This window comes from Amycolatopsis sp. NPDC028719 (genome assembly GCF_055565395.1).
The window spans coordinates 807,364-917,750 of sequence record NZ_JBVHUL010000005.1 but is presented as its reverse complement, the minus strand read 5'-3'; the positions used below and the strand labels follow the sequence as shown (position 1 = coordinate 917,750).

109 protein-coding genes and 3 pseudogenes (2 of these 112 only partly in view) are annotated in these 110,387 nt (G+C 71.4%); 56 read left to right on the top strand and 56 right to left on the bottom strand.

Annotated elements, in window-relative coordinates; translation table 11 throughout:
• A protein-coding gene (locus ACZ4TR_RS27620) for a Glu/Leu/Phe/Val dehydrogenase dimerization domain-containing protein (RefSeq protein WP_465289662.1) crosses the window boundary here: on the top strand, positions 1–149 show its end. It extends 919 nt beyond the left edge of the window; only the last 149 of its 1,068 coding nucleotides appear in the window; the start codon falls outside the window, past its left edge; its stop codon occupies positions 147–149.
• Between the two features lie 21 nt (positions 150–170).
• Positions 171–617 (top strand): DUF2000 domain-containing protein, encoded by a 447-nt coding sequence (locus ACZ4TR_RS27615; RefSeq protein ID WP_465289661.1) that lies wholly within the window; start codon positions 171–173, stop codon positions 615–617.
• Between the two features lie 16 nt (positions 618–633).
• Here ACZ4TR_RS27615 and ACZ4TR_RS27610 read toward each other — a convergent pair whose 3' ends face one another.
• The 3 genes and pseudogenes from ACZ4TR_RS27610 to ACZ4TR_RS27600 form a co-directional block, all read right to left on the bottom strand.
• Positions 634–846, bottom strand: a complete 213-nt coding sequence (locus ACZ4TR_RS27610; RefSeq protein ID WP_465289798.1) for a hypothetical protein — start codon at positions 844–846, stop codon at positions 634–636.
• 166 nt (positions 847–1,012) lie between these two features.
• A pseudogene (locus tag ACZ4TR_RS27605) lies at positions 1,013–1,402 on the bottom strand (Rossmann-fold NAD(P)-binding domain-containing protein); the annotation flags it as partial.
• 77 nt (positions 1,403–1,479) lie between these two features.
• Positions 1,480–1,878 carry a nuclear transport factor 2 family protein gene (locus ACZ4TR_RS27600; protein ID WP_465289660.1) on the bottom strand — a complete coding sequence of 133 codons (399 nt, stop codon included), beginning with the start codon at positions 1,876–1,878 and terminating at the stop codon, positions 1,480–1,482.
• Between the two features lie 176 nt (positions 1,879–2,054).
• Here ACZ4TR_RS27600 and ACZ4TR_RS27595 point away from each other — a divergent pair, with 176 nt between their 5' ends.
• On the top strand, positions 2,055–2,873 hold the full coding sequence (locus ACZ4TR_RS27595) for a helix-turn-helix transcriptional regulator (RefSeq protein WP_465289659.1): 819 nt from the start codon (positions 2,055–2,057) through the stop codon (positions 2,871–2,873).
• Positions 2,874–2,888: 15 nt separating this feature from the next.
• On the opposite strand, the gene ACZ4TR_RS27590 is transcribed toward ACZ4TR_RS27595, so the two are convergent.
• Positions 2,889–3,548, bottom strand: a complete 660-nt coding sequence (locus tag ACZ4TR_RS27590; protein ID WP_465289658.1) for a GntR family transcriptional regulator — start codon at positions 3,546–3,548, stop codon at positions 2,889–2,891.
• 67 nt (positions 3,549–3,615) lie between these two features.
• Between ACZ4TR_RS27590 and ACZ4TR_RS27585 the strand changes: the two genes are divergently transcribed.
• The 3 genes from ACZ4TR_RS27585 to ACZ4TR_RS27575 are packed head-to-tail and all read left to right on the top strand — an operon-like array spanning position 3,616 to position 8,086.
• Positions 3,616–4,983 (top strand): FAD-dependent oxidoreductase, encoded by a 1,368-nt coding sequence (locus tag ACZ4TR_RS27585; protein ID WP_465289657.1) that lies wholly within the window; start codon positions 3,616–3,618, stop codon positions 4,981–4,983.
• A 27-nt stretch (positions 4,984–5,010) separates the two neighbouring features.
• A complete protein-coding gene (locus tag ACZ4TR_RS27580; protein ID WP_465289656.1) occupies positions 5,011–6,726 on the top strand; it encodes a dihydroxy-acid dehydratase domain-containing protein in 1,716 nt (571 codons plus the stop codon).
• Positions 6,727–6,757: 31 nt separating this feature from the next.
• Complete coding sequence (locus ACZ4TR_RS27575) at positions 6,758–8,086, top strand: MFS transporter (protein WP_465289655.1); 1,329 nt, start codon at positions 6,758–6,760, stop codon at positions 8,084–8,086.
• Between the two features lie 24 nt (positions 8,087–8,110).
• Here ACZ4TR_RS27575 and ACZ4TR_RS27570 read toward each other — a convergent pair whose 3' ends face one another.
• Positions 8,111–9,133, bottom strand: coding sequence for an Lrp/AsnC family transcriptional regulator (locus tag ACZ4TR_RS27570; RefSeq protein WP_465289654.1), 1,023 nt, complete (start codon positions 9,131–9,133; stop codon positions 8,111–8,113).
• A gap of 145 nt (positions 9,134–9,278) precedes the next feature.
• Here ACZ4TR_RS27570 and ACZ4TR_RS27565 point away from each other — a divergent pair, with 145 nt between their 5' ends.
• Both ACZ4TR_RS27565 and ACZ4TR_RS27560 read left to right on the top strand, forming a co-directional pair.
• On the top strand, positions 9,279–10,601 hold the full coding sequence (locus ACZ4TR_RS27565) for an MFS transporter (protein WP_465289653.1): 1,323 nt from the start codon (positions 9,279–9,281) through the stop codon (positions 10,599–10,601).
• Entirely contained in the window at positions 10,598–12,082 is a 1,485-nt protein-coding gene (locus tag ACZ4TR_RS27560) for a M81 family metallopeptidase (protein WP_465289652.1), read from the top strand. The genes ACZ4TR_RS27565 and ACZ4TR_RS27560 overlap by 4 nt, the downstream gene beginning before the upstream one ends.
• Positions 12,083–12,221: 139 nt before the next feature.
• Here ACZ4TR_RS27560 and ACZ4TR_RS27555 read toward each other — a convergent pair whose 3' ends face one another.
• Positions 12,222–13,133: a helix-turn-helix domain-containing protein gene (locus tag ACZ4TR_RS27555; RefSeq protein ID WP_465289651.1), complete on the bottom strand. Its 912-nt coding sequence runs from the start codon at positions 13,131–13,133 to the stop codon at positions 12,222–12,224.
• Positions 13,134–13,271: 138 nt separating this feature from the next.
• On the opposite strand from ACZ4TR_RS27555, the gene ACZ4TR_RS27550 reads away from it, so the two are divergent.
• The 3 genes from ACZ4TR_RS27550 (at position 13,272) to ACZ4TR_RS27540 (ending at position 16,731) form a co-directional block, all read left to right on the top strand.
• Positions 13,272–14,177 (top strand): MBL fold metallo-hydrolase, encoded by a 906-nt coding sequence (locus ACZ4TR_RS27550; protein ID WP_465289650.1) that lies wholly within the window; start codon positions 13,272–13,274, stop codon positions 14,175–14,177.
• 34 nt (positions 14,178–14,211) lie between these two features.
• On the top strand, positions 14,212–15,651 hold the full coding sequence (locus tag ACZ4TR_RS27545) for a carboxylesterase/lipase family protein (RefSeq protein ID WP_465289649.1): 1,440 nt from the start codon (positions 14,212–14,214) through the stop codon (positions 15,649–15,651).
• 72 nt (positions 15,652–15,723) lie between these two features.
• Entirely contained in the window at positions 15,724–16,731 is a 1,008-nt protein-coding gene (locus ACZ4TR_RS27540; protein ID WP_465289648.1) for a LacI family DNA-binding transcriptional regulator, read from the top strand.
• Between the two features lie 35 nt (positions 16,732–16,766).
• On the opposite strand, the gene ACZ4TR_RS27535 is transcribed toward ACZ4TR_RS27540, so the two are convergent.
• Together ACZ4TR_RS27535 and ACZ4TR_RS27530 are read right to left on the bottom strand one after the other, a co-directional pair.
• A complete protein-coding gene (locus ACZ4TR_RS27535) occupies positions 16,767–17,585 on the bottom strand; it encodes an enoyl-CoA hydratase/isomerase family protein (RefSeq protein WP_465289647.1) in 819 nt (272 codons plus the stop codon).
• Entirely contained in the window at positions 17,572–18,750 is a 1,179-nt protein-coding gene (locus tag ACZ4TR_RS27530) for a CaiB/BaiF CoA transferase family protein (RefSeq protein ID WP_465289646.1), read from the bottom strand. Before ACZ4TR_RS27530 ends, ACZ4TR_RS27535 begins: the two co-directional genes overlap by 14 nt.
• 250 nt (positions 18,751–19,000) lie before the next feature.
• Here ACZ4TR_RS27530 and ACZ4TR_RS27525 point away from each other — a divergent pair, with 250 nt between their 5' ends.
• Entirely contained in the window at positions 19,001–20,359 is a 1,359-nt protein-coding gene (locus tag ACZ4TR_RS27525; RefSeq protein WP_465289645.1) for an MFS transporter, read from the top strand.
• A gap of 72 nt (positions 20,360–20,431) precedes the next feature.
• On the opposite strand, the gene ACZ4TR_RS27520 is transcribed toward ACZ4TR_RS27525, so the two are convergent.
• The 4 genes from ACZ4TR_RS27520 to ACZ4TR_RS27505 are packed head-to-tail and all read right to left on the bottom strand — an operon-like array spanning position 20,432 to position 26,133.
• Complete coding sequence (locus ACZ4TR_RS27520) at positions 20,432–21,646, bottom strand: FAD-dependent monooxygenase (protein ID WP_465289644.1); 1,215 nt, start codon at positions 21,644–21,646, stop codon at positions 20,432–20,434.
• Positions 21,643–23,040: an MFS transporter gene (locus ACZ4TR_RS27515; RefSeq protein WP_465289643.1), complete on the bottom strand. Its 1,398-nt coding sequence runs from the start codon at positions 23,038–23,040 to the stop codon at positions 21,643–21,645. The genes ACZ4TR_RS27520 and ACZ4TR_RS27515 overlap by 4 nt, the downstream gene beginning before the upstream one ends.
• A 46-nt stretch (positions 23,041–23,086) precedes the next feature.
• Positions 23,087–25,339 (bottom strand): ABC transporter permease, encoded by a 2,253-nt coding sequence (locus ACZ4TR_RS27510; RefSeq protein WP_465289642.1) that lies wholly within the window; start codon positions 25,337–25,339, stop codon positions 23,087–23,089.
• Entirely contained in the window at positions 25,339–26,133 is a 795-nt protein-coding gene (locus ACZ4TR_RS27505) for an ABC transporter ATP-binding protein (protein WP_465289641.1), read from the bottom strand. The genes ACZ4TR_RS27510 and ACZ4TR_RS27505 overlap by 1 nt, the downstream gene beginning before the upstream one ends.
• Positions 26,134–26,309: 176 nt before the next feature.
• On the opposite strand from ACZ4TR_RS27505, the gene ACZ4TR_RS27500 reads away from it, so the two are divergent.
• The 5 genes from ACZ4TR_RS27500 to ACZ4TR_RS27480 all read left to right on the top strand — a co-directional run bounded on the left by ACZ4TR_RS27500 (position 26,310) and on the right by ACZ4TR_RS27480 (position 31,064).
• Entirely contained in the window at positions 26,310–27,203 is an 894-nt protein-coding gene (locus ACZ4TR_RS27500; protein WP_465289640.1) for a LysR family transcriptional regulator, read from the top strand.
• A gap of 84 nt (positions 27,204–27,287) precedes the next feature.
• A complete protein-coding gene (locus tag ACZ4TR_RS27495; RefSeq protein WP_465289639.1) occupies positions 27,288–27,887 on the top strand; it encodes a carboxymuconolactone decarboxylase family protein in 600 nt (199 codons plus the stop codon).
• A gap of 34 nt (positions 27,888–27,921) precedes the next feature.
• Entirely contained in the window at positions 27,922–28,950 is a 1,029-nt protein-coding gene (locus tag ACZ4TR_RS27490; RefSeq protein ID WP_465289638.1) for a hypothetical protein, read from the top strand.
• Between the two features lie 171 nt (positions 28,951–29,121).
• Entirely contained in the window at positions 29,122–30,360 is a 1,239-nt protein-coding gene (locus ACZ4TR_RS27485) for a sensor histidine kinase (RefSeq protein ID WP_465289637.1), read from the top strand.
• Positions 30,360–31,064 carry a response regulator transcription factor gene (locus tag ACZ4TR_RS27480; RefSeq protein WP_465289636.1) on the top strand — a complete coding sequence of 235 codons (705 nt, stop codon included), beginning with the start codon at positions 30,360–30,362 and terminating at the stop codon, positions 31,062–31,064. The genes ACZ4TR_RS27485 and ACZ4TR_RS27480 overlap by 1 nt, the downstream gene beginning before the upstream one ends.
• 253 nt (positions 31,065–31,317) lie before the next feature.
• On the opposite strand, the gene ACZ4TR_RS27475 is transcribed toward ACZ4TR_RS27480, so the two are convergent.
• Entirely contained in the window at positions 31,318–32,292 is a 975-nt protein-coding gene (locus tag ACZ4TR_RS27475; protein WP_465289635.1) for an AraC family transcriptional regulator, read from the bottom strand.
• 148 nt (positions 32,293–32,440) lie between these two features.
• Here ACZ4TR_RS27475 and ACZ4TR_RS27470 point away from each other — a divergent pair, with 148 nt between their 5' ends.
• The 5 genes from ACZ4TR_RS27470 (at position 32,441) to ACZ4TR_RS27450 (ending at position 37,257) form a co-directional block, all read left to right on the top strand.
• Positions 32,441–33,301 (top strand): enoyl-CoA hydratase/isomerase family protein, encoded by an 861-nt coding sequence (locus ACZ4TR_RS27470; RefSeq protein ID WP_465289634.1) that lies wholly within the window; start codon positions 32,441–32,443, stop codon positions 33,299–33,301.
• 139 nt (positions 33,302–33,440) lie between these two features.
• On the top strand, positions 33,441–34,379 hold the full coding sequence (locus ACZ4TR_RS27465; protein WP_465289633.1) for an ABC transporter ATP-binding protein: 939 nt from the start codon (positions 33,441–33,443) through the stop codon (positions 34,377–34,379).
• A complete protein-coding gene (locus tag ACZ4TR_RS27460) occupies positions 34,376–35,212 on the top strand; it encodes an ABC transporter permease (protein WP_465289632.1) in 837 nt (278 codons plus the stop codon). The genes ACZ4TR_RS27465 and ACZ4TR_RS27460 overlap by 4 nt, the downstream gene beginning before the upstream one ends.
• A 69-nt stretch (positions 35,213–35,281) precedes the next feature.
• Positions 35,282–36,583: a sensor histidine kinase gene (locus tag ACZ4TR_RS27455; RefSeq protein WP_465289631.1), complete on the top strand. Its 1,302-nt coding sequence runs from the start codon at positions 35,282–35,284 to the stop codon at positions 36,581–36,583.
• Positions 36,580–37,257: a response regulator gene (locus ACZ4TR_RS27450; protein ID WP_465289630.1), complete on the top strand. Its 678-nt coding sequence runs from the start codon at positions 36,580–36,582 to the stop codon at positions 37,255–37,257. Before ACZ4TR_RS27455 ends, ACZ4TR_RS27450 begins: the two co-directional genes overlap by 4 nt.
• A gap of 12 nt (positions 37,258–37,269) precedes the next feature.
• Here ACZ4TR_RS27450 and ACZ4TR_RS27445 read toward each other — a convergent pair whose 3' ends face one another.
• The 3 genes from ACZ4TR_RS27445 to ACZ4TR_RS27435 all read right to left on the bottom strand — a co-directional run bounded on the left by ACZ4TR_RS27445 (position 37,270) and on the right by ACZ4TR_RS27435 (position 39,793).
• Positions 37,270–37,737 carry an Lrp/AsnC family transcriptional regulator gene (locus tag ACZ4TR_RS27445; RefSeq protein WP_465289629.1) on the bottom strand — a complete coding sequence of 156 codons (468 nt, stop codon included), beginning with the start codon at positions 37,735–37,737 and terminating at the stop codon, positions 37,270–37,272.
• A 110-nt stretch (positions 37,738–37,847) separates the two neighbouring features.
• Complete coding sequence (locus tag ACZ4TR_RS27440) at positions 37,848–38,183, bottom strand: beta/gamma crystallin domain-containing protein (RefSeq protein WP_465289628.1); 336 nt, start codon at positions 38,181–38,183, stop codon at positions 37,848–37,850.
• 638 nt (positions 38,184–38,821) lie between these two features.
• The gene (locus ACZ4TR_RS27435; protein ID WP_465289627.1) at positions 38,822–39,793 is read right to left on the bottom strand and encodes an NADPH:quinone reductase; all 972 of its coding nucleotides are present in this window, start codon (positions 39,791–39,793) and stop codon (positions 38,822–38,824) included.
• A gap of 151 nt (positions 39,794–39,944) precedes the next feature.
• Here ACZ4TR_RS27435 and ACZ4TR_RS27430 point away from each other — a divergent pair, with 151 nt between their 5' ends.
• From ACZ4TR_RS27430 to ACZ4TR_RS27415, 4 genes are read left to right on the top strand one after another with little or no spacing between them, the layout of a single operon-like run.
• Positions 39,945–40,361, top strand: coding sequence for a YybH family protein (locus ACZ4TR_RS27430; protein WP_465289626.1), 417 nt, complete (start codon positions 39,945–39,947; stop codon positions 40,359–40,361).
• Positions 40,362–40,379: 18 nt separating this feature from the next.
• Positions 40,380–40,895 (top strand): VOC family protein, encoded by a 516-nt coding sequence (locus ACZ4TR_RS27425; RefSeq protein ID WP_465289625.1) that lies wholly within the window; start codon positions 40,380–40,382, stop codon positions 40,893–40,895.
• On the top strand, positions 40,892–41,875 hold the full coding sequence (locus tag ACZ4TR_RS27420) for a quinone oxidoreductase family protein (RefSeq protein WP_465289624.1): 984 nt from the start codon (positions 40,892–40,894) through the stop codon (positions 41,873–41,875). Before ACZ4TR_RS27425 ends, ACZ4TR_RS27420 begins: the two co-directional genes overlap by 4 nt.
• A gap of 52 nt (positions 41,876–41,927) precedes the next feature.
• Complete coding sequence (locus ACZ4TR_RS27415) at positions 41,928–43,280, top strand: MFS transporter (protein ID WP_465289623.1); 1,353 nt, start codon at positions 41,928–41,930, stop codon at positions 43,278–43,280.
• 24 nt (positions 43,281–43,304) lie between these two features.
• On the opposite strand, the gene ACZ4TR_RS27410 is transcribed toward ACZ4TR_RS27415, so the two are convergent.
• Positions 43,305–44,399 (bottom strand): PucR family transcriptional regulator, encoded by a 1,095-nt coding sequence (locus tag ACZ4TR_RS27410; RefSeq protein WP_465289622.1) that lies wholly within the window; start codon positions 44,397–44,399, stop codon positions 43,305–43,307.
• Between the two features lie 184 nt (positions 44,400–44,583).
• Here ACZ4TR_RS27410 and ACZ4TR_RS27405 point away from each other — a divergent pair, with 184 nt between their 5' ends.
• From ACZ4TR_RS27405 to ACZ4TR_RS27380, 6 genes are read left to right on the top strand one after another with little or no spacing between them, the layout of a single operon-like run.
• Entirely contained in the window at positions 44,584–46,176 is a 1,593-nt protein-coding gene (locus tag ACZ4TR_RS27405; RefSeq protein ID WP_465289621.1) for a class I adenylate-forming enzyme family protein, read from the top strand.
• Between the two features lie 30 nt (positions 46,177–46,206).
• On the top strand, positions 46,207–47,451 hold the full coding sequence (locus ACZ4TR_RS27400; RefSeq protein WP_465289620.1) for an alpha-hydroxy acid oxidase: 1,245 nt from the start codon (positions 46,207–46,209) through the stop codon (positions 47,449–47,451).
• Complete coding sequence (locus tag ACZ4TR_RS27395; RefSeq protein WP_465289619.1) at positions 47,448–48,320, top strand: alpha/beta fold hydrolase; 873 nt, start codon at positions 47,448–47,450, stop codon at positions 48,318–48,320. Before ACZ4TR_RS27400 ends, ACZ4TR_RS27395 begins: the two co-directional genes overlap by 4 nt.
• A 33-nt stretch (positions 48,321–48,353) precedes the next feature.
• Complete coding sequence (locus ACZ4TR_RS27390; RefSeq protein WP_465289618.1) at positions 48,354–49,145, top strand: enoyl-CoA hydratase/isomerase family protein; 792 nt, start codon at positions 48,354–48,356, stop codon at positions 49,143–49,145.
• Between the two features lie 11 nt (positions 49,146–49,156).
• Entirely contained in the window at positions 49,157–49,645 is a 489-nt protein-coding gene (locus ACZ4TR_RS27385) for a 2,4'-dihydroxyacetophenone dioxygenase family protein (RefSeq protein WP_465289617.1), read from the top strand.
• Positions 49,623–50,720 carry a zinc-dependent alcohol dehydrogenase gene (locus ACZ4TR_RS27380; protein WP_465289616.1) on the top strand — a complete coding sequence of 366 codons (1,098 nt, stop codon included), beginning with the start codon at positions 49,623–49,625 and terminating at the stop codon, positions 50,718–50,720. Before ACZ4TR_RS27385 ends, ACZ4TR_RS27380 begins: the two co-directional genes overlap by 23 nt.
• Here the strand turns inward: ACZ4TR_RS27380 and ACZ4TR_RS27375 are convergent.
• Entirely contained in the window at positions 50,707–51,687 is a 981-nt protein-coding gene (locus tag ACZ4TR_RS27375; RefSeq protein WP_465289615.1) for an NADP-dependent oxidoreductase, read from the bottom strand. The two genes, ACZ4TR_RS27380 and ACZ4TR_RS27375, sit on opposite strands and share 14 nt — an antisense overlap.
• 70 nt (positions 51,688–51,757) lie before the next feature.
• Between ACZ4TR_RS27375 and ACZ4TR_RS27370 the strand changes: the two genes are divergently transcribed.
• Complete coding sequence (locus ACZ4TR_RS27370; RefSeq protein ID WP_465289614.1) at positions 51,758–52,738, top strand: GlxA family transcriptional regulator; 981 nt, start codon at positions 51,758–51,760, stop codon at positions 52,736–52,738.
• 66 nt (positions 52,739–52,804) lie between these two features.
• On the opposite strand, the gene ACZ4TR_RS27365 is transcribed toward ACZ4TR_RS27370, so the two are convergent.
• From ACZ4TR_RS27365 to ACZ4TR_RS27350, 4 genes are all read right to left on the bottom strand, one after another.
• The gene (locus tag ACZ4TR_RS27365) at positions 52,805–53,635 is read right to left on the bottom strand and encodes an alpha/beta fold hydrolase (protein WP_465289613.1); all 831 of its coding nucleotides are present in this window, start codon (positions 53,633–53,635) and stop codon (positions 52,805–52,807) included.
• A 115-nt stretch (positions 53,636–53,750) separates the two neighbouring features.
• Positions 53,751–54,200, bottom strand: coding sequence for a GNAT family N-acetyltransferase (locus tag ACZ4TR_RS27360; RefSeq protein WP_465289794.1), 450 nt, complete (start codon positions 54,198–54,200; stop codon positions 53,751–53,753).
• A gap of 1,124 nt (positions 54,201–55,324) precedes the next feature.
• Positions 55,325–55,783 (bottom strand): hypothetical protein, encoded by a 459-nt coding sequence (locus ACZ4TR_RS27355; protein ID WP_465289612.1) that lies wholly within the window; start codon positions 55,781–55,783, stop codon positions 55,325–55,327.
• Positions 55,780–56,304: an RNA polymerase sigma factor gene (locus ACZ4TR_RS27350; protein ID WP_465289611.1), complete on the bottom strand. Its 525-nt coding sequence runs from the start codon at positions 56,302–56,304 to the stop codon at positions 55,780–55,782. Before ACZ4TR_RS27350 ends, ACZ4TR_RS27355 begins: the two co-directional genes overlap by 4 nt.
• Before the next feature lie 328 nt (positions 56,305–56,632).
• Here ACZ4TR_RS27350 and ACZ4TR_RS27345 point away from each other — a divergent pair, with 328 nt between their 5' ends.
• Together ACZ4TR_RS27345 and ACZ4TR_RS27340 are read left to right on the top strand one after the other, a co-directional pair.
• On the top strand, positions 56,633–57,502 hold the full coding sequence (locus ACZ4TR_RS27345; protein ID WP_465289610.1) for an NAD(P)H-binding protein: 870 nt from the start codon (positions 56,633–56,635) through the stop codon (positions 57,500–57,502).
• Positions 57,499–58,044 (top strand): alpha/beta hydrolase, encoded by a 546-nt coding sequence (locus ACZ4TR_RS27340; RefSeq protein WP_465289609.1) that lies wholly within the window; start codon positions 57,499–57,501, stop codon positions 58,042–58,044. Before ACZ4TR_RS27345 ends, ACZ4TR_RS27340 begins: the two co-directional genes overlap by 4 nt.
• Here the strand turns inward: ACZ4TR_RS27340 and ACZ4TR_RS27335 are convergent.
• From ACZ4TR_RS27335 to ACZ4TR_RS27310, 6 genes are all read right to left on the bottom strand, one after another.
• Positions 58,028–58,861, bottom strand: a complete 834-nt coding sequence (locus ACZ4TR_RS27335) for an alpha/beta fold hydrolase (RefSeq protein WP_465289608.1) — start codon at positions 58,859–58,861, stop codon at positions 58,028–58,030. The two genes, ACZ4TR_RS27340 and ACZ4TR_RS27335, sit on opposite strands and share 17 nt — an antisense overlap.
• A 27-nt stretch (positions 58,862–58,888) precedes the next feature.
• Positions 58,889–59,386, bottom strand: coding sequence for a DoxX family protein (locus ACZ4TR_RS27330; RefSeq protein WP_465289607.1), 498 nt, complete (start codon positions 59,384–59,386; stop codon positions 58,889–58,891).
• Positions 59,387–59,405: 19 nt separating this feature from the next.
• Positions 59,406–60,251, bottom strand: a complete 846-nt coding sequence (locus tag ACZ4TR_RS27325) for an ABC transporter permease (RefSeq protein WP_465289606.1) — start codon at positions 60,249–60,251, stop codon at positions 59,406–59,408.
• Positions 60,248–61,213: an ATP-binding cassette domain-containing protein gene (locus tag ACZ4TR_RS27320; protein WP_465289605.1), complete on the bottom strand. Its 966-nt coding sequence runs from the start codon at positions 61,211–61,213 to the stop codon at positions 60,248–60,250. Before ACZ4TR_RS27320 ends, ACZ4TR_RS27325 begins: the two co-directional genes overlap by 4 nt.
• A gap of 103 nt (positions 61,214–61,316) precedes the next feature.
• Positions 61,317–61,910 (bottom strand): PadR family transcriptional regulator, encoded by a 594-nt coding sequence (locus ACZ4TR_RS27315; protein ID WP_465289604.1) that lies wholly within the window; start codon positions 61,908–61,910, stop codon positions 61,317–61,319.
• 152 nt (positions 61,911–62,062) lie between these two features.
• On the bottom strand, positions 62,063–62,311 hold the full coding sequence (locus tag ACZ4TR_RS27310) for a hypothetical protein (protein ID WP_465289603.1): 249 nt from the start codon (positions 62,309–62,311) through the stop codon (positions 62,063–62,065).
• Positions 62,312–62,392: 81 nt separating this feature from the next.
• On the opposite strand from ACZ4TR_RS27310, the gene ACZ4TR_RS27305 reads away from it, so the two are divergent.
• The gene (locus ACZ4TR_RS27305; protein ID WP_465289602.1) at positions 62,393–62,632 is read left to right on the top strand and encodes a hypothetical protein; all 240 of its coding nucleotides are present in this window, start codon (positions 62,393–62,395) and stop codon (positions 62,630–62,632) included.
• Here ACZ4TR_RS27305 and ACZ4TR_RS27300 read toward each other — a convergent pair.
• Together ACZ4TR_RS27300 and ACZ4TR_RS27295 are read right to left on the bottom strand one after the other, a co-directional pair.
• Entirely contained in the window at positions 62,617–63,027 is a 411-nt protein-coding gene (locus tag ACZ4TR_RS27300) for a hypothetical protein (protein ID WP_465289601.1), read from the bottom strand. The genes ACZ4TR_RS27305 and ACZ4TR_RS27300 overlap by 16 nt on opposite strands.
• Positions 63,028–63,143: 116 nt before the next feature.
• The gene (locus ACZ4TR_RS27295) at positions 63,144–66,461 is read right to left on the bottom strand and encodes an NACHT domain-containing protein (protein ID WP_465289600.1); all 3,318 of its coding nucleotides are present in this window, start codon (positions 66,459–66,461) and stop codon (positions 63,144–63,146) included.
• 643 nt (positions 66,462–67,104) lie between these two features.
• Here ACZ4TR_RS27295 and ACZ4TR_RS27290 point away from each other — a divergent pair.
• Entirely contained in the window at positions 67,105–67,761 is a 657-nt protein-coding gene (locus ACZ4TR_RS27290) for a M15 family metallopeptidase (protein WP_465289599.1), read from the top strand.
• Between the two features lie 159 nt (positions 67,762–67,920).
• On the top strand, positions 67,921–68,103 hold the full coding sequence (locus ACZ4TR_RS27285; RefSeq protein ID WP_465289598.1) for a hypothetical protein: 183 nt from the start codon (positions 67,921–67,923) through the stop codon (positions 68,101–68,103).
• 198 nt (positions 68,104–68,301) lie between these two features.
• On the opposite strand, the gene ACZ4TR_RS27280 is transcribed toward ACZ4TR_RS27285, so the two are convergent.
• On the bottom strand, positions 68,302–69,216 hold the full coding sequence (locus ACZ4TR_RS27280) for an AraC family transcriptional regulator (RefSeq protein ID WP_465289597.1): 915 nt from the start codon (positions 69,214–69,216) through the stop codon (positions 68,302–68,304).
• Positions 69,217–69,291: 75 nt separating this feature from the next.
• On the opposite strand from ACZ4TR_RS27280, the gene ACZ4TR_RS27275 reads away from it, so the two are divergent.
• Complete coding sequence (locus ACZ4TR_RS27275) at positions 69,292–70,197, top strand: NAD-dependent epimerase/dehydratase family protein (RefSeq protein ID WP_465289596.1); 906 nt, start codon at positions 69,292–69,294, stop codon at positions 70,195–70,197.
• Here ACZ4TR_RS27275 and ACZ4TR_RS27270 read toward each other — a convergent pair.
• The 4 genes from ACZ4TR_RS27270 to ACZ4TR_RS27255 all read right to left on the bottom strand — a co-directional run bounded on the left by ACZ4TR_RS27270 (position 70,194) and on the right by ACZ4TR_RS27255 (position 72,470).
• On the bottom strand, positions 70,194–70,574 hold the full coding sequence (locus ACZ4TR_RS27270) for a hypothetical protein (RefSeq protein ID WP_465289595.1): 381 nt from the start codon (positions 70,572–70,574) through the stop codon (positions 70,194–70,196). The two genes, ACZ4TR_RS27275 and ACZ4TR_RS27270, sit on opposite strands and share 4 nt — an antisense overlap.
• Before the next feature lie 130 nt (positions 70,575–70,704).
• Positions 70,705–71,034, bottom strand: coding sequence for a hypothetical protein (locus ACZ4TR_RS27265; protein ID WP_465289594.1), 330 nt, complete (start codon positions 71,032–71,034; stop codon positions 70,705–70,707).
• Positions 71,035–71,123: 89 nt separating this feature from the next.
• Positions 71,124–71,723 carry a YsnF/AvaK domain-containing protein gene (locus ACZ4TR_RS27260; protein WP_465289593.1) on the bottom strand — a complete coding sequence of 200 codons (600 nt, stop codon included), beginning with the start codon at positions 71,721–71,723 and terminating at the stop codon, positions 71,124–71,126.
• A gap of 120 nt (positions 71,724–71,843) precedes the next feature.
• Positions 71,844–72,470 (bottom strand): hypothetical protein, encoded by a 627-nt coding sequence (locus tag ACZ4TR_RS27255; protein WP_465289592.1) that lies wholly within the window; start codon positions 72,468–72,470, stop codon positions 71,844–71,846.
• Positions 72,471–72,860: 390 nt separating this feature from the next.
• Between ACZ4TR_RS27255 and ACZ4TR_RS27250 the strand changes: the two genes are divergently transcribed.
• Both ACZ4TR_RS27250 and ACZ4TR_RS27245 read left to right on the top strand, forming a co-directional pair.
• Positions 72,861–73,814 carry an SDR family oxidoreductase gene (locus ACZ4TR_RS27250; RefSeq protein ID WP_465289591.1) on the top strand — a complete coding sequence of 318 codons (954 nt, stop codon included), beginning with the start codon at positions 72,861–72,863 and terminating at the stop codon, positions 73,812–73,814.
• The gene (locus tag ACZ4TR_RS27245) at positions 73,811–74,644 is read left to right on the top strand and encodes a helix-turn-helix transcriptional regulator (RefSeq protein WP_465289590.1); all 834 of its coding nucleotides are present in this window, start codon (positions 73,811–73,813) and stop codon (positions 74,642–74,644) included. Before ACZ4TR_RS27250 ends, ACZ4TR_RS27245 begins: the two co-directional genes overlap by 4 nt.
• Positions 74,645–75,120: 476 nt before the next feature.
• Here ACZ4TR_RS27245 and ACZ4TR_RS27240 read toward each other — a convergent pair whose 3' ends face one another.
• On the bottom strand, positions 75,121–75,594 hold the full coding sequence (locus ACZ4TR_RS27240) for a transposase (RefSeq protein WP_465289589.1): 474 nt from the start codon (positions 75,592–75,594) through the stop codon (positions 75,121–75,123).
• A gap of 503 nt (positions 75,595–76,097) precedes the next feature.
• Between ACZ4TR_RS27240 and ACZ4TR_RS27235 the strand changes: the two are divergent.
• Positions 76,098–76,226 (top strand): annotated as a pseudogene (locus tag ACZ4TR_RS27235) (class F sortase); the annotation flags it as partial.
• A 65-nt stretch (positions 76,227–76,291) separates the two neighbouring features.
• Here the strand turns inward: ACZ4TR_RS27235 and ACZ4TR_RS27230 are convergent.
• Complete coding sequence (locus ACZ4TR_RS27230; protein WP_465289588.1) at positions 76,292–77,548, bottom strand: sialidase family protein; 1,257 nt, start codon at positions 77,546–77,548, stop codon at positions 76,292–76,294.
• 125 nt (positions 77,549–77,673) lie between these two features.
• Here ACZ4TR_RS27230 and ACZ4TR_RS27225 point away from each other — a divergent pair.
• Positions 77,674–78,281, top strand: a pseudogene (locus ACZ4TR_RS27225) (MFS transporter); the annotation flags it as partial.
• Positions 78,282–78,708: 427 nt separating this feature from the next.
• On the opposite strand, the gene ACZ4TR_RS27220 reads toward ACZ4TR_RS27225, so the two are convergent.
• The 6 genes from ACZ4TR_RS27220 to ACZ4TR_RS27195 form a co-directional block, all read right to left on the bottom strand.
• A complete protein-coding gene (locus tag ACZ4TR_RS27220) occupies positions 78,709–79,467 on the bottom strand; it encodes an SPFH domain-containing protein (RefSeq protein WP_465289587.1) in 759 nt (252 codons plus the stop codon).
• A 336-nt stretch (positions 79,468–79,803) separates the two neighbouring features.
• Positions 79,804–80,217, bottom strand: a complete 414-nt coding sequence (locus tag ACZ4TR_RS27215; protein ID WP_465289586.1) for a hypothetical protein — start codon at positions 80,215–80,217, stop codon at positions 79,804–79,806.
• Positions 80,218–80,579: 362 nt separating this feature from the next.
• Positions 80,580–81,512, bottom strand: coding sequence for a WXG100-like domain-containing protein (locus ACZ4TR_RS27210; protein ID WP_465289585.1), 933 nt, complete (start codon positions 81,510–81,512; stop codon positions 80,580–80,582).
• Positions 81,512–81,814: a hypothetical protein gene (locus ACZ4TR_RS27205; protein ID WP_465289584.1), complete on the bottom strand. Its 303-nt coding sequence runs from the start codon at positions 81,812–81,814 to the stop codon at positions 81,512–81,514. The genes ACZ4TR_RS27210 and ACZ4TR_RS27205 overlap by 1 nt, the downstream gene beginning before the upstream one ends.
• Positions 81,815–81,830: 16 nt before the next feature.
• Positions 81,831–82,133, bottom strand: a complete 303-nt coding sequence (locus tag ACZ4TR_RS27200; RefSeq protein WP_465289583.1) for a YbaB/EbfC family nucleoid-associated protein — start codon at positions 82,131–82,133, stop codon at positions 81,831–81,833.
• Positions 82,134–82,221: 88 nt separating this feature from the next.
• On the bottom strand, positions 82,222–83,688 hold the full coding sequence (locus ACZ4TR_RS27195) for a serine/threonine protein kinase (protein ID WP_465289582.1): 1,467 nt from the start codon (positions 83,686–83,688) through the stop codon (positions 82,222–82,224).
• A gap of 131 nt (positions 83,689–83,819) precedes the next feature.
• Here ACZ4TR_RS27195 and eccD point away from each other — a divergent pair, with 131 nt between their 5' ends.
• Together eccD and eccB are read left to right on the top strand one after the other, a co-directional pair.
• Positions 83,820–85,166: a type VII secretion integral membrane protein EccD gene (gene eccD / locus ACZ4TR_RS27190; RefSeq protein ID WP_465289581.1), complete on the top strand. Its 1,347-nt coding sequence runs from the start codon at positions 83,820–83,822 to the stop codon at positions 85,164–85,166.
• A 1-nt stretch (position 85,167) separates the two neighbouring features.
• Positions 85,168–86,571, top strand: a complete 1,404-nt coding sequence (eccB, locus tag ACZ4TR_RS27185; protein ID WP_465289580.1) for a type VII secretion protein EccB — start codon at positions 85,168–85,170, stop codon at positions 86,569–86,571.
• Between the two features lie 168 nt (positions 86,572–86,739).
• Here eccB and ACZ4TR_RS27180 read toward each other — a convergent pair whose 3' ends face one another.
• From ACZ4TR_RS27180 to eccCa, 3 genes are read right to left on the bottom strand one after another with little or no spacing between them, the layout of a single operon-like run.
• Entirely contained in the window at positions 86,740–88,050 is a 1,311-nt protein-coding gene (locus tag ACZ4TR_RS27180; RefSeq protein ID WP_465289579.1) for a hypothetical protein, read from the bottom strand.
• Between the two features lie 3 nt (positions 88,051–88,053).
• Positions 88,054–88,350, bottom strand: a complete 297-nt coding sequence (locus tag ACZ4TR_RS27175; protein WP_465289578.1) for a hypothetical protein — start codon at positions 88,348–88,350, stop codon at positions 88,054–88,056.
• Positions 88,350–92,324, bottom strand: coding sequence for a type VII secretion protein EccCa (gene eccCa / locus ACZ4TR_RS27170; protein WP_465289577.1), 3,975 nt, complete (start codon positions 92,322–92,324; stop codon positions 88,350–88,352). Before eccCa ends, ACZ4TR_RS27175 begins: the two co-directional genes overlap by 1 nt.
• Positions 92,325–92,465: 141 nt before the next feature.
• On the opposite strand from eccCa, the gene ACZ4TR_RS27165 reads away from it, so the two are divergent.
• Together ACZ4TR_RS27165 and ACZ4TR_RS27160 are read left to right on the top strand one after the other, a co-directional pair.
• Positions 92,466–92,798 carry a WXG100 family type VII secretion target gene (locus tag ACZ4TR_RS27165; RefSeq protein WP_244180950.1) on the top strand — a complete coding sequence of 111 codons (333 nt, stop codon included), beginning with the start codon at positions 92,466–92,468 and terminating at the stop codon, positions 92,796–92,798.
• Positions 92,799–92,816: 18 nt separating this feature from the next.
• Positions 92,817–93,113, top strand: coding sequence for a WXG100 family type VII secretion target (locus ACZ4TR_RS27160; RefSeq protein WP_436388064.1), 297 nt, complete (start codon positions 92,817–92,819; stop codon positions 93,111–93,113).
• A 94-nt stretch (positions 93,114–93,207) separates the two neighbouring features.
• On the opposite strand, the gene mycP is transcribed toward ACZ4TR_RS27160, so the two are convergent.
• From mycP to ACZ4TR_RS27125, 7 genes are all read right to left on the bottom strand, one after another.
• The gene (gene mycP / locus ACZ4TR_RS27155) at positions 93,208–94,518 is read right to left on the bottom strand and encodes a type VII secretion-associated serine protease mycosin (RefSeq protein ID WP_465289576.1); all 1,311 of its coding nucleotides are present in this window, start codon (positions 94,516–94,518) and stop codon (positions 93,208–93,210) included.
• Positions 94,519–94,637: 119 nt separating this feature from the next.
• Positions 94,638–96,722: a transglutaminase TgpA family protein gene (locus ACZ4TR_RS27150; RefSeq protein ID WP_465289575.1), complete on the bottom strand. Its 2,085-nt coding sequence runs from the start codon at positions 96,720–96,722 to the stop codon at positions 94,638–94,640.
• Complete coding sequence (locus ACZ4TR_RS27145) at positions 96,719–97,840, bottom strand: DUF58 domain-containing protein (RefSeq protein ID WP_465289574.1); 1,122 nt, start codon at positions 97,838–97,840, stop codon at positions 96,719–96,721. Before ACZ4TR_RS27145 ends, ACZ4TR_RS27150 begins: the two co-directional genes overlap by 4 nt.
• Positions 97,840–98,814 (bottom strand): AAA family ATPase, encoded by a 975-nt coding sequence (locus tag ACZ4TR_RS27140; RefSeq protein WP_436388068.1) that lies wholly within the window; start codon positions 98,812–98,814, stop codon positions 97,840–97,842. Before ACZ4TR_RS27140 ends, ACZ4TR_RS27145 begins: the two co-directional genes overlap by 1 nt.
• Positions 98,811–100,676, bottom strand: coding sequence for a fibronectin type III domain-containing protein (locus ACZ4TR_RS27135; protein ID WP_465289573.1), 1,866 nt, complete (start codon positions 100,674–100,676; stop codon positions 98,811–98,813). The genes ACZ4TR_RS27140 and ACZ4TR_RS27135 overlap by 4 nt, the downstream gene beginning before the upstream one ends.
• 95 nt (positions 100,677–100,771) lie before the next feature.
• The gene (locus ACZ4TR_RS27130; protein WP_465289572.1) at positions 100,772–102,034 is read right to left on the bottom strand and encodes a sensor histidine kinase; all 1,263 of its coding nucleotides are present in this window, start codon (positions 102,032–102,034) and stop codon (positions 100,772–100,774) included.
• Entirely contained in the window at positions 102,031–102,702 is a 672-nt protein-coding gene (locus ACZ4TR_RS27125) for a response regulator transcription factor (RefSeq protein ID WP_465289571.1), read from the bottom strand. Before ACZ4TR_RS27125 ends, ACZ4TR_RS27130 begins: the two co-directional genes overlap by 4 nt.
• Positions 102,703–102,762: 60 nt before the next feature.
• Here ACZ4TR_RS27125 and ACZ4TR_RS27120 point away from each other — a divergent pair, with 60 nt between their 5' ends.
• From ACZ4TR_RS27120 to ACZ4TR_RS27105, 4 genes are read left to right on the top strand one after another with little or no spacing between them, the layout of a single operon-like run.
• Complete coding sequence (locus ACZ4TR_RS27120; protein WP_285459524.1) at positions 102,763–103,566, top strand: AfsR/SARP family transcriptional regulator; 804 nt, start codon at positions 102,763–102,765, stop codon at positions 103,564–103,566.
• Positions 103,553–104,857: a hypothetical protein gene (locus ACZ4TR_RS27115; RefSeq protein WP_465289570.1), complete on the top strand. Its 1,305-nt coding sequence runs from the start codon at positions 103,553–103,555 to the stop codon at positions 104,855–104,857. The genes ACZ4TR_RS27120 and ACZ4TR_RS27115 overlap by 14 nt, the downstream gene beginning before the upstream one ends.
• Positions 104,854–105,474 (top strand): helix-turn-helix transcriptional regulator, encoded by a 621-nt coding sequence (locus ACZ4TR_RS27110; RefSeq protein ID WP_465289569.1) that lies wholly within the window; start codon positions 104,854–104,856, stop codon positions 105,472–105,474. Before ACZ4TR_RS27115 ends, ACZ4TR_RS27110 begins: the two co-directional genes overlap by 4 nt.
• Positions 105,475–105,503: 29 nt before the next feature.
• On the top strand, positions 105,504–106,163 hold the full coding sequence (locus ACZ4TR_RS27105) for a response regulator transcription factor (protein WP_331663451.1): 660 nt from the start codon (positions 105,504–105,506) through the stop codon (positions 106,161–106,163).
• Here the strand turns inward: ACZ4TR_RS27105 and ACZ4TR_RS27100 are convergent.
• The gene (locus ACZ4TR_RS27100; protein WP_465289568.1) at positions 106,120–106,590 is read right to left on the bottom strand and encodes a YbaB/EbfC family nucleoid-associated protein; all 471 of its coding nucleotides are present in this window, start codon (positions 106,588–106,590) and stop codon (positions 106,120–106,122) included. The two genes, ACZ4TR_RS27105 and ACZ4TR_RS27100, sit on opposite strands and share 44 nt — an antisense overlap.
• Positions 106,587–106,913 (bottom strand): hypothetical protein, encoded by a 327-nt coding sequence (locus ACZ4TR_RS27095; protein WP_465289567.1) that lies wholly within the window; start codon positions 106,911–106,913, stop codon positions 106,587–106,589. Before ACZ4TR_RS27095 ends, ACZ4TR_RS27100 begins: the two co-directional genes overlap by 4 nt.
• A 96-nt stretch (positions 106,914–107,009) precedes the next feature.
• Between ACZ4TR_RS27095 and ACZ4TR_RS27090 the strand changes: the two genes are divergently transcribed.
• Positions 107,010–108,623 carry an alpha/beta hydrolase gene (locus ACZ4TR_RS27090; protein ID WP_465289566.1) on the top strand — a complete coding sequence of 538 codons (1,614 nt, stop codon included), beginning with the start codon at positions 107,010–107,012 and terminating at the stop codon, positions 108,621–108,623.
• A gap of 76 nt (positions 108,624–108,699) precedes the next feature.
• Here the strand turns inward: ACZ4TR_RS27090 and ACZ4TR_RS27085 are convergent, their stop codons facing one another.
• Positions 108,700–108,930 (bottom strand): hypothetical protein, encoded by a 231-nt coding sequence (locus ACZ4TR_RS27085; protein ID WP_465289565.1) that lies wholly within the window; start codon positions 108,928–108,930, stop codon positions 108,700–108,702.
• 1 nt (position 108,931) lies between these two features.
• Between ACZ4TR_RS27085 and ACZ4TR_RS27080 the strand changes: the two genes are divergently transcribed.
• From ACZ4TR_RS27080 to ACZ4TR_RS27065, 4 genes are all read left to right on the top strand, one after another.
• Positions 108,932–109,219: a hypothetical protein gene (locus ACZ4TR_RS27080; protein ID WP_465289564.1), complete on the top strand. Its 288-nt coding sequence runs from the start codon at positions 108,932–108,934 to the stop codon at positions 109,217–109,219.
• The gene (locus ACZ4TR_RS27075) at positions 109,216–109,767 is read left to right on the top strand and encodes a hypothetical protein (protein WP_465289563.1); all 552 of its coding nucleotides are present in this window, start codon (positions 109,216–109,218) and stop codon (positions 109,765–109,767) included. Before ACZ4TR_RS27080 ends, ACZ4TR_RS27075 begins: the two co-directional genes overlap by 4 nt.
• Before the next feature lie 94 nt (positions 109,768–109,861).
• Positions 109,862–110,224, top strand: a complete 363-nt coding sequence (locus ACZ4TR_RS27070) for a hypothetical protein (protein WP_465289562.1) — start codon at positions 109,862–109,864, stop codon at positions 110,222–110,224.
• 38 nt (positions 110,225–110,262) lie between these two features.
• Positions 110,263–110,387, top strand: the 5' portion of a protein-coding gene (locus ACZ4TR_RS27065) for a hypothetical protein (protein ID WP_465289561.1). Its footprint extends 91 nt past the window's final position; only the first 125 of its 216 coding nucleotides appear in the window; it begins with the start codon at positions 110,263–110,265; the stop codon falls past the right edge of the window.

The window sequence follows — 110,387 nt, the reverse complement described above, 5'->3', positions numbered from 1 at the left end:
TGGCCTGCGACGAACCGGAAACCGACGCCCGCATCGACGCCATCGGCGCCAAGGTCGACCGGATCCTCGCCCACGCCCGGACCCACGGGACCACCCCGCTGCGGGCCGCACACGCACTCGCCACCCACCACCAGCCGGCAACGGCCTGAAACCGCGGAGCACCACGCACGATGACCATCGCGCCCGGCACCCCCCAGCCGCCGTCCGAACCGCCGCTCAAAGTCGTGCTCGTCGTGCGGGACGGGCTGCCCGCCAACCAGGCGGTCAACGCCGCGACCGTCCTCGGGGCCAGCATCGGCACCCGGCTGGGGCTCCCGCTGGGCCCCGAGGCGGTCGACGCCACCGGCACCCGTTACCACGGCATCGTCACCACTCCGGTCCCGATCCTGACCACCGGCGCCGCCGAGCTGACCCGCCTCCACCGGCTCGCCGGCGAGCGGGAACAGCTGACCGTGCTGTGCCTGACCGAAACGGCCCGCCGCGCCCGCACCTACGAGGCGTACCTGGCCGACCTCGCCGCCACCACCGAGTCCGACGCCGACCTCGTCGGCATGATCGTCGCGGGCCCGCGCAACCAGGTCACCAAGCTGACCAAGCGCCTTCCCTTACTGGCCTGAGGCAACGGGCGCGTGGTCACTTCCCGCGCCATTCGTTCGCGTGCTCCGAAACGAATCGCGCGAAGGTGCGGGGCGGCCGGCCGGTCAGGTCGAGCACCGTCGTGCTGACGCGGTCTTCCCGCCCGCGCCGGATCCCGTCCTCGACGGTCGCGAGGGCGGCGGCGAACCCGGCGGCCAGGCCGGCGGCCCGGTAAGCCGCGGCCTGCTCGTCCGGCTCGATCCGCCGCACCCGGATCCGGCGGCCCGTGTGGACGGTGATGGCTTCCGCGGTGTCGCCGTAGCTCCAGGCGTTCGGGCCCGGTGAGCAGGAAATCGCCGTCCGCGGCGCGAACTTCGGGATCCTCCAGCAAAGCCGCCGCGGAAGCCGCGATGTCCCGGACGTCGATCCACCCCACCTTGCCGTCGCCGGCCGCGGTGCGGATCTCGCCGAGCCGGTGGATGCGGTCGCCCAGCGGGTGCGGGCGCAAGAAGTTCTGCATGAACCCCGAGGCGCGCAGCACCACCCAGCCCCGCTCGGCCCGCACCTGCGCCGCCAGCTCCAGCGCGCTGGGCGCGTTCGGCAGGACGATGGCGGAACCGAGCAGCACGACCCGGCGCACGCCGGACCGCCGGGCCCGGCGCAGGAAAGGCTCCACCAGGGGCAAGGGGTCGACGCTTTCCACCGGGGGAACCAGGAAGACCCGATCCATGCCGCGCAGCGCGGCTTCGTGCGTACTCGGGTCCGCCCAATCGAATCGGATCGCGCCGGGATCGGCGGTGGCGGGGTGCCGGCTCGCGATCCGCACCGGTACTCCCGCACCACGAAGCCGGCCGGCCAGTGCCGCACCGGTCTTCCCGGTGCCGCCGGTCACGAGCACCCCGGTCACGAGACGTCGTCCCGGTCGAGCGAAGCGATCAGCTCGGGCAGCCGCCCGGCCGCGCGAGCCGTCGCCAGCGGGCTCCAATAGTCGCGGTACACCGTGATCCGTTCCTCGCGCACGGTCAGCACGACGACGTAGTCCAGCCGGTAGCGCTCGCCGGTGCGCACCGTCCGGCCCTCGGCCGTCCACTCGATCACCGCGGTGTCCGCGTCCTCGGTCGGACGCACGGTGAGCGCGGCGACTTCCCGCACATCCAGCAGTTCCGGGTATCCGGCCAGGTAACCGCGGACTTCTTCGCGCCCCGTCAGGCGCCGCGGCGCATCGCCGGCGGCGAAGGGGAATTCCGCGGTGCCCTCCGCCGCCCAAAGATCCGCGACGGCGTCCATGTCCTTCTCCAGCATGAAGTCGAGCAGCCGCCGAAAGCTTTCTCCGGTGCACTGGGCACGTCATCCTCCTCGGACTCGGAATTTGCTTGCCGGACCAGCGTGCCCAGCCGGCCGGCACCCGGGGAACCCACGCTTCAGCCCCGGACTGTCAGTGGGAGGTTGAGCCGGCTGCCGCATGGGATGATGGCGGTGTGTCCGGACAAGAGCTCGCCGATTTCCTCCGCCGCCGCCGGGAAAACCTGCGACCGGAGGCCGCCGGGCGGGCGCACGGACCGGGGCACCGCGCCCGGCGGACCCCCGGTCTGCGCCGCGAGGAGGTGGCGGCCCGGGCTCAGGTGTCGGTCAGCTACTACGAGCGCCTGGAGCAGGCACGCGCCTCCCGTCCGTCTCCGCAGGTGCTCGACGCGCTGGCGACCGCCCTCCAGCTCACCGGAGCGGAGCGCGAGCACCTGGCCGGGCTGGCCGGCCAGGTCCTGCCCGGTGCGCACCGCGAGCCCGAGCGAATCCCCGATGAAGCGCGTGCGCTCCTCGACCGGCTCGGCGCCATTCCGGCCTACGTCGTGAACAGCAGGCAGGACATCGTCGCCTGGAACCGCGCGGCGGTGGCCTTGATCACGGACTTCGGCCTGGTGCCGCCCGGCGAACGCAACGCCGTCCGGCTCGCCCTGCGGCTGGCCGGCACCCTGTGCACCGCCGCACCGGAGGCGGACGCGACTTTCGCTCGGCAATCCGCCTCGCACTTGCGCACGGCCGTCCTGAAGCACCCCGCCGACCGTGCGCTGGCCGAGCTGATCAACGAGTTCGCCGCCCACGACGCCGATTTCGCCGCCGGCTGGCGTGACCACGACGTGCGCCCCATCCCCGCCGTCCGCAAGCGGGTGAACCACCCGGCTCTGGGAGAACTGGAGCTGGACCGGACCACCCTGCTGTTCCCGGGCGCGGGACACACCCTGGTGATGTACACGGCCGAGCCGGGCAGCTCGAGCGCCGCCGCCCTCGAGCGTCTCTGACGGCTTCGCCGTACCTCAGGTACGCGACTCCGGCCGGCCGAGCGCGGCATAGGTGAGGTCGGTCAGGTAGTCGTTCAGGGCGAGCGCCGCGGCGACCGCGGCCGGTTCGTCGCCGTGGGCGATCGCTCGCAGCAGATCGCCGTGCAGCCGGCCCGCGGTTCGCAGGTCCTCGGCCACGTCGGGCAGGTGCGCGAACCAGAAGCGTCGTGACAGCGACTGCAAGGGCGCCATCGCCAGTTCCAGGTACTCGTTTTGCGTGGCTTCGACGATCAAGGAGTGCGAGCGTTTGAGCAACGTGGCGAACTGCCGGACGTCGGCGCCTTCGAACGCGTCCAGTTCGGCGACGAGCGCGAGCATCCGCTCCTTCTGCCGGGTTTGCGCGCGGTAGGTCGCGAACCGCGCCGCCATCTCTTCCAGGCCCCGGCGCAGTTCGAGGAGCCGGAAGTGCGCTTCGACGGACACCGCCGCGACGAACACCCCGCGATGCGGGTGGATCTCGACCATGCGCTCCCGGGCGAGCCGCTGCAGCGCTTCTCGCACGGGCGTGCGGCCGAAGCCGGTGCGCGCCATCAACCCGGCCTCGGAGACGGCCTCACCCGGTGCGAGCTCCTGGAAGGTGATCATGTCCTCCAGCAGGGTGTAGACCTGCTCGGCCTTGTTGACCTGTTCTGTCACCCGCTCATCATCGCTCATCCGGCGGCGGGGCTGGACATCGCCCGGCGCTCTCATGTACAACCGATATATGAGTGATATGTCGGTGGAGTTTCCCGGCTGGCGCCTGGATGCCGCCGCGTCGGACGCGCCGCACCTTCCCGTGCTCGCCGACGTGGACGTGGTCGTCGTCGGTGGCGGAGCCGCGGGTGTAGCCGCCGCGACCGTGTGCGCCGAAGGCGGGCTGTCCGTCGTGATCCTCGAGCGTTACGGCTTCTTCGGCGGTGCGGCGGTGGCCGGGATGTCCGGGACGATCTGCGGTCTCTACCTGGCCGCGGAATCGGGCGGGCCGCGGCAGGTGGTGCACGGGTTCACCGAGCGCTTCCGGGAAGCGCTCGGCGCGCGCGGCGGCGTCACCGGCCCCCAGCGGTACGGGAAGACGTGGACGGTCGCGCACGACCCGCTGGTCTGGCGCGAGGTCGCCGACGACTTCCTCGAACGCGCGGGGGTCCGGATCCTGCTTCACACCGCGGTCACGGGCGTCCTCGTCGAGCACGGGCGGCACGCGGGCGTCGTGGTCGAATCGAACGCCGGCCGATCGGTGATCCGTGCCGCGCGCACCATCGACGCGTCGGGGGACGCCGCGGTCGTCGCGCGTGCCGGGCACGCGACGCGGTTCGGGGACGGTGGCCGGATCCAGAACCCCACCATGTTCTTCCGGCTCGGCAACGTCGACTTGGCGGCGTTTCGCGAAGCGTACGGGGAAGACACGATCTGCCCGCCGTGGGTCAGTTCCGCCATCGAGTCCGCCCGCGCGGACGGGCTCGGCCTCCCCCGGTCCCACGTGTGGCTGTTCCGGACGACCCGGCCCGGTGAGCTGCTCGTGAACGCGACCCGGCTGGTCGGGCGCGACGGGCGGATGCTGAACGTGATCGACCCCGAAGACTTCACCGAAGCCGAGATCGACGGCCGGCGCCAGGTCCGGGACTACGCACGGTTCCTGCGGCAGCGGGTGCCGGGCTGCGCCGATTCGTTCGTCGTCGACACCGGTGTCGAAGCGGGCGTTCGCCAGACCCGCAGCATCGAAGCGGTCGAGGAGCTCACCAACGCCGACGTCCTCGCCTGCCGCAAACGAGCAGACGGGGTGGTCCGGTCACCCTGGCCCATCGAACTGCACTCCGATGACCGGCCGACCCTGCGCTGGCTGATCGATGACTTCTACGAGGTCCCCTACCTCTCCCTGGTGCCGCGAACCGGCGAAAACATCATCGTGGCGGGGCGCTGCCTCGGAGCACAGCACGAGGCCCTCGCCTCGGCCCGGGTCACCGCCCAGTGCTTCGAATACGGCCACGCGGCCGCCACGGCGACTTTGCTGTCGCTGCGCGACGACCTGCCGTACCGAGCGGTGTCCGGCGCCGACGTCCGCGCGGCGATGCACGCCGCCGGCAGCAGTCTCTGACCCGATCTTCGCGAAAGGACCACTCCCGTGACCGGCCTGCCCGACTACGACCCCGTGCGCCCGGGCGCACTGCGCAGCGAGTTCACCCCCGGCAGCACCCGCTGGGCCGTCCGCCGCGCCCAATGGACGGCGCTGGGTCTCGCCCCGGAAGACCAGGGGCGGCCCAAGATCGCGATCGTCAACACCTCGTCGAAACTCGGCATCTGCTTTTCCCACCTCGACGGCATTGCCGAACTCGTCGCCGAAGCGGTGTGGGAAGCGGGCGGGCTGCCGTTCGAAATCCGCACCACCGCGCCACTGGACTTCGTGACCAGTGCCGGCCGGAAGGCCCGCTACCTGATGCCCACCCGCGACCTCATCGTCAACGACGTCGAGGCCGCGGTGGAGGGCGCCGTGCTGGACGGCATGGTGTGCCTTTCGTCGTGCGACAAGACCACGCCCGCGCACCTGATGGCGTCGGCCCGGCTCGACCTGCCCTCGATCATCGTGCCCGGCGGCTTCCAGGGGGGTGGCCGCTACGGCGGCTGCTCGGTCGACATCGACACCGTCTACGAATCGGTCGGCGCCGTGCAGGCCGGCACCATGACGGTCGGCGAACTCGGCGAGCTGGCCGATTCCGCGATCCAGGGTCCCGGTGTCTGCGCCGGGCTCGCGACCGCCAACACGATGCACGTCCTGGCCGAGGCGATGGGCATGACCCTGCCCGGCGCGGCGCCGATCCGCGCGAACTCCGACCGGATGCGCGCGCTGGCGGCCGACGCCGGCCGCCGGATCGTCGAAATGGTCGCCGAGGGGCTGACCGCGCGGAAGATCATCACCGGAAAGGCCATCGAAAACGGTGTCCGGGTGGCGATGGCGCTCGGCGGCTCGGTCAACTGCGTGCGCCACCTGGCGGCCGTGGCCAGCGAAGCGGACCTGGACCTCGACGTCGTGGCCCTGTTCGAGCGGCTCGGCGAGGACACCATGCAGCTGGCCGCCATCCGCCCGAACGGAACCCACCAGGTGTGGGATCTCGAACGCGTGGGCGGAGTCCGGGCCGTGCTGCGGACCCTGCTGCCCCGGCTGCACGGTGACGCGCTGACGGTCAGCGGGCGAACCGTGGCCGAGCTGTCCGGCGACGCCCCGGAAGCGGACGGAACCGTCCTGCGCCGGCTCGACGACCCGGTGCGCCCGGAACCGGGTTTGCTGATCCTGCGCGGCTCACTGGCCCCCGACGGGTCGGTGGTCAAGGTCGCGGGCGCCGGCGCCGCCCGGCGCCGGTTCACCGGCCCCGCCGAGGTCTTCGCGGGCGAGGACGACGCGATCGCCGCGCTGGGCACCGGGAACATCGCCGAAGGAAGCGTGATCGTGCTGCGCGGGATGGGACCGCGCGGCGGCCCCGGCACGGTTTTCGCGGCGAGCTTCGTCGCCGCCCTCAACGGCGCCGGGCTGGGCGGCAAGGTCGCGGTCGTCACCGACGGCGAGCTCTCCGGTCTGAACCACGGACTGGTCCTCGGCCAGGTCATGCCGGAAGCCGCCGACGGCGGCCCGCTCGCGGGCGTGCGATCCGGCGACACGATCACCATCGACCTCGACGAGCGGACCGTCGACACCGTCCCGCTCCGGCACGGGGAACCGGTCACCTCCGGCCGCCCCGCCGAAGAACGGGGCTGGCTCGGGCAGTACGCCGCACTCGTCGGCCCGGTCCAGCAGGGAGCCGTTCTCCGCCGGCCCAAGCCCGCCACACCTCCGTCCGGCCACTGACGCACCCTCCCCCGGATCGAAGGAGAACACCGTGTCCGCAGCACCCGCCGGCAGCGCGCCGGGACAGTCACGGAAAGCGTCGCTCGCGGCGCTGGTCGGCACCGTGCTGGAGTGGTACGACTTCATCGTCTACGGCACCGCCGCGGCCATCGTGCTGAACACGCAGTTCTTCCCGTCGCACGACCCGCTGCTCGGCACCCTGGCGGCGTTCGCCACCTACGCCGTCGGCTTCCTCGCCCGGCCCGTGGGCGGCCTCGTGCTCGGCCGGCTCGGGGACCGCGTCGGGCGGCGGCGGATGCTCGTGCTGACCCTCGTCCTCATGGGTGCGTCCACGACCGCGATCGGCCTGCTCCCCACCTACGCCCAGGTCGGGGTCCTGGCCCCGATCCTGCTGATCCTGCTGCGGCTCGTCCAGGGTTTCGGCGCCGGCGGCGAGTACGCCGGCGCCGTGGTGCTTTCGGTGGAGCACGCCCGCCCGGACCGTCGCGGGTTCGCCGGCTCGGCCGCTCCGCTCGGCTACGCCGTCGCGACCCTGCTCGGCAACGGCGTGTTCTCCCTGTTCCTGTTGCTGCCCGAGGATCAGTTCGCGTCCTGGGGCTGGCGGCTGCCCTTCCTGCTCGGCGCGCTGTGCCTGCTCGTCGGCTACCTCATCCGGCGCACCGTCGAGGAGCCGCCGGTCTTCCAGGACACCAGGACCGGCCCGTCGGCCGAGCGGCCGGGCGGGATCTTCGCCGCGATCCGCCGGCACCCGCGCAGCTTCTTCATCGTCGTCGGCACCCGCATGGGCGAAAACGGTTTCGCTTACCTGCTCCCGGTCTTCGGGGTCGCCTACGTGGCCACGACACTGGGCCTCGGCCGGTCGCTCGGGCTGGGGGCGGTCATGATCGCCTCCGCGGTCCAGGCGGTGCTGATCCCGCTCTGCGGGCTGCTCTCCGACCACGTCGGGCGCAAACCCGTCTACCTGGCCGGCATCATCGGCTCCGTGTGCTGGATGGTCCCGTTCTTCCTGCTCAGCGACACCCGCTCGGCGGGCTGGGTGATCCTCGCCTTCGTGATCGGGCTCGGCGTGTTCTACCCGGCGATGCTCGCGCCGCAGGCCGCTTGGTACGCCGAACTGTTCGACACCGAGTTCCGCATGTCGGGGTTCGCGTTCTCCCGCGAGGTCGGCTCGGTCCTGGCCGGCGGCTTGGCCCCGTTCATCGCCACCGCGCTCTACGCATGGGCCGGGCACTGGTGGCCCATCCTCGTGTACATGGCGGCGATGGCGGCGCTGACCGTCGTGGCGCTGGCGCTGGGCCCGGAGACGGCCCGCAGCCCCGTCGCCGAGCCCAGCGCGGCCAAGGAACCCCAGGCTTCCTGAGCCTGCCGCAGTTGTCGTGAGTGTTCAGTCGGGTTCCGGCCCGGCCGAACACTCACGACCGGCTGCCCAGGGATCGACGGGGACCACGCGGACGCTGCGGCCCAGCTCGTCGACGATGCGTCCGTGCACCTTCACCTGCTGGAGCACCACCCGGCGGTCGACGACCGCCGCCGCCGGGTGCTCCCGCACGATGCGCTCCAGCACCTCGTCGAGGTGTTCCAGCGAGTGCAGGCTGACGACCAGGGCCAGATTCGCCGGCCCCGGCACCCCCGAGCAGTGCCGTGTCTCCGGCATCGCCCCCAGTGCCCGGCCGACCGCCGGGAGGTCGCCGTCGGGCACCGACAGCCACAGGAACGCCATCGAGCCCCAGCCGGTGAGCGGCCGCGCGACGTCGCAGCGGAAGGTGATGTCGCCGTGGCGGTGCAGCCGGTCCAGTCGGCGCCGGACGGCCTGCGGCGAGACCCCCAGTTCCGCCGCCAGGTCGTGGTAGGAACGGCGCCCGTCGTGGCCCAGTGCCAGGAAGAGCTGCCGGTCCCCCTCGCCGAACGGGCGGATCCGCTCCGGTGGCGGCCCGGGGAGTTCCCGCACCTGCTCGGTCCGGACCCGGTTGATCACGCCCAGCCGCCACACCACCCCGCCGAACAGCCCGTTGTAGAGGTAGGAGTGCATCGCCGTGACGTCGGCGGGGATGGGCAGGGAACGCACCAGCACGTCGGCGATGGCCGCCAGCGAAGGGGCGAGGACCAGCGCGAACACCTGGAACCGGCCGGTGGTCACGCCGACCGTGCTCACGTGGGGCAGCTCGGCCAGGGCGAGTGCGACGGCCCGCGCGGTGCCCGGCCGGCACGACAGCTCCAGCACCGCCCCGCGCATCCGCCGGTCGCTCAGGGCGACCGTCACCCAGGCGCTGCCGTCGTCGACCAGCCGCTGCCATCGCCGCGCCAGCGTGATCGGCGCCAGCTCCAGCGCGGCCGCCAGGCTCGACCAGCTGGCCCGCGGGTTGAGCTGCAGGGCGTCGACCAGCGCGAGGTCCGTTTCGTCCAGCACCTCAGGCCGCGCAGCCCGGTGGGCACCACAAAGCGTCCGGATCGAACATTTGAGGGGTGATCATCGGCTGTTTCCCACCTTCTCGACGCCCGGACCAACGATCTCCCGCACAGTACCGGCAATCGAACGACCGCGAGGAGTCCGCATGGCCATCGAGAAGGAGAGCACGGCACCGCCTGAGCTCTACCGCAGGATCGGGTGGCGCATCCTGCCGCTGCTCGTCATCTGTTACCTGTTCGCCTACGTCGACCGGGTCAACATCGGCTTCGCCAAGCTGCAGATGGCCGAGGACATCGGCATCAGCGAATCGGTCTTCGGCCTGGCGGCCGGCATCTTCTTCCTCGGCTACGTGCTCTTCGAGGTGCCCAGCAACCTGCTGCTCCGCCGGATCGGTACCCGCAAGACGCTTTTCCGCATCATGCTGCTCTGGGGGATCACCTCGGTGGCCATGCTGTTCGTGCACGACGCGACCAGCTTCTACGTCCTGCGCTTCCTGCTCGGGGTGTTCGAAGCGGGGTTCGCGCCGGGCATCATCTTCTACCTGACCTACTGGTACCCGCGGGCGCGCATGGGCGCGGCGATGTCGGTGCTGATGATCCCCGGTCCGCTGGGCTCGATGCTCGGCGGACCGGCGTCCTCGCTGATCATCAGCGGCCTCGACGGGTCCGCCGGCCTGGCCGGCTGGCAGTGGATGTTCCTCGTCGAGGGGCTGCCCTGCGTCGTGCTGGCCTTCGTCGTCCGGAAGGTCCTGCCGGACGGCCCCGGCGACGCCCGCTGGCTCACCCCCGGCGAGCGCTCACTGCTCGCCCAGGATCTGGCCGGCTCGCACGAAAGCGGGGAGCACCGCTTCCGGAAAGTGCTCACCGACCCGCGGGTCTACGGCCTCGCGTTCGGCTACTTCTGCCTGATCAGCGGCCTCTACGGGGTCAGCTTCTGGCTGCCGACGATCCTCTCGGAGAACGGCGTCCGGTCCGTCGTCGCGATCGGCCTGTGGTCCGCGGTGCCCTACGCGGCCGCGCTCGTGCTGATGCGGGTGCTGGCCCGCCACTCCGACGCCACCGGCGAGCGCCGCCGGCACACGGTCGTCCCGACCCTCGTCGCCGCGGTGGGCATGGCTGTCGCCGCCCTCAGCGGGTCGGTCCTCGGCGTCTCGATGATCGCGCTGATCGTCGCCACCGCCTGCATGTGGGGCGCCTACACCGTGTTCTGGTCCGTGCCGGCCACCTTCCTCAAGGGTGACGCGGCCGCGGGTGGCATCGCGTTCATCAACAGCATCGGCCTGCTCGGCGGGTTCTTCAGCCCCACCCTGATCGGCTACGTGAAGGAAACGACGGGCAGCACCGAGATCGGCCTGCTCACGCTCGTCGGCCTGCTCGTGGCCGGCGCGGTCTCGCTGGCGGTCACGCGAGTACGGACGGAACCCGGCCGGACCGCCCCGGCCGCGAACGGTGCGGAGGTGGCCCGATGACGGACGGCACGACGAGGATCCTGGTCGCCGGGTTCCAGCACGAGACCAACACGTTCGCGCCCACGCCGGCCTCGTACGGCAACTTCGCCAACGGCGAGGGCTTCCCCGCCCTGCGCCGCGGCGAAGGAGTGCTCGAACTCGAGCCGGTCAACCTGCCGGTCGGCGGGTTCCTCGGGCAGGCCCGGGCCCGCGGCTGGGAGGTGCTGCCCGTGATCTGGGCGGCCGCCAGCCCGTCCGGGCCGGTTACCACCGACACGTTCGAGCGCATCGCCGGCGAGATCGTCGACGCCGTGCGCCTCGGCCGGCCGGACGCGGTCTACCTCGACCTGCACGGCGCCATGGTCACCGAGCACCACGACGACGGCGAGGGCGAACTGCTGGCCAGGGTCCGCGCCGCGGCCGGACCCGGCGTGCCCGTGGTCGCGAGCCTGGACCTGCACGCCAACATGTCGGCCCGGATGTTCGACGCCGCCGACGCACTGATCTGCTACCGCACCTACCCGCACATCGACATGGCCGCGACGGGGGCGCGGGCCGCCGGCCTGCTCGCCCGGCTGCTCGACGGCGAACGGCTCCGGCTCGCCTGGCGCCGGGTGCCCTTCCTGATCCCGATCAACGCGGGCTGCACCGATCTGGAGCCCGCCCGGTCTGTCTACAGTGGTCTGGAATCCCTCGGCGGAGACCACACCACGGTGTCGTTCGCCGCCGGGTTCCCCGCGGCCGACATCCCGGACTGCGGACCGGTGGTGTGGGCCTACGGCACCGGCCCGGTCGAGGAGATCGCCGACCGGCTGTACGGCGAAGTGACCCGGGACGAGGCGAAATGGCGGGTCGCGCTGCTCGACCCCGCCGACGCCGTGGCGCGCGGCCTCGAGGCCGGCGGTGCCGGTCCGGTCGTCGTCGCCGACACCCAGGACAACCCCGGCGCCGGGGGCTCCGGCCGCACCACCGGGTTGCTCCGTGCCCTCCTCGTGGCCGGCGGCGACGAGCCTGCCGCGCTCGGGCTCATCCCCGATCCCGCGGCCGCCGCCGCGGCCACCGAGGCGGGCGTCGGCGCCACGGTGGACCTCGCGATCGGCGGTGATCCCGCGGTGCCCGGGGACGAACCGGTACGGGGCCGGTTCGTCGTCGAGGCGCTGTCGGACGGACGCTGCCGGTTCGACGGGCCGATGCTGCACGGCACCGAGGTCGACCTCGGGCCCTCCACCTGCCTGCGCTCCGGGTCCGTGCGGGTGGCGGTGACGACCGGGCGCTCCCAGGTGTTCGACCGCAACCTGTTCCGGATGGTCGGCATCGTCCCGGAGGAGCAGCGGCTCCTCGTGGTGAAGAGCTCGGTGCACTTCCGCGGGGATTTCGAGCCGATCGCCCGGGAGATCCTCGTCGCCCGCTCCCCCGGTCTCGTCGCGGCCGATCCCGCCGACCTCGACTGGCGCCGGCTGCCCGAATCGGTCCGCGTCACCCCCGGTGGCGGACAGCCGTGACGAGCGCCCCAAGGTGGCCTTGGGTGCGTCAGACGCACCCAAGGCGGCCTTCGGTGCGTTGAGCGCAACCAAGGCCACCTTGGGGGGGCACCGCCGGGCCTCTGTCAACGAACCTCCGACGCGCGACACCAGGAGGTGGTCACCGGGCGGCGGTGGAGCGGTCCGGCCGGGCCGGTCCGCCGCTGCGCTCGGCCGGCTCCACCGCGCTCGCCTGCCGCAGCAGGGCCAGTGCCGCCTCCGACGGTGACCCGGCCGGCGTCGTGCACACCACGACGGACTGCCCCGGTGAACGCGCGAGGACGAGGGTCTGCTGGGTGACCGTCACCGTGCCGACGACCGGATGGCGCAGCTCGTAGGTGGCCGCGTCGCACGGCGTCACCCGGTGGTCACCCCACAACGCCACGAACTCCGGACTCTTCATCGTCAGCTCGCCGATCAGCTCGGCGAGCTGACGGTCCTCCGGATGACGGCCGACGGCGACCCTCAGATTGCCCACGACCGCGCGCGCCTTGCGCCGCCAGTCCCCGTAGAGCTCCCGGCAATGCGGGTCCAGGAACAGCATCCGGCTCATGTTCGGCCGGTGCGCGGCGTCCTCCGGGCTCAGCGGGTCCACGTGGCCGGCGAGCAGGGCGTGCCCGAGTGGGTTCCACGCCAGCACGTCCGTGCGCCGGCCGAGGACGAGCGCCGGGACGCCGTCGAAGGAGCGCAGCAGGTCTCGCGTCTCGTCGGCGAGCTTCTCGGGCCGGGGCCTTCGCGCCCGCGGTACGCGGCGGGCCGCCCCGGCGAGGCGTTCCAGGTGGTCCCGCTCGTGGTCGTCGAGCAGCAGGGCGCCGGCGATCGCCTCGAGCACCTCCGCCGACGCGCCACGGGACAGGCCCTGTTCGAGCCGGGTGTAGTAGGACACGCTGACCCCGGCCAGCTGCGCCAGCTCCTCCCGGCGCAGCCCCGCCACCCGCCGGCGCGGCCCGAGGTCGCGCAGACCCACGTCTTCCGGGCGCAGCCTGGCGCGCCGTGCTTGCAGGAAATCGCCGAGCGGGCCTGGTCCGTCCATCACTCCACTATCCATGCCCGCGGCGCCGCCCAGCCACACCCTCCGGGGGATAGGACAACGCGGGGCTGGTCGGCGCGCGCGAACACGATCAGGCTCGATCCGGTCAGGGCGGCTGCCCGCGACTCGCGAGGAGTGATCATGGATCAGATCAAGCTGGGCGACGTGACCGTCACCCGTGTCAAGGAGTACTACGGCTCGGTCGAGATGGGCCCCGCGGACTTCTTTCCCGGAAGCCCCGACGGCGCCTGGGACGAGCACCGGAGCTGGCTTGCCCCGGACTTCCTGGACTCCGGCGCCGGTGAATGCGTCTCGGCCATCCAGACCTGGCTGCTGCGCAGCGAAGGCCGCACCATCCTCGTCGACACCGGGGTCGGCAACCACAAGGACCGCCCCTACGCGCCGGTCTGGAGCCGGCTGGACACGAACTTCCTGGACAACCTCGCCGCCGCCGGCGTCCGGCCCGAGGACGTCGACATCGTCATCAACACCCACCTGCACATCGACCACGTGGGCTGGAACACCTCCCTCGACGGCCGGACCTGGGTGCCGACCTTCCCGAACGCCACGTACCTGATGACGCGGCAGGACTTCGACTTCTGGAACCCGGCCAACAATCACCAGCCGCGGTTGGGTCGCGGCAACCAGAACGTCTTCGAGGACAGCGTCGCCCCGGTGCACGAGGCCGGGCTGACCCACCTGTGGGACGGCTCGTACCGGATCGACCGGAACCTCCGGCTGGATCTCGCGCCCGGCCACACCCCCGGGTCGTCCGTGCTGACCCTGGAGTCGGGCGGCGACCGCGCGCTGTTCGTCGGCGATCTGGTGCACAACCCGCTGCAGGTTGTGGAGCCGGAGACGAACTCCTGCTTCTGCGAGGACCCGGCCGGGGCGCGGGCGACCCGCCACAAGCTCCTCGGCCGCGCGGCCGAGGACAACGCGCTGGTCTTCCCGGCTCACCTCGGTGGCCACGGCGGCGCCGTGGTCGAGCGTGCCGGGTCGAAGTTCGCCATCAAGGAGTGGGCGGGCTTCTCCCGCATCGCGTGAATCCCGCAACAGCCCGAGAAAGGAAGCGTTTCCCGTGTCCCAGCAGGCAGATCCGATCGTCGAGACCCCGGCGGGCGTCGTGCGCGGTGTTCGTGACCGCTTCGGCGAGCTCTACCGCGCCGTCCCGTATGCGGCGGCCCCTACGGGCGCCGGCCGATTCGCGCCGCCGGTGTCCCACCCGGGCTGGTCCGGTGTCCGGGACGCCACCGCGCCTTCGCCGACCGCGCCGCAGCCGGCCCGCGACTTCGGGCGGCTCGACATGACCCCCTACTTCGGCCCGGGCTGGGTGCGCGGCGAGGAGTACCTGACCGTCGACGTCCGGACCCCCGGCACCGGCGGCGGGAAGCGGCCGGTCATGGTCTTCGTGCACGGCGGCGGGTTCGTCACCGGCTCCACCCGCGCCGCGCTGTACGACGGCCGGGCGTTCGCCCGCGACGGCGTGGTGCTGGTGACGGTGAACTACCGCGTCGGCATCCCCGGCTTCCTCGACCTGGCGGGTGCCCCCGCCAACCGCGGGCTGCTCGACGTCCTCGCCGCGCTCGGCTGGGTGCGGGACACGATCGCCGGGTTCGGTGGCGATCCCGGGAACGTCACGCTGTTCGGCCAGTCCGCGGGAGCCACCATCATCGGAGCCCTGCTGGCGACGCCGGAAGCCAAGGGGCTGTTCCGGCGCGCGATCGTCCAGAGCGGCAGCGGCACCGGCGCCTTCACCCCCGAGCAGGCGCAGCGGGTCACGGCCGTGGCCGCGCGGGCGCTGGACGTGCCGCCCACCGCGGAGGCCTTCGCCGACATCCCGGACGAGCGGTTCCTCGAGATCCTGCCGGAGCTCGCGGGGATCGACCTGCGGACCGCGACGGCCACGGACCCACTCGTCGAGCTGAGCCCGTTCTCCCTGGTCCTGCCCGTGCAACCGGCCGACGCCCTGGCGGAGGGGCCGGCGGGAGAGGTCGACCTGCTCATCGGCACCAACACCGAGGAGGGCCACCTCTACCTGGTACCGCAGGGCAAGCTGGAATCGTCGACGGACGACGATGTGCTCGCCGTCGCGGCGAAGGTCGGCGCGGATCCCACCGCCGTCGTCGCGGCCCATCGGGCGGCCCGGCCGGGGGCGACCCCGGGCGAGCTGCGCTCCGCGGTGCTGGGCGAAGCCCTCTTCGGGACCGGCACCGCGCGGCTGACCGACGCCCACGCCCGGCTGACCGGTGGCCGCACCCACGCCTACTCGTTCGGCTACCGCTCGACGGCTTTGGGCGGGCGGCTGGGCGCCACCCACACGGTCGAGCTGCCCTTCGTCTTCGACCTCGCCGACGAACCGTGGCTGCACGGCGACGCCGGCCTGCTCGGCCCCGACCCGGCACCCGCCGGGCTCGCGGCCCGCGTGCACGGCGCCTGGGTCGCCTTCGCGACCCACGGCGACCCGGGTTGGGCAGCGTACGACCCGCGGCGGCCGCAGGTGGAAGCCCTGGGTGGCTGAAGGATCCCATCGGGTCGGGCACAATCGATTGCCGAGGTCCGGGCAATCGATTGCGCCGGTAGACTCCCCGCCATGGCCACGCTCCAGGACGTCGCCGACGCGGCCGGGGTTTCCCGCTCCGTGGCGTCGCGAGTGCTCACCGGCGACACGCGGGCCCGGGTCAGCGAGGCCACCCGCACCCGGGTCCGCGACGCCGCCGAGGCTCTGCAGTACGTGCCGAGCCACCGGGCCCGGGCCCTGCGCTTCCGGCGTTCCGGCGCCGTCGGCCTGATCGTCCCGGACGTCACCAACGCCGTCTTCGCGGACATGCTCGGGGGCGTGCAGGACCGGGCCCGGGAAGCCGGCATGTCGGTGCTGCTCGGCCAGGTCGACCCGCCGCCGTCCGGGCACGGGCGCCTGCGCGAGCTGGTCGCGGCGGGCCGGGTCGACGGCGTGCTGCTGCAGCGTCGCGAGGACCTCGACGACGCCGCCCTCGCCCAGGTGCTCGGCGACGACGTCCCCGTCGTGCTGATCAACTCCCGGCTGCCGGGCCGGCCCGGCTCGGTGGTCCTCGACGACGTCGCCGGCGCCCGGCTGGCGACCCGCCACCTGGTCGAGCTCGGTCACGAGCGCATCGGCCACCTCGCCGGCGTACCGCACCACGACACCGCGGTCCGCCGCCACCAGGGCTACCTCGAGACGATGGCCGAAGCCGGGCTGACGGTCGCGCCGGAGTGGGTGGTGCGGGCGGGCTGGGAGGCGGCCGCCGGGGCGGCGGCCGTTCCGCTGCTCCTGGGCGCGCCACGGCGGCCGACCGCCCTCGTCGTGTCCAGTGTGAACGCGGCGGTCGGCGCCGTTTCCGCGCTGGGCCGGGCCGGCGTCCGGGTACCCGACGACATGTCCGTCGTGACCGTGCTGGACACCTGGGTCGCGCAGGCCTGGAACCCGGCACTGACCACGGTGCGGCTGCCGCTGCGGGAGCTCGGCCGCGCGGCGTGCGGCGTGCTGATCGAGCACCTCGGCGGCACACCGCTGCGTGATCTCGTGGTGGCCGACCCGGCGCCGCGGCTGGTGCTGCGGGAGTCGACCCGCGCACTCTGACCCCACTCGGGGAACCGGCCGCTTCCCCGCCGCGATCAGCGTCCGGTGAACCGCGGAGTGCGCTTCTCGACGAACGCCGTGATGCCCTCGCGGCCGTCGGCGGAGGCGAACAGTTCCGCCAGCGCCTCGCGTTCGCGGCGGAAGCCCGGGCCGGCGGATCCTTCGGGTCCACCGTGGACGGCCGCGACGACCGCGTCCCGGATGGCGGCCACGGCCAGCGGCGCCCGCCCGGCGAGCAGGTCCGCGACTTCCAGCGCCCGCGAGACCAGCTCGTCCCCTTCGCACAGGTGCGTCACGATGCCCATCGCCTCGGCGGCCACGGCGTCCAGACGGTCGCCGGACATCGTGAGCCAGCGGGCCCGGGTGGGGCCGGCGTGCCAGGTCAGCCGCTGGGTGCCGCCCCAGCCCGGCAGCAGCCCCAGGGTGACCTCGGGCAAGCCGAACGCGGCGCCACGCTCGGCGACCACCACATCGCACGCCAGCACGAGTTCGAACCCTCCGCCGAGGGCCAGTCCGCGCACCGCCGCCACCACGGGTACGCGGCACCGCGCGATCCGGTCGCACAGAGCGTTGCAGCGCTCGGTGAAGGCGGCGAACTCGCCGTGGTCCGCGTCCGCGTAGAAGGCGATGTCCGCGCCCGCGGCGAATGCCTTGCCGGCACCGGTGAGCACCGCCGCCCGCACGGTCCCGTCGGCCTCGATCCCGTCGAGCGCGACGGTCAGCGCGTCGACGGTGGCGTGGTCGATCGCGTTGTACTTCGCCGGCCGGTTCAGGGTGAGGACCGCGACGGCGCCGCGGCGCTCGACGAGCACCGGGCCGGCACTCCGGTCGACGCCGGCCTCAGGACCGGGCACCGAACGCACCCCCCGCGACCAAGGCGTCGATCGCGGCCGGGCTGTAGCCGAGCTCCCCGAGCACCTCCCGGGTGTGCTCCCCCAGTGCCGGTGGCACCCGGCGCAGCCCCGGGCGCTCGCCTCCGTAGCGGATCGGGTGGGCCGGCACCCGGACGTCGCCGGCCTCCGGGTGCGGGATGGTCAGGATCGTCTCGTTGTGCCGGACCTGCGGATCGGCGGCGACGTCGTCGAAGTCGCAGACCGGCGCGTGCCAGACCCGGAACTCGGTGAACCGCTCGATCCAGTACGCCGTCGGGTGCTCGGCGAGCAGTACGGCGACCCGCTCGTTGACCTCCTCGCGGCGGGCGTACTCGTCGGCGGGGGCGACGCCGGTGAACCACGGCTCGTCGAGCACCTTCGCCAGCACGTCCGTGCCCGTGAGAGAGATCGTCAGGTGCCCGTCAGCCGTGGCGAAGACGCCATACGGCGCCTTGTAGAACCGCGACGAGACGCCGGAGGGGCTTCGCTCGCCGCGAAACCCGTTGAGGTGGTAGGAAAGGGGCTCGACCTGCAGGTCCAAGGCCGCGCTGAGCAGGTTGCTCTCCACCCGGGTGCCTTCGCCGGTGCGCGCCCGGCCGTGCAGCGCGGCCAGGATCCCGAGCGCCCCGAGCGCCGCACCGTGCGCGTCGACCACGGAGGCACCGACCGGGGTGGGCGGCCGGCCCTCGACACCGGTCGCCGCGGCGAGGCCGGACAGCGACTGGACGAGGACATCCTGCCCCGGCCGGTCCTTGTAGGGGCCGTCGGACCCGTAGCCGGAGAGCGAGCAGTAGACCAGCCGGGGGTTGGTGGCCCGCAGCTCCTCGTAGCCGAGCCCGAGGCGGTCCATCACGCCCGGCCGGAAGCTTTCGATCAGGACGTCGGCACCGTCCAGGAGCCGACGCAGCACTCGGCGGCCCTCGTCGGACTTGAGGTCGACGACCATGCTGCGCGCGTTGCGGTTCGCGAGCAGGAAGAACACCGAGACGCCGCCGACGAACGCGTCGGGGCCCGACCAGCCACGCTCGAAGGCGCCTTGCGGCGGCTCGATCTTGATCACGTCCGCACCGAGGTCCCCGAGGATCTGGGTGGCGGAGGGGCCCTGCAGGAAGTGCGTGAAGCTCACGACTCTGGTTCCGGAAAGCATGTGCGGTCCTGTCTGTGCGTGCGGATGTCCGCCGGCGGAACGGAGCGCCCGCGAGCGCCGGTCCGGTCCGGTCCTGGCCTCGGAAACGACTGAGTGCTCCGGGCACGCTACGTCCGGCGTCGTTCGCCAGTCAAGATGCGCAACCGATTGTTCTACTGTGAGCAATCGGTTGCGCACCGCGGCTCCGATGTGCTTCGATCCGCTGGGAACGAGCCTCCCCGGCAGGACATCGACAAAGGAGTCGTCCTCGATGCAGAGCACCGAATCCGCGGCACCACCCCGGCCGACCGGGCCGCGCAAGGTCGTGGCCGCGTCCATGGCCGGGACTGTCGCCGAGTGGTACGAGTTCCTGCTGTATTCCGCGTCGTCGGCCCTGGTCTTCGGCACCGTCTTCTTCCCGGGCAACGGGAATCCGCTCGACGGTGTCATCAACGCCCTGCTGGTCTACGCGGTCGGCTTCGTCGCCCGCCCGCTCGGCGGGATCGTCTTCGGGCACTTCGGCGACCGGGTCGGCCGGAAGAAGCTCCTCCAGCTCAGCCTGCTGCTGGTCGGCGCCGCCACCTTCCTGATCGGCTGCGTGCCCAGCTACTCGAGCATCGGCTTCTGGGCGCCCACGATCCTGGTGGTATTGCGCTTCGTGCAAGGCTTCGCGGTCGGCGGTGAATGGGGCGGCGCGGTCCTGCTCGTCGGCGAGCACAGCCCGGACGCCCGGCGCGCCTACTGGTCGAGCTGGCCCCAAGCCGGCCTGCCGCTCGGCAACCTGCTCGCCACGATCGTCCTGCTGGCCTTGTCGTTCTCCCTCACCGAGAGCGCGTTCACCGCATGGGGCTGGCGAACGGCGTTCTGGGCGTCGGCGATCATCGTGCTGGTCGGCTACTACATCCGGACCCAGGTGGAGGAAGCACCGATCTTCCTCGACTCGCTGAAGCGGGCGAAGGAGCGGGAGCCGGAGCGCTCGTCCGTCATCGAGGTCCTGAAGCACTTCCCGCGCGGCGTGCTGATCTCGATGGGGGCGCGCGTCGCCGAGAACATCCTCTACCAGGTCGTGGTGACCTTCTCGATCACCTACCTGGCGTTGCGCGTGGGCAGCAGCACCACCGACATCCTGCTGCTCCTGGTGGTCGCCCACCTCGTGCACCTGGCGATCGTGCCGTGGTTCGGGCACCTCGCGGACCGGTTCGGCCGCCGCCCGGTCTACCTCACCGGCTCGGTCCTGATGATCGGCTGGGGCTTCGCGGGATTCCCGTTGATGGACACCGGAAATCCGGGACTGATCGTGCTGGCGCTCGTCCTCGGCGTGGTCGTGCACGGCCTGATGTACGCGCCCCAGCCGGCGATGATGGCCGAGCTGTTCCCGACGCGGATGCGCTACGCCGGCGTCTCCCTCGCCTACCAGACAACGTCGATCTTCGCCGGGTCCCTCGCCCCGTTCATCACCGCCAGCCTGCTCAAGGCCTACGGTTCCGCGGTCCCGATCGCGGTCTACCTGGCCGGCGCCGCGGTGATCTCGACGGTCGCGGTGCTGGCCGCCAAAGAGACCCGGGGCATCTCCCTGTCCGCGCTGGACGACCTGGACGACCTGGACGAACGGTCACCCGGCCGCAGCTGAGCGCGCTGCACGAAGCCGTCAGTCGCCGGAATCCCGCCACCGTGCGCCGGCAGCTCGACCAGCCGTCGTCGATCAGCCGACGGCGGGCTTCAAAGGTATGAAGTCGGGCAGGGTGAGGGCCGAATGGGCCGGTCGCGGCTCGGCGGAGGGCATGGCGCTGAGCTTGCGAAGCCGGTCGTTGCGCTGTTCCAAAGCCCGGGCGGTGGCCGGGAAGAGCGTGGCGCCGCCCTCGCCGACCAGCCCCTGGTTCACGGCCACGAACTCACGCGTGCCGTCTTCGTAGGCGGCGAGCCCGGCGGTGTGGTCCCGGCCGGCCAAGGAACCGGCGAGCATGTAGGCGCCGACGAGCGCGAGGCTGGAACCCTGTCCGGTGAGGAACGACGGCGCGTACGCGGCGTCGCCCGCCAGCGCGACCCTGCCGCGGTGCCAGCGAGGCATGCGGATCTGGCTGACACCGTCGAAGAACACGTCGTCCGCCTCGTGCATGGCGGCCAGCATTCCGGGGACCTCCCAGCCCGCGTCGGCGAAGACCGCGGCGACGAGATCCCGCTGTGCCTCCGGGTTCGCGAACACGCCGGACGGCGGTTCCGGCCGGGCGAAGTTCAGGAAGGCGTGCACCTCGTCGTCCTCCCCCACCGCGTAGAGAGCCGCGGCCCGGCCCGGGGTGTTCCACATGACGGTCTCGTGGGAGAGCCCGAAGGTGTTGCGCATGGGGAACACGGCGAAGCAGTAGCCGAGGTACCGGTGGAACCGCTCTTCGGGCCCGAACACGAGCTCCCGGGTCCGGGAATGCGTACCGTCCGCGCCGAGGACCAGGTCGAACGTGCGCCGGCCGCCTCCGCGGAAGGTGACGTCGACGCCGTCGCCGGACTGGACGAGGGTGTCGATGGAGTCGTTGAACAGGAACTCCACGTCGTCGCGGACCGCCAGGTGAAGCGCGTCGGTCAGGTCCCCGCGCCGCACCTCCAGGTCCCTTCCTTCGACACCGCCGGTGACCGCGTGCGGGTGGACCGAGGCCACCTCACCGCCGTTCCCGTCGAGAAAGGTCAGCCGGCGCAGATCGATGTGCGCGTCCCGCAGTCGTGGCAGGATTCCCATCCTCCGGACGACCTCGAGCGCGGTGCCGCGGACGTCGATGGGATAGCCACCGCTGCGAACCGCGGCCGCCCGCTCCACCACCGTGACCGCGTATCCGTGGCGGGTCAGCCAATACGCCAGCGTGGGACCGGCAATGCTTGCCCCGGAGATCAGGACCGTGCCCTTCGGCGTGGTACCAGTGCTGGTCATGCCTTGACTCCCTTGTGCATGGTGCGGGTGACGAACAGAGCCAGCGCCGTGACGGTGCCGGCGATGACGAATCCGGTGAGGTACGACGATTCGGCCGCGACGTCCGATCCGGACGGCGTCCCGGCGGCGAGGAGTACGCCACCGAACATCCCGCCCGAGGCCATGCCGAGCACGCGGGTCACCAGGATCAGGCTGGTGGCGACGCCGGTCTCGGTCGGCGCGGCGGAGGTGGCGATGCCCGTCGTCATCGCGGTGACGACCAGGCCGTTGGCCAGTGCGACCAGTGCCTTGCCGACGACGAGGTGCCACGCCTCGGTGTGCACGACCGCCATGGCGATCAGGGCCAGGGTCATGATGACGACCCCGGCGGTGGCCACGGAACGTGCGCCGGAACGCCGCTCCCAGTTCCCGCCCAGCGGCCCGGCCAGCGTCGCGACCACGGTGCTGGGCACCAGGAAGAGGCCGATCTCGGTGGCGCCGGCCCCGAAGCCGTAGCCGTCACCGGACGCGCTCCACAGCTGTGTGACGAGGAAGATCGCCATCGAGGCGCCGACGCAGATCATGAACGTCAGCACACTCGACTTCCACATCATGGGGCGGGCCAACAGGCGCAGATCGATCAGCGGCGACGCCGCGCGCCGCTCGACGGCGATCCAGCCGGCCACGAGTGCGACCAGAAGCACGACCAGTCCACAAAGGACGAGCGGTTGCGAAGCGAGGTCGAGCGCGAAGGTGATCGTGAGCATGAGCGTGACCAGCACCCCGCTCAGCAGGACCAGCCCGGGCCAGTCGACCCCGGCGTCGTCCGACCGGTCCGCCGAATCCGTGGGCACCAAACGGTTCACGAGCAGGGTGGCCACGATGACGGCGAACGTCGGGAGCGCGAACATCCAGTGCCGGGACAGCTGTTCCGCCACGGGCCCGGCCAGCAGCATGCCCAGCATCCCGCCGCCCACGAACAGGCCGCTGACCACCCCGATGGCCACCTTCGACTGTCCCGCGGGCAGGTGCTTGCGCACGACGATGAACGACAGGGGCAGCGCGCCGACCATCGCGCCCTGCAGGACCTGGCCGGCCAGCAGGACGGGCAGGCCCGGCGCGAGCGCGGACACCATGCCGCCGACGCACACCACGATCATCAGCCGGATCAGGACGCGTTTTCCGCCGTAGCGGTCGCCGAACCTGCCCGCCAACGGCGTCACGAGCGCGCCGGTGATCGGGAGCAGGATGCTGAGCAGTGCCCCGCCGGTGGGCCCCATGTCCAGTTCGCGTTGCAGGAGCGGGACCGTCGGCTGCACCACCGACTCCAGGGCACCGCTGGCGAGGGCCAGCATGCCGAGAGCCCCGACCGCGGCCTTCCCGGCCCGCACCGGAGGAGCCAGGGTTGTGGTCATGGGAATCCTTTCTGTGACAGGAAAGTGAGTGCGGAATCTGCCGGAGCTATTCGACGGCGAGCGCCGCCTCGGCCGGTCGGCCACGCGTCGCGCGCCAGACGGGCAGGAGCGTGGCTCCGAGCGTCAGCAGGACGGTCAGCGCGGCCGTCGACACGTAGACCCACGGGGACCCGGCGGGCAGCACCGACCCGAGGCGCTTGAGGCTGACCGGTACCAGGATCCCGAGCACGGCCACGGTGCCCAGCGCGATGCCGCCGAAGGCGAGGATCGCTCCCTCCAGGACGGCCATCCGCAGCACCTGGCCACGAGTCGAGCCCGCGAGCCGCTGCAGCCCGAACTCCCGCCGCCTCGCCGTCATGCTCGACACCAGCGTGTTGATCACCGTGATCGCCGCGTACCCCGCGATCATGACCACCATGAGGTAGATCGCGAAGTCGGCGGTCGTCTTCTGCTCGTCGAACTCCCGGAGCAGGACGTCGCGGCCGGTCACCGTCAGGCCGTCCTCGGCGGAGGTCACCTCGGTCAGGTCCGCCGTCAATTGCCCGGGGTCGGTGCCCTCGCCGGCTTTGACCAGGATTCGCGTCGCGTGCGCCTGGGTGGTGTGCGCGGCCAGGGTGTCGGCGGGAAGCAGCAGGGTGTCGTAGCCGTCCGGGGCGGAGAACAACGCCGCCACCCGCACGTCGAGGGTCGTGTTGTCGCCCATCCGCAGCGTGATGGTGCCGCCGACGCCGACACCCAGGCTCTCGGCGTGCCCGTTCCCGATCGCGATCGTGTCGTCGCGAAGGTCGGCGAGCCGGCCCGCGGTGACCCGGACCGGGGTGGTGGCGCCGGCGCCCTCGGCGGTGACGCCCTGGAGGGTCCAGCCCTCGTTCGCCGGCGAGCGGTCAGCCGGCTTCTCGATGAAGCCGACGCTGGTGACGTACTCCGAGGCGCCGGCGACGTGCGGCAGGTCGTTGATCCGGTCGACCAGGCCCGGGTCGAAACGGTCCTGAGTGGTCACCACGGCGTCGGCGACCAGGTTGCCGGCGAAGCCCTGCCGGTCGGCCTCGTCATTGGTCGTCTGCAGGTACAGCATGCCGGTCGACACCGCGGTCAGCAGGATGACCGGCCCGAGCACGGCCGCCGTCCGGCCGCCGTGGCCCCGTGCGTTGAGCACGGCGAGCTGGCCGGTCACGCCACCCAGCGCGCGCACGGGCCACTGCACGGCGAAGGTCGTGACCTTCGTCAGCACGGGCGCGAGCACGGCGAACCCGATGGCGAGCAGGATCACCGCGGGCGCGGCGGTGGCCGGCGTGAGCGGCCCGCTCACCACGGCGATGGTCACGATGGTCAGGGCGACGCCACCGGCCAGGGAAAGCACCGCCGGCAGCACGCGCCCGCGGCCGATCGGCCCGTCCTCGGCCGAGACCTCCGCGAGCGCCTGGGCCGGCTTGACGAGCGACGCCCTCCGGCCGGCACTCAGTGCACCGGCCAGGGCCGCGAGGATCGCCATGGCCATGGCGGCCACCGTCGGGATCCAGCCTTGCCGGAACGCCAGGCCGGCCGCGGCGATCCCGCGCTCGGTCAGCCGGTCGAACACGAACTCGCCCAGGAACCGGCCTGGGAAGTAAGCCAGTGCGGTGGCGACGACGGCCAGCAGCAGCGTCTCACGGGAGATCAGCCGGCGCAGGTGCCGGGGTGTCGCTCCCACGGCCCGCAGCAGCGCCAGATCCCGCCGGCGCTGGGCGACCGAAAGGCCGAGCATGGAAGCGACGCCGAAGATGGACACCAGGATCGCGAAAGCGGTGAAGACGCCGGCCAGGGCCATCACGGTGACGCCACTCGCCTTCGCGTCGCGCAGTTCGGCCTGTCCCCGCTCGTCACCGACCAGGGTGACGGTTCCACCGGCCAGCTTGGTGTCGATCCGCTCCCGGAGCTCGCCGACGGCCACTCCCGGCTCGGCATGCACACCGATCGCGTCGACGGTCCCCGGCGGCGGGGCTCCCTCGAAGACGAAGCTCTCGGTCTCCCGCACCCCGGGCAGCGCCGCGATCGTGTCCGCCAGCCCCGCGTCGATGCGGACCCGCTCGGGCAGGATCGGCGGTTCGTCGGGGTCGCCGCCGGCGTCGTGGTACTCCTGGTCGCCGGTGACGACCACGTCGGCCGAGGCCAGCCGCTGCGGCGGCACAGCCGTGCGGATGCCGGTCTCGATCAGGCCGCCACAGGCCATCATGATGGCCGCCGCGAAGAACACGGCGAGAAAGGCCGCCACGAACAGGCCCGCGCGGAACCGCAGGGTGCGCAGTGCGAGCTGCAGCATCAGCGCTGCCCTCCGCGGTTCGCCACCGGCTGCGGGCGGGGACCTTCGTCGGCGAAGGCGCCCAGGCGGGTCATCCGGTCGGCCACGGATTCGGCGGTCGGCGAGTGCAGCTCACCGGCCAGCCGCCCGTCGGCGAGGAACAGGACACGATCGGCGTAGGACGCCGCGACCGGATCGTGGGTCACCATCACGATCGTCTGACCGGCCGCCCGCGAGGAGTGCCGCAGCAGGCCGAGAATGTCCCGCGCGGTCCTGGTGTCCAGGGCGCCGGTCGGCTCGTCGGCGAAGATGACGGCGGGGTCGCTGATCAACGCCCGGGCGATGGCGACCCGCTGCTGCTGCCCGCCGGACAGCTCCGCCGGACGGTGGTTGCTCCGCTGCGCGAGGCCGACCTGGTCGAGGATCCGCGCCACCCGGTCGGAGTCCGGTTTGCGGCCGGCGAGCCGCAGCGGCAACGTCACGTTCTGCCGCACGGTCAGCACCGGAAGCAGGTTGAACGCCTGGAAGACGAACCCGATCCGGTCCCGCCGCAGCTTGGTCAACTCGGTCTCGCTCAGCTCGCTGAGCTCGTGCTCCTCGAGCAGCACCGAGCCGGACGTCGGCTGATCGAGCCCGGCCGCGCACTGCAGCAGGGTGCTCTTGCCGGAACCCGACGGTCCCATGATCGCCGTGAACGTTCCCCGGCCGAACCGCGTCGTCACGTCCTCCAGCGCCACCACCTGGTTGTCGCGCTTCCCATAGAGCTTGCGAACGGCCGTCAGCCGAATCGCGTCGGTGCTGTCTCGGGGGTTCATCGAACTTCTTCCTGCCGCTGTGCCGTCCGAGCCGGTGCCGGACGATTCCGCCACCAACCCTCCTCGCGCACCGCGGTGCCCCACATCGTTCGCCGAGACCGTCTTCGCCTGGTGCGCGCGGACCGGTCCGGCCCCGTTTCTGGTGCGAACGCACTACCCGATGCGATGATCGACTTGTGGAGTTGCGTCAGCTGGAGTGCTTCGTCGCCGTCGTGGAGGAGTCCGGCTTCACCCGCGCCGCGGCCCGGTTGCACGTCGTCCAGTCCGCCGTGTCCGCGACGATCGCGTCCCTGGAACGGGAACTGGGGGCTCCCTTGCTGGTGCGCACCGGCCGGCGGATCACGCTGACCGCTGCGGGCCGGCAACTGCTGCCGAAGGCACGGGCGACCCTGGACGCCGCCCGCGCCGCCCGAGACGCCGTGCACGAGGTCATCGGTGGCATCCGCGGCACCTTGCGCGTCGGCACCATGAGTTCTTTGGGAATGATCGATCTGCCCGCCGTGCTGGGCCAGTTCCACCGTGAGCACCCCGAGGTGTCCGTCCAGCTGGCGATCGTCGGCACCGGATCCGCGGGACTCGTGACCGAGCTGACGGAGGGCCGGCTCGACCTGGCGTTCATTTCCCTTCCCGGCCCGCGGCCGGTCGGTGTGCGCGTGCGGGATCTCACGTCCGTCCCGCTGGATCTGGTCGTCCGGCGGGATCACGCGCTCGCGGCACGAAGAGAGGTGGCGATCTCGGAACTGGCCGACGAGTCCTTTGTCGACTTTCCGCTCGGCTACGGCAACCGCGCGGTGACCGATCAGGCGTTCGCCGCCGCCGGGCTCGACCGCCACGTCACGATCGAGATCGCCGACATCACCGCCGGCACCGGCTTCGTCCGCCACGGCCTCGGTGTCGCCCTGCTCCCGCGCGTGGTCCTGGTGCCCGACGAAGAGCTGGCCGTGGTGCAGGTCACCGGCGCCGACCTGGACTGGCCCATCTCACTGGCCACGGCGGCCGGCCGTGCGCCGGGAGCCGCTGCCCAAGCGTTCGAGCGTGTCGCGCGGCGGTACCTGGACGCGAACAGCTGAACCTGCCCACCCATCTGCCGGAGCGATCCGCGCCATCGAAATGCGTCGTTGGACACGGCGAGATCGCCGCGACACAGTATTCCTGTGACGAAATCCAGTGATGTGCTCGGTGGGCGCCTGCCCTTGATCAACCCGTTGACACTGACGCCGGCGCAGCAAAAACTGTTCGATTCGGTGCTGGCAAACCAGGTGCCGTGGGCGAAGGACTCCGGATTCGAAATCAGCGCCGATGAGGGCCGGTTGATCGGCCCGTTCAACGCATTCCTGCGCCACCCGGAAATCGCCCTGCCGTTCCTCGAATTCGCGGCCGCGGAGTCGGGTCACACGTCATTGACCGAACGCGTGCGCGAGGTCGTGATCGTCGCCGTCGGTGCCGTGTGGGGAGCCGGTGCCCGATACGAGCTGTACGCGCACAGAATCATCGCCGCACAGCTGGGCCTCTCGCCGGACGTCGTCCATGCCCTCGCAAAGGGCGAAGTGCCCGGCGAACTGAGTGACGAAGAAAAGCTCGCGATCCGTGTCACACGGCAACTGCTGATCGAACACCGGCTCGACGACGATCTGTACCGCGCCGCCGAAGAGGCTTTCGGCCAGCGGGGCCTGTACGACATCGGCGCGGTCATGGGTCAGTACCAGACGGTGTGCACCTTGCTGACCATGTTCCAGGTGCCCGCTCCCGAATAACCGCGATTCCGTGAACACTATCAAGGACAACAAAATGACAATTGACACCAAGCCGACGCTGACGACCATCGCGACCTTCCCGGAGCACTACTTCCTGGAAAACCTCGCGGTCCGAGCGGACGGTTCGATGCTGGTGACCGCGCTCAACCGAAGGGAACTCTGGTGGGTGCCCGCGCCGGCCGAGGACGCGACCATCGGCGCCGTGCTGGTGGACCGGCTCGACGGCCTGCCCATGAGCATCGTCGAGGCCGAGCCCGACGTGTTCTACGTCTCGTCCATGGGGCCGGCCGCCCTGGATCGCTACGACCTGCGTGGCTGGAGCCCGGGCGCGCCGGTGAACCGGACCCGGACGTTGTCCTTCCCCTCGCAGGCGGCGGGGCTGAACGGCAGTGCCCTGCTGGCTCCCGGCGTCATCCTGATCGCGGACTGCGCGGCCGGCCTGATCTGGCGGGTCGACCTGACCGAAGACGGCCTCGCCGGGAAGGCCAGTGTCTGGCTGAAGCACGACACCATGGCGCCGGGGAAGGACGCGGACAAGGCCGTCCACCTGACACAGACGTTCTCCATCCCCTACCCGGGGGTCAACGGGGTCCGGGTCGCCGAAAGGTCCGGCTACGTGTACTACACCGGCTCGTGGGAGCAGGTCTTCGTCCGCGTGGCCGTCGACCCGGAAACCCACCGGCCGGCCGGCGAGCCGGAGGTGGTGACGAAGGGCATTCACGCGGTCGACGACTTCTGCCTGGACGAGAACGCCGGCGTCGCGTACATCACGACCCACATCGACAACACCCTGTGGCGTGTCCCCCTCGATCCGGTGGCCGCGGCGGCGGAAAGCGAAATGCTCATCGGCGAGCCGATCGACCACCGGTTCCTCGGACCGTCCAGTGCCGCATGGGGCCGTCAGAACGGTGACCACGGCCGGGTCGCCTACTTCACGACCGATGGCGGACACACACCGCCGAACCCGGCCGGCCTCATCAAGCCCGCCGCGGTCGTGCGCGTCGATTTCCAGCGCTCCTCAGGCAACACGGAATCAACCATCCAGGCGTCCGAGGTTCATTGACAGCAGCCCGGCGATGCGCCCCAATGTGGCGTTGGTTGCGTCTGACGCACCGAACGCCACATTGGGTGCGTGGGACGCACCGAACGCCACATTGGGGCGCTCGCCCCGACCGTCAACCAACCTTCGACGCGTGACACTAGGCTGAACATGTGCTGCGGTTGACGGACATCGATGACGAACCGGCGTAGTCCACTTTCGACGCCGGCCGGGGCGTGGTGGCGCGAAGGAGCGGTCGTCGCGACGGCGTTCGCGCTCTGCCTGCTCGGTGGTGCGCTGCGGGTCGACGACACCGTGACACCGCCGCCGGTGACGGCCTACCTCCTAGCCGCGGTCTCGTCGGGGTTGCTCCCGGTGCGGCTGCGCGCGCCGGTCGCCATCGTGATCGCCACCACACTGTGCGGTGTCCTCGTCGCGCCATCGGGCCTGCTCTCGACCCCGCTCACTTTGGCCCCCACCGCCATCAGCGCCTACGCGCTCGCCGTCCGCACCGAGCGGCCGGTGACGCCCGCGGTCCTGCTCCCGGCGGCCGCGCTGCTGGTCGCCGTCCCCCCGTTCTTCGAAACGGACTTCTCGTGGGCGGACACCAGCAGGCTGGCGACCGTGGCCGCGACACCGCTCGTGGCCGCGGTGTTCGGTCGCTCGACGCGGCACCGGCGGGCGTACCTGACGCTCATGGAGGAGCGGGCGCGCCGGGCCGAGGAAACCCGGGACGACGAGGCACGCCGGAGGGTGGCCGGGGAACGGCTTCGCATCGCCCGCGAGCTGCACGACCTGGTGGCCCACCAGATCACCCTGGCCAACGCGCAGGCCACCGTCGCCGCTCACCTGTTCGCGACGCACCCGGAGCAGGCCCGCACGAGCCTCGACGAACTGGTCGGGACCACCCGCCACGCCCTCGACGAACTGCGAGCCACGGTCGGCCTGCTGCGCCACCCCGAAGAAACTCCCGACACCGCCGCACTCACGGAGCCGGCGCCCGGGCTGTCGCAGGTTCCCGAGCTGCTGAGCACCTTCCACCGCGCGGGCCTGGCGGTGTCGATGCACGAGGACGGCACGGCCAGACCGCTACCGCCGGCGGTGGACCTCACCGCCTACCGCGTCATCCAGGAGGCCCTGACCAACGTGACCAAGCACGCCGCCACCGGGAGCGCCGAGGTGCGCCTGGTCTGGAACCGCGACCACGTGAGCATCACGGTCACCGACGACGGCGGGGGCGCCCGCAAGGCTCAGGAGCGCCCGCCCGGCTACGGCCTGGTCGGAATGCGTGAACGGGCCGCCGCCGTCGGCGGAACCCTCAACGCGAACGTGCGTCCGCAAGGGGGTTTCGTCGTCTCCGCCCACCTGCCTCTTCCCGCCGCCGGTAAGCCGGCGCAAAGAACCGCCGAAGCGACCGATGGCGAGGGCCGATGATGCACGACACACCAGACACCGGCGAAGCGGCCAGGAACCCGCTCCGGGTTCTCCTCGCCGACGATCAGGCGTTGCTGCGCGGTGCTTTCCGCACTCTCCTCGACAGCGCCGACGACATCACCGTGGTCGGCGAGGCGGGCGACGGCAGGGAGGCGGTCGCCCTCACCCGCCAGTTACGCCCGGACGTGGTGATCACCGACATCCGGATGCCCGGCACCGACGGCCTCGCCGCCACCGCGGAGATCTGCGCCGATCCGGAGCTGCGTGCCACCCGCGTCCTGATCCTCACCACCTACGAGACCGACGAGTACATCGCCCAGGCCCTGCGCGCCGGGGCCAGCGGCTTCATCGGCAAGGGGATCGAGGCGCACGGCCTGCTCGACGCCGTGCGCACGATCGCCAACGGCGACACCCTCCTGTCCCCGGCGGCGACCCGCTCCCTGGTGGCCCGCTTCCTCGCCACACCGGTCGACGCCCCGCCACGCGATCCCGGCCGGCTCGCCGCACTCACCCCGCGCGAACGCGAGATGGTCGCTCTCGTCGCGACCGGCCTGTCCAATGTGGAGATCGCCGATCGAATGTACCTGAGCCCCTTCACCGTTCGCGCCCACGTGCAGCGCGCCATGTCCAAGCTGGACGCACGCGACCGCGCGCAGCTCGTTGTCATCGCCTACCAGACCGGTCTGGTGGCCGGAACAGAGTGAGCGTTCTCTTGAGGGAAAGGGCAAGGTAGCGGAGCCGGCCGGTCGCCGGCCGCGATCGCCGACCTGGCCTGGACCGGCCGCCCGATGCGCCCCAATGTGGCATTGGGTGCGTCCCACGCACCGAACGCCACATTGGGTGCATCACGACTCGCTATAGCTCACCAGCTGCGACGAACGTCCCCTTCAGCCCACCGGGCACCACCAGGACTTTGACGGGACCTGGCGTCGCCGGCCATGGCGGCACGAACGCCTCCTAACTGATCGTCAGGCTCGACGGGGCGGGCGTCTCCAACCGGAAAGCCGTGCCGCTGTGGCCGCGTGTCTCGCTGCGGTAGCGCCCTGGTGTGCGTCCGTGGGCCCGGGTGAAGGCGCGGGTGAACGCCGGCACCGACCCGTAACCGACCGCCTCGGCGATCGTCTCGAGGGAGTCGTGACTGTCGCGCAGCCGCACGGCGGCCAGATCCATGCGCCAGTTCGCCAGGTACGCCGCGGGGGTGTATCCCGTCGCGGCCGGGAACCGGCGGGCGAGAGTCGCACGGGAGACCGAGATGGCGTCCGCGAGCATCGAGGTCGTCCAGGGAATGGCCGGATCCGCGTGCAGGTGCTGCAGGGCTTGCCCGATGACGGGGTCGTAGAGGGCACCCAGCCACGTGCCGAAGCACTCGGGAGGGTTCACCGCGAGCCAGGCGCGCAGCATCTGCACGAGCACGATGTCGATGAGGCTCTTCAGCACCGCCGACGTGGCGAGCTGCGGTTGGGCGAGTTCGCGGGCGAGCATGCGCACCGTGTCGGTCAGCCCGGGCGTCCCCGCCTCGGCCCGGACGTGCACGAGACCGGGGAGCACCGTCAGGATCTGGGTGAGCGCGGCCGGGTCGCTGTCGTAGTGGATGGTCACGATCCGCGTGGTCGCGGGCTGGGCGCCGAGGCTGATCACCTCGCCGGTACCGCGCCCGCGAGCGGCCACGTGCTCGCACCGGCCGCGCGTCTCCGTGGGGTCGTCGGTGAGGCCGTGCGGGATGCCGGAAGGCAGCAGGACCACGTCGCCGGCCGCCAGTTCCACCGGTTCGCGGCCGGCCACCGTGAGCCAGGCACGGCCTGCGGTCACGGCGTGCAAGGCCGTCCCGGGGTAGTCGTCCAGGGCGATCGCCCAGCGGCCGCCTGCTTCGACCCGGGTGCTCAGGGCGCCTTTGACGCCGGAGATCGCCAGGACGTCGGCCAGTGGATCCATGTCGACGACCTTAGCACTCGACTCTGCCGTCGATGAGACAGCCGATCAATCATCTGCGACTTCCGGGCATGGTTCGCCTCATGCTTTGCTCCATATGGTCTTGGTGCCGGACGAGATCACTTCCGGCACCATCCGAAAAGGAGCCACCATGGACTACCGCAGCTGGACCGGTCTCGAGATCACCGTCGCGGACGGCGTCGCCACCGTGTCGCTCGACCATCCACCGCTCAACCTGATGGACGGCGTGCTGCTGCCGTCGCTGCGGGGGTTCGTGCACCAGGTGCGTACCGACGCGGACGTCCGGGTGATCGTGTTCCAGAGCGCCGATCCGGAGTTCTTCAGCGCTCACGGTGACATGGCCTACGTCACCGATCCGGACGCCCTGCCCGCCGCCACCCAGGCCGCGATCGACGCCGCACCGGGGGCCGTGCTCCCTGACGGCCTGAACATCCTGCAGGCCTTGAGCCTGGAGATCCGCGACCTTCCGCAGGTCACCATCGGCAAGGTGGCCGGGTTCGCCCGGGGCGCCGGCAACGAGTTCCTGATGTCGCTCGACATGCGGTTCGCCGCGATCGGCAAATCGGGCCAGGCCCAGCCCGAGTCCACCCTGGCGATCCTTCCCGGGGGCGGTGGCACGGTGAACATGACCCGGCTGCTCGGCCCGGCCCGGGCCCTGGAACTGCTCATCGGCGGGCAGCTCGTCGGCGCCGAAGTGGCCGAGCGCTACGGCCTGGTGAACCGGGCGCTGCCCGCCGACGAGATCGACGCCTTCGTCGACGCCCTGGCCCGCCGGATGGCGGGAGTGCGCCCCGAGGTCGTCGCCGCGATCAAGGCCACCGTCAGGGCCGCGGCCCCGCCCGCCCCCGACGCGGCCTACGTCGTCGAAAACGACTTCCTGTACTCACTGTTCACCGAGGACCTGGTCGAGGTCGCCCGCAAGCAGCTGGCAGCGGGCGTGCAGACCCGTGAGGGCGAGCGGGACCTCGAGGGGCTCGTCGACAGCCTGTAACCCGGCCGCGCCCGTCGTACCCTGGTACTACGGGCGGACCCGGATTCCCTCCCCCGGTACCACGTTTCCCCTCGGCCCCGCCCCTAGCGTGAAGGCGAACGGACCGGGCTGTCCGGTCCGGAATCCCAGGGGACAAGCAATGATCGAAGCACGCCAGCTGACGAAGCGATACGGGGTGAAGACCGCCGTGGACGGCTTGGACTTCACCGTCCGCCCGGGCAGCGTCACCGGATTCCTCGGCCCCAACGGCGCGGGCAAGTCGACCACGATGCGGATGATCGTCGGGCTCGACTCCCCGACCGCGGGCTCCGTCAAGGTCAACGGCCGCCGCTACGCCGAGCACCGCGCACCGCTGCAGGAGGTCGGGGTCCTGCTCGAGGCGAAGTCGGTGCACCCGGGCCGGTCGGCCCACGACCACCTGCTCGCGCAAGCCCAGACCCACGGCATCTCGCGCCGGCGCGTCGATGAGGTGATCGAGCTGGCCGGGTTGCAGTCCGTGGCGAAGAAGCGCGTCGGGAACTTCTCGCTCGGCATGGGCCAGCGGCTGGGGATCGCCGCCGCCCTGCTGGGCGACCCCGCGACGATCATGCTCGACGAGCCGGTCAACGGCCTGGATCCCGAGGGGGTTCTCTGGATCCGCACCCTGCTCACCGAGCTCGCCGCCGACGGCCGGACGGTGTTCGTGTCGTCGCACCTCATGAGCGAGATGGCGCTCGTCGCGGAGCACCTGATCGTCGTCGGCCGGGGGCGGCTGCTCGCCGACACGACCGTGCACGACCTCGTCCGGAGCGCCGGCGGCGACGCCGTGCACGTGGCCACGGCCGAGCCGGGCCGGCTGCGCGACGTCCTGGCCGGCCCCGGTGTCGAGATCGTCGGTCGCACCGGATCCGAAGAACTGCAGGTCAGCGGCCTCTCGGCCCGCACCATCGGGCTGAAGGCCGCCGAACACGGCATCGCCCTGTCCGAGCTTTCCGCACGGACGGTCTCCCTGGAGGAGGCCTTCATGGACCTGACCCGCGACGCCGTCGAGTACCACGGTGTCACGGCCGGACTCGAGACCCTCGGGAGCGCGGCATGAGCACCCTGACCACACCCGCCGTCCCCACCCGCGCCGCTCGTCCGGCCTACCGCGTCACCGGACTCAACGTCCTGCGTTCGGAGTGGACGAAGCTCTGGTCGCTGCGCTCCACCTGGATCACCCTCGGCCTCGGCCTGGTGTTCCTGGTGGGCTTCGGACTGATCTCCGCCGCGCGGTACCAGTCCAGCGTCGGTTCCGGCCAGCCGCTCGACGAAGACTTCGCCAACGCCACCGCACTCAGCCTGTCCCTCTTCGGCACGAACTTCGCGCAACTGGCGCTGGGCGTGCTGGGCGTGCTCGTCACCGCCGGCGAATACTCGACCGGCATGATCCGCTCCACGCTGACCGGGGTGCCGCGCCGGCTGCCCGTGCTGTGGTCCAAGTCGGCGGTGTACGGCGTCGTCGCGCTGCTCGTCGGCACGGCCGGTGTGTTCGTCACCTTCGTCATCAGCAGCGGCATCGTGTCCGCGACGCCCGCGGCGATGACGCTGTCGCACCCGGGTGTCGTGCGCAGCCTGCTGGGCGCCGGTTTCTACCTGGGCCTGATCGGCGTGGTCGGGGTCGCGCTGGGAGCGCTGCTGCGTTCGGTCGCCGGCGGTATCTCGGTCCTCGTCGCGTCGCTCATGCTGATTCCCGGACTGGTCTCGCTGCTGCCGGCTTCCTGGCAAGACGACATCAGCCCGTACCTGCCGAGCAACGCGGGCCAGTCGATGTTCGCCCTGACCCACGACGCCACCAGCCTGTCGCCGATCGTGGGCGGCCTGGTCTTCCTCGGCTGGGCCGTCAAGCTCCTGGGCGGAGCGGCCTACCGGCTGGCGCGGTCGGACGCCTGAGCCGGGTCGCCGGTGCGGTGCTCCGGTACCGCACCGGCGCTCTTCCGCCACGATGAACAGGTGAGGCACGTGCGCAAGGACGATCAGGCCGCGACGCTGTCGTGGACCGCCGCGCTGCCGGCGCACCCGCTGGTCACCCGGCTGGCCCGGCTCGGCCCGTGGGCCCGGCAGGCGGACCGGCGGCGCCCGTGGGTGCTGGACCTCGCCGTCGTGGCCGCGCTGTTCGTGCTGTTCTGCCTGCCCGACCTCGTTCCGCACCACGGAGACCGCGGCCCGGAACAGCTGCTGCTGGTGGCCGGCCCCCTGCCGGCGGCGGGCACCCTGGCGCTCCAGGCCGGCCTCCTGCTGCCCTTGCTGTGGCGGCGGCGGGCGCCGTCCGTCGCGCTGGCCCTGACGGCGGCCGCTTTCCTCGTCCAGTCGTCGCTCGGCGTCTTCCTGCGCGCCGACGTCGCCCTGCTCGTGGCGCTTTACAGCGTGACCCTGCACGGGCGGCTGCGGCACCTGCCGTGGGCCTGCGCGGCCGCGGTCGCCTCGCTGCTTCCCGTGGCCGCGCGGGTTTCCGGCGTCGTGTCCTTTTGGGAAGCGCTGTTCTTCCTCCTCACCGCGGTCACCGCGGCCGTCGCGCTGGGACTGGCCGTCCGCATCCGCCGGGCTCAGCTCGCCAGCCTGCGCGATCGCGCGGTGCGCCTGGAGATCGAACGCGACCAGCGCAGCCGGCTGGCGACCGCCACCGAGCGCGTCCGCGTGGCGCGCGAGATGCACGACATCATCGGCCACAACCTGTCGGTCATGATCACGCTCGCCGACGGCGGCGCCTACGCGGCCGACGTCGCCCCGGAGCGAAGCAAGGAAGCGCTGCGGCTGGTGGGCGACGCCGGACGCCAAGCTCTCGGCGAGCTTCGGCGCATGCTGGGCGTGCTGCGCGAAGAAGCGGACGGAGCCGAACTCGCGCCCCAGCCGGGCATCGCCGACCTGGACGCGTTGTGCGCGCGGATCCGCGCGGCCGGCCCGGAGGTCGTCTACCGCTCCGCGGGCGAACTGGACCACCTCGACCAGGGAGTGCAGCTCATGGCCTACCGCATCGTCCAGGAAGCGTTCACGAACACCCTCAACCACGCCGGCCCGCACACCCGGATCGACGTCTCGGTCGCCGCCCAAGGCCCGGCTCTGCGCATCCGGGTCCGGGACGACGGACGCGCCGACGCCACCACGCAGCCTCGGCCCGCGACGGATCAGGGTCACGGACTGGCCGGGATGCGGGAACGCGCCGCGTTGTACGGTGGCACCGTCGACGCGGGTCCCGCACCCGGTGGCGGGTGGGTCGTGTCCGCCGTTCTCGACATCGCGCCGCCGCCGGACGGAGCGCCGTGACCACCATCCTCATCGCCGACGACCAGCCGTTGCAGCGCTTCGGTTTCCGCATGCTGCTGGACGCGACGCCGGACACCGAAGTCGTCGGCGAAGCGGCCAACGGTGCCGAAGCCGTGCGCCGGACCGCGGAACTGCGGCCCGACGTCGTCCTGATGGACATCCGCATGCCCGGCATGGACGGCATCGAAGCCACCCGCCGGATCCTCGCCACCGGCGGCCGTTCCCGCATCCTCGTCCTGACCACTTTCGACCTCGACGAATACGCCTACGCCGCGCTTCGCGCGGGAGCCAGCGGGTTCCTCCTCAAAGACACCCGCCCCGAGGAACTGCTCGCCGGCATCAGGGCCGTCTCCGTCGGCGACGCCGTCATCGCCCCGGCCCTGACCCGGCGGCTCCTCGACACCTACGCCGACCGGCTCCCCGATGGCACGGCCACTTCGGAGCCGCTCGCGGACCCTCGCTGGCTGAATCTGACGGCGCGGGAACGCGACATCCTGCGGGCCATCGGGCAGGGCTGGACCAACAAGGAGATCGCCGAGCGCCTCGTCCTGTCCGAATCGACGGTCAAGACCCACGTCGGCCGCGTGCTCGCGAAAGTCGGTGCCCGCGACCGCGTTCAGGCCGTCATCCTCGCCTACGACCTCGGCCTGACCCGGCCGAATCCACCCGGCTGACCGCTTCCGGGGCTACGGCGTGGCAGGCGTCAGGTCTTCCAGCGCCCGCTTCTCGCCGTGGGAGAAGATGATCGAGCTGCGGAACTGCACGATCTCCTTGCGGCTGCTGAGCTTGTCGACCAGGAAGCCGTGCAACTGGGCCACGTCACCGACACCCACGTGCAGCAGGAAGTCGTCGCCGCCCGCGAGCACGAACACCGCCATGACCTCGGGCATGGCCAGCGCCTCGTCGTGGAACCGGCTGATCAGGGCGCGGGTCAGCGGGCGGATCTGCGCGAAGACCATCGCCTGCACCGACCGGCCCAGTGACGCGAGGTCGACGTCGGCGTGGAAACCGGTGATCAGGCCGCGTGAGCGCAGCCGGCGGATGCGTTCGGAACAGGTGGAGGCGGCCACCCCCACGATGTCGGCGAGGTCGCGCATGGGGATGCGGGCGTCCTGCTGGAGTTCGCGCACGAGCTGCCGATCGATCCGATCCATGTTCGAATTTTCGATCATGTTCCGAACATACCTCAGGCTCAAGTGCGCCCCGGCGGGTGTTTGGTGGATATTCGCCGTATGAGGCGAACAGATCTCCTGCCGTGCCGACATCAACGCAGGCAGCGAGCGGTGGCGAAATGGACGTCGCGCCCCCTCGGCACGTCGACCAGCGCACCGTTGCAGTCCCGGAACGTGACGTCGTTGTTACCGGTGCGGATGTCGTCCATCCAGCTGGTGAAACCGACGTCGCCGATGAACGAATTCCAGCCCGCGCCGGCGAAGCAGGAGTACTTCTGACCGACGGGTCGGGTGGTGTGGTAGGTGACCTCGACGAAATGGGGATCACCACAGCCGACCTGCGCGGCCGAAGCGGCCGGAGCCGGCAGCAGGATCGCCCCCAGCGCGGCAGCGGCAGCGGCCGCGCTGATGAATTTGCCCTTCTTCATCATATTTCCCTTTCGGTTGTTCCGGCTGGCCGCACGGAAGGCGGCCGGCCCGCACCTGTCGGCGGGCCACGGCACCGGCGACGCGGCAGAGGCACCCACGACGGGGATCCGGCTATTTCCAGGGCCTCGCCGTACTGCGGGATCTGCTCGGTGAGGTTGGGCTGTCCGTGCCGGATCACGACGACCGGGACGTCGCCGGCGCAACCCACCTCTCCGTCCTGAATGGACAGCTGTTCCGGGTTCTGGCCGGTGCCGGAAATCGGGCTCTGGTCGGCGTTTCCGGCACCGGCCCGGCCACGACGCACAACAGCGCGGCGACGGCGGTTTCCTTGACATTGCGGACCATCTGTTCTCCAGCGATGGGTTTCGACGTGAACCGATCCGGATTGCGCGTAGCTCACACGGGGAACGAAGCGTGGCGCCCACCGAACCGACCATTGACAATGTCTATAACCAAGTTGAATCACCGCTGCGACGCAGCAGCGGATGAACGTTGTGAAGGTGTCAAGCGGCACCTGCGCGACGGGGGGCCCTTCGTCTCACCAGACGCAGCGAAGGGTCCCTTCCTCACGTCACATGTGAGGAAGGGACCCTTCAGCCCACGCCGATCGGCGGAGGCAGGCTACTGGAAACGGCGCTCAGGGGCGGACGAGCACCTTGCCGACCGCGCCCTTCTCGACGGCTTCCTGCGCCGCGACTATGTCGTCGAGCCCGTAGTCGGAGACGGGCAGCGCGGACAATGCGTCCGCCTCGATGGCGGCCGCCACCCAGGACAACAACCCCTGGAAATCATCCGGAGAGACGGTGTACATCAACGCGAACCGAATCGTCGCGTTCGCCACCGCCAAGGGCAGGATCGGAATTCGGGGCTGTTCGCCTTCCCCGGCGTACACCGCGATCGTGGCATTGGGCGCGAGGACGGCGGCGTCGGTTTCGATGTTCGCCCCCAGCGCGACCTCGACGACCCGGTCGACGTGCCCGACGGATTCCAGGATCCGTTTCGCGACGTTCTCCTCGCGGTAGTTCAGCACGAGGTCGGCTCCCGCGGCACGCGCCAGCTCGCCCTTCTCCGCGGAGCTGACCGTCGTGATCACCCGGGCCCCCGCGTGCTTCGCCAGCTCGATGGCGAAGTGCCCGACGGCTCCCGCACCTCCCGCGACGAGGACCGTCCGCCCGCGTACCGCGCCGGGATCACCGCCGAGGCAGTACGCCGCGGTGAGCGCGGGCACGCCGAGGCAGGCACCGAGCTCGTCCGACGCGTTGTCGGCGAGTGGGACCACTTTGTCCGCCGGTACCACCGCGAACTCCGCGGCCGTGCCGTACGGGTTTTCGGCCGCGGCGAGGTAGAGCCACACGCGTTGACCGACGGCGAGCCCCGTCACCCCCGGGCCGAGGGCATCCACCCGGCCGGCGCCGTCGTGGTGCGGCACCTGGAAATCGCCGGGAGCGCGGCCGGTGAGCCCGGCGCGGGCCTTCCAGTCCGTGGGGTTCACGCCGGAGGCCGAGATCGCGACGCGGACCTCCCCCGCCCGGGGTGCGGGCACGTCCAGCTCGACGAGCTCGAGCACGTCCCGGGCCGGCCCGGTGGTCCGATAAATTGCTGCTCTCATGCATCTCATGGTGCCCAGTCCTGGTTGGAGCGCGGCACAACCCCGGTGCGGCAGAGTTGGCCGCACCGCCATACCCCTCCCTGCCCGGGTGGCCAAGAGTGAGCACCGTCATACCAGAACTGCTCAGCCAACGAGGTCAGCAGGAGCCATTGTGAGTAGGACCGACGCCCCGGTAGCGACCGATCCCCTGACCGAGCGCGAAATCCTCGCCATCCAGCACCTGATCGCCGAGATCGCGTTCGCCTTCGACAGCGGCGGCGACTACGCCGAACGGCTGAGCGGACTGCTGGCCGACGACGTCCGGTACGAGAACCCCGGGAAGACGTACCTCCACAGCCTGGCGGAGCTCGTCGACACGCTCGAGAACTCGGCCGACCCCGCGGTGAGCCACCACCTGTCCACCATGTCCGTCCGGCCGGCGGGGCCGGGCACGGCGACCTGCCGCTCCAAGGTGGTGACCTTCCGCTCGGGTGGACGGCTGAGCGTCGGCGAGTTCACCGACACGGTGCGCCGCGGGCCGGGCGGCCGCTGGACGCTCACCCACCGGCTCGTGCACCCGATCATCTGACCCACTCCGAGGAGACCCATGACCACGCCCTTCGGCCCGATCCGGCAACTCGGCTACATCGTCACGGACATCCACGCGGCCATGCGCCAGTGGCTCGAAGGCCCGGGCGTGGGGCCGTTCTACTACCTGGAGGACAACGGCGCACTGGCGCAGTCCGGTGGCGTGCAGATCGAGCTCGTCCAGCTGCGCGACGACTCGCCGACGTTCTTCCACACCTTCGTCGGCAAGTTCGGCGAGGGCCTGCACCACGTCGCTTTCTGGACCGAGCACTTCGACGCCGGGGTGGCGGCCGCGCTGGCCCGCGGGTACGTCGAGCTCCACCGCGGCACGTCGCTTCCCGGCACGCCCGACAGCCGGTTCGCCTACTTCGACCGCGAATCCCCCGACGGCACCGCCATCGAGATCTCCGAGCGGGGGGCGGACAAGCGCGCGCTGTTCGACGCGATCGCGCACGCCGCCGAGGGCTGGGACGGCACCGAGCCCGTCCGCGACCTGGCGGCCCTCCTGTCCGAGGTCACCGGGACGCCGCGATGAAGGCCGTGCTGATTCACCGGCACACCGACGGCGCGACGCTGGCCCTCGGCGACGTCCCGGAACCGGGTCTCGGCCACGGCCAGGTCCGGATCTCCGTCCGCGCCGTCTCCGTCAACTACGTCGACCAGTTCGTGCCTCAGGGCGGGTACGGCAAGCCGCCGGCGGACGGCGTCGCGTGGGTGGCGGGCCTGGACGCCGCCGGGGAGGTCACCGAGGTCGGCGCCGGCGTCACCGGCGTGCGGGTCGGTGACCGGGTGATGGCCATGGTGCCCAGCAGCCTGGCCGAGCAGGTGGTCACCGACGCGCGGTTCACCGTCCCGGTCCCGCCGGAGTGGTCCGACGAGGAGGGCGCGGCCGCGATCGTCGGCCTGCTGACCGAATGCAGCGCGCTGACCGCGGCCGACGGCCTGCGTGCCGGCGAGAACGTCGTCATCACCGGGGCCACCTCGGGCATGGGCCTGCAGGGAGTACAGCTCGCACGGCACCTCGGCGCCGGCCGGATCATCGCCGTGGCGCGATCGGACCGCGCGGACGACGTCCTGCACCGCCTCGGTGCCGACCTCGTCCTGCACAGCGCGGGGCCCGGCTTCGCGGACCGCGTGCTCGACGCGACCGGAGGGACGGGCGCCGACGTCGCCATCGACCACGTCGGCGGGAGCTACTTCCCCGACCTGGTCGCCGCGGCGGCGACCAAAGGGCGGATCGTCAACGTCGGGCGGGCCGCGGGTGCGGCGGCGACGGCGGATCTGGAGGCGTTCTCGCTGAAGCAGCTCACCCTCCGCGGGGTCACGTTCCGCACCCGCACCCCGGCCGAGCTGGCCGATCTCTACCAGCAGGTCCGGGACCTGGACCTCACGACCCTGCGCCCGGTCATCGACCGGGTCGTCCCCTGGCACCAGACCGAGGCGGCACAGGGCTCCCTGTCCACCGGCACCGTCGTCGGGAAGGTCGTCATCCGGGTCACCGCCGAGAACCAGTAGCTCCGAGGCCGTCCCGCACGACCTCCGCCCAACCGCACAAAGGAGTACGGTCATGACAACAGACCAGCGGGGGACCTCCCCTGCCCCGGCTCTGAAGCAAACGCGGCGGGCGGCCGCCGCGAGCTTGGGCGGGTCGATCCTCGAGTACTACGACTTCGCCATCTACGGGCTGGCCGCGGCCCTGGTCTTCGGGCCGGTCTTCTTCCCCTCCGTCGATCCGACGCTGGGTGTGCTCGCGTCGTTCGGCACCTTCGGCGTCGGCTTCCTCGCCCGCCCGCTCGGCGGGATCGTCTTCGGCCACCTCGGTGACCGGCTCGGGCGGAAGAACGTCCTCGTCACGACGATGCTCATCATGGGCGTGTCGACGGTGCTGATCGGCTGCCTGCCCGGACACGGCTCGATCGGCTACTGGGGAGCGGCGCTGCTCGTCGTGCTCCGGCTCGCCCAGGGGTTCGCCTTCGCCGGCGAACAAGCCGGGGCGGTCCTGCTCGTCGCCGAGCACGCCACCGAGGGGCGCCGAGGGCTGTTCGCGTCACTGCCCGGAACGGGCGTGTCCGTCGGCCTGGTCCTCGGCAACCTCGCGTTCCTCGCCGTCAGCAACACGATGGACCCCGCGGCGGTGCAGGCGTGGGGCTGGCGCATCCCGTTCTGGGCGGGCGGTCTCCTCGTCCTCATCGGACTCCTGATCAGGTCCGGACTGGCCGAAACCCCGGACTTCGAGCGGAACAAGGCGAACGACCAGGTGCCGGCCTCCCCGCTCCGCGAGGTCCTCCGCACCCACCCGGTCCAGATCCTGCTGGCCGGCGGCGTGCAGGCAGGCCAGGCGGTGGCCTCGTACATCACCGTCGTCTACAGCCTGGCCTACGCACGCGAGCACGGGGTCCCCGCCTCGTTGCCGTTGCTCGGGATCATCCTCAGCGGCGCGCTGCACCTGGCCCTCGTCCCCGCCGCGGGCGCCTTGTCCGACCGTTTCGGCAGGCTGCCCACGTATCTCGCGGGCGCGGTGGTCATCGCGATCTCCGTGCTGTTCTTCTTCCCCATGATCGGGAGCGGCTCCCCGGCGCTGGTGATCTGCGCTTACCTGCTGCTCTTCGGCATCGGCTGGGCCGTCATCACCGGCGTGTACCCCGTGATGCTCGCCGAGGCCTTCGCCACGAAGGTCAGCTATTCGGGCGTGTCGCTGGGAATGCAGCTCGGGGTCGTCATCGGCGGTCTGACGCCGTTCGCCGCCACCCTGGTCGCGACGTTGCCGAACGGCCCGACGCTGCTCAGCATCGGCCTCTCGGTGGTCGTCCTGCTGTCCGGCTGGTGCGCCGCGGCGATCGTCCGGCGCACGGCACGGGCGAGAGTGGCCGCCGCGACGGATCAGCCCGTCGCCGTCGGGGCCGACGACGCGAAGCCGTGACGGAGGGCGGGCCGGCCGGGCGGTTCAGGCCGGCTCGTCCGGGTCCGCGGCGAGGGCCCAGGCCACTTCGAGCAACGTATCCGTGGAATCCAGGTTCGCCCCGGTGATCTCCGTGAAGCGCGCGAGCCGGTAGCGAAGGGTGTTCTGGTGGACGACCAGTGCCTCGGCCGCGCGAGCCACGTTCTTGTCCGCGCTCACGTAGGCGCGGATGCTGCGCCAGATGAGCGCGCCGAACTCGCCCATCGACTCGAGCGGCGCCCGGTAGCGGCGAAGCAGCAGTGAGGTGACGGCCTCGTCCCAGTCCACTGCGAGCCGCCAGCCGATGTCCTCGATCCTGCGCCGGCCGCGAACGCCGTGTCGCCCCATCCAGTCGTAGACACGTTCCGCCAGCTCGAACGAGGCCCCGGCCTCGGGCAACGGTGCCGCGGGCCCGAGCGCGACGACGTCCTCGGGTGCCAGTACGTCGACGGGACCGGACAGCAATCCGAAGCAGTACCCGTCGGCGACCACGACCAGGTCGCTCGCCCGCGATTCCAGGCGACGTCGCAGGGCCTCCACCGACGCGCCCTGCGCGGTGCCGGCTTTCACCGTCAGGTAGTCGATGGTGGTGTCCAGGCCGAGCTCCTCCGCCCGCGCGTGCACCTCGGAAGCCGGCAGCCTCCCGGCGAGGACCTTCTCGAGGAACTCGGCGCGCAGCTGGGAACGCCGCAGGGCGCCGGTGAGCTGCCGGCTCCGGAAGAGCGCGGCCATCTGGTTCGTCATCAGGTCGCTCAGCTGCCAGAGCACGCGAACGGCATCGAGCACCACGACGGCGTCGACGCCTTGTTCGGCCGCGATCTCGAGGAACCGTTCCTGGATGACGCTGATGGACTTGCGCCAGCCCTGGATCCCGTCCTCGACCCCGAGGCCCTGTCCGAGGCGCTCGTCGACCCGGATGGTCAGTGCCTCCACATCGCGGTCGTCGACGACGGGCGAGCCGGCGAGCAGTGAGTTGCGCACGGTCTCGAGGTTCATCCGGACCGACGCCTCGATGGCACTTCGCGGCACCACCGCGTAGGGCGGCCGTTGCTCGTCGCCGTCCTCGACCGTTCGCGCGACGAGTTCGCCGACATCGTCCATCAGCCTTGCCACAGCGTCGCGGAACGATTGCGCGGCGACATCGGCGCGCAATGCTGGTTGCTTCAATCCGGCCTCCTGTCACCGCAGTGTGCCAGACGTTGTAGCGGCATCCAATCGTCGCCGCCGACGGTTGGGGCGCTCGCCGTAGCAGCGGTGGCGGCCACATTGGACGATCGAGACGTCGGTGCACAGCGCACCCCGCCACAGCGAAGGGACGTCAGGTGTGAGGATCACCGAGTTCTTCGATCGAGGGTTTCGTCAGAACCCTGAAGGTCCGGCGTACATCATGGGCGACCGCCAGTGGACCTACCGCGAGGCGTATGCCCTGTCCTGCCGGGTGGCACAGGGGTTGAGCACCGCGCTGAAGCCGGGCGCGAAGGTCGCTGTCCTGTCGCCGAACCACCCGGAAGCCTGGATCTGCGTGCTCGGCAGCTGGCGCGCCGGGATGGTGTGGGTGCCGCTGAACCCCGCCATGCCGCCGGACGAGACGGCGGAGCTCGCCGCGGCCTTCGACTGCGAAGCCATCTTCTACCACTCGTCCCTGGCAGGCGTGGTGGAGTCGCTCCGGGCCAAGTCGCCTGTTCTCCGGCTGGCCGTCTGCCTCGACCGGGAGCCGGCGGACGGCCCGGGACTGCACCGCTGGTGCGCCGCCTACCCGGCCGAACCCCCGGAGGTGCACACCGCGATCGACGACATCGTCGCGATTTCGCCGACCGGTGGGACCACGGGCAGGCCCAAGGGCGTGATGAGCAGCCACCGCAACTTCCACACGTCCACCGCGCACCTGCTGATGCTGCTGAACTACGAGGCTCACCAGCCGATCGTCAACCTCGCGGCGGCGCCGATGACCCACACCAGCGGGCTCCTCAGCCTGCCGGCGACCGCACGGGGTGGCACGGTCGTGGTACTGGAGAAGGCCGACCACACGGTGCTCGCCGACGTGATCGAGCAGTACGGGATCACCGAAATGTTCCTGCCCCCGACGGTGATCTACCGCTGGCTCGACCACCTGGCGGGCCAGGAACGCGACTTCTCGTCGCTGCGCTACCTGATCTACGCCTCCGCCCCGATGTCGGTCGAGCGGCTCAGGCAGGCCATCGACGTCTACGGGCCGGTGATGACGGCCGCGTACGGCCAGACCGAGTCGCCGGGAACGATCGCGCTGATGCGCTGCGCGGAACTCTTCGAACCGGACGGCAGCCTCGACGAGACCCGGCTCGCCTCGTGTGGCCGGCCGACCCCGCTCCTCTCCTTCGAGATCCGCGACGGCAAGGGCGACGTCGTGCCCCGGGGGACGGCGGGCGAGATCTGCGTGCGGGGGGACACGGTCATGGCGGGCTACTACGCCCAGCCCGAGCAGACGGCCGAGACGGTGGTCGACGGCTGGCTGCACACCGGCGACGTCGGCCACCTCGACGACGACGGCTACTTGTACATCACCGACCGGAAGAAGGACCTGATCATTTCGGGTGGGTTCAACGTCTACCCGAGCGAGGTGGAACAGGTCCTGTGGAGCCATCCGGCGGTGGGTGACTGCGCCGTCGTCGGCATTCCGCATCCGGACTGGGGCGAAGCGGTGACCGGCGTGGTCGAGCTGCGGCCAGGGGCCGACGCCACCCCCGAGGAGCTGCTCGCCTGGTGCCGCGAACGGCTGGGCGGTATCCGGGCTCCGAAGCGCATCGACCTCGTCCAGGAACTTCCGCGCAGCCCGAACGGGAAAGTGCTCAAGAACCGCGTGCGCGAGCCGTACTGGCGTGGCGTCGACCGGCACATCTGACGCCGCCGCCGAACCCCGAAGGAGAACACCATGCCAGCCGAGCCGATCCGACGGCGACGTCGTCGTCCACAGTGGTCAGACCTGACCGAGGTGATCGACCTGCGCGCTTTCGCCCCGCCGACGACGGAGCACCGCCTCGCCCGCGCTCACACACTCGGGGACCTCCGCGCGATCGCCCGGCGGCGCGTTCCCCGCGCCGTGTTCGACTACGTCGACGGCGGCGCCGAGTCGGAGGTCAGCATGGCCCGTGCGCGGGCGGCCTACCGGGACGTCCACTTCCACCCGGCGGTGTTGCGCGACGTCTCCCGGGTCGCGCTCGACCGCGTTCTGCTCGGCAAGAAGTCGGAGCTCCCCGTCGTGCTCGCGCCGACGGGGTACACCAGGATGATGCACCACGAAGGGGAGGTGGCCGTGGCCCGCGCCGCCGCCCGGGCGGGCATCCCCTACACGCTGTCCACAATGGGCACCACCTCCGTCGAGGACCTCGCCGCTGCCGAATCCACCGGCCGGAAATGGTTCCAGTTGTACCTCTGGCGCGATCGGGCGGCGGGGAAAGACCTCGTCGAACGAGCACTGGCCGCCGGTTACGACACACTGGTGCTGACCGTCGACACCCCGGTTTCGGGCGCCCGGCTGCGGGACCTGCGCAACGGCCTCACCATCCCGCCGATGCTCGGCCCCCGAACGCTCGCCGACATCGCGCTCCATCCGCGGTGGTGGGCGAACCTGCTGACCACCGACCCGCTGAAGTTCGCCTCGTTCGGCTCCTGGAAGGGCACCGCCGCCGAGCTGGCCGACAGCTTGTTCGACCCCAGCGCGGGCATCGACGACCTCCACTGGCTGCGTGCCGCCTGGCCCCATTCGCTGGTGGTGAAAGGGATCCAGACCGTCGAGGACGCCCGCAAGGTGGTCGAGGCCGGAGCCGACGCCGTGGTCGTCTCCAACCACGGCGGGCGGCAGCTGGACCGGGCGGCGACGCCGTTGCGGGTGCTGCCGCAGGTCCGCGCGGCCGTCGGCGACCGGGTCGAGGTCTTCGTCGACGGCGGTGTCCGGTCCGGCGCGGACATCGCCGCGGCGATCGCCCTCGGGGCGAGCGGCGTCCTGGTGGGCCGGGCCTACCTCTACGGGCTGATGGCGGGCGGCGAGCGCGGCGTGGACCGGGCGGTGAGCATCCTGCGCACCGAGCTGACCCGCACGCTCCGCCTGCTAGGGGTCGCGGAGCTGGCCGAGCTCTCCGGCCGGCACGTCACGCTGAGCGAATCGACCGGACGATGACGGTGCTGTCCCAGCCCACCGACGGCTTCCGCCTCGCCTACGACCGGCATGGTGACCCGGCCGGATCTCCCGTCCTGCTGGTGCACGGCTGGCCGGGTGACCGGACCGACCACGCGGCCGTGGCCGCCCGGCTCGCCGGCCTCGGCCACGACGTCGTCGTACCCGACCTGCGGGGGTTCGGGGAGTCCGACAAGCACGACCGGGATCCCGCCGGGTACTACGGCGCACCCGGCCAAGCGAAGAGCGTGGCCGGGCTGCTCGACGAGCTGGGGATCTCGGCGGCCGTGGTCGGTGGTTACGACATCGGCGGCCGCGTCGGCCTCCAGCTCGCCGTCGACCGGCCGGACCTGGTGCGCGCCCTGGTGATCACCCCGCCGGCTCCGGGTGCCGGACGACGGGTCCTCGCCGAAGAGCCGATTCGCGAGTTCTGGTACCAGCCGTTCCACCAGCTCGAACTCGCCCGCGAACTGATCGACGGCGACGTGGGCCGCGCCCGCGCCTACCTGAAGCACTTCTGGTCGCACTGGTCCGGCCCGGACCACACCGTCGACGACGAGCGGCTCGACCACCTCGCCGCCGCCTACGGCGCTCCCGGGGCGTTCGTCGCGTCGATCGGCTGGTACCGCGCCGGGAGCGGACTGGTCGCCCGGGCGCTCGCCGAGACCGAGCCGGATCCCGCCGACCGGATCGCCGTCCCGACGACGTTCCTGTGGCCGGACCACGACCCGCTCTTCCCCCGCACGTGGTCCGACCGGCTCGACGCGTTCTTCTCGGACGTCACGGTGGTGCCCGTGCCGGGGGCCGGCCACTTCGTGCCCGTGGAAGCACCGGGCGTGTTCGCCGAGGCGATCGCCGCGGTCGCGACGTAAAGGCACCTCTCCATCGACGACGGGAAGCAGCAGATGTACGACGACTACGAATTCCTCGAGGTCGAGCCCGGTGCCGACCGGGTCCTGCGCATCACCATGAACCGGCCGGAGAAGCTGAACGCGTCCGGCGAGGTCGGGCACGGCGAGCAGGGGCGGATCTGGCGGGAGTTCGACGACGACCCCGACATGAACGTCGCCCTGATCACCGGGGCGGGCCGGGCCTTCAGCGCGGGTGGCGACCTCGATGCGGGCAACGGTCCCGCGGGCGTCGACACCCGCGACGGCCGGGCGCTGGTGCGCAACATGATCGCCTGCCGGAAGCCGATCGTCTCCGCGATCAACGGGGTCGCGGTCGGCGGTGGCCTGGCCATCGCGCTGCTCGCCGACATCAGCATCGCCAGCGAGCGGGCGATCCTCATGGACGGCCACATCAAGCTGGGCCTGGTCGCCGGCGACCACGCCGCGCTGGTCTGGCCGCTGGCGATCGGGCTGGCCCGCTCGAAGTACCACCTGCTCCTGTGCGACCGGATCGACGGCCGGGAGGCCGCCGAGATCGGGCTGGTGGGCAAGTGCGTGCCCCACGAGGAGCTGATGCCCACCGCGAACGACATCGCGGTGCGGCTCGCCCGGGGTCCGCAGTTCGCCATCCAGGCCACCAAGGCGGCGCTGAACGACTGGTACCTGCACAACATCGGGATCTTCGAGCACTCGCTCTACATGGAGGCGCACAGCATGACGCTCCCGGACGCCGAGGCGGGCATCGCCGCGGTGCGCAGCAAAACCGAACCGGAGTTCCCCGGGGCCGTCGGCTCCCACCGCTACTAGGAGGTCCCGCGATGCAACCGATCACCGTCTCGACCGACATCCCCCTCGAGATCGCCGTCGACGCCCTGCCCGGCGACGACCGGGTGTGGGTTCCCCAGGCACCCGGGGTCTTCTTCCGGCCCCTCTTCATCAACACCGTGACCGGCCAGTGGTGCAACCTGCTCAAGGTGACGAGGTCGGGCATCGTGTCCCGGCACCGCCATCCCGGCATCGTCGTCGGCTACGTGCTCAAGGGCGAGTGGAAGTACGACGAGCACGAGTGGACCGCGCGCGAGGGCGGCTTCGTCTACGAGCCGCCCGGCGAGATCCACACCCTCCGGGTTCCGGAGCACTGCACCGAGATGATCACGTTCTTCAACATCAGCGGCGCGATGATCTACCTCGACGACGACGGCGTGCAGATCGGCTACGAGGACGCCTTCACCAAGCTGGACATGTGCCGTGCCCACTACGCGGCCAACGGCCTCGGCGCCGGCTATGTCGACCAGTTCCGGCGCTGAGCCGGTGCGCCCGGCCCTGATGCGTGCCGCGGTCTGGACCGGGCCGGGCGCGGTGGCAGTGCGCGACGTCGAGCGTCCCCTGGCGAAGGACGGCGAAGTCCTGGTCCGCGTCGAGTACGGCGGGATCTGCGGGACCGACCTGGCGATCCTCGCCGGCGCCCATCCCCGCGCCGAGGCGCCGCTGATCCTCGGGCACGAGATCGTCGGGACGGTCGAGCTGTCGTCAGCGGGCGGCGGCCCGCCCGCCGGCACCCGGGTGGCCGTCGAGCCGCTGATCGCCTGCGGTCGCTGCCGGGCCTGCCGCGACGGGGCCCGGCACGTGTGCCGCAACCTGGAACTGTATGGAATCGACGCCCCGGGTGGGCTGGCCGAGCTCGTCGCGGTACCCGTCGACCGGGTCCTGCCCGTCGCCCCGCGGGTCGAGGCCCGGCTCGCGGCGTGGGCCGAGCCGCTCGCCGTCGCCGTGCACGCGGTCGGCCGGGCCGAGCCGGCCGCCGGGGCGACGGTCCTCGTCTTCGGCGGCGGGCCGATCGGCATCCTCACCGCCCTGGTCGCCCGGCGGAACGGTGCGGCGCGGGTCGTCGTCGTCGAGCCGAAACCCGCCCGGCGGGCCACGGCCGAACGGTGCGGCTTCGAGATCGCGCCCGCCGGCCTCGACCCGGTGGCCTGGTTCCGTTCGACGAACGACGGCGAGGGCGCGGACGTCGTGTTCGACGCGGCCGGCCACCCCGCGGTCGCCGCGGTCCTCCCGGCCGCCGCGCGCGAGACCGGCTCGATCGTGCTGGTGGCGGTCTACAAGACGCCCCCGCCCGTCGACCTGCGGGCCCTCTGCTTCGCCGAGCAGCGGATCATCGGCGCCCGGGTGTACAGCCGCCGTGACTTCGCCGAGGCGGTCTCGCTGCTGGCCGGCGACGAGCTCGGCCTCGACCGGCTCCCCGTCGCGGTGCTGCCACTGGAGTCGGTCGCGGAGGCGTTCGAGCTCGCGCAGGCAGCCGACGCACCCATCAAGGTGCTGCTGCGGACGGCCGGCGCCGGGGACGGATCGGCGAAGAACCTCGGGGTCAGCGCACGGTGATGACCAGTTTGCCCGTGGTGTGCCCGGTCTCTCCCAGGGCGTGAGCCCGGGCGCCTTCGGCGAGGGGGAAGGTGCCGGAGACGTGCGCGTGGAGCTTTCCCCGGTCGGCGAGCCGGGCGACAGCGCGGATCCCGGCCTGATCGTGCTCGACGAGCAGGGTCACGGCGCGGACCTGCGCCTTCTCCGCGGCGGCCTGGGTGTCTTCGGCGACCGGCACCAGGGACACCAGGACCCCACCGGGACGGAGCACACCCACCGAACGGGTCGCGGTTTCGCCGCCGAGGGCGTCGAGGACGACGTCGTACCGCTGTCCGGTGGCGGTGAAGTCCTCACTGCGGTAGTCGATGCAGGCATCCACACCGATCTCGCGCAGGAAGTCGTGTTTCGCGGCACTCGCGGTCCCGGTGACGTGCGCGCCCCGCTCCTTGGCGATCTGCACCGCGAAATGACCGACACCGCCGGCCGCGGCGTGGATCAGCACCCGTTGCCCCGCCCGCAGGTCCGCGGTGTCGACGAGCGCCTGCCAGGCGGTGAGCGCGGCCAGCGGCAGAGCGGCCGCCTGGACATGGCCGATCCCGGCGGGCTTGGCCGTGAAAGCGCGGGTGGGACCGGTCACGTACTCCGCGTGGGAACCGGCGCCGTGGGGGTAAGGCACCATGCCGAACACCTCGTCACCAGGCCGGAACAGGGTGACGCCGACGCCGGTCTCCGCCACGGTGCCGGAGACGTCCCACCCCAGGGTCATCGGCGGTGGCGGCAGGAAAATGGGGTGAGCGCGGTGTTTGAAGTCCGTGGGGTTGAGTCCGGCCGCGTGTACGGCGACCAGGATCTCCCCCGGGCCGGGCGCGGGCCGCGCAAGTTCGGTCAGCCGCAGGACCTCGGGGCCACCAAGAGCGGTTTGGTGCAGGGCGAGCATCGTCGGGGTGCTCGTGGAGCCGGGGTGTCCGGCGGTGTCTGTCGAAGTCATGTCGTGATCCTGGCGGGATGCCCCAGCTCGCGGCGATGGCAAGAAAGTCATCTTCCGATATGTTCTTGCCATGCCCCCCGACTCCGCCGCCCACAAAGTCGTCGTCCTCGCCCTCGACGGCGTCTACCCCTTCGAACTCGGCATCCCGCACCGAGTCCTGGGCTCGGCCGGTGGCCGCTACGAGGTGGTGACCGCCGGCGTGGACGGACAGCCCGTACGCACCGACGCGGACCTGACCGTCACGCCCGGGCACGGTCCCGAGGTACTGCCCGAGGCGGACACCCTCGTCATCCCGCCGTACGCGCTCTCCCCGGCCTCGGCCGCCGCCCCGGACCCGCGGGCCGTCGCGGCCCTGTCCCGCGTGCGCCCCGGCACCCGGCTGGTGTCCATCTGCACCGGTGCGTTCCTGCTGGCGGCGGCCGGTCTGCTGGACGGGCGGCGGGCCACCACGCACTGGGCGCTGGCCGACTACTTCCGGGAACTGTTCCCGCGGGTCGAGCTCGATGCCGGCGTGCTGTTCGTCGACGACGGCGACGTGCTGACCTCGGCCGGGGCGGCGAGCGGGATCGACGTCTGCCTGCACCTGGTGCGCCGGGACCACGGCAGCGAGGTGGCCAACCAGGTCGCCCGCCAGTGCGTCACGGCACCGTACCGGGACGGCGGGCAGGCGCAGTACATCGAACAGCACATGCCGCCGGCGAGCGCGACCGGCACCGGGCCGACGCGTGACTGGGCGCTGCAGCGCCTCGAAACGCCGCTGTCGCTGAACGAACTGGCCACCCACGCGGCGATGAGCACCCGCACCTTCGCCCGGCGCTTCCGGGAGGAGACCGGCATGAGTCCCGGTCGCTGGCTGACCCAGCACCGCCTGCGGCGGGCGCGGCACCTGCTGGAGTCCAGCGACCTGCCGGTGGACCGAGTCGCCCACGAGGTCGGCTTCGCCACCGCCACATCGCTACGTCGGCACCTGGCGGCGGAAGCGGGAGTCGCGCCGTCGACCTACCGGCGCACCTTCCGCGCGTCGGCCCCGGCTCCGGGGGCGACCGGGTAAAGGGCCTCGTTCACGGCACTTCCCCACGAGCGAACGAGTCCGAATGGAGAGCGAACAAATCGCCTGTCACCCGGCGTGAACAGCCTCACCGACGAACTCTCCCAACAGGGCAGCGAACTTTTGAGGTGCCTCCTGATGTAATGCGTGGCCGGCACCGGGAATCACCTGGACCTCGTCACGCCACAGCGCGGGAAAGTCCAGCTTGCGCAGGTAGGCGAGGCTCACCAGCTGCTCAGCCTCACCGTGCACGATAGCCAGAGGTTGTTCCAGAGCCGAAACGATCGCGATCTCATCCGCGAAACGGCCCGCGCCGAGGCTGGCTCCGAGTCCCGCGCGGGCCGCACCGTCCGTGCTGAGAATTTCGGAGACGAACTCTCCGACATCGAACGACGAGCCGGTCGCGACGAAGCACCCGGCGACCGACTTCGCCTCGGGCTCGGAAACCTGGTCGCCGAACAGCGCGGCCATGGCCGGGCTCGGCAAGAACGCCTCTGCCAGTTGTGCCGGCGTCCCGACAGGTGGGGCACCGAATACGAGGAAGCCGGCCGCATCGGGAAGTTCGGGCGCTGCCTCCATGGCGATCTGCCCGCCCAGACTCCATCCGACGACGACCGCGTCGGCGATATCGAGCTCCCGCATGAAGCCGGTGAGTACGGCCACGTATCCCGGCAGTGAATAGTCGGCGAGATCACGAGCCGGCTCGGAGTGCCCATGCCCCGGCAAATCCAGCGCGAAGCAGCGGAACCGCCGTCCGAAATCACCGGTCAGAAGCGGGAGCCACGTGCCGGCTGACGAGGAGTTGCCGTGGACGAACACAACCGCCCGAGCATCGTCGTCGGCCGGGCTTTTCAGGTAGGCGATTTTTGTTCCGCCGACTTGCACGTCGAGTCGATCCACTGTGCACCTTTCATTTTATCGGGCATTCCGCTGAACGGTGCCCCGATCTCAACCCGATCCTATCGAGAATTCACGCCCGGGGGCGAAGTCCTCGCTCAGGTGCCCGGCAGGTCCTTCAGCGGAGCTGACGGGTGAAGCACCTGGCCAGCGGCTCACCGACGTACGGCCCGTATCCGTCGATCCGTTGGTAGCCCTCGCGTTCGTAGAACCGGATCGCGTCGGGCTGCTTCACGCCGGTCGACAGCACAAGTGAACTGATCCCGTGCCGTCGGGCCTGGTCCTCCAGTGCCCGGAGGATGCTGGTGGCCACTCCGGTGCCGCGTGCCTGCGGCGTCACGTACATCCGCTTGACTTCGGCCGTGCCGTCGTCCAGCAGGCGCAGAGCGCCACAACCGGTCGCTTCGCCGTCGCCGGCGCGGGCAATCAGGAACGCGCTGACGGTTTCGGCGGTCGGTGGCTCGGTCTCCTGGTCGGGGATCCCGTACCGGGCGGCCAGTTCGACGTGCATGGCGCGGCGCAGCCGGACGCCGTCCGGGCAGTCCCACGGTTCTTCCGCAATGCTCATCGTCACGACATGCTTCCTTCCGCGGGACGGCCCGATGGCACGAACAAAGGAACTCCGGCGTGCGCGCTGGGAAGCCCAGGACGTGCTGCACCACATACGCTCCTGAACTAAGTTAAGTTCTAACGTGCCTGAACTTTGTTAATGTGTCAAGCGTGGCTGAGGACTCTCTTGCAGATCACTCCCGTCGGGCCGGCCCGACGACATAGCCGCCTACGCCCGCGTCCTGCATGCGGAGTACCTCCTCCACCGCGACGGCTCACGCATCTTCAGCGGCACCCGCGTTTTCCGATCCCGAAGTGGGTGAAGTCGAAGGAATCCCGGCTCGCCCGGGAGTACATACCCAGAGTCGCCTCCAACACCCCGGCGAGTTCCAGCCAGCTGTGGAGCAACTACTGGCGCTTCCTCGTCGACAAGTGGGGCGAGCGCCGGGTCGACGAACCCACCTACACAGAACTCTTCGACCTCGCCACCGAGGTCGAAGAAGCCGGCACCACTGGCCCCGACCCTGCACTGGACACGCTTGTCCTACGACAGCACACCGAGACAGCCTGTCGACGCAGCGGTGTCCTTTCCCTCCGGCGCCGCGACCTGAACGAGGAGGACTGCACCATCTGGCTGCGAGAGAGAGGGCAGGGCACGGGAGCAACCCGTGTCGCCCACGCTGATGGCCGCCCTGATCGAACACTTCGACATCCGCAACCGCTTCGGCGAACCCGACGACCTGATCTTCAGGTACGCCGGTGGGCGCCCCATCGGGAGGAACTACTACCAGGGGCTCTGGCAGCGTCTCCGCCGGCATGTGGACTGGGTCGACCGGCTGGGCGTCTGCGCTCACTGGCTCCGGTACACGACATTGACCTGGGTCGAGCGCAACTTCGGCTACGCGATGGCAGCGGCCTATGCCGGTCACACGCCTGGCGGCATGCGGAGCGGCAACACGCTCACCTACGTCATCCCGACGCTGGAGGAACTCGCGACAGCGCTCGCGATACTGGTCGGCGAGCCACACCCGCTGGCCGCGGCCGGCCACCAGTCAGGCGACGGCGGCGACCTCACCTTGCCGACGCGGGGGCCGCGGGCACTGTTGACGTCACGCGCGTCGCCGGGATCGGCTTGCAGACCAGCTATTCCGCACGCCGACTCAGCTGCTCTCGGCGCAGGAGGAGCGCCGCACGAGCGCGTCGGGCAGCCCGCAGTCGCACCAACGCTACGCCACCGAGCACGAGCACCACTAAAATGAGTTCGGGCTCGACGCGGTGCCGCAAAGTCGTGACGACCAGCGCGCCGACGGTGAACAACCCCCACGCCGCCACCCCGAGCCAGCCGGCGACGACGCGGTCACGGGCGAACAGCGGGGCGCGTCGCGTCACCGCCCAGGTACCGAACGCCGCCCACCCCAGACCGATCGCCACGAGCACGGCGAACGCGACCTTGGTGCGCGGGGGAAGTCCCGGTTCCGTCGCCCACAACAGCGCAACCACGCCGCTGCCGAGCAGTCCCGCCAGGGCCACGGTCACGTAGCCCACCCGCCGCCGCAGGGACAGCGGCCGCTCGAGCCGCTGGATCACCTCTTCCGGGGTCATGCCTCGTACTCCTTCCGCATCAATTCGTCCCGCAGCAGCCGCCGGGCCCGGTTGAGCCGCGACTTCACCGTGCCGACCGGCACGCCGCAAACCTGGGCACACGTCTCCAGCGGGAGGTCTTCGAGGTAGAACAGCAGCAATACCTCGCGTTCTCGGACCGGCAGCGCGCCCAACGCGCTGGCGAGCACCTCCCGGTCGGCGACCGCGTCGGTCTCGTCCGGGCCGGAGGACTCCGCCGGCGGGTCGGGCTCGGGTCCGGGCCGGCCGTAGGTGTCGCGCAGCCGGTTCATCACGGCGCGGCGGGCGATGGTGAACAACCACGGCGTGAACCGTTCGGGCTTCCGCAGCTTCGGTAGTCCCATGAACACCGCCAGCCACACCTCCTGGACGACGTCGTCGTCCGGGCCGGCGAGCATCCGCCGGACGTAGCGTTCGACGGCACCGTGCCAGCGGTGCACCAGCTCGCGGAACGCGTCGCGCTCCCCCAGCCGGCACCGCACGATCAGCAGTTCATCGCTCATCTGCCCTCCTTCCTCTGTTCAGTCGGCGAAGACACGCGAAAGGTTCACGACGCTGCATGACAAGTCGCAGGAGCCATCTCTCGGGGCCCGCCGAATGTGGCGCTGCACCGGACCGCTGACCGTGCGGGCGCGACCGCGACCGGGCCGACGCAACCAGCATCAGGGAATGATCCCGACGCCGCCTGCACTACGGGGGATGTCCCGGATCCGGCCGTCCGAGCATCAGCTCGCTCCACCATTTATATGAGATACGTATGATATGGTTCTCGTATTATCTATCGAGGACCGAGTGACTCCGGAGCGAGTCGCCCCGGAAGGAAGGCTTGCCATGATCGTGCTCACCGGGGCGACCGGACTCGTCGGACGCCTTCTGGCCTCAGAACTCGCCGGAAGCGGCGAAGGCCACGAGGTTCGCGCCGTCACGCGCTCGCCGCGAAGTGCGGGGCTGCCCGCCGGCGTCGAAGTCGTCGAGGGTGACCCGCACCAACCAGAAACCCTCGTGGACGCGTTGCGCGGCGCGGACGCGTTGTTCCTCCACTCGCGCGCCGTCGGCGATGCCGCCCATGACGTCGTCGCGCTGGCTCGGGACCTCGGCGTCCGCCGGGTCGTGGCGCTCGCCGCGGCCAATGTGGACGACCGGCTCGACGCGCAGCCGTCGCGCTTTCGCGGTGACCGCAACAAAGAGGCCGACGACGCGGTCGCGACCAGCGGTCTGGACTGGGTCAGCTTGCGGCCCAGCTCGTTCGCCGGCAACGCGCTGACCGCGTGGGGCGGGCAAATCCGCGCGGGCGGCGACGTCCGCTACGTGTACGCCGGCTTCGAGGAGTCGCCGCTGGACGAACGCGACTTGGCCGAGGTGCTGGCGAGGGCCCTCACCGACGACGACCTGCTCGGCCGGCGCATCGACCTCACCGGTCCGGAGTCGCTTTCCCACGAGGAGATGGTCCGGCAGATCGGCGTCGCGCTCGGGAAACCCGTGCGGTTCCACGAAGTCCCGGCCGAACCTGCGGCACGCGGCATGCTGGCCAACGGCCTGCCGGAGCCGTTCGTCACCGCGATGATGGCTCGCTACGCCGCGCACCACACACGCCCGCAGTTCCCGCCGACGCCGGAACTCGAGAAGCTCCTGGGCCGCCCGCCGCGCACCTTCGCCGAATGGGCCGCCGACCACGTCGCCGACTTCGAGGCGGCCGGGTGACACCGGAGAAGATCCGCCGCGGACGTTTCCGCGAGAAGGCTTTGCCCTCGCCGAGCCCAAAGGAGGTCGTCGTGCGCGTGTCCGAGAATCGGGAAAAGGTCCGCTTCATCAGTGGTGACGCCGAGTGCGTCGCCTGGCACTATCCGGGAACCAACGGCGCCTGCGTGATCATGACACCGGGCGGCGGGGTGACCAAGGAACCGGGCACCGACCCGTTCGCCGTGCGCTTCCACGAGGCGGGGTTCACCGTCCTCGCCCTCGACTACCGGCACTTCGGGGAGAGCGGAGGCCGGCCGCGCCAGGTCATCCGCGTCAAGGAGCAACTGGCCGACTGGCAAGCGGCGATCGACTTCGCCCCCACCTTGCCGAACGTCGACCCGGCGAAGCTGGTGATCTGGGGCTTCTCCCTCTCCGGCGGCCACGCCTTCCGCCTCGCGGCGCGCAACCCCCGCCTGGCGGCGGCGATCGCCCAGACGCCGCTTGCGCGGTGCCTAATCGGTCTTCCCGCAACACCTCGCGGGCCCCTCAGTGTTCGCTGCTGAAGAACCGTAGCAACAGCGGGCCGACGATCTGTGGGTCGACGACGTGATCCGGCCCCTCGAGGGTCTCCCGTTGAACGTGGGGTAGTAGGTCTGCAAGCTCGTCGGCTGCGCGGTCGAAGAAGTCCGAGGGCAGGCCTGCCATGTAGGGGACCGTGATCGGTCCTCCGGTGGTGACCAGGACCGGTTGGGTGACCGTTGCCAGTCGATCGGCCGGCAACTGGTAGTGGTTGAGGAAGAGGCTGTCGTGGACCAGCGTGGGCGCGAGGGCGACCGAATCCGCCCAATGCGCCGTCTGCTTGCCTGCCGCTTTCCTGGCCGCGATGTTGTCATCGGAGGCGCCGGTCATGCGCATGAACAGTTCGAGAACCTCCTCGTCTCGCCCGGCGTCGAAGGCGCGTCGGGTGTCCGCGACGTACTCCTCGAATCGCGGGCGTATGTCGTCCCCGACCGCGTAGGGCACCTCCCACACGGCGATCGTGTCGATGGCTGACCCGGCCGCGGCGGCCTCCAGCGCCAACGCGCCACCAGAGGACGCCCCGAACAGGTGTGCCGAGCCACCAGCCTCCGCGATCAACGCATCCAGGTCCTCGATCTCCCGCTCCACGGCGTAGGGCTCGGTGAAGCCGCTCGCGCCGCGTCCCCGACGGGCATAGTTGTAAACCGTGAAGTGCTCGGCGAGAGCAGGTACCAAGGGAGCGTTCTCGGCTCCGTCGTCCTGTGCGCCGCCTACCAGGACGACAGCCGGGCCGCTTCCCTTCCGGTCGTAGGCGATGGTGGTGCCATCGTTTGATGTCACGCGAAAGGCCATCTCGTTCATCTCACATCTCCGTTCGAGAGGTTTGTCTCAGCGCCTGAGCAGCGTGCCGACGACGGCCTCGGTGCGCGACCACCGCGCCCTTGCGATCACGGCCGCCACGACGAGAAGGGCGAGCGGCAGCCAAGGGCTCTGCTCGAGCACGAACTGATCGGTGATGACAGCACCGGTCAGCAATGCCGCCAACCCGAGACTGGCCAGGCCCGCCAGAGCCGGGATCAGAAGTCCAACCCCTCCCGCGACCTCCAGCGCTCCGACCAGGTACCGGAGCCACTGGCCAGCCCCGATGTCGGCGAACATGTCCACCACGACCGGGTCGCCGGCGAGCTTCGAGATTCCGCCGCCGGCGATTATCGCCGCCAGCACGACTTGCAGAGTCCAGACCCCGATGCTGCTCGCCCGCCCGGGCGTGTGCGCAACGGTTTCCGAGTTGTTCTTGGGGATGGTGCTCATTCGGCTCTCCTTGTCGTGTCCGAGCCTGGTACCGGTGATGGCGTCGGCCGGGTTGTCGGGGTTGATCTCGACCAAGTGCTCGCGGTAGCGGCATCTACTTCTTGTTGCGGTAGAGGACCATGGCGATCGGGCCGAAGACCGCGACGAGAAGTACGGATGAGACGAGCACCCAGCCGATTTCCCCGGCGGGCACCGAGCCGTGCATCAGGCCGCGTACCACGGTCGCCAGGTGGGTGATCGGGTTGACGTCGATGACCGCCTGCATCCACCCGGGCATCGTCTTCGGGTCCACGAAGATGTTGCTCACGAACGTCAGCGGGAACATCACCATCATGCTGACCCCCGCCACCGAGTTCGGCGTGCGCAGGATCAGGCTGAGCATCGTCCACAGCCACGACAGGCAGAACGAGAACACCAGCAGCAGCGCGACCGACAGCACCACGCCGGCGGCGCCACCCTCCGGCCGGAACCCTAGGACCAGGCCGAGCATGATGACGATCGCCGACCCGATCGAGTAGCGCACCAGATCGCCGAGCAGGGCGCCGACCAGCGGGGACGGTCGCCACACCGGGAGCGACCTGAACCTGTCGAAAACGCCTTTCTGAATGTCGGTGTTCAGCGTAATACCAGTGTTCATGGTGATCATGACGTTCGCCTGCACCAGGATGCCCGGCAATAGGAACTGCAGGTATTCCTGTGTCGACCCGGCGAGCGCGCCACCGAACAGGTAGGTGAACATCAACGTGAACATGATCGGGAACATGGTCACGTCGACGAGTTGCTCGGGCACGTGCTTGATCTTCAGGAGGGCGCGCCAGCCGAATGTCAACGAGGTGCTCACCGGGCCGGGTCGGGGCGGGCGCTCACCGGCGAAGAGCACACTGCGCAGCGCGTCCTCGGTGACCGGCGGCGACGCCTGCTCCGCGGACGTGGCATTCATGCGGCATCCTCCTTGGGTGTCTCCTCGGCGGCGTGTCCGGTCAGGGTGAGGAACACCTCGTCCAGGCTCGGCTGACCGAGCGCGAACTCGGTGACGTCGATGCCGCCGCGGGATAGCTCGGCCAGGGCGCGGGCGACCCGCTCGGGGTCGGAGATCCGCGCGGACAGCGCGACCGGGTCGGCGGACGGCTCGGCCGGCACGTCGAGAGCGGCGGCGAGGACCCGTTCGGCCTCGGCCCGCTGCTCGGGACTACGGAGGCGTACGTGCAGCGAGCCGGCGCCGACCGATGCCTTGAGCTGGTCGCTTGAGCCCTCGGCGATCACCTTCCCGTGGTCGATCACCGCTATCCGGTCGGCCAGCTGGTCGGCCTCGTCGAGGTACTGCGTGGTCAACAACACGGTCGTGCCTTCGGCGACCAAACCCCTGACGATCTCCCACACCTGGTTCCTGCTGCGCGGGTCGAGCCCGGTGGTCGGCTCGTCGAGGAAGATCAGTTCCGGGGGGACGACCAGGCTCGCCGCGATGTCGATGCGCCGGCGCATCCCGCCGGAGTACTTCTTCACCTGCCGGTCGGCGGCATTGGCGAGGCCAAACGCGTCGAGCAGGTCGGCCGCTCGCCGCCTGCCCCGCGGGCGCGAGTAGCCGAGCAGCCTGGCGAGCAGCACCAGGTTCTCCACCCCCGTGAGATCCTCATCGACCGACGCGAACTGCCCGGTAAGGCTCACCCGGGTCCGTACCGAACGCGCATCACGCACGACGTCGTAGCCGAGCACTTGCGCCTCTCCGGCGTCGGGGCGCAGGAGCGTGGCGAGCATGCGGATCGTGGTGGTCTTGCCCGCCCCGTTCGGGCCGAGCACGCCGTACACGCCACCGGCGCTCACGGCCAGGTCGACACCGGCGACCGCGTGGGTCTTGCCGAAGCTCTTCTTCAACCCTCTCGTCTCGATCGCGAGCTTTCCCATGGGTTCGAGTCCTTCTCTCGGTGTTGCGAACGGATTGGTTGAGCTAGTCAAGTTTGACTACTTGGCCAGAGTGCACGAGGAGGAAACGTCTAGTCAAGGTTGATTAGGCGCGCATCTTGAGGTGACCGGGGACCGTTCGCCACGAACCCGGATCATCGGCCATGGTGTAGGCGCCCTCAGACAGTCGTTTGCTCAGGCTCTTCGCCCACTCCAGTTCGGTGCGTGCCTGTCCCGCCCACAGTTCGGCCTGATCGCGGACGTGCTCGGGGGCGTCCCTATTGGGCTGCTCCCGCCACTTGGCCTGCACTACGAGCTCCGCTTCCAGGCGCGCGACCCGCTCGTTAACCTGCGCGATGGCATCTGTCCTGGTCAGCATGGGCAACATGGCGATGGACGCGTTGAGCATGTCCGGGTCGTGGGTGCGCCGCAGACCGTCGCGGACCAGTTCGACCATCTCGTCACGTCCCCGAGCTGTCGCGCGGTACAGAACGCGCTCCGGCCCGGAGTTGCCCGGCGCGGCGTGTTCGGTGAGGAGGCCATCAGCCGCCGCCTTCTTCAGCGCGTGATAAATCGAGCCGGGCTTGATCTTGGCCCAACTCTCCGCACCCCAGCTCTGCAGTTCGGACCGCACCTGGTAACCATGCGCGCCGCCGGAGAGGTGCACGATACCGAGTACCAGGAGCTTCGTCGCCGACATGCGCCCACCTCCGCTCAACCCTCTCGTCTCGATCGCGAGCTTTCCCATGGGTTCGATTCCTTCTCCCGGTGTCGCGAACGGATTGGTAGAGACTAGTCCAGTTTGACTACTGGGCCAGAGTAGACGAGGAGGAAACGTCTAGTCAAGGTTGATTAGGCGCGCATCTTGAGGTGACCGGGGACCGTTCGCCACGAACCCGGATCATCGGCCATGGTGTAGGCGCCCTCAGACAGTCGTTTGCTCAGGCTCTTCGCCCACTCCAGTTCGGTGCGTGCCTGTCCCGCCCACAGTTCGGCCTGATCGCGGACGTGCTCGGGGGCGTCCCTATTGGGCTGCTCCCGCCACTTGGCCTGCACTACGAGCTCCGCTTGCGCGCCCACCAGGGTGGTGTCAACTCCCACCAACACTAGGGTGCCCCCTGGTCCGGGTGGTGTCAGCACTGACCTACAAACGGTGCTGGTGGAGACCTCCAAAGCCAGCGGGTGATCGTCCCGGGCCGCCGGGTGCTGATCCGGGCGTGGCCGGACGAACGGCGCGCGGAGTTCGACGAAGGTGACAAGCGCACCCCGGTCATCGTGGCCGGCAGCCTGCTGACCCTGCTCGCCGCGGCCGTGCTGTCGCTGGCCGTCGTGACCGACCCGGCACCGGAAGATCTTTCCTCCAAGCCGTTCACCGGTGTGCCGGTGATGGCGGCACACCCGCGGTGTCAGTCCGCGCGTTGAAGGCCGGAATCCTGTTGCCGGGCTTCGTGCAGCTGGTCTTCGAGGGACACGATGCGGCACGCCGCGTCGATGGCGATGCCCTGGTCGGCCAGTTCCCGCACGCGGGCGCGATCCGACCGGTGCTTGCGCCATGGTACTTGGCCCTTTTCTGGCTCCGGAACTCGGAAGGCCAGCGAGCTTGAGGTCATGTCATGGTCGGCGAGCAGGGTGCAGGTGTCGCCGACTTCGACACCGAGGTCACCAGCGTCAGACCGATGGCCGCGTTGATCCGGCTGTACTGCGCCCTGGAGACACCGTGCACGGTCGGATGTCGACCAAACCCGCGGGATGGCGTCTCCCTGCTCCGGACGGTATTTCGCGTGGGCGTACCAGACCGGCGCGAACGTCCGGGCCACACGGAGCTTGTGGGCGTCAAGGTCGAACCGCGTACCCGTTCTTCTTCAGCTCGTGCTCAAATCGACTCGCCTCGAATTCGTTGCTGTCGGGCAAGCGGCGGGCATTGATCCAGTCATCAAGCACTGGCGAGCACGATCGTCTCGGTGGCGGGCGTCTGGTTGCTGCGGCGGAGTTCCAGCAGGCTGACCCCAGCCGCAACCCGGCGGAATGCGGCGGCGGAATCGCTGTCCGCCAACGCTTCCGCTTCGACCGCCAGGCACAGTGCCGCGGTGCGGATCGCCGTCGCGTTGCCCGGAGTGAGTTCGCTTTTGCGGCCGAAGACGGGCACCGCTAGTTCTTCCAGCCGGACCGTCGCTTCGCCGAGCCGGGCCGCGGCCGGACCGGCTCCGGTCCGGACATTTGTGCAGGCGCGCTGGATCTCCGCCACGAGCGAGCCCGGCGGCACGACGTGGTCGGTGGTGTCAATACCCGCGGCGGCCACGAACGCACGCGCGAAAGAAGCCGAGAACCGGTGCCAGTCTTCGGTTTCCCGGTCCTGAGACTCGTGCAACGACTCGGTGAGGGCACCGGCCAGGGCCGATCCGGTGAGCCGGGTGAAATGCCCGTCGAACTCGGCGAACGGCGCCGGCGCCCGCTCGGCGTCGCGAGCCAGGTCGAGGCCGAGCACGGTGTCCAGTTCCCGTTCCGGTTCCAGGTCGAGAGCCCGGTCGAGAGCTCGGCCCAGGACGTCGGCCAAGCGACGGGCGTACTCGAAATCCCGGGACAGGGCCAGATCGAGGTCGTGCGCCAGGTCGCTTTCCTTGTCCGGTCCGCGATTGCGGGCCCGGTCGAACGAGCGCCCCACGGAGAGATCCAGCGCCAGCGTGTCGTTCAGCGTGCGAAGCCGGCCGAGATCACGCAGACGTGCCAGGTCGAGAGCTTGCGCGTGCTCGACCTGCCGGCCGACCGCGCGCACCAGGTCGGAAGCGTGCGCCGTCGCCGAGGTGAGCACCCGGACCAGGGCTGGTTCGCCGGTATGAGCCAGCTCGAACGCCCCGGCCAGCCCGCGGACCAGTTCGCCGGTCAGCTTGTAGGCACGGGCGCTCGCTACGCCGTGATCGAGATCGAACGTGACTGACCGCAGCAGCACGAGAGATCGAATCACCAGCAGCCTGGCCAGTGTCGTCGCCGAGCCCTGGAGATCCTGGGTGACGTGCTGGACGAGGATCCGGGAGGTGATCGTGTGGGGGTGCGGGTCGTCCTCCGCCGTCCACAGCTCCGGCGCCCCCGGCACGTCCGGCCGCACCCACACGCTGAGGCTGCCGGACGGCTCGGCGGCCTGACCGAGCGCGCGCCGGACCGCCGGATCCTCGATCTCGGCGCGGCTGGGCAGCCGGTAGACCGACTCGCCACCGGCGATTTCGTTGACCCACTGGATGAATCCGAGCACGTCGGCCGGTCGAACCCCGACCACCGGACCGCCGGCTCCCGGGACGAACGGCCGCGGATCGTCGGGACGTTCGGTGCCGGTGTCGGCGAGGAAGAGCCAGTAGATGCCCACGGTGATCGGCTGGACACAGACACGCGCGGTGCCGACGGCGGAGGTGAGATTGCGCAGGTGCCGGTTCACCATCACCCGCGCCATCAGCCTGCGGCGACGAGGATCGGTGCCGGGGTCGTAACTCGAGTGCAGCAGCCGGTCCAGCCGGTCCCGCAGGGCGGGATCGATCTCGCGGGCGTGCTGCGCGCAGTCGAACGCCAGCGCGAGCGCGATGACGCTGCCGGACGCGAGGCAGGCCTCGATGATCGGGTCGGCGTCCGCGCGCGCCGAGTAGAGCAGCGTGCATTCCCGCCACCACTCGTCGTCGACCCGCCCCGGGAGCAGGCCGGCCGGCCCCTTGTCCTGGAGGTGCGCGGCAGCGAGATGTTCTTGAAAAGTGTGATGGGCGAAGGAGTACAGGCCGTTCTCCCGTTCGACCAGCAGCCCGCTGTCGCCGACGCCGCTCAAGAACGCCGACGCCGTGAGGTCCTTGGAGACCCGGCGCAGCATCGGGTGGAGCGCGGTGAGCACCCCGGAGCGCGGGAGGTCCCGTACCCGGCGCTCCATCATGGTGAACGCGAGCTGGCGCAGCAGCAGTTCCATCTGCTCCCCGCCGAGCCCGATCGGCAGCCGCTTGGCGATGTGTCGCCGCCACAACATCACTTCGCAGATCTCGCTGTAGAGCTCGGCCCGGCTTCCGGGCAGCGCGCTGCGATAGTGGTGCACGTTGGTGATCATGGTCAGCAGCAGCGGGTTCACGGTGAGTTCGCGCAGCACGGCCGAGGTCCTGAGCCGGTCGAGCAGGTCGTCGGCGGCGGAGACGGCGCGTGACTCCAGCTCGCCGGTGTCCACGCCGGCGCTCTGCTGCTGCTCGATCGACCGGTACCACCCGCGCACGAAGCGCGTGACCTGCTCGTCCGTGAACCGCCGCACCTGGAACACCGTGGCGCCGGTGATCGCGGCCGCCCGGTAGCCGTGCGGGCGGGAGGTGATCACGTAGTCGTTCCTGGGGTACTGGCCGATCTGCCGCTCCACCCAGTCCGACACCGAGCGGCGGTCGTCGGGGGTCGGCACCTCGTCGAGCCCGTCGAGCAGGATCACGCACGAACCGTCGCGCAGTTTCTGTTCGAACCAGTCCTGAGGCTCGTCCTTCCGGTAGCGCCCGAGCGTCCCGCGCTGGAGGTCCGCCAGCGTCACTTCCGGAGTAGCCAGGATTTCGGCCGCGTGATCGCGCAGGAACAGGAAGATCGGCACCGTGTGCCGCCGCCTCTCCCCAGTGCGGCAGATCCTGCGGGCCGTGTGGCGCAGCAGGGTCGTCTTGCCGCTGCCCGCCGCGCCGACCACCGCCAGCACGCTCGGGGAAGGCCGGTCGAGCAGTTTTGTCAGCGACGAGAGCTGGTTCAGCTCGGCGGGCACGTCGGCCAGCGGGTCGGACATCACCTGGTGCGGGCTTCGCGGCACCAACCAGAGCTCCACGAAGACCTCGTCGAGCTGAGGAGTGTAGGGGCCGATGGTCGCCAAGCCCTTTTGATCGACGAACCGCAGGGACTCGAGGACGAATTCCCGGTACCGGCGATCGAAACGCGCCAGTTTGCGCCCGAGGCTCTGGTCGATCCAGTCGATGAGCTTCGCCTGACGGCGTTTGAGGAGTTCCGATCCGATTTTCTGGGCGAACGAGAAGACCGCCAGCACACCTTCGTAAAAGGCCAGCAGGATCACGGCGAGCACGGAATGGTCGTGGACCCAGCCGGGCCAGAATCCGGCCGCGGCTCCCGGCAGCGCCAAGATCGCCGTCAACCAGCCAAGCTTCCCCATCGTCTTGCCCGCCGGCATACCGCGACTCCCTCCCGTGGCTCGACATTCCAGGATACCCGCAGCCCGCCGCCATGGCGGGGAAACGGCCTGCAAGAACATTGGAACAAAACTTGGTGGCGAGAACTGGGTCCCAGGTCACGGGCTGAATTGGTAGTCCAGCGTGCGTTGAGGCTGGTCTCGGATCGATGAGCCGGTGCACCGCCGAATAAACCCCTCACCGAACCGTGCCCAGCAGCGCCGAAGTGCATTCGGCTGCCCGGACTGCCCCAGCCAACCTGCGGATCTGTCAGAGTCGTACGTGACTGGCCCTATTTTACTAATTTCCCTGGGCACTGCTGAGGTAAACGATGTGTGACAATCGACAAACTAGTTGCCGACAACTGCAGCGAAGAACGCAAACATATGAGTTGGTCAACCGCGGTGATCGACCCGTAGCCTGGACCCGACCGGGACCGGCCGTGCCCGTGATCAACGCCTTCGCCATCACCTTCGGTGACCGCCGGCCGGGAGCCGAAACCTACTGATCAACCACGCCGGAAACACCGATTGCGGGACAGACCCCAGGAACCGACACCTTCAGTAAGGAAATGACACGTGCATCGAGACTGGTCATGGCTGCGTCGGCTTGAGACAGCCGAGGAACCGCAGGCGTTGATCATCAACATGTCACGGCCAATGAGAACCTATAACGGCTGTAGGGCCTCGCGGCTGATGTCGTCATCTCACGGGAGATGATCACCTCGTGAGCGAGATCATCTTGATGTCCGACCCGAAAGTCGCAGCCATCCCGGTCGTGGAGTGCGACGAACAGCTCGTGGACGTGCGACGCGTCAGTTCACTGCTCGTCGATGACCGGAAACAGCAGGACTCTGCCGATACCTTCGCCTACCTGCGGGAAGGCGTGCTCGAACGCCTCCTCGCAGCTGAAACGTCGCTGCCGCAGGGCCTGCGACTGCTGTTCGTCGAGGGGTACCGGCCGCCGTCGCTGCAACGCCGCTACTTCGAGGAGTACAGCGCGAAACTACGTGCCGACCACCCAGAATGGTCCGCCGGGCAGGTCCAGTCGGCAGTCAGCCGTTTCGTTTCCCCACCGGAGATCGCACCACACAGCGCGGGAGCGGCCGTCGACCTGACACTTGCCGATGCCGACGGCCATGAACTCGATCTCGGTACCCGCATGAACGCCACCCCAGAGGAAAGCGCCGGCGCCTGCTACATGCACGCCGCCAACATCACCAACGAAGCACGCACGCTTCGGCACATCCTCAGCACCGCCCTGACCGACGCCGGCCTGATCAACTACCCCACCGAGTGGTGGCATTGGTCATACGGAGACCGCTACTGGGCCCTCATGACAGCCACAGCAACGACCCGCTACGGACCGATGGACCTCGACTAGCAGCAGGCATGCCCAATCCGACCAAGACCGACACGCCGAGGTATACACAAGAAGAATTGACCCGACAGCAGTCACGCTGGCCAGGTCGCACCCGACCAGATCGACCCTCTCGCGCCTGGGGACCCGCATAGATCCGATCGGCGAGCCGGCCGTGGTGCAGTGGAGCTCAGCCACGCAGGGCGCTGCCGGCCTGCCAGGCGCTCCAGCTACAAACAGCGCCATGCGGTGGGATGCGGCATCAATCGGCTCAAACGCCACCGCGCCGTGGCCACCCGATACGACAAGCTCGCCGTCCGCGACGAAGCCGCCGTCCACATCGCCGCCATGAACGAGTGGCTCTGACCAACTTCGGTACAGGCCCTAGGGGCGTGACCCGGAACGTTTGAGGTGTCGGGTGTCAGGCTGCCCGAGTGGCGGGTTGGCCCCAGCGTCGTTGGCGTTCGCTGCGGATGCGGGCGCGTTCACGGCGTTGGGCGGTCAGCACGTCGGGATGACGGGCGTCGGTGTTGCGCCAGTGCGGGTAGTTGTGCAGGTGACAAGTCAGTGCGGGTGCTGGGCGCGGTACTGACCGGGTGCCACGTTGTAGGCGCGCTTGAACGCCTTGCCGAACGCGTACTCCGAGCCGTAGCCGCAGCGGGCGGCGACCGTGCGGAGCGAGTCGTGGGACTCGCGGAGGAGGCGGGCGGCGGTCGTCATACGCCACCAGGTCAGATACGCGAGTGGAGGCTGGCCGACGACCGTGGTGAAGCGTTTGGCGAACGCCGCGCGAGACAGGCCCGCGACCGCCGCGAGGTCCTCGACAGTCCACGGCTTCTCCGGGCCGCGGTGCATCTGGCGCAGCGCCGTCGCGATAGCGGGGTCGCGCAGCGCGGTGGCCCAGCCGGCCGCGTCGTCGGGCTGCTCTTCCGACCACGCCCGCAGCACGTACAACAGCAGCATGTCGATCAGCGCCGGTAGCGCCGCCTCGGTGCCGGAGCGCGGGTCCAGCAGCTCGTTGACCAGCAGCTCCACCGCGCTGCGTAACGACGGGTGCTGCCCGGGCCGCGCCGGCAGGTGGATGATCGCCGGGAGGTCGGCCACCAACGGGTGCGGGCGGGCCGGGTCGAACATGTAGTAGGCGCACAGCAGCTCGGTAACCACGCCGGCACCGTCAATGCGCATTTCGTCCAGGCGGGTGGCGTCGTTGGGCCGCGGCTCGAAGTCGACGATCGGGCTGCCCGGCTGGTCGACGAGCGCGTAGTCGTCTCCGTGCGGGGTGAACAGGACGTCACCGGTGCCCAGCGCGAGCGGCTCGCCATAGTCGGACAGAAGCCAGCAGTTGCCCGCCACGACGACATGGCAGCCGGCCAGCCTCCTCCGGCTGAAGCGCACACCCCACGGGGCGTGGCTGGTGGTGCGGGCCGCCTTCGGGCTGCCGGTGCGCATGGCCACCAGCACGTCGCTCAGGACATCCATGCGGAAGATTCTAAGACATCTTTCTCAGCTTTTGGGCCATCCACAGTCTTCCCGTTCGTCAATAACCTCGAGGGCATGACATTCCATGTTGTTATCGGTGCCGGCCCGACCGGCACCGCCACCGCACTCCTGCTCGCCGAGTCCGGGGACGACGTACGGGTGGTCACGCGACGCGGGACCGGGCCGGCGCACCCACGGATCGAGCTTGCCGCCGCGAACGCCACGTCCGGGCTGGCCGACCTGGTCACGGGCGCCGCCACATTGATCAACTGTGCGATGCCGCCGTACACCCGATGGCCGGAGGAGGCGCCCGCGTTGTCGGACGCCCTGGTCAACGCGGCCGAGAAGACCGGCGCGGGGTACGTAAGCCTGAGTAACGGCTACGGCTACGGCCCCGTGGACGGTCCGCTGATCGACGATCTCCCGCTGCGCCCGACCACCGTCAAGGGCCGCGTGCGGGCGCAGATGTACCGCGACGGCCTCGCCGCGCACGAGGCGGGCCGGTTGCGGTTCACGGAGGTCCGGGCGGCTGACTACCTCGGCGTGGGCGCACTGGCCACGTTCAATTTGTTCATCGGCCCCCAGGTGCAGGCCGGTCAGGAGGTCGTGATCCCGGCCGATCTGGACGTGGCACACAGCTGGACCTACACGGGTGACGTGGCCAAGACGCTCGTCGCGGTGGCGCGATCCGAGCGGTCGTGGGGCAGCGCCTGGCACACGCCGCAGACCTCGGACCTGTCGATCCGCGAGATGGCGGCCCGGTTCGCGACGGTGGCCGGCCGTCCGCGGCCGGCCGTCCGCGATATGACGCCGCTGGAGTTCCACGCGGCGATGGCGGACCCGCTGATGGTCGAGACGGCGGAGATGCAGTACCTGTTCTATCGCGAGAGCGTCCTGGACTGGTCACGGACGGCGGCCGAGTTCGATCTGAAGCCGACGCCACTCGACGACGTGCTGCGGGAGTTGGCCGCCGCGGCTTAGCGCCGTGACCCGGAACGTTTGAGGTGTTGGGGCCAGGCTGGTCGTGGCGCTTTGCGCTGCCGGAGGACACCGCAGAGTTGATCGTCACCGACTGAGTGACAGCCGTGGAACCGCCGAACACCGTGCAGCTTGTGATAGTCCGCAGGCAGCCGCCGCGGATGACCTTTGCGTGCCCAGCCGGCACCGGCCTGCGGGTGAACAACCAGGGGTTCAAACTCGTCGAACGCGAACACTCGTTGCGGGAACTGGCTGCTCACATGCTCAATCCGGGCGAGTTTCGCCTCGCGGTCGGGATCGTTGATTCCTTTCCACGTCTTGATCCGCTGGACCGTGATCCCGTGCTTGATCAGCAGCCGGGCGAGCGGCGAGGAGGACATCAGTCCGTTGCAGGAGTCAATCGGGCAGTTCGGCGGTCACGGCGGCTCTGCCTCTCCCCCAGGCGGACGGCGACGGTGACGCGGCCAGTACCACCGAAACCGTCAGCTCAGCCGCGCAAGACGCGGTGCGTCATCGCATCAACGGGCTTCGCCGGACTCGCGAGCCTTGTCGAGGCAGGCTTCCCTGCCACTCGCGTTGTTCCCTTTCCGTCAGTTCACGGACCCTGGTGATCACGCCGGCGTCCGCGGCAACCGCCCAACGCCAAGCCAGCGGTGTGCGACACGCACCGCGGAGGTCAAGCTGATCCCGGACCCACAACCAGCCGTGCTTGAACCGTGCCAGATACAGTGGACGCCTGCCACGACTCACCTCGATGAGAACTCGTACCGCGTTCTCCGGCTCGCAGTCGTCGCTCGACCACTGCCGGATCACGCGTTCACCGTCGATGCGGTTGGCCATGCTCGATGTCCTTCACAACCTCGCTGAGCACGAACGGCGCGTCCGTGCTCGCGTCGCCCTCGGCAACGCGAGCACGGACATCCCGAATCTCAGGGCCGGCGTTTCCCGGCGTCGTCCGCCACCTCGATCTGCTCCTTGCGCACCTCACCCGTCACGGTCTGCTCCTCGGCCACGGTCTGCTTCCCGAGACGCACCTTCTCGACAGGCACAGCTTCCTTCCGCACGACCGGCTTCTCGGCGTGCAAGGTCACCTCCTGCTCCGCTTCCTCCAAGTGGTGATCCCCCGGACGTCCGTCGGTGATCGGCTCACGTTCGACACGCACCTCCTCGTGCCGAACAGGTACCTGCACCCGCTGCTCCTCGGTCACCACGTACTTGCGAAGCCGGACACGGCCCGACTCGACCACTTCGGTACCGACCTTCAGCCGTTCCTCCGAGCGGGTCATCGACTCCTGGCCGTCCCCTCCCGTCCAGCCCCGGCCTCGGCCGGCACCGGGCTCGCGGCCGCGGACCGGCTCCGTGCCGCGCGCGCCGGCGGCCTCGGAGAGACCGTAATAGCGGTACAGTTCCTGGCTTTCCTCAGGCGACAGGTGCCCGTCGGCGTCCAGCCGAGGAGCCCCGGACACCTTGTCCTTCGTGACGGGCGCCACGATGTCGTCTCCACGCAGCCGGGAACCCTGCAGAGGCACGAAGCTTTCCTTGTGGCCGAAGAGACCGCTGTGCCCGACCAGATTGTCGGGCTGCAAAGTGCGCGACACGCAGATCCCGTCCTTCTGTTGACTACCGGTATGTCGATGGCGTACTGGGCGTTACTTCGTTCCGACGATGGTGGGCTGGCTGTGCGGCAGCTCGATGTGGGCTTTCTGCCGATCCAGCTGTTCCGCGCCGTTGGCCGCGTCGACGTGTTCGGCGGCAGCGAAAGCATCGCCGTTGGCGACGACCGTGCCGTCGAAGTCCAGCAGCTGACCGGGTTTGACCGCCACCGGCGAGTTTCCCTGCGGCAGCAGCTTGACCCACACCCGATCCGTGGCGTTGTCGCCGATCCAGAAACCTTCCGGTCCCGGCACGGACTGGACCGGCACCGCGCGACCGGACACCGGCTTGCCTGCGAAGCCGAGGAGGTCGCCGCCTTGCGGCAACGGGAACATTCCCTGCCCTCCGGCGTTCAATTGGCCGGCCGGGACGCCCGACGCTGCCGGGCCCGAGGACGGGGCTGCTGGCGCACTCGTCGAACTGGTCGGCGGCATGGCGTTGCTCGGCGTCGCGCCGGTACCGGCGTTCTGGTCGTCGCCGTTGCAGCGCGCCAGCAGGAAGATGAGGAGGGCGATGGCGATGAGCGCCACCAGCACCAGCCACAGCCAGTTGCGGCTCTTGCGATGTTCGCTGCCGACGGTCTCGGTTGCTCCCGCCGTACGTCCGGTACGCTGCCGGGACATCTCGTGTGCTGTCGGCTGTCCGCGTTCCTGGGCGGTGGACGATCGACGGGGTTCTCCTGGCTGGGCCACGAAACACCTTCTTTCATCGGCGGCAGAGCTCTAGGTGGCTACCCGCTGACACCGATGACACCTGACTTCGAGCGTCTCTGTACTCAAGGGAGTGACAGCGATCCGTGGGCCGGGCTGGTCCAGGCGCACGACGATGACTCCGACGGGTGACGGCTGAACTTCCAAGGCACCGAGACGCAGGTCTGCACCGCCGCCGGATGGCTTGCCGGCCTCACGGGCAGCTCGCGCGTCAGTGCGGGCTGCCGGATGTGCGGCTGGTCGCCTGCTCCCACGGCCTGTACGTGGTCGGCGCGGCGTCGACCAGGCGCCGTAGATCACCCCATGAGCGTGTGGTGCGGATCGCAGCACCGGCAGAGCATGGTTACGCTCGCGACCGAGGCCGATGCTGGAGGCGTGAACGACTTGACCGGAACCCTCGCCCTCGTCACCGGCGCCAGCGACGGCATCGGGCTGGCCCTCGCCGAGCGGCTCGCCCAAGCCGGAGCCGAACTGATCCTGCCGGTCCGCAACCAGGCCAAAGGCCTCGCGGCCGCCGAGCGCGTCCGGGCCGCCGGAGGTGTGGCTACCGTGCGCGAGCTGAACCTGGCCTCGCTCGGCTCCGTCGAGGCGCTGGGCCGGACGTTGAACGACGAGGGCCGCCCGATTCATCTGCTCGTCAACAACGCCGGCGTGATGACCCCGCCTGCCCGGGAAATCACCACCGACGGATTCGAATTGCAGCTCGGCACCAACCACCTCGGCCATTTCGCACTCACTGCGCACCTGCTCCCCCTGCTGCGCGAGGGCAAAGCCCGGGTGACCACAGTGTCGAGCGCTGCCGCCCGGTTCGGCAGGCTCCGCTGGGCGGACCTGCAGGCCGAGCGAAAGTACTCGCCGGTGCGGGCCTACAACGCATCGAAGCTGGCGAACCTGCTGTTCGCCCTGGAACTGGACCGGCGGAGCACCGCGGCCGGCTGGGGGATCACGAGCAACGTCGCCCACCCCGGCACCACCGTGACCAACCTGTACCAGCCGCGTCAGGAGGCGATGATGCGATGGCTCGCACGACGGGGCGCCTTCGCCCACGGCGTGGATGCCGGGCTGCTGCCTATCCTGCACGCCGCGACCAGCCCGGACGCCACAGGAGGGCGGTTCTACGGACCCGACGGCCTCGGCCAGTTCACCGGCGCGCCCACCGAACTGCCGGTGTACCGGTCGGCCCGGGACGACACCGCCGCGGCTCGGCTGTTCGAGGTGTCCGAGCGGCTGACCGGAGTCGAGATGAGGATCCAGTGACCGACCGAGCGCGCCTGGCGGACTTTCTGCGCACCCGGCGGGAAGCGCTGCAACCCGAGGACGTCGGCCTGCCTCGCGGGCGCCGGCGGCGGACGAGCGGGTTACGGCGGGAGGAGGTCGCCCTGCTCTCGGACGTGTCCGTCGACTACTACAGCAGGCTCGAGCAGCCCGCCGGACCACGCCCGTCGGAGCAGACGCTCGCCGCGCTCGCCCGCGGGCTCCGCCTGACCATCCAGGAACGTGACCACCTGTTCCACCTCGCCGGATACGCCCATCCCGGACACGTGATCCGCGCCGAGCACATCAACCCCGGAATGCTGCGCGTGTTCGACGGCCTCCAGGACGCCGCGGCGCAGGTGGTCACCGACGTCGGCGAGACCCTCAAGCAGAGCAGGCTCGCCGTCGCGCTGCGCGGCGACGAGACCCGGTATCACGGACTCAACCGCAGCCTGCACTACCGGTGGTTCACCGCCCCGGACTCCCGGAACCTGTACCCGCCGGAGGACCACGCCGCGCGGAGCCGGCTCGTCGCCGGGAACCTCTACGCCGCCCATTCCCGGGGCGGCGAGCGTGCAGCCGAGATCGTCGGCGCACTGCTCGCGCAAAGCCCGGAGTTCGCCGCGATCTGGAGCGAACACCCCGTGCCCGGCCCGTTTTGCGCTCCCGAACGCCTGACACATCCGCTGGTGGGGCCGCTCGAACTGCACTGCCAGATCCTGCTCGACCCCGACCTCTCGCAGTCGTTGCTCGTCTACACGGCGGCTCCGGGCACCGAGAGCGCCGAGAAGCTGCGGCTGTTGTCCGTGCTCGGCGAGCAATACGCCCCTTGAGGCAATCCCGCGAGGCCACACCCGCAGAAGACCAGCACCCGAACGCCCCTTCCGAGCGGTGGCACCGCTCTACCGAATCTACGACATTTGCGCAGTAGCCGACGACGATGACGACGTACTTGGGGCACATGTAGCCGGCCATCTCCGAGCGCGCGAAAGCCATGACGTCCGACGGGTTCAGAACTTCACCGGCTTTGGCGACGACGACGGCCGACGCTGACGCGTTGAGACGACGCAACCTCACCAAAATGGGGACCGAAGCAATGTCACGGAACTAAGATTCAAGGCGCATTACATCCCGTGAGACAACCGAGGGATCTGCTGGTCAGCTGAGATCACCCCGGGGCATATCGCCGCGTACGCCGACGTGCTCAACGTGCCAGCCGACCGGTTCCATAACCCGCTGAGCGAGCCGCTTCGATCCCTGCGGAGAAGCCACGGCGAGGACGTCGGCTGACTCGTCGCGCTCTGGCGGGTCAACTCCGAGATCGATCGTGTGGCCGACTCGACGCCGACAACAACCTCGTTCGCGGTGGTGACTCAGGATGCACACCGCTGACGTCGGCCAGCAGCCGCGCGGCACCGGACAGCCCGATGCCGTGCAGATCCAGCAGCGTGGATCCGCGGGCGATCACCAGCTCACGAAGATCCTTTTCCGTGGCCTTGGACTTCTTGTCGATCGTCTCGAGCTCGGTGATCAACTCCACGACCAGACGGCGGCGGGTCTTGCCCACGATGTCTCGCGGTCTGACCGTCGCCACGAGCGCACGGGCCTGTGCTGCGAACAGGAACTTCTTTGCGCCGCCAGGAAACAGCTCCACCAGCAGTCGGTGAAGGCGGTTGACGGTTTGAGTCCTGGCGCGACCGGGTTCGTCACGGCGGTCGACGATCATAGCCATCACGACCAGTTCGGGGTCGGCCTGGACTCGGACCAGGTTCGGTGCGCGCAACGCGGCCAGGGCGACGGAGTGCGCGTCGACGGGGTCGGTTTGCGGCCGTTTCCGGTGACGAACACCCGCACCTGTGCCGACAACTTCGCCGGCACATCGAGCACCGTCTCACCGTCGCGGATCAGTCGGTGGGCGATATGCTGGCCGACGCCGTTACAGCCTTTCACGCCCATACCCGCTCGGCGAACCGACGCCCGGCGGACAGCATTTCCGCATACCCGAACTTGTCAGTGCCGAATTTGCCGACGGTGACCATGTCACAAACCCCTTTTCAGCCACTCCTCGCGCGGTGCTCGGTGAGACACATGCCATGAGAGAGCCACGCCCATGCCACCGGCGGGCAGCCGCAGTGTGGGAGCGACTCACCGAGCACCTGGACCAGAGTCTGGCCGGATCCGGTCCTGCTGCCCGGTCTCAAGTAGCCGACGAGCGGACGACAGCATGAGCGGATGGCTACTGCCTGACGTGTCGCAGGCAGCCTGAACTGGGCAAGCCGTCGAGACCCGACCAAAGCCGTGTACGGCGACACGACCGACGCGGAACTGCGCCTCATCACCTGCGGCGGGCGGTATGGCGCGGCCAACCGCAACTACCTCGACAACGTCATCGTGTACGCGAAGCTCGAGCACTGAAGACCGGCACCCGCGCGCCACCATCCACCATGGATATCCGGTGGCGCGCGCGTGCGGTCCACCGGTCAGGAAAGCGTGACCGTCACGCTCCACAACCGGTCGTCGGTGGTGTGCGGGTAGGTGTAGGCGCCCGCGCAGCCCCAGCCCGACTGGCAGTTGTCCCCCATCACCTTCGCGGTGCGCGGCCCGGTGACCGCCACGCCCTGGTAGCCGCTGGACCCCAGCGTGTCGCACGGGTGCACGCCGTAGCCGCCGGAGCAGCCGGTGGGCAGGTTGTCGTAGAAGCTGTGGACCGTGGTCCACGTCGTGCCGCCGTCGTAGCTGAACGTGATCTTGTTGCGCGGCCGCCCGAACACGAGCATCAGCACGCCCTGGTCCATGGTGTGCAGCACCGGGTTCACGCCCCGTACGGCCGTTTCGTCCGCGGCACCGGGCACCTTCAGCGCGTACGCGGCGCCCCAGGTGGCCGCGGCGAGGTCGGTGGCGGAATTCACCGGGCCGGTGGTGACCCGGCCGAGCAGCCGGCTGTAGGCGAGCCCACCGGACATCTCGTCGAGCCGGGTCACCATGAGCAGGCGGCCGTCGGCGCGCCGGGTGACGGCGGCCTCCGTGTAGTTGTAGGTGCCGGACAGGAAGACCGTCGACGCCCGCTTCCACGCCGTGCCGTCGTGGTTGCCCGACAGCAGGTACACCGCCGAGAGGGTGCTCTGGTGCGCCGCATAGAACGGCACGACCTGGCTGCCGTCGGGCAGGGTGAGCACGCCCTGGAAGAGCCGCCCGGTGCCGGAGCTGATGGTGCCGCCGGTGAAGTCGAGATCGGCGCGGCTCGGGCGCCAGCTGGCCCCGCCATCGGCCGAGGTCCACCGGACCGCGTACCGCTTCCCGGTCGCGTCGACCCGGCCCAGCTCCTCGACCGCGACGAGGTCGCCGTTGGTGGCGGTGAAGACGTTGCCGACCTTGGCGAACTGCGCGTCCGCGGAGTTCAGCAGCGGCCCGCCGGTGCGGGCGTCGAGCGCCGCCTGCCACTTGCCGGCGTCGTCCTGGTATTCGATGCGCAGCTTGACGGCGGGATCGCCGTCGGCGCTGACCTGGAAGCTGCGGACGAACCGGTGACGGGTCACCCCCGCCGCGTCGGTCCAGGTGACGTACTGCAGCGACGGCATGGCCCGGTACTGCCGGTTCGGGTCCTGAGGCTCGACCACCACCGCACCGTACGTCGCCTGCAGCGCCGCGGTCGTGCCGGTCGTGGCCCCGGCCGGGCCGGTCCACACCACCGCGCTCGCCACCGTGCCCAGAACGATGGCAAGTATCCGTTTTCTCACCGTTTCCCTTTCACCGTGCGATCCCCCGGGATACGCACGCTCCAGGGGGCTCCCCGGTTTAGGCCGGGCTTCCGGCGTTTTGCCGGGGGAAGTCGCGCGGGGCGGTGGACTCTCGAGAGGTCGTGGTGGCGGCAACACCGGCGGGGTCCGGGGTGCGGACGCTGATCCCGGCCCGCATCGACCGGCTCCCCTGGTCCCGGTTCCACACCCGGATGGTCGTCGCCCTCGGCGTGGCGTGGATCCTCGACGGCCTCGAAATCACGGTCGCCGGCGCGGTCGCAGACACGCTGACCAAGCCCGACACCCTGCACATGTCGTCGACGGCGGTCGGCCGCTGGCGACGATCCACCTGGCCGGCGAGATGGTCGGGGCGCTGTTCTTCGGGAGCCTGTCCGACAAGCTGGGCCGCCGGAACCCTGTTCATGCTCACCCTGGCCGTCTACCTCGTCGGCAGCGGCCTGATCGCGCCGACCCTCGGCAACGGCGCGGGCTGGGTCGTCTTCCTTTACGCCACGCGGTTCGTGCCGGGCATGGGCATCGGCGGCGAGTACGCCGCCATCAACTCGGCGACCGACGAGCTGATCCCGGCCTGCTACCGGGGCGGGTGGACATCGCGATCAACGGGACCTACTGGGCCGGCGCGGTGCTCGGCACGTACATCCTGCTCGGGGCTCGGTCGCCATCCGATGCTGGATGGGATCGACTACTGGGACGAGCTCACGGACTCGCCGTCCCAGATGGAGAACTGTTTTCGCCCGGACGGGATGTCGGGGCGGCGCTGGAGCGCAAGTACAACGTCGGCCGCCGCGCGGTGGTCAAGGCGATCGCCTCGGTGCGGCCGAAACCACGGAAGAAGCCACGACCGCGGCCGTCGAACTGAACCCCGTAAAGCGGCGTCCCTGTACCCCTTCTCCCACCTCCGGGCACGCTTGCACGGGTCCCGGCTCACAGCCACGGGACACCTCGCCAGGCTGTTCTTGCGCTCGAGTCGCGGTATCACTCGCCGCCGGCGGCTTCTTCGCCTGGGGGAAACGTGTAGTACCTCACCGATGTGTCGCGAGAGTCGACATGGTTGCGCCGCTCACACGCGGGACAGCGCACGAGTGTGACGTCACGGAAACGAATACCGTCGTACCACTGTTGGCCGCAGCCCCCGCAGGTCACCTCGACGAGGTAGTTGTCCATGACTCCGCGCGCGGCGTAGTCGAGCCCGGGGCCAGGCACGGTGCGGACCGACCCAGTGCAGTCGTCTCTCGCGCGTAACGGTCCACGTATGCAGAAACCTTTTGGCCTGCTCGGCGTCGCCGCGCGGCAGCCGGCTCGCCGTCGGGTGTCGGGATGCCACCGGCGGTCGGCGGACCCGCCAACCCTCGTCCCACCTGCCGCCGTGCGGCCCGAGACTCAGACCCGTGCTGTTGCCGGACGACCGACTTCAGCACCACGCGCGCCAGGACGACGCCCGCCGAGCCGGTGCCGTCGCACAGCCGACCCTCCAGTTCGGCCTGGACCGCGTCCCGGTCGGCCATGATGTCGGCAAGATCCCGCGAGCCGACGACGTCACGCAACGCGCCGATGTACAGGTCCTCGACAATGACGATGTAGGGCCTCGAGCCGTACGCCGCCTCGACCGGATTCGTCACCCGGAAGAAGACGGTCGCCACGATCGTCACCACCCGGCTGTCCCGGCTGAGCACCTCCTGCGGGAGGAATGTCAGGATCTGCTCGGCCCGCTCGATCCGCACACGGATGCGATCCACGAACGGCACCAGGACAGTTCGTCCTTGTTCAGCGACTCGCAGGAACGCTCCGAACCGCTCGACGATCGCCCATTGATTCCTCCTCACCACGATGACGCAGCGCTTGACGAACAGCACCACCGCGAAGATCAAGACCACGGCCGCGCCGCCGGCGATCAGCACGTCAACACCTCATTCCTCGTTCGCGGACGCAGATTGTCCGTTCCTCGTCCTGGGAAGGGACCCAGCTGGCCTGCTCTCTCGTCCCGTGAACGACCGGATAACACGCGACGGCAGCTCACCGTGCCAAGGCCTGGCTCGCCGTCCCCGCTGACGTCGATCACCAACGACATCGACGCGACCGGCGCTTTCGCGAACCAGTTCGGCGAGCTGAATGTGAGGCCGCTGACCGAGCCGATCGGGCGATTCCCGCGCGTCTGCGTGACTCCGAGACGCTCACTCGCCGCTTCCCGGTGCTTCCAGGTGCCCTGCCGAGAGGCGGTAGTTTTTCAGGCCCCGTCAGGGCAGGAGCCGCTGAGTGGCGTCCGTCCAGCGCCGCCGGAACTCGTCGTCGACGAGTGTGCTCATGCTCGCCGGTGTCTCGCCGGGCTGGAGGGTGAGATACAGGCTGAAATAGGCGGCCGGTCCTTCCATGGAGGCGTTGGTTTTGATCCTGGGGCACCACGCGTTGGTGCCGAAATGCCGGTCCAGGGTCTCCAGCGCGGGCTGTTTCGTGGCCTGGACGAGGCGATCCAGCAGGTCAGCGGAGACCGTGCGTCCACCGGCGGTTTCGCCGACCTGGACGATGCAGAGGAAGTCGCCGACGGGTACGTCACCCTGCGGCGCGACGCCATCGGTCGGCGGCGTGACGCTGCTGGCCCGTGGCCCGACGCTGCCGGCTGCCCGCAGGCGCTGCTGCTCGAACTCATGCATTGTGTCCGTTAGGTACCCTTTCGGTCTGTCGCGTCGCCACCACGAGCTCATTCGCTCACTTCCCTTTTCGTCGTGCGCCAGTCGGAACGATCAGACTCCCGATGATCCGATGTCCTCTGCAAACCGCTCCTATCTGGCATTCGTCCTCCGGCACACCCCGTGCACGCACGGCGGCCCTGCCACCGGTAACAGGCTTCACGCGGCCGAAGCGACCATCATTGGGCTCGCACAGGAACAGGGGCGGGTTTCATTTCCGGACCTCGTCGTCGCAACGCCACGGCGGTTGTTCATTTCATTGCTCCAGCGTAGAGACGCGGTATGAGCGGAAGTGGTGGATGGACACAGCCGGACACACCACGAACTCAATGCAGCCGCCGCAGCGCTTCCAGTCCCAGCGTCTTGTTGAGTCCGGCCCCGCCGGCGATGTCCTTGGCGGTGTCCAAGCCCTCGTTGTCGATCGCCAAGTCCACCATCCCCGGTACCTGCAGCCCGACATCGACCACGCTGCTCGCCACCTCCGCGACTCCCGTGGCCGCCGGGGTGAGCTCCGCCAGCTCCCACACCGCGCGCCCAGCAGGGATAAGCCCGACTGCGTCGCCGCCGAGGCCGATCCAGGCGTTCGGATCGTCGTAGCTGTCGGTTGCGATCATGTCGACGCCGTGGGCTGCCAGGGCCGTAGCCCCCGCCAGCAGCGCCACCGGCGCCGCGAACGGCGCCAGCACCGGGATCAGCGCGAGCCCGCCGGCGACCGCGGACACCGCGCCCGCGATGTCACCGACCTGGCCCAGCGTGGTGTCGGTGTCCGGCGCGGCCGGCGGCGCGTGCATTCCCTGCGTCTGGGCCGCCACCAGCGCCTGCAGCTGCCCGGCGACCTGCCGGGCGAACTCCTGCTGTTTGGCTTGCCCCGCCGCGCCGTACATCGGGTTGCCCAGCTGCAAGTAGGCCGGCAGATTCGCGTTGACCGCCTGGACGATCGCGTTCTTCACGCTCGTCAACGCCTGCGCGTAGCGGTCGGCCATCGCCGCCTGCTGCTCGGCGCCCTGGCGCTGGCTTTCGAGCGTCACCGCTCCCTTGCCGATGTTCTGCCCCATCGCCTGCCCGGCCTGATCGCGCCACGCCTGCTGCGCGGCCTGGCGCTGGTCGGACAGCTCGGTGCCGGCCAGGTTCGCTGTCTCACCGGCCTTGCGCCAGTCGTCGGCGAGGTCGGCGACCTGGTCCTCGTCGTCCGGCGGCCAGGGGTTCGCGATCGCCTTGACAGCGGTCCACAGCTCGTTGGCGGGTTCCGCGACGGCCATCAGCGGCCGCCGAGCGCTTCGCCGCCGGCGGCGTCCGCGGCCCGGTAGTCGCCCGCCGAGCCGTGCCCGGCCGCGGCGGTGTCCTGGATCCCGCGGGCGATCCGCGCGGCGGCGTCGCCGAGGGCTTCGGCGCCGGGCCGGAAGCCGGCCAGGAAGGCAGCGCCCATCGGTCCCTGACCGAGCCCGCCGGTGCCGGCCGCGGTCGCGTTGCTCCATCCTGTGTGGAACGCGGTACCGGTCTGCTCGAGTCCCGTCATAGCGTTGGTGACGCCGTCCACGTCCATGTCGGCACCGTCGGTCATGGTGCGGTCCTCCTGCTCAAAGTTCGAGTTGGCGCACGGTCAGTTCGAATGCGCGCGCGTCGGCCGCTTCCCGCGCGGCACGGTGGGTTTCGGCGATCGCGGCGGCGAGCCGGCGCGAGTCGGGGTCGCGGTAGATCCGCGGGTCGAGCACGAGCTCCAGCAGGTCACCGCGTGCGTCGACGGTCGCGGAAATCAGGCCGTCGGATGAGAACGCGGTTTCCCGGACGGCCGCGAGCTCCCGTTGGATGTCGCGGATCTCCCCGGCCAGTCGTTCGAGCCGCACGGGTTCGTAGGTCAGGACCATCCGCTGGGTTTCCACCGCGCCTCCCCGGGTTCGTGCGTCTACGGGGAGTCTGCCGGTCCGACAGGTGCACGACGGCGGGCTGGCCGCTTCCGGCCACGGGCGTTCAGCGGTTGCAGGTGGCGCCGCGAATGGCCTTCGGCAGGCTTTCGTAGACCCCGCGCGCGGTGGCGGCACGGACGAGGAAGCAGTAACGCCGCCCGGGCTCGACGGGAACGGTGAGGCTGAGCTGCCGCCCGGCGGGGAAAACCCGCGCCTGATCTCCTTCGGCGGCAACAACGATCGCGTAGTCCATGGGCGCCGAGCTCCGCCAGGTGAGTTCGACGCTGTCGCTGGAGTCCCGCGGCGGCAGCAGTTCGAGCGCGGTGGCCGGCGCGGCAACCGGCGAGGAGGGCGGAGGGGCGGCGGGTTGGGTTTCGGGGGGCTGCGCCATCTCGACGGACCCGTTGCCGAGCACGACGATCAGCCCACCGACAACGGCCGCAGTGGCGAGAGTGGCCCCGCTGGCGACGAGGATCTTGCGGCGGCTGGGGCCTTTTCCGGGTTTGCCGCCGCGGAAGTCGAACGAGGCCAGGGGAACGCGGGCGGGTGCGGGAAGCTGCGGCGCCCGCGGCGACGCGGCGGGGTTCGGGGGCAGCGCGGCGACGACGGGGCTCGGCGGCATGGTGTGCTCGGCGGGCACGCGCGGCACGGGTGGCGGTCCCGCCGGCTGGTCGGCAGCCGGCGCCGGCGGTGCGGAGACCACCCCGGACACCGGCGCGACCATCCCGTACCCGCCGCCCGGCATCGCGGCAAGCGCCGGTCCCGAAGCGAAGTCGTCGAAGCCCGGCGGTACCGAACCCACCGTCGCCAGCCTCCGGGCCACGTCCGCCGCGTCCGTCAGCCGATGGGCCGGGTCCGCCGCCAGCAACCGGCCGATCGTCGTGGACAGGGCCACCGGGACGTCCTCGCGGTGGATCGCCGGCACCGGCTCGCGCAGCACCCTCAGCACCCGCTCGCCCTGCCGCTCCCCCAGCTTGCCCGGATGCGGCGAACTGCCCGTCAGCGCGAAGTGCACCACCGCGCCCAAGCCGTACAGGTCGTTCGCCTCGTCGAGCACCTCCGTGCGCGCAGCCTCGGGCGCACGGAACTCGATGGCGTGCAGCGGATCGCGCGGGAACGTGTGGCGCAGCACCAGGCCACCGTCGGCCAGGACCGGCTCACCTGAGGCGCGGAACAGCACGTTGTGCGGGCTCACCCCGCCGTGGACGACGCCCGCCGTGTGCATCCCGGCCAGCGCCGTGGCCAGCGTCCGGCCCAGGACGACCGCGTCCGCCGCGGACAACGGGCCGCCGTGGGCGACCAGCCCGGCCAGCGACTGCGGGCACTGCTCGCGGCGCAGCACCTGGCTGCCGTCCAGCCGCGTCTCGACCGCGTCGATCGCCAGCACGGACGGGACGTGCCGCAGCGCGGCCTGCTCACGTTCGAACGCCGCCTTGGTGCGCTTGTCGAACTTCGACGGCAGCGGCCGGTAGGCGAAGGGCACCCGCGACGAACCCCCCGGGTACGTGTCTCCGGCCGTCGTTCCCGTCATGACCCCCGCCTGTCCGCAACCTGCCGCCACGCCCTTCGCGTGGTCCCGCCGATCCATAGTAGGTCCGCCCGCGCCAGTCCGCGGGTGCTCGCGGCAGCTACCTGCCGCGAGCCGAACCGAGGAAGGCCACCATGACCACGACCGGCCTGGTCCGCGTGACCGTCGCGACGCCGAACCGCCGCATCGACCTCGCGCTGCCCGAACGAGCGCCGCTCGCCGAGCTGCTGCCGGGCCTGCTCCGCCACGCCGGCGCGGCCGACGAGCCGCCCGGCGGGTGGCTGCTGCGCCGCGGCGACGGCGGCCGGCTCGACCCCGCCCGCACGGCCGCCGCGCAGCGCGTCGGCGACGGCGAGGTCCTGCACCTCGCGCCGGCCCACGTCGACTGGCCCGAGCTGGAGTACGACGACCTGGCCGACGTGATCGCCGACGGGTCGGCCCGTCTCGGCGGCACCTGGCAGGCCCGCCACACCCGGGCGGCGGGCCTGGCGGCCGGCTCGCTGGCGGCGCTGCTGGCGCTGGCCGTGCTCAGCACCGCGGGTCCGGCCTGGACTCCTCCGGCGGTCGGGGCGCTGCTCGCGGCGATCGCGCTGGTGGCGGGCGGGACAGCCCTCGCCCGGGCGTTCGGGGACAGCGGGGCCGGCACGGTGCTGGCGGTGACGGCGTGGCCGTTCGCCTTCGTGGGTGGCGCCCTCCTGCTGGCGGCCGACAAACCGCTGGGCGCGCCCCAGCTGCTCGCCGGGTGCGCGGCGGTGCTGGTCGTCGCCGTCGCCGGGCTGGTGGGCGTGGCCGACCGGGCAGCCGTCTTCACGGCCGCGGCGGTCGCCGGGCTGGCCGGGACGCTCGGGGCGTGGCTGGCCACGGCCCGTGTCGTGCCCGGGCCGCAGGCCGCGGCGATCGTCGCGGCCGCGGCCCTGGTCGGTTCGCCGGCGTTGCCCGCGCTGGCCGTCCGGCTGGGCAGGCTGCCGCTGCCGGTGCTCCCGCGCGGCACGGCCGACCTGCTGCGCGACACCCCGCACCCGGCGCGGCGCGCGGTCTACGCGTCCGTCGTGCGCGCCGACGGCCTCCTCACCGGACTGCTCTGGGCGATCGCCGTGGCCGCCGTGCCGGCGCAGGTGTGGTGGGCCGGCCACGGCGGCACGGCGGGCCTGGTCTTCACGGCGGTCCTGACCGCCGGGTTCCTGCTGCGGGCGCGGCTGCACCCGATCGTGCGGCACCGCCTGCCGCTGCTGCTGGCCGGTGCGACGGGCTTGGCCGGCCTCGCCTTGCTCGGCGGCGGGCCCCCGTGGACGATCACCGCGGTGTGCGCGGCCGCCGCGGTCGCCGCGGTGCCCGCCGGCCTGCGCTACGCGGCGAGGACGCCGACGCCCTACCTAGCGCGGTGGGGCGAGGTCGTCGAAGTGCTCGTCGTCGTGGCCGTGGTCCCGCTGCTGTGCTGGGTGCTCGGCCTCTACGCCGTGCTGCGCGGGCTGGCGGGCTGACGTGGCTTCCCCTCGCGACCAGCTGCACGCGCACCAGTTCCTCGTCCAGCGCACGGTTTCCGCGCTGACCGCCCGCGAAACCGACCCGGAGCGGCCGCGGTTCCGGCGGCCGGCGACCGCGGCGTTCGCCGGGATCGGGCTGTCCCTGATCCTGCTCGCCGGGTTCGGCGTCTTCGGGCTCCTCGTCCCGGGCGGCAACACGTCCTGGCGGGCCGGCGACGCCGTCATCGTCGAAAAGGAGACCGGGACGCGGTTCGTCTACATCGCCGGCCGCCTGCACCCGGCGGCGAACTACACGTCGGCGGTGCTCGCCGCGGGTAGTGCGAAGACCCTTCAGGTGTCGCGGAACTCTCTCGACGGCGTCCCACGCGGACCGGTGATCGGCATCGCCGGCGCGCCCGACGCCCTCCCGGCGGCCGATCACCTGCTCGGGCCGGAGTGGTCGCTGTGCTCGCGGCCCGAGACCGGCACCGACGGCAGCGCGGTGAGCCGTTCGGTGCTGCTCGCCGGACGCATGCCGCCGGGCGGAACGCCGCTGGGCGACCGTGCGCTCCTGGCCGAGTCCGCGGACACCGGCGAGCGATACGTGGTGGCAGGTGGCTTTCGGCACCGGATCGCGGCGGCTGACGCGGTGACGGTCGGGCTGGCGTTGCGCTCGGCGTCCCCGGTTCGGCTGAGCCCGGCGGCCGGCGACCTGCTGCCGGCCGGAGCGGCGATCGCGCCGATCCCCGTGCCGGACGCGGGGAAGCCGTCGACGGCGGTGCTCCGACGGCCGGAACTGCGCGCGGGTCAGCTGCTGGCCGTCCGGACGAGCGGCGCGACGGAGTACTACCTGGCGGAAGCAGAGCGCCTGCGCCCGATCACGCCGGTGCAGTACGACATCCAGCGCGCCTACCCGCCGACCGCGGCCGCTTATCCGGACGCCCAGCCGGACGCCGTTTCGCTGAGTCCGCTCGACCTGGCGGAGGCCCGCCAGGCCCCGGCGCCACCACGGCAGCCGGGCGACGTTCCGGCGCAGCTGCCCGGGTTCGCCTCGGGCGCCGCGGTGTGCCTGGGTTTCACCCCGGACGCGGAAGCGCCTTCGGTCCTGGTCGACCCCGCACTCGACCCACCGGACCCGATGACCGCGACGGCCGGCCGGACCGCGGCGGGCGCGGTCCTGGCCGACCGCGTAGTGGTGCCTCCGGGCACGGCGGCGCTGGTGGAGGCGATGCCGAGCCGGACGGCGCCGGCGGGGACGCTGGCGTTGGTGACGGACGCGGGGCGGGCGTACCCGGTGGCGAGCCGGCGGACCCTGGAGGTGCTGGGGTACGGCGCGGTGACCCCGGTGCGGATCCCGGCGGCGTTGCTCGCCCGGGTGCCACAGGGGCCGGGCCTGGTGGAAAGCACCGCGCTCGGCCGCTGACCGGCTCCCCTTCGGTACCACCCCGGCGAGGCGGCCAGCGTCGCGAAGGACTCCTTCTCGACGCTCGGCCAACCCTCGAATCGGCGCTGTCCCGGGAACACGCCACTTCAGCATCGTCTCCACGGCAAAAGGCCCGCCCCCGACTACGAGGGCGGGCCTTTTCCCGGCTCAGGCGCGGTCGGAGCGCAGCACGGACGGCGGCGGTGCGACCTCCCACAGCTCGTCGTCGGGGCGGGGCCCGCCGGGTGACCAGCGGGGTTCCTCCGCCGGAACCGCGCGATGGTCGCCGCGGGTTCGGCCGCCGAGTCGCTCGGGTACTCCCGGTGGCTGCCGCCGGGCCGGGCCGCGACCGGTGAACGGGTGCTCCGCGCGGCCCGGTCCCGGGCGCTGGCCCGATCCCGCGAGTGCACCCGACATCGGGGGCATCATGCCCGGGAAGCCACCCGAGGCCGGACGCGCGGACGCCGCCTGGGCCGGCCCGGAGGCAGTCGGTTCGACGGGGGCAGCCGCCGTTGCCGGGGTGACCGCCGTTGCCCGGGGCGCTGCCACCTGCGGGATCGCTGCCGCACCCGGCAGGCGGACGGAGCCGGCCAGTCCGGCGAGGCCGCCCAGCGCCGTGCCCGGCACCGCGGACGCGGTCGCCGCCGACGGCAGTGTCGGCGCGACCGGAGTCACCGAGGGTGGCACCGGCGGGGCGACGCTCTCCAGCCCCGCCAACGTAGGTGCGACCGGGGACGGCAAGTCCGGCACCTGCGGCGCCTCGGGAGCCGCGACCGCGCCGGGATCGGCACCACCGGACGCCTGCGGCCCGGCACCACCGGCCGCGCCACCTCCGGCAGCATCCGCACTGCCGGAAGCACCCCCAGTGTCAGCCGAGGCAGCGCCCGCACCACCACCAGCAGCACCGCCACCATCCGCGCCACCGGAAGCACCACCAGCGTCAGCCGAAGCACGGCTCGAGGCGCTCTGGCTACCACCGCCCGCGCCGTTTTCGCCCGCCGCCGCGCGCAGCCGCTGGGCCGCCGCGACGTACAGCCGGCCCAGCTCGTCCATCTTCGCGCCGGCCGCTTCCTGCAGCTGCTTCACCTGCGAGTCCGTCGGCGCACCGCTCGCCTGCGCGGCCGCGGCCTGGATCCGCCGCGCCTGCTCGAGACACTGCGCGACGTACTGCGCCACCATCGGTACCGCTCGGGCGGCCGCGTCGAGCGCCGTCCACGGGGCCGCTGCGGCGATCCGCTGCGCGTGCGTGCGCAACGACGTCGTGCCGTCGGTGGTCCGGCGGACGAAGCTCTTGCCGGCGTCGTCCTGCCACGCGCCGGAGATCCGGTTCGCGTGCTCGGTCAGCTGCCCTTCCGCGGTCTCCAGGGCGGTCCGCGCGGCCTGCCACTTGCGGCCGATCTCGCCGAACGCGCCGATGTTGCCCTGCTCCGCCTGTACCATCGCGAGCTGCTGCTCCAGCGGCAGCGATCCGTACCCCATGGCTCAGTCCCCCAGTCCGGTGCCGGCCGAGGCCAGGGCTCGGGCCCCGGCCGCGTTGCCCGCGAGGTAGTCCTGTGCCGAGCCGCGGGCGATGTGCGCCAGCGCGACGAACTCGTCGTGCGCGCGCCGGACGTACGAGGCGAGCGCGGTCGCGGATGTCGTGTCCGCGGCTGCCAGGTCGGCCGTTTCGCGCAGGCCGCCGCCGGCGATGCCCGGGCGCGCGGCCGCGACGGCCGGGTCGGGCGGTTGCGGGGCGAACTGTTCCAGGCCGTCGGTCAGGCCGTGAATATCTTCTCCCATCAGGATTTCCCTTCGTCCACTGTGGTCATTTCACCGGGTGGCAGCCAGGCCAGCTGCAGAAGCTTGGGCGCCTCGCGGCGGCCGATCAGCCGGCCGCGCCCGGCCGGCAGCGGCTCGGCCTTGACTCCGCCGAGCAGCGGTCCTTCTTCCTTGTCGCCGGACAGCAGCAACCCGGGCGTGCCGACGTCGCGCAGCCGCGTGAGGAACGGCTCGAACAGCGCGCGCCCGGCCCCGCCGGTCCGCCGCGTCACGATGACGTGCAGGCCGATGTCGCGGCCCTGGGCCAGGTGGTCCAGCAGCGGCAGGAACGGGTTCGCCGCGGGGTTCACGACGAGGTCGTAGTCGTCGGCCAGCACGAACAGCTCCGGCCCGCGCCACCACGACCGCGTCCGCAGCTGGGCGGGGGTGACGTCGGGGCCGGGCAGCCGTTCGGCGACACCGCGGGCGGCCTCGGCCAGGAGGTTCGCCGTCGACGCCGGGTCGGTGCCGTAGCCGAGCAGGTGCGGCTCGGACAGATCCCCGAGCAGTCCGCGCCGGTGGTCGACGACGATGAGCCGCGCCTGCTCCGGCCGGTACGCCCGGGCGATGCGATGGGCCAGCAGACGCAGGAACGCCGTCTTCCCGGACTCGCCGTCGCCGAGCACCAGCAGGTGCGGGTCGGCGGCGAAGTCCAGCCGCACCGGCCCCAGGTCCTGCTCCGCGATCCCGACCGCGAGCCGGTGCGTGGCCGGGTCGTCCACCACGGACAGTTCCGCGTACGGCAGCACGCCCGGCAGCAGCCGCACGCTCGGCGCGGGCTTCCCCGGCCAGGCCCCCGCGACGGCTTCGACGAGTGCCGCGGACCCGGCCGGCAGGTCGTCGGCGGTGGCCCGCCCGTCGATCCGGGGCAGCGCGGTCAGCATCTGGTGGCGACCGGTCGTGACGCCGCGACCGGGCGCGTTCTCCGGGACGAGCAGCTGGCTGGCCCGGTCGACCATGGTATCGACCGGATCGCCGAGCCGCAGCTCCAGCCGTCCGCCGAACAGGTCGCGCACGGCCGGGCGCAGGTCGAACGACCGCGAGCAGGCCACCAGCAGGTGCACGCCGTAGGCGAGCCCGCGCGCGGCGATCCCCGCGACGACTTCCTCGAGGTCTTCGAAGTCCTTGCGCAGCGTCAGCCAGCCGTCCACCACGAGGAAGACGTCGCCGTACGGATCTTCGGCGAACTCGCCGGCGGCACGGCGGCGCCGGTACTCCGGCATGCCGTCGAGCTCCAGCTCGGCGAACCGGCGTTCACGGGCCGCGAGCACGCCGGCCACCTCGGCGACCGTGCGCCGGACCGCGCCGGCGTTCTGCCGCGCGGCGACGCTCCCGACGTGGGGCAGGCCCCGCAGCGTGGCGAGCGTGCCACCGCCGAAGTCGAGGCAGTAGAACTGCGTCTCGCGCGGCGTGTGCGTCAGCGCCAGGCTCGTGATGATCGCCCGCAGCGCGACGCTCTTGCCCGACCGCGGCGCGCCGACGACCACGGCGTGCCCGGCCGCGCCGGAGAAGTCCAGCTCCAGGGGGTCGCGGCGCTGGTCGAGCGGCCGGTCGACGATCCCGGCGACGGCGCGCAGCTTCCCCTGCCGCCCGGACCCGCCGGCGGCGAGGCCGCGCACCGGATCCACGACCGGTACCCCGAGCAGGCCATCCAGTGTGGACGACTCGCGTAGCGGCGGGAGCCAGACCTGGTGCGCCGGCGTGCCTTTGCCGGTGAACCGGTCGACGAGGATGTCGAGCAGGCTCTCGCCGACGGCGTCGTCGAGGTCTTCCTCGGCTTCGGCCTCTTCGGCGACTTCCGGTGCGACGTAGGCGGTCGTGTACTCGCGCATCGCCGCCTGGTGCTCGCGGGGACCCGCGCCGGTGGTGCCCGGGCGGTGGACGCCGGAGACGTAGGCGGAACGGAACCGCGTCATGACCTCGGTGCCGAACTTGAGGAAGCCGTGGCCGGGCGCGCGCGGCAGCGTGAAAGCCGCGGTGACACCCAGCACCGCGCGGCTTTCCATGTCGGAAAACGTGCGCAAGCCGATCCGGTAGGACAGGTGGCCGTCGAGCCCGCGCAGCCTGCCTTCCTCCAGGCGCTGACTGGCCAGCAGCAGGTGCACGCCGAGCGACCGCCCGACCCGTCCGATTTGGACGAACATGTCGATGAAATCCGGCCGGGCCGAAAGCAGCTCGCTGAACTCGTCGCAGACCACCAGCAGCGTCGGCACCTCGGCCAGCGGTGCTCCGGCGAGCCGGGCTTTCTCGTAGTCGCGCAGGGACGCGAAGTTCCCGGCCGCGCGCAGCAGCTCCTGACGGCGGATCAGCTCGCCGTTGATCGCGTCGGCCATCCGGTCGACCAGCGGCAGCTCGTCGGCGAGGTTGGTGATCACCGCGCTGGTGTGCGGGAGCCCGTCGAGGCGGGTGAAGGTCGCGCCACCCTTGAAGTCGATGAGCGCGAAGTTGAGCTGGTTCGGCGGGTGCGTGATCGCCAGCGCGAGCACGAGGGTGCGAAGCAGCTCGCTCTTGCCGGACCCGGTGGCGCCGATCAACAGGCCGTGCGGGCCCATGCCGTCCTGCGCGGACTCCTTGAGGTCCAGCTCGACCGGCGTGCCGTCGGGGGTGATCCCGAACCGCACGCGAAGCCGGTCGCGGCTGGGCCGTGGCCGCCAGGTGTCGGCCGGGTCGAACGCGAAGGGGTCGCCGAGGTCGAGCAGGTCCTCCAGACCGAGTTCGCTGCTGAGCGGCTGCTCCCCCCGCGGCCCGCCGGGCAGCCGCAGCGGCGCCAGCGTCCGCGCGAGCGCTTCGGCGGCGCCGAGCGCCATTTCGTCGGCGCGGCCGAGCTCCTCGGTGCCACCGGCGGTGCGGGCCCCGAGCTTTCCGTCGGGACCGACGGAAAGCTCGGCCGTGCCGCGGTCGAGCGCGCGGGGCACCGGTGAGCTGAGGTCGAGCACGGTGACGCCCTCGACGCCACCGCCGGTCATCAGGTGGTCGGAGCCCAGGATGTCGCCGCCGTCGAGAACGACCAGCAGGTGCGGGGCCGGGGCGCGCCCGGCACCGTCGGGGTCGAACCGCGGCCGGCCGGCGAGCAGGTCGTCGAGCATCGCCTCGAGCCCGGTCGCGGCCGGGGCGACCAGCCGCAGCAGGCCGACGGCGTCGGTGCGCTCCGGGTGCAGCGCGTGCGGCAGCCACTTGACCCAGTCCCACTCCGGCAGCCGGTCGGGCGCGGCGCAGACGGCGATCCGGACGTCGTCGGGTGCGTGCAGGACAGCCAACTGGGCCAGCAGGGACCGGGTGAGCGCGGTGCGGCGCTCGCGGTCGCCGGTGACGTGGAAGCGAGCGAACCCGTTGATCGAGACGGCGAGCGGGAGCCCGCCGACCGTGGTGTACGCCGTGACGAACCGGCGCAGCGCGAGCGCGGAAAGCGGCTCCAGCCGTTCGAGGGGCAGGGTGTCCGGCGGGACGATCGGGGTGGCCAGGGCCTGCGGACCCAGGCCGATCCGGGCGACCAGGAAGTCGGGGTCGGCGGCCCGTCGTTCCCACAGCCGCGGTCCGGCGGCCAGCGACCACAGCGTCGCCGGCTCGGGGTGCAGGTGGGCCAGCGCCGCGCGTTGCCGATCGATGGTGCGGATCACGCGCATCCGGTGCTGGGCCAAACCGCGCAGGTACAGCCGCCGGGCGTGAGCCATCTCGCGCTTGCTGACCCCGCCGCCGTTGAGGAAGGCCGCGCAGAGCATGCCGAGGATCGCGACGCCGAACAGGCCGAGCACGACGTAGCGCAGCGCGCTCGCCGTCCCGCCGAAGCCGAGCAGCGTACCGCCCATGATCGCCACCATCGGCAGGACCATCAGGGCCTGGGTCCACGTCCGCCCCGACGGCAGCGGGATCTCCGGTGGTGCCTCCAGCACCACCTCGCCGGACGGCATCGCCGGCCCGGCCGTCCGATCGCCGCGGTGCACCAAAGTTGTCGCCACCCGGCCATCGTCGGGCCTCGCGCGGCGGTGTGGGGCGGTGTGGCAGGAACGTGCCGTGACCGGGCCACGCGGGCCGCGCAGCACCTAGCGTCGACCCGGAAACGGTTACTCCGGTGAGAAAAGGAGCCGCGCGTGGCGAGCATGCAGGATCAGCTACACGGCGAAATGGACGTCCTCCAGCAATCGGCGAAGACCGCCGGTTCGGTGGCGGACAGCATCAACGGGCACCGGGCTTCGCTGCTGCCGGTGGTCGGCGCGATGCACGGGCAGTGGGTCGGGACGTCCTACGAAGCGTTCGTGCGCGCGCACGAGCAATGGGATCAGGGCATCACCCGGCTGACCGCGGCATTGGGCAACCTCGGTGAGAACACGCAGTTCTCGGCCAACACCTACCTCAGCGCCGAAGACGCGGCGCGCGCCGGCATCGAATCCGCCCAGGGGCACAGCCCCTTCGGCGGCGCGCTGCGGGCCTGACTCGGAAAGGGGATTCTCGTGCTGATCAAGGGAAACTTCAGCGAGCTGCACCGGCTCACCGATCAGATCCGCAGCACCATCGGGCGGGTCGACCAGGAGATGAGCACCTGGCAGACGATGTCCGGCCAGACCGCCGAGGGCTGGCAGGACCAGGCGGGCGGGCAGTTCTCCGAGGTGAGTGCCGCCTGGCAGCAGGTTTCGCAGGCGCAGCAGCAGATGCTGGAGGCGCTGCGCGGCGGCGTCGACAACACCAACACCGAGCTGCAGCAGGCGCTGGCCTCGGCGAAAGCGCGGGTCGGGAGCACGTCGATCTGAGGCTGATGACGAGGGGCGGTCCCGAGGTTGGGGACCGCCCCTTTTACCAATCCGACCAAAAGCAGGCCGCCCCTCACCCGGCACGTAACCGTTGCTACGAAGCCATTCGGCCGTGACTGTGGTCGGATTGGTAACGATCGGCACAGTGCCCGCCGGGCAGCAGGAACGGCTCTGCGGCGACCGGTTCGCGGTCGGGACGCGGCGGCAGCGGCCGGGTCCGGGCCGGTGTCCACCGCCGACGTTTCCCCCGGCGAAGGACAACGATCAGGGCGGTGCCCAGCACAGTTGCGGCCAGCGCGACGGCGACTCCGGCCCGCGCCGCGATGCCCTGCCGCGCCCACCACGCCGCGGCGCTTTCGGCTTCGTGGTCGCGCGTGGTGGGCACCACGGACGGCAGCGGGGCCGCCGGGCGGGTGGTCAGCCCTTCGGTCACCGCACGGTAGGGGTCGACCAGGCCGGCGCCGTACTCGAGGCTGCCCGCGCCGCCGGGCATCGGGGTCGCCGTCGCGATCAGCCGGCCGGCGACCTCGGCGGCGCTGAGGTCCGGCGCGGCCGCGCGGACGAGCGCGGCGGTGGCGGCGACGAAGGGGGCGGCGAAACTGGTGCCGTCGAAGTAGTCGTGGCCGCCCGCGCGGGTCGTGCTCAGCACGCCGGCGCCGGGCGCCACTATGTCCACATAGGATCCGGCCTGCGAGCCCTGCGCCCGGTGGCCGCCGATGTCGATCGAGCCGACACCGAGGACGCCGTCGTACATCGCGGGGTAGGACGGGCCGGAGCTGCGGTTCCCGACGGCCGCGACGACGAGGACGTCGTTCTGCTGGGCGTGCCGGATCGCGTCGTGCACCATGGGGTCGTCGGCGTACCCGGAGAGGGAGAGGTTGAGCACCTTCGCCCCGGAATCCGCGGCGTACCAGATGCCCCGGGCGAGCACGACGGGGTCGATCGGGGTCGGGCGGCCGTCGTCGGCGAGGTCGCGGTCGGTGATCCGCACGGGCAGCACGGTGGCTCCGGGGGCGAGCCCTTGGAAGCCGACACCAGCCTGGGGCGCGGCGGCGATGATCCCGGCGACGGCCGTGCCGTGGGAGGCGCAGTCGAAGTTGCCGGGGAGATCACCGGTGAGGAAGAAGTCCTTGCCGGGAAGGACTTTCCCGGCAAGCTGCGGATGGCCGGCGTCGACCCCGGAGTCGACGACGGCGACGGTGACCCCGGCTCCCGTGCTGTGGGTCCACACGCGACGGGGGTCGAGGGTGCGCTGAGCCCAAGGGAGTTCGGCGACGACGGGGTGCGCGCCTTCGGCGGTGGAACAGGCCCCGGCGGGCGGTGCGGCGAGCGCGGGCGGCGCGACGGTGACGGTGACGAGCACCGCGGCGGCGACGGCGGCCAACGCGGGCAGGGTTCGGCTCATCAGGTCATGGTCGCGGGGGTGCCCGACAGCCGGGGCGCGCTGGCCGGAACCGGCCAGGCGGGCACCATCGCACTCCGGCGCGCCGCGCACCGAACCGGTGCGCGGCCGCCCGGCCTCCGCTAACCGCGGGAGGGCCGCAACGAACGCGGGTCGAACCAAGCCAGCACCCGCCGGCCCGGCCTGGCCCTCGCCAGGCCGCGCCGCAGCTTCCGGACGGCCGACCACGCCCGATCGCGTTCACCGCCCGCCGCGGAAGGGGCCCACATCGCCGCGTCCAGGGCGTCGGCCAGTTCCGACAACCCCTCCCGCACTTCCGGCGGTGCCGAATGCCCGACCGCGGAAAGCGCGTCCCGCACCGTCATCCCGGCCGTCACCACCACGCCGTGCGCGCGCAGCCGATCTCGCGCTTCCGCCCACGCGCCCGCCACCGACTCGTACCCTGGCCGACGCCGCCGTCGCCACCCGCGAACCAGCCCCACCACCGGCACTCCCGCCAGCCACAGCACCAGCAGCACCGCCACCGGCACCGCGAACACCGGCCACGGCACCGATAAACCGACGTCCGGGTCCGAGGTGCCGCCGGGTCCGGTGGCCGGCAGGCGGGGCGGGGCCACCTGGTCCGGTGGGGGCAGCGCCGCCCGGGCGCGCGCCGTCGTGTCGCCGAGGCCGCCTGACGGCGCCGCGGCCCCGGTCGGGTCCAGGGGCACCCAGCCGACACCGTCGACCGCGACTTCCGGCCACGCCAGCACGTCCGCGTTGCGCACCACCACGTCCCGGCCCGCGCCCGCCGGCGACCGGAAGCCGACCGCGACGCGGGCCGGTATGCCGAGGAGCTTCGCCACCGCCACGTACGCCGCCGCGAACTGCTCGCTCGTCCCGACGCGCGTCTCCAGCAGGAACCGCTTCAGCTGCGGCCAGCCGCTGCCGGTCGGCAACCGCTCCCCCGCGCGCACCACGCGGTAGTGGTCGCTGAAGTACTTCTCCAGCAGCAACGCCGTCTGGAACGACGGCCGCAGGTCGCGGACGGCGGCCCGCGCCAGCGCCGTGACCTCCGGTGGGACCGCGCCGACGTCACCGACGTCCCGGGCCGCGGCCGGGTCGACCCCGCGTCCCAGCAGCCCGGACTGGCCGCCCGGTTCCCACCACCGCAACCGGTACGCGGCGCCGTCGGCCGGGCCCGGCAGCCGCAGCTGGCCGGACGCGGCGTCGACGAACGGTGCCACTCCGTCCACTCCGGACACCAGCGGCTGGCTCGGCAGCCACGGGCCGAGCGACCCGAACACCGTGACGTCGGCGGTCCGCAGGTCCGACGGTGGCGCCGCCGGCGCGGGCAGCGGTGCGCCGAGCCGCCGCGGTTCACCGCCCGGTGACCACGTGACGCCGTTGAAGCGGTCGAGGACGGCCAAGCGCCACCGGTCGACCGCCGTGACGCTCGAGTACCGGAACACCGGCACCTCGGGGTGCAGCAGCCGTCCCGCGATCTCGGTCAGCGGGTTGGCCACGCGGCCTGGCGGCAGCGGCGCGGGCTGGTTCTCCTGCAACGAAAACGCCGGCGTCCCGGCCGGGTTCGCGACGCTGCCGGCGACGACTCCGGCGCAGCCAAGCGCGACCACGGGCACCGCGGCGAGCAGCAGGGTCCCCACGCGCGGCAGTGGCGACGGCGTCGCCGGCCGGTCGGGCCCGGTCAGCACCAGCAGCAGCGCCACCAGTGCGACGTATGCGGCCCCGACCACCAGCGCGGTCACCCCGGTCAGGGCGCCGTATGCCTGGCTGAGCACCAGAACCGGGAGTGAAGGCAGCAACGCGAGCAGCGGCCGTCGCCCGAGCAGCTCGACGGCCAGGACCGACGCGGCCAGCACGAGCAGCGGCACGAACAGCACCAGCGCCGGGTCCGCCGGCGCGGGCCACGTCGTCTGCAGGGTGAGCCGCCAGGAGTCGGTGACCCCGGCGGTGAGGACACGCAGCACCTCCTCGGGTGAAGCGGTTCCGCCCACCACGATCTCGACCACGGCGGTCAGTCCGAGCACGACCGCGAGGACCGGACGCCAGGGCAGCAGTACCGGCCGCCGGGCGCACAGCTCCGCGACGCCGAAGCACACGACCCCGGCCGCGAGCACCGGCAAGCACAGCACCCAGAACCCGAACACCGGCGCGAACAACAGGCCGGGCAGCACGGTCAAGAGCAGGACCACGGCCCGCGTCACGACGCCACCACCTCGGTCCACCGCCGCAACGCGGTGACAGCGTCCGGCGCGAGCAGCACGCGGATCGCGCCCGCGGGCGGCGCCGACGCCCCCAGGACCACGGCGACCGTGCTCGCGTAGCGCAGTCGCACCGCCGCCACGGGCACCAGGTCCGGCGCGCCGGTGGCCACGACGGTCAGGATGCCGCCGCGCTCGCGGCTCTCCGGCAGCAGAGGCGCGTCCGGCGGGGCGCCCGCGGTCAGCACGCACAGCTCGTCCAGCAGGCGCCGCACCGCCTGCGGGCCGGACGGCGTCGCGACGTCGACGCCGCCCGAGGTCACCAGCCGGCAGCGCTGCCCGGCCGCGGCCGCCGCCGCCAGCAGCGAGGCGGCGACGTCGACGGCTTCCTCGAACAGCGGACCCGGCGGGCACCGGGTGTCCAGCACGACGGTGAACCGCGGCTGCTCCGGGTCGACGAAGTCGCGCACCATCAGCCGCCCCGTCCGGGCCGTCGCTCGCCAGTGCAGGTGCCGGACCTCGTCGCCGGGCACGTACTCGCGGACATCGCGAAGGTCGTGCGAACCGTGCGGGGACAGCTCGGTGGTGACGCCCTCGTGATGGTGGCGCGGGTGCCCGCCGACCGGCAGCCGCACCGGCCGCACCTTCGGGTGCACCCACAACGTCGCGGTGTCGCCGGTGGTGAGCCGGGCCCGGCCGAGTCCGAGCGGGTCACGGCGTTCCAGTGTCAGCGGCCCGACCTGGTGCCGGCCGCGGACTTCGGTGGGCAGCTCGTAGTGCTGCACCGACTCCGTTCCCGGCGGCAGCGCACGGACGCGCACCTCGCGTGTCCCGGCTCCGACGCGGTCGCCCGCGGTGAACGGGCTCTGGCGCCGGCTCCCGGCGTTGCGGACCCGCAGCTGCGCGAACGCCGGCCGGCCGCGGCCGACGCGGTCCGGGTAGACATCCCGGGACACCGAGACGCGCACGCGGCGAGCGCCGGCGAGCAAGGCGCCGAGGACGGCCAGCAGCCCGGCCGCGCCGAGCGCGCGCGGCAGCGGCCAGCCTCCGGCCAGGCCGGTGGCGAGCAGGGCCACCGAGGTCACCGCCAGTCCGGTGCCCCGCGCGGTCGGGCGCGTCATCAGCCGACCGGGGTCCCGGCGGCCGGGGTGCGCATGGTCGGGGCCGGGGTCGCGGCCAGCACCTCGTCGAGGATGTCCGCGGGTTTGCGCTGGGCCAGCTCGGCATCGGAAGTCAGGATCAGCCGGTGGGCCAGCACCGGCTGCGCGACCTCCTTGACGTCGTCCGGGGTCACGTACCCGCGGCCGTGGGTGGCGGCGATCGCCTGCGCGGTCCGGATCAGCGCGATGCTGCCACGCGGGCTCGCGCCGTGCCGCAGCGCGACGTGCGTGCGCGTCGCGGCGGCGATGCGGGCGGCGTACTCGCAGACCGCGGTGTCGACGTGGATCGCCCGCACCTGCGCGATCGCGGCGCGCAGCGTCTCCAGGTCGACGACCGGCGACAGCTCGTCGGGCCCGATCCCGGCCCGGTCGCTCATGATCACCAGTACTTCGGTCGCCAGGTCGGGATAGCCGACGGTCAGGCGCATGAGGAATCGGTCGAGCTGGGCTTCGGGCAGCCGGTAGGTGCCCTCCATCTCGATCGGGTTCTGGGTGGCGACGACGACGAACGGCGCCGGCACCTCGTGTCGTTCCGAGTCGACGGTGACGGTGCGCTCGGACATCACCTCCAGCAGCGCCGACTGGGTCTTCGGCGTGCCCCGGTTGATCTCGTCGGCCACCACGACGTTGGCGAAGATGCCGCCGGGGTGGAAGCGGAACGCCTCTTCGCCCTGGTGGTAGATCTGGACGCCGGTGATGTCGCCGGGCAGCAGGTCCGGGGTGAACTGGATCCGGTGGTAGCTGCCGCCGATGCTGCGCGCCAGGCACCGGGCCAGCGTCGTCTTGCCGAGCCCGGGCACGTCCTCGACCAGCAGGTGGCCCTCGGCGAGCACCGCGGCGACGGCCAGCCGCACCACCTGCGGCTTCCCGCGCAGCACGGTCTGCACGTTCGCGGCGATCCGCTGGTACACCTCGGCCGGTGTCGGCACGCTCATCCCCCTGTCCACTTGAGACGGTTCGACGTGATCGTCGCGCCGTCGCTGGTCGTGGTGACCCAGACGGTGTGGCCGACGCCGAAGTAGTCGAACGCGCTGAACGACGCGCGCCCGCTCGAGTCGGTTTCCACCCCGTGACCTTCGTTGCTGTAGCCGGAATCCGTCGAGTGCGGATAAATGTCGAAGTGCGCGTTGGGCGCGAACCCGCTGAGCACCACGCGCATCTTGGCGCAGCCTTCGCGGTCCCACTCGGCGTCGCACTTCCCGCCGCGCGAGAGCGTCAGCTTCTCCGTGCCGACGGGCGTCACCGAACCCGACGACGCGCCGGGCCCGTCGCCGACCTCGTTGACCGCCTTCACGGTGAACGTGTACGCCTTCCGGTTCGCCAGGCCCTGCACGGTGGTCGAGCGTGCCGAAGCGATCATCGTCACCGAGCCGCTGCTGCCCCCGCTCCACGTGACCTTGTACGCGGTCACCGGTGAGCCGTTGGCCGCGGCCGCGCCCCAGCTGACCGTCGCGGATCCGTCGCCCGCCTTCGCGGAGACCTGGGTGGGCGCACTGGGCGGGCTCGCCGCGACCGTGGGCGGCGGCGCGGGCGGCGGTTTCGGCGTCGACTTCGGGGTCGGCGCGGGCTTCGGCCTTTCCGTGCGCACCACCGTCCGCTCCGGCTGTTGCGGCGGCGCCTGCGGCGGGCTGCCGACGACCGGGGTTTCCGGCGGCGGCGGGCTGGGCGGGGGGCTCGTCGCCGCCGGGCGGCCCGCGGCCGGGACGTCGGACACCCTGCCGTCGTGGTCGAGCACCAGGACGTGCCGGCCCTGGTCGCCTTCGACGTAGACGCGGGCGTCGCCGCCCTGCACCAGTTTCGGCGTGCCGGGCTCGGGCGGGATCGGCTTGGTGTCGCGGACCGCACCGGTGTGGTCGTAGGTCAGCAGCTTGTCGCCCGCCTTGTCGACCAGGGCGACGACGTCGCCGGTCGAGGCCGGGCCGTCGTAGTCGCCCGGCGGCAGCTGCGCGGAGATCGGCCGTTCCCGCTGTTTCGCCGGGTCGAACCCGGCCGGGTCCACCAGGTACAGGCGTTTGCTCTCCGGATCGAACAGCGCGATCCGGCCGCGCACGTCGGCCGCGGCCGGGCGGGTCGCGGCCGAGACCGGGACGTCCAGCGGTACCGCGGCGCCCTCGCCGTCGTCACCGACGGTGCGCAGCGTGCGGTCGTGGGTGTTGACGAAGACGGGTTTGCCGCCGACGACGGTCATGCCGCCGGTGTCGCCGGGCTGGGCCGAGGCCGGGCAGGAAACCGACGAGTCGTCCTTGCGCAGCCGGCACAGCTGCCCGGTGTCGGTGCGGTTGAGCCAAAGTGTGCCGTCGGCGGTCGCGACCGGGTCACCGAAGGGGCCCTCGACGTCGATCAGCTGGACCGCACCGCCGAGCCGCGCGATCTTGCCCGCGTTGCGGTAGGCGAGGTACGGGCCGCCGGCGGCTTCGATCGCGAGCCCGCGCTCGTCGTCGGGGGCCGGCTGCGGCGGCTGCGCGGCGAGGGTGGACTGGTCGAACATCGTGATGCCGCCGTCCTGTCCGACGACGTAGCCACTGGTGTCGCCCTGCAGCACCTGGCTGCCGGGCCGGCCGGGCACCTGGCCTGCGGAGTCGATCTGCGCGGTCGAGCCGTCGATGTGCAGCGCGGACTGCGTCTCCGAGTCGTAGAACCAGTGCCCGGCGGGTACGAAGTCCGATCCGGCCGACGGTGTCTTGCCCGACAGCGCGACGACGGCGCCACCGGCGCACAACGCCACGACGAGCACCAGCGGGATCCGGGAACGCAGCTTCTTGCCCCCCGGCATCCGCTCTTTGATCCCCAGCTTCACGTGACGGAGTGTACGACACCGGATACATTCCCGGTCCATTTCCGCACCCCAGCAGTGTGATTACGCGCGGGAGCAGGCGAAAGACCCGGTGACGCTCAGTGGCGTTCGGGGGCCGGCGGCAGTTCCAGCTCGAAGATCGCGCCGCCTTCGTCGGCGTTGTACAGGTTGAGGCGGCCGCCGTGGGCCTGGGCGACCCAGCGCACGATCGACAGGCCCAGGCCGGACGAGCCGCTGCCGGTCCGGAACCGGTCGAACAGCTCCTCCGCCGTCGTGCTGTCGACGCCGGGGCCGTGGTCGGCCACGGTGACCCGGCCGCCGGCGACGGTGATGTGCACGACGGCCTGCTCACCCGGCCGCCGTCCGTAGCGCAGCGCGTTGTCCAGGAGGTTGCCGATCGCGCGGCGGACCAGCACCGGGTCGACGAGCACGGTGCACGGCGCGGCGGTGAGCGTGACACGGGCGCCCTCGGCCGGGGTGTCCTCGACCAGCCCGGAAACCAGCTGGTCGAGCCAGACCGGCTGGACCGTGAGCCGGTCGACCCCGGCCGCGAGCCGGGCGCGCACGAGCAGACCGTCGATGATCTCGCCCATCTGGGCGGACAGTGCCACCGTGCGCGGCAGCAGCTCGGCGGATTCGGCCGGGTGCCGCTGCGCCGTCTCGGCGAGGGCGCGCAACGCGGCCACCGGGGTGCGCAGGTCGTGCGCGGTCTCGGCGAGCAGCTGTTCCTGCTGCTCGAGGGCGCTCGCCGCGGGCCGGATCGCGCGGCCGGACAGCAGCCAGCCGGCCAGGCCGAGCACCCCGGCGAGCACCACGGCGCCGCCGACCACCCAGAGCACCTGGCGCTCGTGGGCGTCGGCCTCGGCGCGGGCATCGGCCACCGCGACGACGGCCCCGGCGTAGCGGCCGGACTGGGCGCGGACGGGGTCGACGCGCATCCGCAGCGGGCTGCCGTCCGGGGCGTCGATCTCGCCGTAGAGGAACTTGCCCTGCTCGACGGCCTGCTGCGCGTAGCCGTTGAGCACGTTGACGTCGACCGCCACACACGAGCGGCCGCTCAGCTTCGCCGGGAACGTCCCGGTCCCGCCCGGCAGCACGGCGAACTGCGGGCAGGCGTCGTTGACCTCGTCGCGGTCGACGCCGGCGGTGCTGATGCCGTCCGGGCCGTCGGCGCGCAGCAGCCGCTTGACCACGGACGTGACGCGGTAGAGCTCGTCGTCGAGATGCTCGTCGCGCTGGCGGGAGTCGGCCGCGAGGACGAGCCAGGCGACCACGACCAGGCCGATCGTGTTCATCGCGGTGAACAGGATGGTGAGCAGCACGCGCAGGCGGCGCAGGCGGTCGGCCGAGGAGCGCGTCACTCCGCCGCCAGCCGGTAGCCGGCGCCGCGCACCGAGTGGATCAGGCCGGGTGCGCGCAGCTTGGCGCGCAGCCGCTTGACGACGGCGTCGACGACGTTGGCGACCGGGTCGGCCGAGCCGTCCCAGCAGTGTTCGAGCAGGTCGTCGCGGCTCACCACCTGCCCGGCGCGGATCAGCAGCACCTCGAGCACGGCGAACTCCTTGTCCGACAACGTCAGCAGCACCCCGCTCCGGCGGACCTCGCGGCGGGCACTGTCCAGCTCCAGGTCGGCGAGGCTCAGCACGGACGGCCGGGGCGTGCCGCCGCGCCGGCACAGGACGTGCACCCGAGCTGCCAGCTCGGCCGGGGAGAACGGCTTGACGAGGTAGTCGTCGCCACCGTGGGCGAAGCCGTCGACGCGGTCCTGCGTGCTGTCGCGGGCGGTGAGGAACAGGACCGGCACGGCCCAGCCGCGCCGGCGCCGGCGTTCGACGAAGTGCAGCGAGTCGCCGTCGGGCAGCATCCGGTCGAAGACGACACAGGCGACGTCGCCCGCACGCAGGGCGGCGTCCGCGCCGGCCAGGTCGGCGGCGGTCACGACCGCGAGGCCCCCGGCGGTGAGCTCGGTGGCCACCGCGAAGCGCAGGTTCTCATCGTCCTCGACGACCAGCACCCGGGTCGTTGTCATCGAATCCTCATGTCCGGTCGCGCAAGCTGAGCACACCAGACCACGAGGGGGGTGCCAGCGATGCCGGCGACCACGCTGCCCGAGGTGTCCACCGGGCCATTGTCCACAGTGTCCCTTCCCGCATTGTTCTCGGTGCTCGGGCCGGTCCGGGTGCGCGGGGTCCGCGGCGCCCGGAAGCCACTGGCGGTGCTGACCGCACTGCTGCTCCACGCTAACGAATGGGTGGACGTCGAGCAGCTGATCGCGGCGACTTGGCAGGAACAGGACGCGCCGGCGTCCGCCGAGGCAAACCTCAAGACCTACATCTGGCACTGGCGCCGGACACTCCCGGACGCCCTCGGCGGCCCCCGCATCGAGCGCGGCGAACACGCCTACCGGCTTCGGGTGGAGCCGGGCGACCTCGACGTCGACCACGTCGAGCTGCTGGCCGGGCAGGGCCGCCGCGCACGGGATGAGGGCTCTCGTGCGCGGGCCGCGGCCCTGTTCGGCTCGGCGTTGAAGCTGTGGCGAGGCAGGCCGTTCGACGGGCTCCGCGCGGACTCCGGCCTGGGCACAGTGACGTGGCTGGAGGGCGTACACCGCAACCTGCGGCTGGAACTGGCGGAGCTGTCCGGCTCGCTCGGGCGGTTTCGCGAAGCCGAGACGCTGCTGAGGGGGCTGGTGGACGAGGACCCGTGGTGGGAGCAGCCGTGGGTCTGCTGGATGGGGCTGCTGTGCGACCGGGGCCGACCGGGTGACGCGATAGCGCTGTACCGCCGGGCCCGCGCGGCGCTCCGGAGCGACCTGGGGGTCGAGCCGGGGCCCGAGCTGACGACGGCGTTCCGGAAGGCGGTCGAAGGTGAGGTGCGCGATGGCCGGCGCTGAGTCCTGGGAGCGGCCGACGGTCCTGGCGGCGATCAACCCGGCGGTGGACGGTGCGGGGGCCCCGGCCGCCGAAGCGGCGGTGCCTGCCGGCAGCGCGGCTTCGGCAGTCGCGGCCGACCCGCGACCTGCACCCGCCGCCACCCCCACCTCGGCCACCCCGCCGCCGGTGGTCGCGGCCGCCGTCCGCGGTCCCCTTCCGTACTCCGCGCCGCTGTCGCTGCCCGCGAACAGGCCCGCGCCACCGGCCGCCGTCGCCCGACCGCCCGCCAAACCTCCGCAACCGCTTCCCCGCCCCGGCGCCTTCGTCCGCTGGGAATGCGCCGCCGCGCTGGTCGCCGCATCCCTCGCCCAGCCCTGGCCCGTCACCGTGGCCGCGACACTCGCCGCCGCCGGGCTCGGCGGTAGCACCATTCGCGTCCGGAACCGCAGCCTCGCCGAACTGGCCGCACGCGGTCTCGGCTACTGGGGCCGCCCCCGCGACCTCACCCTGCCACCGCACGAACGGGCCGCCGCGCTGCTGGGCCACCTGCTGCCCGCCGTCAGCTTCGGGGCCACCGAACTCGCCGGTGTCCCCGTCCTGGTGATCCGGCATGCGGGTGGCGTCGCGGCCGTCACCGAACCCACCACCACCGGACCGCGGTGGGTTTCGCCCGCCGTCCTGCTGCCCGAGGCCGGACCCGACGGGCCCTACCCCGGTGTGCAGGGGATCTTCCACGCGGGCGGGGAACCCGGCTCACCGCCGCGGCGGTGGTTCGGCGTGCACGCCGTCCGCACCGCCGAGCACGCCGACGACGAGCTGCTCACCCTCGTTCTGCGCAACACCCTGCGCCGTGTGTTGCGTGGCCTCGCCCAGCACGGCGTGCCCGCCGAACCGCTCGGCCGCGAAGCCGGGCTTGCCACCATCGCCGCGCTCGCGCACGTCACCGGCGGCCGGACAGAGCTGCGCGAAGATTGGAGCCGCTGGCGCACCGGACCGGTCTCCCAAGTGTGCTTCCGGCTCGACGGCTGGAATGCCTTGCCCGGCCCGGTCACCGAACGCCTGGTCGCCGGTCTGCTCAGCCGGCCGGCCGGCGTCGCCGTCACCTTGGCGGCGCACGCCCGGCACACGCCGCGCGGCAGCACGACCAGCGCCGCCCTGCGCCTGGCCGCCCGCTCCCCCACCGCGCTCGACGCCGCGCTGCCCGGGCTCGCCCGCTGGTGCGCGGGCCACGGCCTGCGGCTCTACCGCCTCGACGGCCACCACCTCACGGGCGTCACCGCCACGCTCCCGATCGGAGGGACCTCGGAATGACCACGCCCCGCGACGATCTGCTGGCGGACGCCCGCCGCGAAGTTCTCGTCATGAGCACCTCGGGCCCGGCAGCCCGAGCGCCGCTCGGCGCCGTCCGGCCGACCGACCACGTCCACCTGGGCCGCGGCGTCAGCTACCGGATCCTGGTGCCCGACACGGCCCGGACGGCTCCGGCGCTGAGCCGGCGGCTCGGCACCCTCGCGCTGGCCGGGGCGTCCGTGCGCACCCTGCCCACGGTCCCGACCGACGCGCTCGTGCTCGACCGCTCGCTCGTCGTCCTGCCCGCCGACCGCACGATCAGCTCTTCCGGCGCGCTCGCGTTCCGGCTGCCCGGCGTGGTGACGACGACGGTCGAGCTGTTCGACCGGCTCTGGCCGGCGGCAACCCCGCTGATCGAGGGCGGCCACGACGAAGAGCTCGACCAGCGCCAGGTCCGGCTGCTGGAGCTGCTCACCACCGGCCACACCGACGAGTCCGCTGCGGCCGAGCTCGGTGTGTCGGTCCGCACCGTGCGCCGCATGGTCGCCGACATCATGCGGCGCCTCGGCGCGCGCAGCCGGTTCCAGGCCGGGGTCAAGGCCGCCGACCGCGGCTGGCTGCTGGCCGAGGCGGGCTGACCAGGTGCCAGGTATTACTGTCCGGAGGTGTGCGTGTGCTGATCGTCGAAGACGACCCCGACCTCCGGCTCGCGGTAGGCGCCGCGCTGCGCGGGGCCGGATTCGCCGTCGACGCGGTCGACGACCTGCCCGCCGCCGACGAGGCGCTCTGGGTGAACAGCTACGACTGCGCGGTCCTGGACCGGATGCTGCCCACCGGCGACTCCGTCGGATTCCTCGCGGCGAAGCGCACGGCCGGCCTGCTGACGCCGGTGCTGTTCCTCACCGCGCGCGACGCCGTCGCCGACCGCATCGCCGGGCTCGCCCACGGGGACGACTACCTCGTGAAACCCTTCGCGGTGGACGAGCTCGTGGCCCGCGTCCGCAGCCTGTGCCGCCGGGCGCCGCGTGCCGCCGAGCCGGTGGTGCTGCGCTGCGGCGACCTCGAAATGGACCTCGGCAGCCGTCAAGTGCGCCGCGGCGGGGTGCTGCTGACGTTGACGCGCACGGAGTTCGCGGTTCTGGAGCTGCTGGCGCGGCGCGCGGGCGAGGCGGTCCCGAGGGCCGAGCTGCTCGCGCATGGCTGGGACGAGATGGCCGCCCCGGCGACCAACGTCCTCGACGTCGTCATCGCGCAGCTACGGCGCAAGCTCCGGCCGCCGTCGCTCATCCACACCGAGCATCGCGTGGGCTACCGGCTGGCGCCGTGAGCTCGTGCGCGGTGGCGAAGTTGCGACGCTCGACCGCCTGTGCCGCCTGCCGCACGGTATCGGCGATCGCCGCCGCCAGCGCTTTCGAGTCGTGGCAGGCGCGTGGGCTCACCGCGAGGTCCGCGAGCCGGCCTTCGCCGGTCACGGTGGCGCTGATCAGGCCGTCGTCCGAGATCGCCGTCTCCCGGACACCCGGCAGTTCGTCGCGGAACCGCGCCAGGCTGTCGCGCAGCGCGGGAAAGCCGGCGAGCTCCCGGAGCACGGGCTCGAAATCGAACTCGGCTTCCGAGGCCAGCGTGTCGAGCACCCTCGCGGCCAGCCGGTCCGGCGCCCGCAGGACGCGGGGATCGAGCCACAGCCGCACCAGTTCGCCCCGTTCGCCGAGCGTGGCGCCGACGGTGCCGTCGGGAGACGCTTTCTCGGTCACCGGCCGGCCGCCATCGTGCTCCGGGCCCGCTGGTCGGCCGCCGTGTAGTCCGCGGCGGACGCCCGGCCGGCTTCGGCGGTCGCGGCGAAGTCCGGCGCGATGAGCCCGGCGGCCTGGCGCACCGCGTCGCTCGTATTCGTGTAGCCGTCGCGGAAGGCCGCGCCCAGCACCCCGGTGCCGATCGCCGGCTCCCCCGCCGTGATGGCCGCATCGCCGTCACGCCAAGCGGTCCGCAGAGCCGTGCCGCTGTCGGCGAGGGCCTGCGCGCCGCGGTCGACGGTGTCGGTGTCCATACCCATCTGATCGCCCGCTGCTGTGGTCACCCGCCCAGTTTCCGGGGTGCGCGCAGCGCTGAAACGGCGTTGGCCGCTTTCGGCCACCGCGCGCGCTTCCGTTCGCCCGAACGGAATCCTGGAGCCATGCCCATCGCCGAACCCACCGACGCCCTGTGGAGCGCGGTGAAAGCCAAGGTCCCGTGGCCCGACACGAACGAAGACTCCGTGCGCACGCTCGCCGGCTCCTGGGAGTCGGCGGCCGGGGCGTTCGACCGGGCCGCGGCGACGAACACCGCCGACCTGACGACCTCGTGGACCGACACCGCCGGCGTCGCGATGTTCACCCGCGCTCACCGGGTGCTGACCCGGGCCGGGGACAACGGCCAGGCGATGCGGCAGGTCGCGGCCCGGGTGACGGCGTTCGCCGACGAGGTCGCCGCCGCGAAACAATCCCTTGTGGACCTGATCGCGACGAACGCGCCCACCTACCAGAACCTCGCCAAGCTGCCCGCCGGGGCGAGCGACTCCTACCGGGCGCAGTTCGCGAGCCAGGTCGCCACGCTGGCGCAACGAGTGCTCGCGGAGAGCGCAGGCCGGATTTCGAAGGGCGCCGGGGCTCCGCTGCCGGCGCCCGACCACGGCCCGCCACCGGCGGCGCCACCGCCCGGCGACCCGGCGGCGGTCAAAGCCTGGTGGGACGGGCTGTCCGACGCCGACCGGGCGAAGGTCATGCAGGACGCCCCGGACTCGATCCGCAACCGCGACGGCATCCCCGCGACCGTCCGCGACTCGCTCAACCGGGCCGCGCTCGACCGGGAGATCGACACCGCGAACGCCGCGCTCAAAGCCGACCAGAACCAGGGCTACAACCCCTACACCGGTGGCGGAGGCGGCGTTCCCGACGGCGGCGACAGCGCTCTGCAGGAGCGGGTGCGCGGCCTGACCGCCCTGCGCGACCGGCTGAACGGAAGCGGGCCACCGGCGTTCCTGCTGGAGCTCGACACGACCGCGGACGGCAAGGGCGTCGTCGCGACCGGGAACCCCGACACCGCGGCGAACGTCACCACCTACGTCCCGGGGACGATGGCCGACCTGAACAGCATCGCCGAGGACGTCCACCGCGCCGACGCGATGTACACCGCCGCGCAGGACGCGGGCTCACCGTCCACTTCGGTCATCACGTGGGTCGGCTACGACGCGCCGGACGAGCTCTACAACGCCGCGAGCGAATCCTACGCCGACGGCGGGAAGGCCGGCCTGCAGACCTTCCAGGACGGCCTGCGCGCCACGCACGCCGGCCCCGCTTCGCACAACACGGTGCTGGGCCACAGCTACGGCACCACCACGATCGGTCACGCCGCTCGCGACGGCGGCCTGAACGCCGACGACGTGGTCTTCGTGGCCAGCCCGGGCGTCGGTGTCGAGCACGCAGAGCAGCTGCACCTCGACGGCGTCGACCAAGCGCACGTCGCCGAGCACGTCCACTCGACGACCGCGGCAAACGACATGATCCACATCACGAACATCAAGGTGAACACCGAACCCTACGCGGCGGGTGGCCCGCTCGACCCCGGCCAGGACATCGCGCTGGGCCCGGACCCGGCGGACCCGGATTTCGGCGGCGAGGTCTTCGCGTCGGCGCCGGGCACCCCGGGCTGGTTCGGCGGCGTGAGCGCCGCGGCACACAGCGAATATTGGGACCAGCACAACCCGTCCTTGATCACCATCGGCGACATCATCGCCGGCCGGCGGACTTGAAGTCCCGGTCCTCCGGCCCGCGGGCCGGAGGACCGGCAGGAACCGGACAAGTGCCGTTCCCGCTGGGAAATGGGTGTTACCACTGTTCCATGCGTCGAAACATTCTCGCTCTGTCAGTGGTTTCCGTCGGCCTGGCCGGTTGTGGCAGCGCGCCGGTGGCGCAGCCACCGTCCGCGCCTTCGGTATCGACGACCCAACTCGCGACGACATCTTCGGCCGCGCCCTCAACCACGGCAACGCCCACGCCCACGCCCACGACGACTTCCAGTTCTCGGAACCCGAAGCCGCCCGCGCCGCCCAGCACCAAGGTGCGCGACTGCTTCGACGGCGACTGCACGCTGCCGCTGGCCAAGCCCACCACGATTCCCCTGGACGCCGCCAAGTTCCACTACTCCTCGATGCGGGTGACGGCAATCAGCCCGGACAGCCTCACGTTCACCGTCGCCTACCCGCAGGGCGGTGGCGCCCAGTCGAGCATCGGCCCCGGTCTCGGTGGGGCGAGCTTCGGGTTCCGCAGCTCCCCGTCGATCGAGGTCGGCTTGACGCAAGTAGGCGCCAAGCCGGCGTTGGTGCTTCAGCCCGGGGCGACCACGTGAGCCGCGCCGCAGCCCCCGCCGGCGCGACGCTGATCGCCGTGAAACGAGGAATCTGCTGGGTTCCCATGGTGGTTCTCGCCGCTGGGTGCGGCGGCGGGACACCGCCGGCCGATGTGCCGGCGTCGGCCGCCACCCCGTCGTCGCCCGCGGCACCGACCGCCGCCGACGGCAGTGACTACACCGCTTGCGCCGACGGCACCTGCGAAGTGCGGGTAAGCGGCCCGGTGGACATCCCGCTGACCGGTCAGGGCGGACTGCACCGGATCTCCGTCGCCTCCGTGTCCGACGACGGGATCGGCTTCGCCACCGACAGCGGCGGCACCGGCACCCTCACCCCCGGATGCGTGGTCACCATGTACGAGAACGGGAGCGGCTCCAGTTGCAGCAGCGGTGCACCGCAGCGGCCGAAACCGGTGGACGGCGTGCTCGCCCTGCAGATCGCCGGCCTGCGAGGCGGCACCGCGATCCTCCGGCTCGTCTCAGGCAAAGCCGGACCACCGCCCGCCTCACTGCGGCCGCCGACCCCTCTGTCGCCGTGGACCCGATGATCCGGGAAGTGGACATGACGAAGAAGCCTTCAGCGGGCGCCGACCGCGACAAATGGCACGACGCCGTGCTGTGCGCCGGAGTCGGCAGGTACCGGTGCCCGCCGCCTCTCCACAGCGCCCGGACAACCTGAACCGGGCATTCGTGGTGTGGCTGGTGATCGGCGCGCTGACCGCGGTGGCGGTCGTCGGGCTCGTCATCGTGCTGGCAGCGTTCAACCTGCGGGCCGACTACCGGCGTGCGCGCGTGCTGCTGACCGTCCTGGGGGCCGGCAGCTTCGTATCGCCCCTCGTCGTGCTGGCCGGAATGATCGGCGCCGGGAAGCTCGATTTCCTCGCCCTGATCCCGTTGTGCTTCTCGGCCACGGTAGTTACGGCGGTGATCCTGATGTGGCGCCCCGATGTCACTGCGTATTTCCGGGCGTTGAGCGAGGGGGCTGTCAAGCCGGTGCGTCGGTGAGATGGCCGGCCGTGGCACCGCCTCATGACGGCTCCGCCTTGCCAGCACCAGCCGGCATGGCGCGGGACCGTCGTGGTCGCGCTCAGCGCGACCCGGGCCTGGCGGAAGTGCTCGCCGAGTTCACCGCCCGGCGCCGGCAGGACCTGCGGCTGGCAGCCTACGA

What these genes read in the sequence shown, in the direction of transcription:
- ACZ4TR_RS27615 (WP_465289661.1), top strand. Translation starts at nt 171, where the DNA reads ATGACCATCGCGCCCGGCACCCCCCAGCCGCCGTCCGAACCGCCGCTC.
- ACZ4TR_RS27600 (WP_465289660.1), bottom strand. Translation starts at nt 1,878, where the DNA reads ATGCTGGAGAAGGACATGGACGCCGTCGCGGATCTTTGGGCGGCGGAG.
- ACZ4TR_RS27585 (WP_465289657.1), top strand. Translation starts at nt 3,616, where the DNA reads ATGAGTGATATGTCGGTGGAGTTTCCCGGCTGGCGCCTGGATGCCGCC.
- ACZ4TR_RS27565 (WP_465289653.1), top strand. Translation starts at nt 9,279, where the DNA reads ATGGCCATCGAGAAGGAGAGCACGGCACCGCCTGAGCTCTACCGCAGG.
- ACZ4TR_RS27560 (WP_465289652.1), top strand. Translation starts at nt 10,598, where the DNA reads ATGACGGACGGCACGACGAGGATCCTGGTCGCCGGGTTCCAGCACGAG.
- ACZ4TR_RS27555 (WP_465289651.1), bottom strand. Translation starts at nt 13,133, where the DNA reads ATGGACGGACCAGGCCCGCTCGGCGATTTCCTGCAAGCACGGCGCGCC.
- ACZ4TR_RS27550 (WP_465289650.1), top strand. Translation starts at nt 13,272, where the DNA reads ATGGATCAGATCAAGCTGGGCGACGTGACCGTCACCCGTGTCAAGGAG.
- ACZ4TR_RS27540 (WP_465289648.1), top strand. Translation starts at nt 15,724, where the DNA reads ATGGCCACGCTCCAGGACGTCGCCGACGCGGCCGGGGTTTCCCGCTCC.
- ACZ4TR_RS27530 (WP_465289646.1), bottom strand. Translation starts at nt 18,750, where the DNA reads ATGCTTTCCGGAACCAGAGTCGTGAGCTTCACGCACTTCCTGCAGGGC.
- ACZ4TR_RS27525 (WP_465289645.1), top strand. Translation starts at nt 19,001, where the DNA reads ATGCAGAGCACCGAATCCGCGGCACCACCCCGGCCGACCGGGCCGCGC.
- ACZ4TR_RS27520 (WP_465289644.1), bottom strand. Translation starts at nt 21,646, where the DNA reads ATGACCAGCACTGGTACCACGCCGAAGGGCACGGTCCTGATCTCCGGG.
- ACZ4TR_RS27515 (WP_465289643.1), bottom strand. Translation starts at nt 23,040, where the DNA reads ATGACCACAACCCTGGCTCCTCCGGTGCGGGCCGGGAAGGCCGCGGTC.
- ACZ4TR_RS27510 (WP_465289642.1), bottom strand. Translation starts at nt 25,339, where the DNA reads ATGCTGCAGCTCGCACTGCGCACCCTGCGGTTCCGCGCGGGCCTGTTC.
- ACZ4TR_RS27505 (WP_465289641.1), bottom strand. Translation starts at nt 26,133, where the DNA reads ATGAACCCCCGAGACAGCACCGACGCGATTCGGCTGACGGCCGTTCGC.
- ACZ4TR_RS27490 (WP_465289638.1), top strand. Translation starts at nt 27,922, where the DNA reads ATGACAATTGACACCAAGCCGACGCTGACGACCATCGCGACCTTCCCG.
- ACZ4TR_RS27485 (WP_465289637.1), top strand. Translation starts at nt 29,122, where the DNA reads ATGACGAACCGGCGTAGTCCACTTTCGACGCCGGCCGGGGCGTGGTGG.
- ACZ4TR_RS27480 (WP_465289636.1), top strand. Translation starts at nt 30,360, where the DNA reads ATGCACGACACACCAGACACCGGCGAAGCGGCCAGGAACCCGCTCCGG.
- ACZ4TR_RS27475 (WP_465289635.1), bottom strand. Translation starts at nt 32,292, where the DNA reads ATGGATCCACTGGCCGACGTCCTGGCGATCTCCGGCGTCAAAGGCGCC.
- ACZ4TR_RS27470 (WP_465289634.1), top strand. Translation starts at nt 32,441, where the DNA reads ATGGACTACCGCAGCTGGACCGGTCTCGAGATCACCGTCGCGGACGGC.
- ACZ4TR_RS27465 (WP_465289633.1), top strand. Translation starts at nt 33,441, where the DNA reads ATGATCGAAGCACGCCAGCTGACGAAGCGATACGGGGTGAAGACCGCC.
- ACZ4TR_RS27460 (WP_465289632.1), top strand. Translation starts at nt 34,376, where the DNA reads ATGAGCACCCTGACCACACCCGCCGTCCCCACCCGCGCCGCTCGTCCG.
- ACZ4TR_RS27445 (WP_465289629.1), bottom strand. Translation starts at nt 37,737, where the DNA reads ATGGATCGGATCGATCGGCAGCTCGTGCGCGAACTCCAGCAGGACGCC.
- ACZ4TR_RS27440 (WP_465289628.1), bottom strand. Translation starts at nt 38,183, where the DNA reads ATGAAGAAGGGCAAATTCATCAGCGCGGCCGCTGCCGCTGCCGCGCTG.
- ACZ4TR_RS27435 (WP_465289627.1), bottom strand. Translation starts at nt 39,793, where the DNA reads ATGAGAGCAGCAATTTATCGGACCACCGGGCCGGCCCGGGACGTGCTC.
- ACZ4TR_RS27425 (WP_465289625.1), top strand. Translation starts at nt 40,380, where the DNA reads ATGACCACGCCCTTCGGCCCGATCCGGCAACTCGGCTACATCGTCACG.
- ACZ4TR_RS27420 (WP_465289624.1), top strand. Translation starts at nt 40,892, where the DNA reads ATGAAGGCCGTGCTGATTCACCGGCACACCGACGGCGCGACGCTGGCC.
- ACZ4TR_RS27415 (WP_465289623.1), top strand. Translation starts at nt 41,928, where the DNA reads ATGACAACAGACCAGCGGGGGACCTCCCCTGCCCCGGCTCTGAAGCAA.
- ACZ4TR_RS27410 (WP_465289622.1), bottom strand. Translation starts at nt 44,399, where the DNA reads ATGGACGATGTCGGCGAACTCGTCGCGCGAACGGTCGAGGACGGCGAC.
- ACZ4TR_RS27400 (WP_465289620.1), top strand. Translation starts at nt 46,207, where the DNA reads ATGCCAGCCGAGCCGATCCGACGGCGACGTCGTCGTCCACAGTGGTCA.
- ACZ4TR_RS27395 (WP_465289619.1), top strand. Translation starts at nt 47,448, where the DNA reads ATGACGGTGCTGTCCCAGCCCACCGACGGCTTCCGCCTCGCCTACGAC.
- ACZ4TR_RS27390 (WP_465289618.1), top strand. Translation starts at nt 48,354, where the DNA reads ATGTACGACGACTACGAATTCCTCGAGGTCGAGCCCGGTGCCGACCGG.
- ACZ4TR_RS27385 (WP_465289617.1), top strand. Translation starts at nt 49,157, where the DNA reads ATGCAACCGATCACCGTCTCGACCGACATCCCCCTCGAGATCGCCGTC.
- ACZ4TR_RS27380 (WP_465289616.1), top strand. Translation starts at nt 49,623, where the DNA reads ATGTCGACCAGTTCCGGCGCTGAGCCGGTGCGCCCGGCCCTGATGCGT.
- ACZ4TR_RS27375 (WP_465289615.1), bottom strand. Translation starts at nt 51,687, where the DNA reads ATGACTTCGACAGACACCGCCGGACACCCCGGCTCCACGAGCACCCCG.
- ACZ4TR_RS27370 (WP_465289614.1), top strand. Translation starts at nt 51,758, where the DNA reads ATGCCCCCCGACTCCGCCGCCCACAAAGTCGTCGTCCTCGCCCTCGAC.
- ACZ4TR_RS27360 (WP_465289794.1), bottom strand. Translation starts at nt 54,200, where the DNA reads ATGAGCATTGCGGAAGAACCGTGGGACTGCCCGGACGGCGTCCGGCTG.
- ACZ4TR_RS27355 (WP_465289612.1), bottom strand. Translation starts at nt 55,783, where the DNA reads ATGACCCCGGAAGAGGTGATCCAGCGGCTCGAGCGGCCGCTGTCCCTG.
- ACZ4TR_RS27350 (WP_465289611.1), bottom strand. Translation starts at nt 56,304, where the DNA reads ATGAGCGATGAACTGCTGATCGTGCGGTGCCGGCTGGGGGAGCGCGAC.
- ACZ4TR_RS27345 (WP_465289610.1), top strand. Translation starts at nt 56,633, where the DNA reads ATGATCGTGCTCACCGGGGCGACCGGACTCGTCGGACGCCTTCTGGCC.
- ACZ4TR_RS27335 (WP_465289608.1), bottom strand. Translation starts at nt 58,861, where the DNA reads ATGAACGAGATGGCCTTTCGCGTGACATCAAACGATGGCACCACCATC.
- ACZ4TR_RS27325 (WP_465289606.1), bottom strand. Translation starts at nt 60,251, where the DNA reads ATGAATGCCACGTCCGCGGAGCAGGCGTCGCCGCCGGTCACCGAGGAC.
- ACZ4TR_RS27320 (WP_465289605.1), bottom strand. Translation starts at nt 61,213, where the DNA reads ATGGGAAAGCTCGCGATCGAGACGAGAGGGTTGAAGAAGAGCTTCGGC.
- ACZ4TR_RS27315 (WP_465289604.1), bottom strand. Translation starts at nt 61,910, where the DNA reads ATGTCGGCGACGAAGCTCCTGGTACTCGGTATCGTGCACCTCTCCGGC.
- ACZ4TR_RS27295 (WP_465289600.1), bottom strand. Translation starts at nt 66,461, where the DNA reads ATGTTCTTGCAGGCCGTTTCCCCGCCATGGCGGCGGGCTGCGGGTATC.
- ACZ4TR_RS27280 (WP_465289597.1), bottom strand. Translation starts at nt 69,216, where the DNA reads ATGGATGTCCTGAGCGACGTGCTGGTGGCCATGCGCACCGGCAGCCCG.
- ACZ4TR_RS27275 (WP_465289596.1), top strand. Translation starts at nt 69,292, where the DNA reads ATGACATTCCATGTTGTTATCGGTGCCGGCCCGACCGGCACCGCCACC.
- ACZ4TR_RS27270 (WP_465289595.1), bottom strand. Translation starts at nt 70,574, where the DNA reads ATGTCCTCCTCGCCGCTCGCCCGGCTGCTGATCAAGCACGGGATCACG.
- ACZ4TR_RS27265 (WP_465289594.1), bottom strand. Translation starts at nt 71,034, where the DNA reads ATGGCCAACCGCATCGACGGTGAACGCGTGATCCGGCAGTGGTCGAGC.
- ACZ4TR_RS27255 (WP_465289592.1), bottom strand. Translation starts at nt 72,470, where the DNA reads ATGTCCCGGCAGCGTACCGGACGTACGGCGGGAGCAACCGAGACCGTC.
- ACZ4TR_RS27250 (WP_465289591.1), top strand. Translation starts at nt 72,861, where the DNA reads ATGAGCGTGTGGTGCGGATCGCAGCACCGGCAGAGCATGGTTACGCTC.
- ACZ4TR_RS27215 (WP_465289586.1), bottom strand. Translation starts at nt 80,217, where the DNA reads ATGCATGAGTTCGAGCAGCAGCGCCTGCGGGCAGCCGGCAGCGTCGGG.
- ACZ4TR_RS27210 (WP_465289585.1), bottom strand. Translation starts at nt 81,512, where the DNA reads ATGGCCGTCGCGGAACCCGCCAACGAGCTGTGGACCGCTGTCAAGGCG.
- ACZ4TR_RS27205 (WP_465289584.1), bottom strand. Translation starts at nt 81,814, where the DNA reads ATGACCGACGGTGCCGACATGGACGTGGACGGCGTCACCAACGCTATG.
- ACZ4TR_RS27195 (WP_465289582.1), bottom strand. Translation starts at nt 83,688, where the DNA reads ATGACGGGAACGACGGCCGGAGACACGTACCCGGGGGGTTCGTCGCGG.
- eccD (WP_465289581.1), top strand. Translation starts at nt 83,820, where the DNA reads ATGACCACGACCGGCCTGGTCCGCGTGACCGTCGCGACGCCGAACCGC.
- ACZ4TR_RS27180 (WP_465289579.1), bottom strand. Translation starts at nt 88,050, where the DNA reads ATGGGGTACGGATCGCTGCCGCTGGAGCAGCAGCTCGCGATGGTACAG.
- ACZ4TR_RS27175 (WP_465289578.1), bottom strand. Translation starts at nt 88,350, where the DNA reads ATGGGAGAAGATATTCACGGCCTGACCGACGGCCTGGAACAGTTCGCC.
- ACZ4TR_RS27165 (WP_244180950.1), top strand. Translation starts at nt 92,466, where the DNA reads ATGCAGGATCAGCTACACGGCGAAATGGACGTCCTCCAGCAATCGGCG.
- mycP (WP_465289576.1), bottom strand. Translation starts at nt 94,518, where the DNA reads ATGAGCCGAACCCTGCCCGCGTTGGCCGCCGTCGCCGCCGCGGTGCTC.
- ACZ4TR_RS27145 (WP_465289574.1), bottom strand. Translation starts at nt 97,840, where the DNA reads ATGACGCGCCCGACCGCGCGGGGCACCGGACTGGCGGTGACCTCGGTG.
- ACZ4TR_RS27140 (WP_436388068.1), bottom strand. Translation starts at nt 98,814, where the DNA reads ATGAGCGTGCCGACACCGGCCGAGGTGTACCAGCGGATCGCCGCGAAC.
- ACZ4TR_RS27125 (WP_465289571.1), bottom strand. Translation starts at nt 102,702, where the DNA reads ATGACAACGACCCGGGTGCTGGTCGTCGAGGACGATGAGAACCTGCGC.
- ACZ4TR_RS27120 (WP_285459524.1), top strand. Translation starts at nt 102,763, where the DNA reads ATGCCGGCGACCACGCTGCCCGAGGTGTCCACCGGGCCATTGTCCACA.
- ACZ4TR_RS27115 (WP_465289570.1), top strand. Translation starts at nt 103,553, where the DNA reads ATGGCCGGCGCTGAGTCCTGGGAGCGGCCGACGGTCCTGGCGGCGATC.
- ACZ4TR_RS27110 (WP_465289569.1), top strand. Translation starts at nt 104,854, where the DNA reads ATGACCACGCCCCGCGACGATCTGCTGGCGGACGCCCGCCGCGAAGTT.
- ACZ4TR_RS27090 (WP_465289566.1), top strand. Translation starts at nt 107,010, where the DNA reads ATGCCCATCGCCGAACCCACCGACGCCCTGTGGAGCGCGGTGAAAGCC.